The 115,343-nt window shown below is 54.2% G+C and carries 102 protein-coding genes (2 of these 102 cut by a window edge); 65 read left to right on the top strand and 37 right to left on the bottom strand.

From position 1 onward, the window contains the following. The 4 genes from K0H80_RS03375 to K0H80_RS03360 form a co-directional block, all read left to right on the top strand. A protein-coding gene (locus K0H80_RS03375) for a Re/Si-specific NAD(P)(+) transhydrogenase subunit alpha (RefSeq protein WP_220073089.1) crosses the window boundary here: on the top strand, window positions 1–122 show its 3' portion. 1,048 nt of this gene lie to the left of the window's left edge; only the last 122 of its 1,170 coding nucleotides appear in the window; its start codon lies off the left edge, out of view; the stop codon is at window positions 120–122. Then, entirely contained in the window at window positions 122–397 is a 276-nt protein-coding gene (locus tag K0H80_RS03370) for an NAD(P) transhydrogenase subunit alpha part 2 (RefSeq protein ID WP_220073088.1), read from the top strand. Before K0H80_RS03375 ends, K0H80_RS03370 begins: the two co-directional genes overlap by 1 nt. A 6-nt stretch (window positions 398–403) precedes the next feature. Then, window positions 404–1,786, top strand: a complete 1,383-nt coding sequence (locus tag K0H80_RS03365; protein ID WP_011864468.1) for an NAD(P)(+) transhydrogenase (Re/Si-specific) subunit beta — start codon at window positions 404–406, stop codon at window positions 1,784–1,786. 264 nt (window positions 1,787–2,050) lie between these two features. After that, window positions 2,051–2,335, top strand: coding sequence for a hypothetical protein (locus tag K0H80_RS03360; RefSeq protein ID WP_049766562.1), 285 nt, complete (start codon window positions 2,051–2,053; stop codon window positions 2,333–2,335). A 70-nt stretch (window positions 2,336–2,405) separates the two neighbouring features. Here the strand turns inward: K0H80_RS03360 and K0H80_RS03355 are convergent, their stop codons facing one another. After that, entirely contained in the window at window positions 2,406–3,242 is an 837-nt protein-coding gene (locus tag K0H80_RS03355; protein WP_220073087.1) for a hypothetical protein, read from the bottom strand. After that, window positions 3,239–4,669, bottom strand: coding sequence for a bifunctional D-glycero-beta-D-manno-heptose-7-phosphate kinase/D-glycero-beta-D-manno-heptose 1-phosphate adenylyltransferase HldE (gene hldE, locus K0H80_RS03350; RefSeq protein WP_220073086.1), 1,431 nt, complete (start codon window positions 4,667–4,669; stop codon window positions 3,239–3,241). Before hldE ends, K0H80_RS03355 begins: the two co-directional genes overlap by 4 nt. A 105-nt stretch (window positions 4,670–4,774) precedes the next feature. Here hldE and K0H80_RS03345 point away from each other — a divergent pair, with 105 nt between their 5' ends. From K0H80_RS03345 to K0H80_RS03190, 32 genes are all read left to right on the top strand, one after another. Further along, window positions 4,775–5,701 carry an LpxL/LpxP family Kdo(2)-lipid IV(A) lauroyl/palmitoleoyl acyltransferase gene (locus K0H80_RS03345; protein ID WP_220073085.1) on the top strand — a complete coding sequence of 309 codons (927 nt, stop codon included), beginning with the start codon at window positions 4,775–4,777 and terminating at the stop codon, window positions 5,699–5,701. A gap of 292 nt (window positions 5,702–5,993) precedes the next feature. Then, on the top strand, window positions 5,994–8,285 hold the full coding sequence (locus tag K0H80_RS03340; protein ID WP_220073084.1) for a nitric-oxide reductase large subunit: 2,292 nt from the start codon (window positions 5,994–5,996) through the stop codon (window positions 8,283–8,285). A gap of 174 nt (window positions 8,286–8,459) precedes the next feature. Then, entirely contained in the window at window positions 8,460–9,995 is a 1,536-nt protein-coding gene (norR, locus tag K0H80_RS03335) for a nitric oxide reductase transcriptional regulator NorR (protein ID WP_220073083.1), read from the top strand. A 24-nt stretch (window positions 9,996–10,019) separates the two neighbouring features. Then, window positions 10,020–11,450: a M16 family metallopeptidase gene (locus K0H80_RS03330; RefSeq protein ID WP_220073082.1), complete on the top strand. Its 1,431-nt coding sequence runs from the start codon at window positions 10,020–10,022 to the stop codon at window positions 11,448–11,450. Beyond that, window positions 11,447–12,889: a M16 family metallopeptidase gene (locus K0H80_RS03325; protein ID WP_220073081.1), complete on the top strand. Its 1,443-nt coding sequence runs from the start codon at window positions 11,447–11,449 to the stop codon at window positions 12,887–12,889. The genes K0H80_RS03330 and K0H80_RS03325 overlap by 4 nt, the downstream gene beginning before the upstream one ends. Before the next feature lie 415 nt (window positions 12,890–13,304). Continuing rightward, a complete protein-coding gene (locus K0H80_RS03320; protein ID WP_011864459.1) occupies window positions 13,305–13,925 on the top strand; it encodes a helix-turn-helix transcriptional regulator in 621 nt (206 codons plus the stop codon). Window positions 13,926–14,048: 123 nt separating this feature from the next. After that, window positions 14,049–14,324 (top strand): Flp family type IVb pilin, encoded by a 276-nt coding sequence (locus tag K0H80_RS03315; protein WP_011864458.1) that lies wholly within the window; start codon window positions 14,049–14,051, stop codon window positions 14,322–14,324. Window positions 14,325–14,460: 136 nt separating this feature from the next. Then, complete coding sequence (locus K0H80_RS03310; protein WP_220073080.1) at window positions 14,461–14,781, top strand: Flp family type IVb pilin; 321 nt, start codon at window positions 14,461–14,463, stop codon at window positions 14,779–14,781. Window positions 14,782–14,812: 31 nt separating this feature from the next. Then, window positions 14,813–16,213, top strand: coding sequence for a hypothetical protein (locus tag K0H80_RS03305; protein ID WP_258406163.1), 1,401 nt, complete (start codon window positions 14,813–14,815; stop codon window positions 16,211–16,213). Further along, window positions 16,213–17,073, top strand: coding sequence for a hypothetical protein (locus K0H80_RS03300; protein ID WP_220073079.1), 861 nt, complete (start codon window positions 16,213–16,215; stop codon window positions 17,071–17,073). Before K0H80_RS03305 ends, K0H80_RS03300 begins: the two co-directional genes overlap by 1 nt. A 4-nt stretch (window positions 17,074–17,077) precedes the next feature. Then, window positions 17,078–17,749 (top strand): hypothetical protein, encoded by a 672-nt coding sequence (locus K0H80_RS03295; protein WP_220073078.1) that lies wholly within the window; start codon window positions 17,078–17,080, stop codon window positions 17,747–17,749. 7 nt (window positions 17,750–17,756) lie between these two features. Beyond that, the gene (locus K0H80_RS03290; RefSeq protein WP_011864453.1) at window positions 17,757–17,948 is read left to right on the top strand and encodes a hypothetical protein; all 192 of its coding nucleotides are present in this window, start codon (window positions 17,757–17,759) and stop codon (window positions 17,946–17,948) included. 14 nt (window positions 17,949–17,962) lie between these two features. After that, a complete protein-coding gene (cpaB, locus tag K0H80_RS03285; protein WP_220073077.1) occupies window positions 17,963–18,859 on the top strand; it encodes a Flp pilus assembly protein CpaB in 897 nt (298 codons plus the stop codon). Continuing rightward, window positions 18,856–20,166 carry a type II and III secretion system protein family protein gene (locus tag K0H80_RS03280; RefSeq protein WP_220073076.1) on the top strand — a complete coding sequence of 437 codons (1,311 nt, stop codon included), beginning with the start codon at window positions 18,856–18,858 and terminating at the stop codon, window positions 20,164–20,166. Before cpaB ends, K0H80_RS03280 begins: the two co-directional genes overlap by 4 nt. Window positions 20,167–20,175: 9 nt before the next feature. Beyond that, a complete protein-coding gene (locus K0H80_RS03275; protein ID WP_220073075.1) occupies window positions 20,176–21,888 on the top strand; it encodes a TadA family conjugal transfer-associated ATPase in 1,713 nt (570 codons plus the stop codon). After that, window positions 21,881–22,732, top strand: a complete 852-nt coding sequence (locus tag K0H80_RS03270) for a type II secretion system F family protein (protein WP_220073074.1) — start codon at window positions 21,881–21,883, stop codon at window positions 22,730–22,732. Before K0H80_RS03275 ends, K0H80_RS03270 begins: the two co-directional genes overlap by 8 nt. An 8-nt stretch (window positions 22,733–22,740) precedes the next feature. Continuing rightward, window positions 22,741–23,604 carry a type II secretion system F family protein gene (locus tag K0H80_RS03265; protein WP_011864448.1) on the top strand — a complete coding sequence of 288 codons (864 nt, stop codon included), beginning with the start codon at window positions 22,741–22,743 and terminating at the stop codon, window positions 23,602–23,604. A gap of 1 nt (window position 23,605) precedes the next feature. Beyond that, the gene (locus K0H80_RS03260; RefSeq protein WP_011864447.1) at window positions 23,606–23,950 is read left to right on the top strand and encodes a DUF192 domain-containing protein; all 345 of its coding nucleotides are present in this window, start codon (window positions 23,606–23,608) and stop codon (window positions 23,948–23,950) included. After that, window positions 23,938–24,420, top strand: coding sequence for a tetratricopeptide repeat protein (locus tag K0H80_RS03255; RefSeq protein WP_011864446.1), 483 nt, complete (start codon window positions 23,938–23,940; stop codon window positions 24,418–24,420). The genes K0H80_RS03260 and K0H80_RS03255 overlap by 13 nt, the downstream gene beginning before the upstream one ends. A gap of 32 nt (window positions 24,421–24,452) precedes the next feature. Continuing rightward, complete coding sequence (locus K0H80_RS03250) at window positions 24,453–25,100, top strand: pilus assembly protein (RefSeq protein ID WP_220073073.1); 648 nt, start codon at window positions 24,453–24,455, stop codon at window positions 25,098–25,100. A 78-nt stretch (window positions 25,101–25,178) separates the two neighbouring features. Then, window positions 25,179–29,177, top strand: a complete 3,999-nt coding sequence (locus K0H80_RS03245; protein WP_220073072.1) for an IPT/TIG domain-containing protein — start codon at window positions 25,179–25,181, stop codon at window positions 29,175–29,177. A 551-nt stretch (window positions 29,178–29,728) separates the two neighbouring features. Further along, the gene (locus K0H80_RS03240) at window positions 29,729–30,187 is read left to right on the top strand and encodes a hypothetical protein (RefSeq protein WP_220073071.1); all 459 of its coding nucleotides are present in this window, start codon (window positions 29,729–29,731) and stop codon (window positions 30,185–30,187) included. Window positions 30,188–30,307: 120 nt separating this feature from the next. Beyond that, window positions 30,308–30,985 carry a hypothetical protein gene (locus K0H80_RS03235; protein WP_220073070.1) on the top strand — a complete coding sequence of 226 codons (678 nt, stop codon included), beginning with the start codon at window positions 30,308–30,310 and terminating at the stop codon, window positions 30,983–30,985. Window positions 30,986–31,113: 128 nt separating this feature from the next. Then, the gene (locus tag K0H80_RS03230; RefSeq protein ID WP_220073069.1) at window positions 31,114–31,557 is read left to right on the top strand and encodes a hypothetical protein; all 444 of its coding nucleotides are present in this window, start codon (window positions 31,114–31,116) and stop codon (window positions 31,555–31,557) included. A gap of 61 nt (window positions 31,558–31,618) precedes the next feature. Further along, entirely contained in the window at window positions 31,619–32,650 is a 1,032-nt protein-coding gene (locus tag K0H80_RS03225; protein ID WP_220044218.1) for a hypothetical protein, read from the top strand. 136 nt (window positions 32,651–32,786) lie between these two features. Further along, window positions 32,787–33,245, top strand: coding sequence for a hypothetical protein (locus K0H80_RS03220; protein WP_220044217.1), 459 nt, complete (start codon window positions 32,787–32,789; stop codon window positions 33,243–33,245). A gap of 137 nt (window positions 33,246–33,382) precedes the next feature. Continuing rightward, on the top strand, window positions 33,383–34,078 hold the full coding sequence (locus tag K0H80_RS03215; protein WP_220073068.1) for a hypothetical protein: 696 nt from the start codon (window positions 33,383–33,385) through the stop codon (window positions 34,076–34,078). Window positions 34,079–34,311: 233 nt separating this feature from the next. Beyond that, window positions 34,312–34,713, top strand: a complete 402-nt coding sequence (locus K0H80_RS03210; RefSeq protein WP_011864440.1) for a hypothetical protein — start codon at window positions 34,312–34,314, stop codon at window positions 34,711–34,713. A gap of 97 nt (window positions 34,714–34,810) precedes the next feature. After that, window positions 34,811–36,226 carry a hypothetical protein gene (locus K0H80_RS03205; RefSeq protein WP_220073067.1) on the top strand — a complete coding sequence of 472 codons (1,416 nt, stop codon included), beginning with the start codon at window positions 34,811–34,813 and terminating at the stop codon, window positions 36,224–36,226. Window positions 36,227–36,292: 66 nt separating this feature from the next. Beyond that, window positions 36,293–37,738, top strand: a complete 1,446-nt coding sequence (locus K0H80_RS03200) for an OmpA family protein (RefSeq protein ID WP_220073066.1) — start codon at window positions 36,293–36,295, stop codon at window positions 37,736–37,738. Window positions 37,739–37,824: 86 nt separating this feature from the next. Beyond that, window positions 37,825–38,991: a cell division protein ZapE gene (zapE, locus tag K0H80_RS03195; RefSeq protein ID WP_220073065.1), complete on the top strand. Its 1,167-nt coding sequence runs from the start codon at window positions 37,825–37,827 to the stop codon at window positions 38,989–38,991. A 3-nt stretch (window positions 38,992–38,994) separates the two neighbouring features. Next, a complete protein-coding gene (locus tag K0H80_RS03190; protein WP_258406162.1) occupies window positions 38,995–39,807 on the top strand; it encodes an ABC transporter permease in 813 nt (270 codons plus the stop codon). A 2-nt stretch (window positions 39,808–39,809) separates the two neighbouring features. Here K0H80_RS03190 and K0H80_RS03185 read toward each other — a convergent pair whose 3' ends face one another. Next, the gene (locus tag K0H80_RS03185; RefSeq protein ID WP_223294757.1) at window positions 39,810–40,520 is read right to left on the bottom strand and encodes a substrate-binding periplasmic protein; all 711 of its coding nucleotides are present in this window, start codon (window positions 40,518–40,520) and stop codon (window positions 39,810–39,812) included. 110 nt (window positions 40,521–40,630) lie between these two features. Continuing rightward, complete coding sequence (glnE, locus tag K0H80_RS03180; protein WP_434086635.1) at window positions 40,631–43,501, bottom strand: bifunctional [glutamate--ammonia ligase]-adenylyl-L-tyrosine phosphorylase/[glutamate--ammonia-ligase] adenylyltransferase; 2,871 nt, start codon at window positions 43,499–43,501, stop codon at window positions 40,631–40,633. Window positions 43,502–43,766: 265 nt separating this feature from the next. Here glnE and K0H80_RS03175 point away from each other — a divergent pair, with 265 nt between their 5' ends. The 8 genes from K0H80_RS03175 (at window position 43,767) to K0H80_RS03140 (ending at window position 50,764) form a co-directional block, all read left to right on the top strand. Then, window positions 43,767–44,723, top strand: a complete 957-nt coding sequence (locus K0H80_RS03175) for a hypothetical protein (RefSeq protein WP_220073064.1) — start codon at window positions 43,767–43,769, stop codon at window positions 44,721–44,723. Window positions 44,724–44,734: 11 nt separating this feature from the next. Further along, window positions 44,735–45,634 (top strand): DUF350 domain-containing protein, encoded by a 900-nt coding sequence (locus K0H80_RS03170; protein WP_220073063.1) that lies wholly within the window; start codon window positions 44,735–44,737, stop codon window positions 45,632–45,634. A 13-nt stretch (window positions 45,635–45,647) separates the two neighbouring features. Beyond that, on the top strand, window positions 45,648–47,375 hold the full coding sequence (locus tag K0H80_RS03165; protein WP_220073062.1) for a polyamine aminopropyltransferase: 1,728 nt from the start codon (window positions 45,648–45,650) through the stop codon (window positions 47,373–47,375). Between the two features lie 89 nt (window positions 47,376–47,464). Then, entirely contained in the window at window positions 47,465–47,878 is a 414-nt protein-coding gene (locus tag K0H80_RS03160; protein WP_041508415.1) for a YjfI family protein, read from the top strand. Between the two features lie 70 nt (window positions 47,879–47,948). After that, entirely contained in the window at window positions 47,949–48,635 is a 687-nt protein-coding gene (locus K0H80_RS03155; protein WP_011864429.1) for a PspA/IM30 family protein, read from the top strand. Between the two features lie 207 nt (window positions 48,636–48,842). Then, window positions 48,843–49,487 (top strand): DUF4178 domain-containing protein, encoded by a 645-nt coding sequence (locus K0H80_RS03150; RefSeq protein WP_220073061.1) that lies wholly within the window; start codon window positions 48,843–48,845, stop codon window positions 49,485–49,487. A gap of 60 nt (window positions 49,488–49,547) precedes the next feature. Further along, window positions 49,548–49,880, top strand: coding sequence for a hypothetical protein (locus tag K0H80_RS03145; RefSeq protein ID WP_220044206.1), 333 nt, complete (start codon window positions 49,548–49,550; stop codon window positions 49,878–49,880). Window positions 49,881–49,960: 80 nt separating this feature from the next. Further along, complete coding sequence (locus K0H80_RS03140) at window positions 49,961–50,764, top strand: ion transporter (RefSeq protein ID WP_220073060.1); 804 nt, start codon at window positions 49,961–49,963, stop codon at window positions 50,762–50,764. A 121-nt stretch (window positions 50,765–50,885) separates the two neighbouring features. On the opposite strand, the gene K0H80_RS03135 is transcribed toward K0H80_RS03140, so the two are convergent. Beyond that, on the bottom strand, window positions 50,886–52,373 hold the full coding sequence (locus K0H80_RS03135; RefSeq protein ID WP_220073059.1) for a CYTH domain-containing protein: 1,488 nt from the start codon (window positions 52,371–52,373) through the stop codon (window positions 50,886–50,888). Window positions 52,374–52,626: 253 nt separating this feature from the next. On the opposite strand from K0H80_RS03135, the gene K0H80_RS03130 reads away from it, so the two are divergent. The 4 genes from K0H80_RS03130 (at window position 52,627) to putA (ending at window position 58,917) form a co-directional block, all read left to right on the top strand. Continuing rightward, window positions 52,627–53,307, top strand: coding sequence for a TIGR00153 family protein (locus K0H80_RS03130; protein WP_011864424.1), 681 nt, complete (start codon window positions 52,627–52,629; stop codon window positions 53,305–53,307). 24 nt (window positions 53,308–53,331) lie between these two features. Continuing rightward, window positions 53,332–54,600: an inorganic phosphate transporter gene (locus K0H80_RS03125; RefSeq protein ID WP_011864423.1), complete on the top strand. Its 1,269-nt coding sequence runs from the start codon at window positions 53,332–53,334 to the stop codon at window positions 54,598–54,600. A gap of 256 nt (window positions 54,601–54,856) precedes the next feature. Next, window positions 54,857–55,405, top strand: a complete 549-nt coding sequence (locus K0H80_RS03120) for a TIGR04211 family SH3 domain-containing protein (RefSeq protein WP_011864422.1) — start codon at window positions 54,857–54,859, stop codon at window positions 55,403–55,405. A gap of 332 nt (window positions 55,406–55,737) precedes the next feature. Further along, window positions 55,738–58,917, top strand: a complete 3,180-nt coding sequence (gene putA, locus K0H80_RS03115; RefSeq protein WP_220073058.1) for a bifunctional proline dehydrogenase/L-glutamate gamma-semialdehyde dehydrogenase PutA — start codon at window positions 55,738–55,740, stop codon at window positions 58,915–58,917. 130 nt (window positions 58,918–59,047) lie between these two features. On the opposite strand, the gene cydC is transcribed toward putA, so the two are convergent. The 5 genes from cydC to K0H80_RS03090 all read right to left on the bottom strand — a co-directional run bounded on the left by cydC (window position 59,048) and on the right by K0H80_RS03090 (window position 66,830). Further along, a complete protein-coding gene (gene cydC, locus K0H80_RS03110; protein ID WP_220073057.1) occupies window positions 59,048–60,823 on the bottom strand; it encodes a heme ABC transporter ATP-binding protein/permease CydC in 1,776 nt (591 codons plus the stop codon). Beyond that, window positions 60,823–62,586 (bottom strand): heme ABC transporter permease/ATP-binding protein CydD, encoded by a 1,764-nt coding sequence (cydD, locus tag K0H80_RS03105; protein WP_220073056.1) that lies wholly within the window; start codon window positions 62,584–62,586, stop codon window positions 60,823–60,825. Before cydD ends, cydC begins: the two co-directional genes overlap by 1 nt. Before the next feature lie 573 nt (window positions 62,587–63,159). Further along, window positions 63,160–63,768 (bottom strand): hypothetical protein, encoded by a 609-nt coding sequence (locus tag K0H80_RS03100; RefSeq protein ID WP_220073055.1) that lies wholly within the window; start codon window positions 63,766–63,768, stop codon window positions 63,160–63,162. Between the two features lie 18 nt (window positions 63,769–63,786). Further along, window positions 63,787–64,110: a hypothetical protein gene (locus K0H80_RS03095; protein ID WP_220073054.1), complete on the bottom strand. Its 324-nt coding sequence runs from the start codon at window positions 64,108–64,110 to the stop codon at window positions 63,787–63,789. Window positions 64,111–65,045: 935 nt separating this feature from the next. After that, window positions 65,046–66,830: a sensor histidine kinase gene (locus tag K0H80_RS03090; protein WP_220073903.1), complete on the bottom strand. Its 1,785-nt coding sequence runs from the start codon at window positions 66,828–66,830 to the stop codon at window positions 65,046–65,048. Between the two features lie 356 nt (window positions 66,831–67,186). Here K0H80_RS03090 and K0H80_RS03085 point away from each other — a divergent pair, with 356 nt between their 5' ends. The 4 genes from K0H80_RS03085 to nrfD all read left to right on the top strand — a co-directional run bounded on the left by K0H80_RS03085 (window position 67,187) and on the right by nrfD (window position 71,895). Further along, window positions 67,187–67,786 (top strand): response regulator transcription factor, encoded by a 600-nt coding sequence (locus tag K0H80_RS03085; protein WP_220044197.1) that lies wholly within the window; start codon window positions 67,187–67,189, stop codon window positions 67,784–67,786. A 303-nt stretch (window positions 67,787–68,089) separates the two neighbouring features. Continuing rightward, on the top strand, window positions 68,090–70,372 hold the full coding sequence (gene phsA, locus K0H80_RS03080) for a thiosulfate reductase PhsA (protein ID WP_220073053.1): 2,283 nt from the start codon (window positions 68,090–68,092) through the stop codon (window positions 70,370–70,372). Window positions 70,373–70,384: 12 nt separating this feature from the next. Then, a complete protein-coding gene (locus tag K0H80_RS03075) occupies window positions 70,385–70,957 on the top strand; it encodes a 4Fe-4S dicluster domain-containing protein (protein ID WP_011864413.1) in 573 nt (190 codons plus the stop codon). Next, window positions 70,954–71,895 carry an NrfD/PsrC family molybdoenzyme membrane anchor subunit gene (nrfD, locus tag K0H80_RS03070; RefSeq protein ID WP_220073052.1) on the top strand — a complete coding sequence of 314 codons (942 nt, stop codon included), beginning with the start codon at window positions 70,954–70,956 and terminating at the stop codon, window positions 71,893–71,895. The genes K0H80_RS03075 and nrfD overlap by 4 nt, the downstream gene beginning before the upstream one ends. A gap of 62 nt (window positions 71,896–71,957) precedes the next feature. Here nrfD and K0H80_RS03065 read toward each other — a convergent pair whose 3' ends face one another. Further along, window positions 71,958–72,293: a DUF3622 domain-containing protein gene (locus K0H80_RS03065; protein WP_011864411.1), complete on the bottom strand. Its 336-nt coding sequence runs from the start codon at window positions 72,291–72,293 to the stop codon at window positions 71,958–71,960. A 272-nt stretch (window positions 72,294–72,565) separates the two neighbouring features. Here K0H80_RS03065 and K0H80_RS03060 point away from each other — a divergent pair, with 272 nt between their 5' ends. Beyond that, window positions 72,566–74,053, top strand: a complete 1,488-nt coding sequence (locus tag K0H80_RS03060) for a DEAD/DEAH box helicase (RefSeq protein ID WP_220073051.1) — start codon at window positions 72,566–72,568, stop codon at window positions 74,051–74,053. A gap of 191 nt (window positions 74,054–74,244) precedes the next feature. Then, window positions 74,245–74,664 (top strand): GFA family protein, encoded by a 420-nt coding sequence (locus K0H80_RS03055; protein ID WP_220073050.1) that lies wholly within the window; start codon window positions 74,245–74,247, stop codon window positions 74,662–74,664. Between the two features lie 24 nt (window positions 74,665–74,688). Here the strand turns inward: K0H80_RS03055 and K0H80_RS03050 are convergent, their stop codons facing one another. The 4 genes from K0H80_RS03050 to K0H80_RS03035 form a co-directional block, all read right to left on the bottom strand. Continuing rightward, window positions 74,689–75,342, bottom strand: a complete 654-nt coding sequence (locus tag K0H80_RS03050) for a methyltransferase domain-containing protein (protein WP_220073049.1) — start codon at window positions 75,340–75,342, stop codon at window positions 74,689–74,691. Between the two features lie 855 nt (window positions 75,343–76,197). Further along, window positions 76,198–76,962: a hypothetical protein gene (locus tag K0H80_RS03045; protein ID WP_220073048.1), complete on the bottom strand. Its 765-nt coding sequence runs from the start codon at window positions 76,960–76,962 to the stop codon at window positions 76,198–76,200. 806 nt (window positions 76,963–77,768) lie between these two features. Beyond that, complete coding sequence (gene dbpA, locus K0H80_RS03040; protein ID WP_220073047.1) at window positions 77,769–79,175, bottom strand: ATP-dependent RNA helicase DbpA; 1,407 nt, start codon at window positions 79,173–79,175, stop codon at window positions 77,769–77,771. Between the two features lie 225 nt (window positions 79,176–79,400). Beyond that, the gene (locus K0H80_RS03035; protein ID WP_220073046.1) at window positions 79,401–80,810 is read right to left on the bottom strand and encodes an MFS transporter; all 1,410 of its coding nucleotides are present in this window, start codon (window positions 80,808–80,810) and stop codon (window positions 79,401–79,403) included. A 274-nt stretch (window positions 80,811–81,084) separates the two neighbouring features. On the opposite strand from K0H80_RS03035, the gene K0H80_RS03030 reads away from it, so the two are divergent. Next, the gene (locus tag K0H80_RS03030) at window positions 81,085–83,007 is read left to right on the top strand and encodes a methyl-accepting chemotaxis protein (protein ID WP_220073045.1); all 1,923 of its coding nucleotides are present in this window, start codon (window positions 81,085–81,087) and stop codon (window positions 83,005–83,007) included. A gap of 100 nt (window positions 83,008–83,107) precedes the next feature. Then, window positions 83,108–83,419: a hypothetical protein gene (locus K0H80_RS03025; RefSeq protein ID WP_220073044.1), complete on the top strand. Its 312-nt coding sequence runs from the start codon at window positions 83,108–83,110 to the stop codon at window positions 83,417–83,419. A gap of 51 nt (window positions 83,420–83,470) precedes the next feature. Here K0H80_RS03025 and K0H80_RS03020 read toward each other — a convergent pair whose 3' ends face one another. Further along, window positions 83,471–83,671 carry a YheV family putative zinc ribbon protein gene (locus tag K0H80_RS03020; RefSeq protein WP_011864400.1) on the bottom strand — a complete coding sequence of 67 codons (201 nt, stop codon included), beginning with the start codon at window positions 83,669–83,671 and terminating at the stop codon, window positions 83,471–83,473. Window positions 83,672–83,845: 174 nt separating this feature from the next. On the opposite strand from K0H80_RS03020, the gene K0H80_RS03015 reads away from it, so the two are divergent. Next, entirely contained in the window at window positions 83,846–85,756 is a 1,911-nt protein-coding gene (locus K0H80_RS03015; protein ID WP_220073043.1) for an ABC transporter ATP-binding protein, read from the top strand. Between the two features lie 67 nt (window positions 85,757–85,823). Further along, entirely contained in the window at window positions 85,824–86,273 is a 450-nt protein-coding gene (locus K0H80_RS03010; RefSeq protein ID WP_220073042.1) for a TIGR02444 family protein, read from the top strand. Window positions 86,274–86,310: 37 nt separating this feature from the next. Here the strand turns inward: K0H80_RS03010 and K0H80_RS03005 are convergent, their stop codons facing one another. After that, the gene (locus tag K0H80_RS03005; protein WP_220073041.1) at window positions 86,311–87,900 is read right to left on the bottom strand and encodes a GMC family oxidoreductase; all 1,590 of its coding nucleotides are present in this window, start codon (window positions 87,898–87,900) and stop codon (window positions 86,311–86,313) included. Window positions 87,901–88,012: 112 nt separating this feature from the next. After that, window positions 88,013–88,519, bottom strand: a complete 507-nt coding sequence (locus K0H80_RS03000) for a twin-arginine translocation signal domain-containing protein (protein ID WP_220044183.1) — start codon at window positions 88,517–88,519, stop codon at window positions 88,013–88,015. A gap of 134 nt (window positions 88,520–88,653) precedes the next feature. Between K0H80_RS03000 and K0H80_RS02995 the strand changes: the two genes are divergently transcribed. The 3 genes from K0H80_RS02995 (at window position 88,654) to K0H80_RS02985 (ending at window position 90,889) form a co-directional block, all read left to right on the top strand. Continuing rightward, window positions 88,654–89,652, top strand: coding sequence for a hydrolase (locus K0H80_RS02995; protein WP_220073040.1), 999 nt, complete (start codon window positions 88,654–88,656; stop codon window positions 89,650–89,652). 2 nt (window positions 89,653–89,654) lie between these two features. Beyond that, window positions 89,655–89,918: a YheU family protein gene (locus K0H80_RS02990; RefSeq protein ID WP_220073039.1), complete on the top strand. Its 264-nt coding sequence runs from the start codon at window positions 89,655–89,657 to the stop codon at window positions 89,916–89,918. 83 nt (window positions 89,919–90,001) lie between these two features. Then, entirely contained in the window at window positions 90,002–90,889 is an 888-nt protein-coding gene (locus K0H80_RS02985) for a phosphoribulokinase (protein ID WP_011864393.1), read from the top strand. Window positions 90,890–91,226: 337 nt separating this feature from the next. Here K0H80_RS02985 and K0H80_RS02980 read toward each other — a convergent pair whose 3' ends face one another. After that, on the bottom strand, window positions 91,227–92,006 hold the full coding sequence (locus tag K0H80_RS02980) for a tetratricopeptide repeat protein (protein WP_220073038.1): 780 nt from the start codon (window positions 92,004–92,006) through the stop codon (window positions 91,227–91,229). A gap of 444 nt (window positions 92,007–92,450) precedes the next feature. On the opposite strand from K0H80_RS02980, the gene crp reads away from it, so the two are divergent. The 4 genes from crp (at window position 92,451) to K0H80_RS02960 (ending at window position 95,620) form a co-directional block, all read left to right on the top strand. Beyond that, window positions 92,451–93,086 carry a cAMP-activated global transcriptional regulator CRP gene (gene crp / locus K0H80_RS02975; protein WP_011864391.1) on the top strand — a complete coding sequence of 212 codons (636 nt, stop codon included), beginning with the start codon at window positions 92,451–92,453 and terminating at the stop codon, window positions 93,084–93,086. Window positions 93,087–93,168: 82 nt separating this feature from the next. Further along, window positions 93,169–93,507: a PepSY domain-containing protein gene (locus tag K0H80_RS02970; protein WP_220044178.1), complete on the top strand. Its 339-nt coding sequence runs from the start codon at window positions 93,169–93,171 to the stop codon at window positions 93,505–93,507. Window positions 93,508–93,617: 110 nt separating this feature from the next. Further along, the gene (locus tag K0H80_RS02965; RefSeq protein ID WP_011864389.1) at window positions 93,618–94,292 is read left to right on the top strand and encodes a response regulator; all 675 of its coding nucleotides are present in this window, start codon (window positions 93,618–93,620) and stop codon (window positions 94,290–94,292) included. Next, entirely contained in the window at window positions 94,289–95,620 is a 1,332-nt protein-coding gene (locus K0H80_RS02960; RefSeq protein ID WP_220073037.1) for an ATP-binding protein, read from the top strand. Before K0H80_RS02965 ends, K0H80_RS02960 begins: the two co-directional genes overlap by 4 nt. A 117-nt stretch (window positions 95,621–95,737) precedes the next feature. Here the strand turns inward: K0H80_RS02960 and K0H80_RS02955 are convergent, their stop codons facing one another. The 18 genes from K0H80_RS02955 to mutL all read right to left on the bottom strand — a co-directional run. Further along, complete coding sequence (locus K0H80_RS02955) at window positions 95,738–96,538, bottom strand: DUF1338 domain-containing protein (protein ID WP_220044176.1); 801 nt, start codon at window positions 96,536–96,538, stop codon at window positions 95,738–95,740. A gap of 140 nt (window positions 96,539–96,678) precedes the next feature. Beyond that, the gene (astD, locus tag K0H80_RS02950; RefSeq protein ID WP_220073036.1) at window positions 96,679–98,139 is read right to left on the bottom strand and encodes a succinylglutamate-semialdehyde dehydrogenase; all 1,461 of its coding nucleotides are present in this window, start codon (window positions 98,137–98,139) and stop codon (window positions 96,679–96,681) included. A gap of 9 nt (window positions 98,140–98,148) precedes the next feature. Then, a complete protein-coding gene (astA, locus tag K0H80_RS02945) occupies window positions 98,149–99,168 on the bottom strand; it encodes an arginine N-succinyltransferase (protein ID WP_011864385.1) in 1,020 nt (339 codons plus the stop codon). A 136-nt stretch (window positions 99,169–99,304) separates the two neighbouring features. After that, window positions 99,305–100,522 carry an aspartate aminotransferase family protein gene (locus K0H80_RS02940; RefSeq protein WP_011864384.1) on the bottom strand — a complete coding sequence of 406 codons (1,218 nt, stop codon included), beginning with the start codon at window positions 100,520–100,522 and terminating at the stop codon, window positions 99,305–99,307. Window positions 100,523–101,110: 588 nt separating this feature from the next. Next, complete coding sequence (locus K0H80_RS02935) at window positions 101,111–102,256, bottom strand: HDOD domain-containing protein (protein WP_220073035.1); 1,146 nt, start codon at window positions 102,254–102,256, stop codon at window positions 101,111–101,113. A 110-nt stretch (window positions 102,257–102,366) separates the two neighbouring features. Beyond that, window positions 102,367–104,853, bottom strand: a complete 2,487-nt coding sequence (locus K0H80_RS02930) for a S9 family peptidase (RefSeq protein WP_220073034.1) — start codon at window positions 104,851–104,853, stop codon at window positions 102,367–102,369. Between the two features lie 182 nt (window positions 104,854–105,035). Further along, window positions 105,036–105,623 (bottom strand): anthranilate synthase component II, encoded by a 588-nt coding sequence (locus K0H80_RS02925; RefSeq protein ID WP_220073033.1) that lies wholly within the window; start codon window positions 105,621–105,623, stop codon window positions 105,036–105,038. Window positions 105,624–105,829: 206 nt separating this feature from the next. Beyond that, the gene (locus tag K0H80_RS02920; RefSeq protein ID WP_220044171.1) at window positions 105,830–106,288 is read right to left on the bottom strand and encodes a ClpXP protease specificity-enhancing factor; all 459 of its coding nucleotides are present in this window, start codon (window positions 106,286–106,288) and stop codon (window positions 105,830–105,832) included. Window position 106,289: 1 nt separating this feature from the next. Continuing rightward, a complete protein-coding gene (gene sspA / locus K0H80_RS02915) occupies window positions 106,290–106,919 on the bottom strand; it encodes a stringent starvation protein SspA (protein ID WP_011864379.1) in 630 nt (209 codons plus the stop codon). A gap of 108 nt (window positions 106,920–107,027) precedes the next feature. After that, on the bottom strand, window positions 107,028–107,729 hold the full coding sequence (locus K0H80_RS02910; protein ID WP_144199728.1) for a cytochrome c1: 702 nt from the start codon (window positions 107,727–107,729) through the stop codon (window positions 107,028–107,030). Next, window positions 107,729–108,943, bottom strand: coding sequence for a cytochrome b (locus K0H80_RS02905; protein ID WP_011864377.1), 1,215 nt, complete (start codon window positions 108,941–108,943; stop codon window positions 107,729–107,731). Before K0H80_RS02905 ends, K0H80_RS02910 begins: the two co-directional genes overlap by 1 nt. Beyond that, on the bottom strand, window positions 108,943–109,533 hold the full coding sequence (petA, locus tag K0H80_RS02900; protein ID WP_011864376.1) for a ubiquinol-cytochrome c reductase iron-sulfur subunit: 591 nt from the start codon (window positions 109,531–109,533) through the stop codon (window positions 108,943–108,945). Before petA ends, K0H80_RS02905 begins: the two co-directional genes overlap by 1 nt. Window positions 109,534–109,867: 334 nt before the next feature. After that, on the bottom strand, window positions 109,868–110,746 hold the full coding sequence (gene hflC / locus K0H80_RS02895) for a protease modulator HflC (RefSeq protein WP_011864375.1): 879 nt from the start codon (window positions 110,744–110,746) through the stop codon (window positions 109,868–109,870). A gap of 2 nt (window positions 110,747–110,748) precedes the next feature. After that, window positions 110,749–111,891 (bottom strand): FtsH protease activity modulator HflK, encoded by a 1,143-nt coding sequence (gene hflK, locus K0H80_RS02890; protein ID WP_220044170.1) that lies wholly within the window; start codon window positions 111,889–111,891, stop codon window positions 110,749–110,751. Window positions 111,892–111,934: 43 nt separating this feature from the next. Next, entirely contained in the window at window positions 111,935–113,233 is a 1,299-nt protein-coding gene (gene hflX, locus K0H80_RS02885; RefSeq protein ID WP_011864373.1) for a ribosome rescue GTPase HflX, read from the bottom strand. A gap of 20 nt (window positions 113,234–113,253) precedes the next feature. Then, the gene (gene hfq / locus K0H80_RS02880) at window positions 113,254–113,532 is read right to left on the bottom strand and encodes an RNA chaperone Hfq (RefSeq protein WP_011864372.1); all 279 of its coding nucleotides are present in this window, start codon (window positions 113,530–113,532) and stop codon (window positions 113,254–113,256) included. A gap of 92 nt (window positions 113,533–113,624) precedes the next feature. Next, complete coding sequence (miaA, locus tag K0H80_RS02875) at window positions 113,625–114,551, bottom strand: tRNA (adenosine(37)-N6)-dimethylallyltransferase MiaA (protein ID WP_220073902.1); 927 nt, start codon at window positions 114,549–114,551, stop codon at window positions 113,625–113,627. Beyond that, a protein-coding gene (gene mutL, locus K0H80_RS02870) for a DNA mismatch repair endonuclease MutL (protein ID WP_220073032.1) crosses the window boundary here: on the bottom strand, window positions 114,544–115,343 show its final stretch. 1,096 nt of this gene lie beyond the right edge of the window; 800 of the gene's 1,896 nt are visible here — the last part of the coding sequence; its start codon lies beyond the right edge, outside the window — the gene reads right to left on this strand; its stop codon occupies window positions 114,544–114,546. The genes miaA and mutL overlap by 8 nt, the downstream gene beginning before the upstream one ends.

Below are 115,343 nucleotides of genomic sequence, written 5' to 3'. Positions count from 1 at the left end.
TGGATTTCGACGACGAGATTGTCCGCGACACAGTCGTGGCCCATCAGGGTGAGGTGGCTAACGCCAGATTACGTGATCTGTTATCACTGCCGCCACTGGCGGCAACAGAGGAGGCTCAATAATGGAAATTTTATTACTACTGACCCTGTTCGTGGTGGCAGTATTCCTTGGGGTTGAGCTGATCACTAAGGTGCCGCCGACCCTGCACACCCCGCTGATGTCGGGCTCAAACGCCATCTCGGGGATCTCCCTGGTCGGCGCCCTGCTCGCCGCAGGTTCAGGTGCGGGTGTCTGGGTCAATGTGCTGGGCTTTATCGCCGTGGTACTAGCCACCATCAACGTTGTGGGTGGCTACATGGTCACCAACCGTATGCTTGCCATGTTTAAGAGGAAATAAGCCAACATGAGTATGACGATTATCTATCTCGCCTACCTTGTGGCTGCGAGTCTGTTTATTTTAGGGATCAAGGGGCTGACCAAGCCGCGTACCGCTGTGCGTGGTAACCAGTTGTCGGCCCTAGGTATGTTTATCGCCGTGGTGGTGACTCTGCTGGATAAGAGCATCTTAAGCTATGAGTGGATCATCGCAGGTATCTTGCTGGGTGGTGCCATAGGCGCCGTGATGGCCACCAAGATCCAGGTGACCGCCATGCCGCAGATGGTGGCTCTGCTTAACGGTTTCGGTGGCGGCGCCTCGCTGTTTATCGCCCTGGCGAGCTTCCTGGATCCCGATTCGGCGACCCATGTGGTGGCATTGATCTCTATCGGTCTGACCGTGCTCATCGGCTCGGTGACCCTGTCTGGCTCCTTCGTGGCATTTGCTAAGCTGCAGGAGCTGATCTCGGGCAATCCAATCCGGGTGCCGGGCAACAAGTTTATCAACGCCAGCCTGCTGATCGCCGCCCTGGTGCTGACGGTTGCCGTGGTCACCACACCAAGCAATCCGACCTTCATCTATGCCCTGGTAGCCGTATCGCTATTACTGGGTCTCTTCCTGGTAGTGCCTATCGGCGGCGCCGACATGCCAGTGGTTATCGCTCTACTGAACTCCTACTCGGGGATCGCGGCGGCGACCACAGGTTTTATCACCGGCAACACTGTACTAATCGTCTCGGGTTCTCTGGTTGGCGCCTCGGGCATCATCCTGACCCAGATCATGTGTAAGGCGATGAACCGCTCGCTGTTTAACGTGCTCTTTGGCGTCATGGCCGAGGGCGGTGAGACGGTAGATGCCGATGAAGTCTATGCCGGTAAGGTGACCTCCTCCTCGCCGGAAGAGGTGGCCATGCTGCTGGAAACCGCAGAGCGCGTGGTGATCGTCCCAGGTTATGGTCTGGCGATGGCCCAGGCGCAACATGCGGTGCGCGAGTTGGCCTCGGTACTGGAGGCACGCGGCGCCCAGGTGCTGTACGCCATCCACCCGGTTGCCGGTCGTATGCCTGGCCACATGAACGTGCTACTGGCCGAAGCCGAAGTGCCCTATGAGCAGCTGATCGAGATGGATGAGATCAACCCTCAGTTCGAGCAGACAGACGTAGCCATCGTCATCGGTGCCAACGACGTGACTAACCCTATGGCGCGTGAAGACAAGGGCAGCCCTATCTACGGCATGCCAATTCTCAACGTCGACAAGGCCCGTACTGTGGTGGTGGTCAAGCGCTCACTGAGCCCGGGCTTCGCCGGCCTGCCCAATCCGCTGTTTGCCAAGGACAACGCCCTGATGTTGTTTGGCGATGGTAAGAAGGCGATTGTCGATCTGACCCAGTCCCTCAAAGAAGCGGACTAAGCGCACAAAACCGAAAAAAGGCCGTTTAACGGCCTTTTTTATTGCCTGTTGAAAATAAAATTAGATAAATCTTATTGATTAGTTTGCAGTTTATTTTTTACCCGCCACCGCCTTGCTTTTTGGTGGAAAGTTATCTAAACATTTCGGCTATACTTAGCCTGAGAGGCCGCGCTTTGGCCGGGTGAATCGCTTGCATATTGGATTAACATCTGATTATATAATCATCATGTAACAATGTTAGCGTTTCCTAAAGAGGCTTTGAAAATGCAAACTCAAGTGCTAAATAATGGACTGCTATCTTTCGAGGATAGGCGCGTTTCTCAGGCTCACGCTAACGAACATTGGGACAGGTTGACGACGGCGCAGCGATTCGCCTTCTACACCTTAGCGAAACTTGGTTATCAGCTGCTCTTTGTGAGGCAAACCCCAACAACGAGTACCGCGATCGCCAAACAGGAAGATCAACTCGCTACCATTGACGACGAAGGTGATATCGACTTTCATCCAGATGTCGTCCTGCGCGAACGCCGTCCACCTCGAAAGCAATAAGCAAAAAAAGGAGCCTCTGGCTCCTTTTTATTTTCTATCTGACTCGCAAACGATTTCTAAAACCAAGCGACTACTCCCCCAGCATCGCCTGCTCCGTCATCCAGTTCTCGGCGGCCTGCTCACCCATCAACTGCCTCAGGGTCGGGCGGATAAACGCCCCCATCTCAGATCTCCGCCAAAACATATACTGGGGTAATTTAGCCTGATTTGCGGCGCCGAACAGCCAGTGGAGCAGGCTGGCAAACTCATCGAGCGTCTCCTGATCATACTGGACCAGCTCTGGGTAGATGGCGTCGATAAGCGAATCGAAATTTTCAAATGCCCCAAGCGCCTGCCAGCTGTACCTGTCCAGAAGCTGTGCGAGCATGGGGGTCGACCAGTGAGAGATGGCCGTCACGCTCTCAAACACCTCAAGGTTACGCCTGTGATACTGCTGCCAGGCCAGTGTCTCGGCCTGCCCTTCTCTGGCCAGGGACCAGAGCAGATAGAAATCCGCCAGCCACTCGTGTTGATAGGGGGATAGCTTGTCGGCTCTTAGGTAGATGGAGTTCGAGCGGCTCACCGCAAGGTGCCCCAGCTCATGGGCCAGGGTCATCTGATAGGCCTTATCTATCGGCAGGGCATAGACCTGGCCATTCCACAGCGCGGAATATGCCTTGGGGATCCGCTCATCATGCAGCAGCACAAGACCGGTAATATCAGCATCGGTCAACGGCCTGACCATGGCGCCGCGCCGCCCCATCTGACTCAAAAGCGTCTGAGGATTGAGGGGTAATTGTGCCCTGGCATTACGCGGTAACTGCCCAAGGCACTCTTGAATGTGAGACGTTTGACACACCAGGGCCTGGCCTTGGGGCATAGGCGCCCAGAACCAGGCACTGGCGATCAATAACGTCTCTGGGATCACTGCTTGGCCATGATGTTTTCTATGATGGCCGTGGTAGAGACGCCATCTTCAAAGCCCAGCACCTCGACGCTGCCACCAGCCGCGATCACCTCTTTGCCACCGGCGATATCCTCGACATTATAGTCGCCGCCCTTCACCAGCTTATTAGGTAGCAGTCTGGAGATGATGCGCTGCGGCGTGTCTTCGCTAAATGGCACCACCCAGTCGACCGAGGCCAGCCCCGCCAGCACGGCCATACGGCGCTCCAGCTTGTTGACCGGACGGCCATCGCCCTTGAGGCGCTTCACCGAGTCGTCATCGTTAACCGCCACGATAAGCCTGTCACCCAGCGCCCTCGCCTGCTGTAGGTAACTCACATGGCCGGCATGGAGAATGTCGAAACAGCCGTTAGTCATCACCACGCGCTCGCCCTTCAGCTTGGCCTGCTCCAGGGCGTAGGCCAGTTGATCTTCGCTCACCACCCCGTAGCCGCTCTCGCCATGACTTAGATTAAGCGCTGCAATCAGCTCGATACGGCTCACGGTAGAGGTGCCCAGCTTGCCGACGACTATGCCCGCGGCCGTGTTGGCCAGGGCGCAGGCCACTGGCAGCTCACAACCTACCGCCAGCGAGGTGGCCAGGGCCGAGATCACCGTGTCACCGGCGCCGGTCACGTCATAGACTTCGTGGGCAACGGTTGGAATATGCAGCTCGGGGGCATCGGCGGTGATCAGCGTCATCCCCTTCTCGGAGCGCGTCACCAACAGAGCCTCGAAGTCGAACTCTTTGAGGAGCTCCTTGGCTTTAGCCACCAGATCCGCCTCGTCGGCAACCTTACCGACCACCTGTTCGAACTCGCTCATATTAGGCGTCAGCAAGGTCGCGCCGCGATAACGGGAAAAGTCACTGCCCTTAGGATCCACCAGCACCTTGACCCCTTTGGCCTTGGCCTTGGCGATGAAAGCCTCGGGCTTGTCGATGGCGCCCTTGGCGTAATCGGACAGCACTACCACGGCCACCTTATCCAGCTCTTTCTCTGCGCTCGCCAGCAGTGCCAGGCTCTGCTCGGCCGGATAGGCCTCCTCGAAATCGAGGCGAATCAGTTGCTGATTACGCGACATCACCCTGAGCTTAGTGATGGTGGGAAGCTCAGCAACCGTGTGCCACTTAGGCACGACGCCAAGCGCCTCTATGCCCTGGGTCAGGGCCGCAGCGGTTTCATCTTCACCCACTATGCCCGCCAAGCTCACTTGACCGCCCAGGGTGGCGATATTCAAGGCAACGTTGGCTGCCCCGCCGGGTCTGTCTTCAATTTGATTCACTCGTACCACGGGCACAGGCGCCTCGGGCGAAATGCGCCCCGTAGGACCGCTCCAGTATCTGTCTAACATCACATCACCGACGACCAGAACGTTTGCTTTTTCGAAAGCTGGCAGAGAAATCTTCATATGGCACTTATCTTTTTGCGAAAATTAATCCCTGATTATACCTAATTTTCCCAACAAATTGAGTTAGAATAAGCAGTAATTTTTGTAAACCCCATAGGGTCAACCGTGGTCGAAAACGCTCAATTCTCCGCTCAATTTTTCCATCCCAAGTATTGGCTCATCTGGTTAGGTGTCGGCTTTATGCGTCTGACCCAGCTGCTGCCCCTGCGGGCCCAGATGAAATTGGGACTAGGCATAGGCCGCCTGGCCATGGCAATCGCCGGCAGTCGCGTCAATACCGCCAAGCGCAACATAGCACTCTGTTTCCCCGAAATGAGCCAGGCAGACCAGCAGCAACTCTTGACCCGCAACTTCGAAGAGACGGGCAAGGCGATCTTCGACATCGCCAACGCCTGGTGGTGGAGTGACGAGCGCATTCAGCGCCACATGACCATTAAAGGCCGCGAGCATGTTGAGCAGACCCTGGCCGCCGGACAGGGCGTGATCCTCTTCGCCGTACACTGTCTGCCGCTGGAGATGGGAGCACGCATCTTCGGCCAGTTTCAGCCGGGCATAGGCGTCTACCGCCCCCACAATAATCCGCTGATGGAATACCTTCAGGTTAAGGGACGTCTGCGCTCCAACAAGGGACTGGTGCCTAAGCGGGATCTCAGACAGATGGTGCGCAGCCTGCGCAATCCCGATGTGATCTGGTATACGGCGGATCAAGATTTCGGCCGTTCAAGCGCCGTATTTATCCCCTTCTTCGCCGTGCCTGAGGCAGCGACTATCACGGGTGCCACCACCCTCGCCAAACTCGGCAAGGCCAAGGTGCTGCCTTTCATTGTGGTGCGAAACGAAGATGACAAGGGTTACACCATAGAGATACAAACGCCGCTGGAAGACTTCCCCGGCGAGAACGAGCTGGAAGATGCCAATCGGGGTAACCGCATCATAGAAGAGATCATCGAACGCAGCCCAGCCCAATACATGTGGCTGCATAGACGCTTCAAGACCCGTCCCAATAAGGATGACCCGTCGCTCTATCGCTAGCCCGACTGCCAAGGGGTTAGTCGCTCGGTAACAGCCAGCCATTTAGGCTGGCTTTTTTATTTGCCGCACATCTTTGCACAACCCAACAAGTATCAAATCGACACAGATAAAACACACACTGTCCTTTTGACACATGGTGTCATTTTTACACTTTAACTTGATTGTCATTATGACAATTTAATAAGACACTAATATATTCTTATTCTATAACAATCAACAACTTAAAAGTATGGCACATTAGCTGCTACAGCAGGGTACTCCACACCTACAATATATTGCGCTGAGAGGCTCTATGAATAAACAACGGCTAACGGCGATAGCACTCTTGATAGTACTTATCGCTTCCTTCTCTGTACTGCTGAGCATAGGCAGTCAGATTTATCGCGAAAAACCCCCTATCCCCACCGCCTTTACCGATGTGCAGGGTCAACCCCTGTTCACTCAAAACGATATAGAGCGCGGCCAACTGGTTTGGCGCTCTATGGGCGGACACCAGCTAGGCTCTATCTGGGGTCACGGCTCCTACGTCGCCCCAGACTGGACCGCCGACTGGCTACACCGTGAGGCGCAGGCCTGGTTAGATATCACCGCCAAGGCGCAGTATGGCAGAAGCTTCAACGAGCTGGACTCGATCAAACAGGCCGGTCTTGAGCAGTCTCTGCGTGACGACCTACGTCGTAACACCCTGACTACCTCGGCCAATGGCGAGATACGCATCAGCCTCTCTGAAACCCGTATTCAGGCCATCGGCCAGGTCTCAGACCACTATCTGTCTCTGTTTGGCGACGATCCTAAGCTCTCTACTCTACGCGAACAGTATGCGATGAAGGAAGGCACAGTGCCTGACCTTGAACGTCGCCAACAGCTCAACGCCTTCCTCTTCTGGGGCGCCTGGGCCGCCATTACAGAGCGTGAAGGACAAGAGTATACCTACACCAACAACTGGCCTTTCGATCCTCAGCTGGGTAACACCCCAACCTCAGACAACATCGTCTGGTCTATCCTGAGTATCGTCACCCTTATCGCCGGTATTGGCGCCCTGGTATGGCACCACGCCTCAGGCAAGCATGAAGAGCTGCCTAAGCCAGCCGAGCAAGATCCTCTGTTCCTCAAGAAGCCTACCGCCTCACAAAAGGCCGTGGGTAAATACTTCGTCACCGCGGTCGGCCTCTTCCTGCTGCAGATCCTCTTAGGGGGCGTGACGGCGCACTACGCGGTAGAAGGGCAAAACTTCTACGGCATCCCACTGGCAGAGATACTGCCCTACTCGGTCACCCGTACCTGGCATACCCAGCTAGCGGTATTCTGGATCGCCACCGCCTGGCTCGGCACAGGCCTCTACATAGCGCCTGCGCTATCTGGATATGAGCCTAAGTTCCAACGCCTGGGCGTCAATGTCCTCTGGGTAGCCTTGGTTGTTGTGGTACTGGGCTCTATGGCCGGTGAATGGATCGGCGTGCAGCAGTACTTCGACCTGGATACCAACTTCCTCTTCGGCCACCAAGGCTATGAATATATCGACCTCGGCCGTGTCTGGCAGGTACTGCTACTGGCTGGCCTGTTGATCTGGCTAACCCTGGTCACCGCCGCCATGCGCCCAGCCCTTAAGATTCAAGGCGAGATGCGCCCTGTGATCTGGGTACTGTACGCCTCGTGTGTCGCCATCGGCCTCTTCTACGGTGCCGGCCTATTCATGGGCAAACACACCAACCTGGCCATCGCCGAATACTGGCGCTGGTGGGTCGTTCACCTATGGGTTGAAGGCTTCTTCGAGACCTTTGCGACCTCGGTGATCGCCCTGATGCTGGTTCGTCTGGGACTCATCCGTGCCCGCAGCGCCAACGGCGCCGTACTGTTCGCCACGGTTATCTTCCTCACAGGTGGTCTTATCGGTACCCTGCACCACCTCTACTTCACAGGTACACCAACGGGTGTGATCGCCTGGGGCGCCATCTTCTCGGCACTGGAAGTGGTTCCGCTAGCCCTCATCGGCTTCGAAGCCATCGAGAGTTACCGTATGCGTAACGCCAGCCCTTGGATGATCCGCTACAAGTGGGCCATCATGTTCTTCGTGGCTACCGCTTTCTGGAACTTAGTGGGTGCGGGCGTACTGGGCTTCCTGATCAACCCACCTATCTCGCTCTACTTCATCCAGGGTCTGAACACCACTGCGACCCACGGCCACGCCGCCTTCATGGGTGTGTACGGCATGCTGGGTGTAGGCCTGATGCTCTTCTGTCTGCGCGGTCTCACAGGCCAGATCCAGTGGAGCGACAAGCTGCTTAAGGGTGCCTTCTGGAGCCTGAATATCGGTCTGGCGGCCATGGTCTTCATGTCACTGCTGCCTGTGGGCCTGACTCAGTTCTTCGCCGTCATCGAAAACGGCTACTGGTTCGCCCGCTCACCAGAGGTGATCCACAGCCCACTGGTTGAAACCTTGGTATGGATGCGTGTCCCTGGTGACGTCATCTTCGGTGCAGGCGGCCTGTTCCTCGGCGCCTTCCTGTTCGACATCATCAGAAAAGCCATCGGCGCCAAAGGCACTCAAGCCATTGCCGATGCGCCGCTGTCGGCCAACGCATAACGCCTAACATCACTCGACAAAGGGGTCATATCGACCCCTTTTTACCCTCAATGCAAGTGTAAAAATGACAATAAACATTACTGTTAAATTGACATATACTAATTCCTAGTACAGCCGCAGCCTGCCGATGAAGAAGGATGTCCCTTGGCACTGGCGCGATATTTCGGAGACCCCATGGCATTAAGTCAAACCCAATTAACGCGGATGGCGTTAGATATCACCTCGGGATTGTCCAATCATGACAGGTTCTCACGCCTGCTCGACACCATCAGGGAAAGCATGCAGTGCGACGCCGCCGCGCTGCTGGAGTTTAAGGGTCAGCAGTTTACCCCATTGGCCATCAACGGCCTGAGTCCAGATGTACTGGGCCGCCGCTTCGTGCTCCATGAACACCCAAGGCTTGAGGCGATTGCCCGCGCCGGTGACGTGGTACGTTTTCCCGCCGACAGCGATCTGCCCGATCCCTACGACGGCCTGATCCCCAACCAGGGCGATAACCTCACGGTACACGCCTGTATCGGCCTGCCGCTGCTGGCCGATGGCAGCCTGATAGGCGCCGTCACCATTGATGGCTTCGATCCGGATCAGTTTAAGTCTTTCACCAACGAGCAGCTGCGGGGGATCAGCGCCATCGCCTCGGCGTCGCTCAACAACGCCCTGCTGATCGATAAGCTGGAGAAGCAGGCGCTGCAGGCCCAATGGGACAAGGGCGACAGCACTAGCCAGAGTAAGGAAGGCACCAAGGAGATCATCGGCCAGTCACAAGTGATGAACAATCTCAAGCAGGAGATCGCCGTGGTGGCGCCGACGGATCTCAACGTGCTCATCATGGGCGAGACAGGCACAGGTAAGGAGTTGATCGCCCATGAGATCCACCAGGGATCCATGCGCGCCGGCCAGCCGCTAGTCTACCTCAACTGCGCCGCCCTGCCCGAATCTGTGGCCGAGAGTGAGCTATTCGGTCATGTCAAAGGGGCCTTTACTGGCGCCGTCAGCAATCGCAGCGGTAAGTTCGAGATGGCCGATAAGGGCTCGCTGTTTCTCGATGAGATAGGCGAGCTACCGCTAACCCTACAGGCCAAGCTGCTAAGGGTGCTGCAATATGGCGATCTGCAAAGAGTCGGCGACGATCGCAGCCTCAAGGTGGATGTGAGGATCATCGCCGCCACCAACAAGAATCTGAAGAACGAGGTGCTGGCGGGACGCTTTCGCGCCGACCTCTATCACAGACTCAGCGTCTTCCCGCTGATCGCGCCGCCACTGAGAGAGCGTGAGCAGGACATTACCCTGCTGAGCGGCTTCTTCGTCGAGCGCTGCCGTCAGCAACTTGGGCTACAGACCCTGAGGCTCAGCCCGACCAGTCTTGCCATGCTGGAGTGCTACCAATGGCCCGGCAACGTCAGGGAACTGGAGCACAGCATCTACCGAGCGGCCATTCTGGCGAGGGCCCAGTCGTCCAGTAATAACGGCGTCATCAATCCCGAGCATTTCGAGTTCGCCAACCAGGCACCGCGCGCCGTCCAAAGCAGCGGTAAAACCTTGGCGCCGCAATTTAGCGGCAGCCTCAAGCAGGCGACCGAAGCCTTTCAGGCCGACTACATACGCCAAACCCTGAGTCAGCACGATAATAACTGGGCCGCCACCGCCAGGGATCTCGAGGTCGATTCGGGTAATTTACACCGCCTAGCAAAACGGATAGGGTTAAAGTAAGTCAATTTCAGAAAATACAATAAGATGCCAAGCCCGACACGCTATTCCCTGCTCGCCTCCCTGCTCAGCCTCATAGGCGTGAGCGTGAGTGCCATGGCCAGCGAGCCCAGCCTGGAGACGCTGGCCGCGCCCCTCTATCAGCTGGAGCAGCAACTGAGCCGGCACGAACTGGATAACGGCCTTAGCCTCTATCTGCTGGTGCTACCCAACAAGCAAAGCGTCGCCCTCTCCAGCCAGTTTGCGGTAGGCTCACGCAACGAACTCGAGGGGGAGTCGGGCTACGCCCACCTGTTCGAGCATATGCTGTTCAAGGGCAGCGAAAATGCCCCGGGCGACAGCTATGGCCAGACCATGAGCGCCAACAGCGGCTATTTCAACGCCAGCACCTTCTTCGATGCCACCAACTACTATGTCAACCTCCCCAGTCAGGCGTTAGAGCTGGCACTCTGGCTCGAGTCGGACCGCTTCATCCGCCCCCAGCTCAGCGACGAAACGGTGCGTAATCAACAGCAGACGGTACTCGAGGAGATGGCCACCACCATAGACAACCAGCCCTATATCCGCCCAGCCATGACCTTTCTACTCAATCAGGTTAAAGGCAGCCCCTATGGCCATGCGGTGATCGGCTCAGTTGACGATGTGTCGGCGGCCACGCCCGCCAGCCTGAATCGGTTCCACCATGACTTCTACCGCCCCGATGCCATGCAACTGGCCATCGTCGGCGACTTGCCGCCGCAAGCCTTATCTTGGGTAGATAAGTACTTCGGCAGTTGGCAGAAACCCAAGCGTCCCCTGGCGCACTTCTCACCGCTGGCCGTCGAGCGCCAGCCGGTGCGAGGCGAGATAGTCGATAGCCGCGGCCCCTGGCCTGGGCTGATGTTGGCCTGGCACACGGTAGGCGCCTTACATCCCGATGCCGCCGCCATCACCCTGGTCGAAGATTATCTGCTGCAGAACCGCACCAGCATGCTGGAGCAGATGAACCTCAAGGCGCCCGACACCCTGCTGCATTACTCTGTCCCCCTCTCCATGGAGCACCTTGGCGTGATGAACCTGATCCTGGTGCCCAGAGCCAAGATCTCCCTCGACGATCTCAGCCAGCGCATCACTGGCATGGTGGATACTCTGGCAAGCCAGGGGGTAACGCCGCTCGAGCTCGATCAACTCAAACGCCGTTGGCTACTCACCCAGCTGAGCAAGCTAGACAATGATGTCAGCCTGGCCAATCTGCTCAGCGCCAGCCAACAAAGGGATAGAGAACATCCCCTCACCGCCCCATGGGAGCGCATTGCGGCGGTAACTCAAGAGGATATCAAACGGGTCACCCAGTACTATCTAAGCCCCGGGTATGTTCGCCTCGAGCTGCTGCCCCCCTGGTATATTCGTTGGGGCAAGGCGATATTAGAGTGGCTGCCCGAAGGCCTGTCCGATTCACTGGAGGAGAAGGTGCTATGAGACCCATAAGCGTACTCCTCATCCTCATTGGCTGCCTCTGGAGTGGTGGCTGCCAGCAGACCCGCTTAAGCTTCACCCAGGTTGAAGCGCCTAAGGTACCGAGTTTTACCGCGCCGACCAATGCGCCGACGCTGGCGAAAAAAGAGTTTACGCCTTTGGCGCCGCCTGAGGTTATCTCGCTGTCAGACGAGCTAAGCCTGCATCTACTCCCCGGCACGCCCTCCCAGTTGGTAGGCATACACCTGCTAGCCGTGAGCCCGGATGCCCCCTATGAAAATCTCGATATTATGCATACGGCGCTGCAGCAGCTTAGCGTCAAACTGGCCAACCAGCACGACCTGCCCTGTATCGAAGGACTGACCATACACCCCAGCATCCATGGTCTCAGGCTCAGCCTCAAATGCCCGGCATCAGAATTGGCGCAGGCGGTCGATGTCTTGGCCCAGAGCTGGTCGTCAGACTCCTACGGCCAGCTTGATCTGCCGAGACTCAAACGCCAGCTGGCCCTGGATAAACATATCAGAGCCTTTAATGGCAGCGAGATAGAAGAGGTCTGGGCCGACAAGATCCTCGGCAGCGCTCATCCCTACAATAAGGCCCTGAATAACAGGGAGCTACAGCAAAGCCTGGATAAGCCTCAGCTGCTGGCCTTACTCGAACAAACCAAGGCCCAGAGCCAATGGCATCTACTACTGGAGGGCGTTCCTCAGGTGGAAAACAGCTTAAGGGAGCAGCTTACCGCAAGCCTGAGCCAGCTAGGTGCCGCGCAGAGGCAGGAAGAGCGCTTCGTCGATACCTTTAGTCCCTATGGCAAGCAGCTGTTTGTTATCGATGCGCCGGGCACGGTACAGACTCAGGTGCGGATCGGCTATCACCTGCCTATGGGACTAGCTGACCAAGAGGATTCGGTGTTTGCCTGCGAAGCCCTGAGTCGCTGGCTCGGCCGTAGCTTCTCCGGCCGCCTCTACTTCGATCTCAGGGAGCAGAGGGGGCTTACCTATGGCATCTATGGCCGCTGCTTTAACAATCCTATGGCGCGCATCCTAAAATATTACGGCGCCACCCAACAGCAGCATACGGGCGCCTTTATTCGTGGCATCATAGATCACTTGGCACTGGCGGCCGAAGCCCCGCCTTCAGCGGCCGAGCTCGCCGCGCTGAAGACCTCGCAGTTTAGCCAGATAGCTCTGCGCCAGGACGATCCTGGCCATCGCATAGAAGATTACAGCCAGGCCATTGCACGCCAAGCAGGCAGCGACGCTATGGCAGCGCGACTCAAACGCTGGCAAACGTTAACCCCAGAGGCGCTGCAAGCCTTGGCACAAGCGCACTTTGGCCAAGAGCCCGTAATTGTTATCCGCGGCGATCTAGCACGTATCAGGCCGGATCTCGAAGAGAAGCTACCCGAGTGGCAGCTCAAGGTCACCTCGGTAGACTAACCTCATTCCAATAATTAGGCGCTAAAGAGAGGGCGCTAAAGATTAGGCGTTACAGAGAGGGCGCTAAAGATTAGGCGTTACAGAGAGGGCGCTAAAATGAGGCGACAAGCTGTCGCCTCTGTGCTGCTCATCTTCTACCAACATCTTCTCCCCACATCTTCATCCCACATCAGCTGCCGTCTGACGCAAAGGCACAGGACACGCTATGCCTGATCACGAGTAAGGGGTCTGATCCCTGCCCGAAAGGATATAAGTCATAAGTTATCGCCTCTTGATATTAATTCCTTCTTATATAGAATATGAACAAATAAACGAGCGTTTAATAATTTAGTCATAATAAAGTCTTACGCTCGAAAAAATAAACAAACCCTATTAGTAACAAAGTAGTACATTATAAATCTCATAAGGACATGAAATGTATAATGGTGAATTATTTACCCTAAGCCGGTCGCCGAAAAATATTCAGCTGTTAAAGAATATTTCTGGGCTACTCAATTTAAAGGTTAATGCCAGCATTACGCCGCTAGCGGCCTGGCACAACCCACAGAAAGCCCCCAAGATTCTGTTTCATTTCCTCAAAGACGTTCACGGCGAACTCGGTCAGATAGATCCTGAGCTTCTGTCGGCAGGCAAACATATCGCCATCTGCGAAAACCTCTCGATGGATGATGAGTTAACCCTAATAAAACATGGATTTAGTGGTGCAACCAAGGCGTGCAGCCCGGCACACGCCATCATGCAGATGCTCGACAATGTGCTCGAGGGCAACCTGTTTTTTAGCCTGAGCGCCCTGTCGCACTATATTCAGACACAGCAAAAACCCGCTAAAGCCTCAGAGCAACATGCACTGTTTCAAGGGATCACCAAGAAAGAGAAAGAGGTGCTGTCTTTTATCTGTAAAGGCCTGAGTAACTCAGAAGCCGCAAATAAAATGAACGTTTCAATAAATACCATCAAGATGCATTTACAAAACATTTACAAAAAAACCGATTGTAAGAGCCGAGGACAACTCCTGGTTAAATATAATCAGTTATAGGCAGGAAAATAATAACAACGGGTAGGTTCAGCGAGGCAATATTATTCCTAGGGATAATTGAGACACTAAGGTATGACGATAAAATAACCGAGTCTTAATTATATATTCTCAAGGAGAAAAGAGATGTTAAAGAAAAAGCAACGTGGTCAAGGTATGACCGAATATATCATCATTGTCGCACTGATTGCCGTGTCTGCCATCGGGGTATACAGCTTCTTCGGTAAGACGATCCGTAACCAGGTCGCCGGTCTGTCTGCCGAAATGTCAGGTCAAAGCGCCGACGGTCAAATTGGTCAAGCACAAGGCGCTGCCACCGCAGCAAATGGTGTTGCCAACCAGGATTACAACCTAGGCACATACGACCAAGCTGCAAACAGCAGCGCTGGTGGTACCAACTAACCCAATAAGCGTTAAACCTGTTTTGGGGTCAAGACTGTTTTGGGGTCAAGACTGTTTTGGGGTCAAGACTGTTTTGGGGTCAAGACGAAGGCAAGTGCTAAGGCACTTGCCTTTCCATAAATCATAAAAGGAACTTATGGTGAAAAAGATACACATACAAGGTCAGGGCATGACCGAATATATCATCATAGTCGCCTTAATCGCCGTCTCGGCAATTGGCGTCTACAGCTTCTTCGGCAAGACGGTGCGTAATCAAGTCGCCGGCCTTTCCGCCGAGGTCTCAGGGCAGAGCGCTAACGGTCAAATAGGTCAAGCACAAGGCGCAGCCACCGCAGCAAATGGTGTGGCCAACCAGGATTACAACCTAGGTAACTATGACCAAGGGGCGAATAGTTCCAGTGGTGGTACCGGCTCAGGTACCGGCTCAGGTAGTGGCTCAGGTAGCGGCGTAGATTAACCCCAGCCTTTCGACTAGCCAAGAGACTCCTATGAAACCAAATACCATGCGCTCCAAACAGCGAGGGCAGGCCATGGCATTGTCTTTAATGCTGATGTCGCTCGCACTCATGTCTGTGCTCTACAGTTTTAATACAACCAAGGTCAATCTCAACGCGACCAAGCTGCAGAATACTGCCGACAACACGGCCTACAGCGTCGCGACCTTTGCCGCCCGAGATTTCAACTTCAAGGCCTATACCAACCGTGCATCTGTCGCGAATCAAGTCGCCATCGCCCAGATGGTCGGGCTCTCCTCCTGGTTCAACATGACAGACCAATTCGCACAAAATGCCTGCACAACCCTCTGCTGGGTACCTTATCTTGGCCAGGTGCTCGCAGGCATCGAGAAGGCGGTCGGCACCATCAACCAGGTGGCGCAACCCGTATTTGAAGGCTTGATCTACGCCGAAGATGCCATCCTGTGGACCTTGAGCAGCTCACAACAGGTTATCCACTACGCTGGCATGGCCTCTAGCATCGAATCAGCCGGCAAGGTGGTCAAAGCCAATGATAGCGATGCCAGGCTGGATCTGGCGCAAAATCCACTACTGTTTGTCGATGTGAAAGATACCTGGATATCGTTCCAGAAGCGCCATAGCCGCAACCCCAATAGCAAAGAGACCCAGTTTAAAGATTTCATCGGTGTGACTCTGGCGTCACGCGATCCCTTCAGTAAAAACAGAACCTATAAACTTGGGGGGATCTGGTCGATGACCGTCTTCCCTATACGTTGGAAGACCCAGAAAACCGGTGGTAGCGATCTGATAGCCTACGACGATAGGCAGGCTGAATCCTGGACCTCTATGGATACCATCAGCTTCCACCTCTCCAAGTTTCGCTGTAGTTGGTCCGGTTGCCGTTGGCGCGGATACAGAGAGATCCCGCTCGGCTGGGGCTCAACCAGCTCGGATGATCGCGCCGATATTCCCCGCGAAGGTGATCGCCAAACCTGGGGCAGCAGTCGCCGCATCAACCGTACTGCATCCCAATACGCGGGTTACGCCCAGCAAACCCGCGGCGATTACAATGGTGTCCGCCCCTTCTTCGGTCTCTCAAGCAGCGCCAACAAGAAGAGTCAGACGGATAACATCGCCATTGTAGTCTCTAAAAAACGCAACAATGTCGGCACCTCAAGCAGTGTGCAACTGGTGGGCGATGGCCTTAACCCGGCAAAAGACGAAGAGATGCTCGGCAATCGCATGTCGGCCCTGGCGACAGCGCAGGCCTACTACTCACGCCCAAGAGATCTGATGCAAATCACCTCCTCCTGGGCTAGACGAGATGGCCGCCACGAATATGGCAACCTCTATAACCCTTTCTGGCAGACCCGTCTGACCGACTCCACCAACGGCGAGCGCAGCACAGTGCTGGCCTTAACGAGGATGCTCTAATGGCCAACAGACAAAAGGGCCAAGCGTTGGTCGAGAGTGTCGTAGGGCTCAGCTTTGTGATTGTCCCCCTGCTGATCATCTTCCCCTTACTGGCTAAGGTCTCTAGCGCCCAGCACAGGGCAGATCAGGCCGCGCACTATAACGCCTGGGAACGCACCGTTTGGAAAGAGGGACGCCCCGACAGAATGCCAAGCCGCAGCGGCCTCTATGTGGCCATTCGCTCAGATGAAGAGCAGATGCAATACCTGCCCTGGCGCTTCTACCAGCAAGATGGCCGCAAGATAGCGACCCGCCAAAAGGATCAATGGAGCTGGGACAATAATGTCCACCCGCTCCTCAAGTATCCCCTCAAGCGCGACGGCACAAATAGTCTGCTGTTAAAGAACCTGCAGGAGTCGGCCAAGGATGAACAGGAGCTGGCCAGAATTAGCGGTAGCCAGCAAGGTTCTGGAACACCTGGGACCTACGGCGCAAGTGTCGAGCGAGCCGTCGGCATGCTCTCTTTTACCGGCTTTAAACTGCCCAGAGATCAGTTCTATCGCACCCAGGTCAAGACAGATCTGGAAAACCTCGAAATGAGTCCATTCGACCAACTAAACCTAAGCGTCGAGGGTCAAAGCGCCCTGCTCGCCTCAGGCTGGAACGCCGCCGGCCCCTACCATGTGAAGAACCGGGTAAGACGATTGGTGCTGACCAACTATATGGACGTTGGCGTGATCCGCACCGCCCAGAACCTCATTGGCATTATCCCCTTCGGCAAGGAGATCAAGTCCAACTCGCTGAAGCTAGGTTTCGTCGAACCCGATGTGCTGCCCGCCGACCGCCTATGTACCTATGGCACCAAGAACTGTGGAGGCTGACCCCATGAAATCGCTTTTCCCCCTTATTCTCATCCTATTCACCGGCCATACACAGGCAAGCGACTGGCCTGAAGTAAATTTTCCCGACACCGCCAAGGTAGAGATAGTCGCCGATGAGATGCGCTACAACGGCTACCCCATGAAGACCTGGGTGGTCAAAGACACTCAGACCCAGGCCCAGCTGGCGGCCTTCTTTACTAAGGCCTGGCAGAAAGATAGCGAACGCTTCGACTCCCGCCCCTTTAACGGCGACTTAGTGATCAACAGTCTGCAACCCCCTTATCTGCTGACCGCCCGCATCAGCCAGCAGTTAGATGGCGTCACCGCCTTTGTCGGCATCACTAAGAACATGGAAGAAAATGAACTGGCTAAGGTTAGACGCAACACCTTCCCCCAGCCCAGCGGCGCGACCGTGCTGTCAGATATAGCCTCGACCGACCTCTACAAGCAGGGGCGCACTATCGTGCTGAGCAGCACTCGTAGCCTGGCCAGTAACTATCACTACTACCGCCGCCACTATCAGCAGCGAGGCTGGGTGGAAGAGACCGCCATACTCGATACCCAATCGGGCAAGGCCGCCCTTCAGATGAGCCAGGGAACCAATAGCGTCGATATCAGTTTCGACACCCGAAATTCGCAAGTTTACATAGTTGCCAATCAAGTGAAACAAGGATGATGAACCCATGCAGTTAAGCAACACCCGCTGTCGGGGCCAGGCCAGCGTCGAATACCTGGTGGTATGCGGCGCCTTAGTCGCCGCCCTGCTCACCCCCGTCAGCAATGATGACAATGTGCTAGACCTCTGCGCCGATGCCCTCACCGAGTGGTATACGGCGTTTGCCTATACGAAATCGCTCTCGATACTCCCCAACTAACTTCAGGTTTAACGATGAAATTAAAATCAATTGACTTCAATTGGGTGCTGCTAGTTATTGCCTTGATCTTAGGTGGTATTTCGGCCTGGGCGACCAAGAACTACTTCATAGCCAAAGAGCAGGAACTCAGAGATGAGTTAACCAAGGACAACATTGCGATGGCCGACGTGATCGTCGCCACCCAGCCACTGAAAAAGGGCGACATCATCTCCCAGGCCAACATGTCTGTGCGTCAAATCCGCGCCGATACCCTGCCCCTGGACGCCATACACCCCAGCCGCTTCGGCGAGGTCTCAGGTCAGATGTTGCTACAACCCATGGCACCGGGTCGCCCGCTGATCGAAACCTATCTGCCCGGCATGCGCGTGGCGCAGTTCTCCGACATTCTTAAAGAGGGCCAACGTGCCGTCACCATAGATATCGATGAGATTAACTCGAGTGCCGGCATGCTGGTGCCCTCGGATCATATCGATCTGCTGCTCTCCTTCAAAGAAGAGGGGCGCGATGGCGAGCGAAAACGACTCCAGCTGCTACTGGAGGATGTCACTGTGCTGGCCACAGGCAGACGCAGCATAGATGTCAATCCCGAGTTGGTCGACACCCTATACGACAACCCGAACGCCTATAACACAGTCACTCTAGCGCTATCGGTCAACGACGCGGCACGCGTCTCACTGGCAAAACAGAAAGGCGATTTTGTCACCCTGCTGAGAAATCAGAAGGAGTCTAGCGCGCTGGAGTTTATCTCTATGCATGAAGGCCAACTGTTTAATCGCGATGAGGAAAACCACGAGCTTGCCGTTGAGGTGATCACCGGTGGCAGTGGCATCAAAACCAGTACCCAAACCTACCCGCTTCCCAAAGAGATGCTAGAGCAACTCAGCCAACAAAAAGATAAAGCCGTACTATGAAAACATTGAAAATTGTCGCATTTTTTTGGATATGTCTACTGCTGCCCGCGTCCAGCATGGCGCACAACAACCGCCCCATGAAGCTCTATGTCGGCGCAGTCGAACTCTATAAGGCCGCCAACGTCGAGCGTATCGTCGTGGGTAACGGCAAGGTGCTCAGCGCCAAGGTCGTCGATAACAAGGGCGTCTTGCTGATCGGCGAGGCTCCGGGCAATACCGACCTGCAGCTATGGCAGAAAGATGGCAAGCTGATCAAGCTCAGCCTCACCGTCACCCCAGACAACAGCCTGCGCACCACCACCATGGTCAAGAAGATGCTCGCCGCCTTCCCGTCGCTCACCGTTTCGGAGAGCGATGGCCTGATCATAGTTCAGGGCGAAGCCGACCTTGCCCAGAAGGAGCAGCTGGAGAAGATCCTCGAAGGCGATCCCAACGTCGTCTCCCTGGTGAAATACCTCAAGTTTGCCAAGACAATGTCACCCATGGTGAAGATGCAGGTCAAGATAGTCGAGTTCAACAAGTCGACCCTCAACAACGTCGGCATCAAGTGGGAAACCTCCATGGCTGGTCCGGCATATGGCGTGGCCAAGGGCTTTACCGCCAACCCTATCTTCAACGTCGCCTCACCCGGCCAATACACAGAGGCGATCACCAAATCCATTACCGAGAACATAGGCGTCTTAGATACCCGTGGCTGGAGCTCGCTGGGTATCGTCTCGGGTATCGGCAGCCAGATCCAATTGCTATCTGAAAAGGGCGATGCCCGCCTGCTGGCGCAGCCTAATCTGACCACCCGCAGCGGCGAGTCGGCCAGCTTCCTGGCCGGTGGCGAGTTCCCTATCCGCAGCGTCAGCGGCCTCGGCGCCGTGGATGTCGAATATAAAGAGTACGGTATCAAGCTGGATATCGAGCCCGTGGTAGACGAGCAACAAAACATCGTCAGCCGGGTCATGGCCGAGGTCAGCTCAATCGATCCTTCTGTGGCTGTCGATGGTGTGCCAGGCATGCTGACCCGCCGCACCGAGTCTGTGATCAACGTGAAGAACAACGAGACCATAGTGATCTCAGGCCTGGTCAACAGTGAAATGTCCAAGATAGTCAACAAGTTCCCTCTGCTTGGCGATATCCCCATCCTGGGTGAACTCTTCAAGTCCCGCGACTTTAAAGACGACAAGACAGAGTTGGTCATCTTCGTCACCCCAGTGGTGGTCTATCCCGGGCAGGAGGAGCATGACACTCAACTCAATCGCGGCCTGGAGATGGCGGAAGAAGCCACCAAGCTCGAAGCTTTCTACATCTTGGACTAGGAGCAGCTCATGTTTAACATCTTAGTCAGCACCACCAAGGGCACCAAGGTCGGCGAGTTTCAATGTATCCACCGCGAATGCCATGTGGGTAAAGATCCCGATCAGCTGATCGTCCTTCGGGGCTTTAAGATCTCCAAGCATCACGCCACCCTGCGGCAAAATGAGGAGGGGATCTTCATCGTCGACAACAAGAGCCGTACCGGCGTACGCGTGAACGACGAGAAACATCAGGAGTTCGGTCCCCTCACCCTCAACGACAAGATTCAGGTGGGCGATTATCAACTCAGGGTACAGAGCAGCGATCCGCAATTTCAGGCAAGTGCCCCCGCCGAGACGCCACCGCCACCTGCAGCGCCCGTCGTGGCATCAGCCGCTCCCGTGGCCGCTGCAGCCGTAACCTCTGCCGAGGCGCAGCCTCCAATAGTGACGGAGCAGAGCGCCCAGATTCAGAGACGCAACGAGTGGCGCCGCAAGGTGCATACCGAGCTACTCAAGCAGATGGATCTACGCCGGGTTAACGTTAACGAGATGAGTGATACCGAGCTGCGCGCACAGAGTGAGGTGCTGCTCAAGCAGATCATCGACAACTTTAAGTTACCCGACGATATCGAGATCTCGGCGCTGACCAAAGAGGTATTGGACGAGACCATAGGCCTAGGGCCGCTCGAGGGGCTGATTGCCGACCCGGATGTCACTGAGATCATGGTCAACAGCCATGATCAGATCTTCTATGAGAAGGCGGGTAACCTCTACCTGTCGGATATCGCCTTCTCCGACGATCAGGCAGTACTCGGCGCCATCGAACGAATCGTGACCCCCATAGGCCGACGTATCGATGAGAGCTCCCCCATGGTGGATGCCCGCCTCAAGGATGGTTCCCGCGTGAATGCGGTGATCCCCCCGCTGGCACTCAAGGGGCCCTGCATCACCATACGTAAATTCATGCAGCGACGCCTGAGCTGCAACGATCTGGTGGCCTTTGGCTCCATGAGCCAGGCCATGGCGGAGTTTCTTGAGATCGCCGTGAAGCAGAAGCGCAACGTCGTCATCTCCGGGGGGACTGGCTCGGGTAAGACTACCCTGCTGAACGTACTGTCTAACTTCATTCCAGACAATGAACGTATCGTTACGGTGGAAGATGCCGCCGAACTTCAGCTCTATCAGCCTAACCTGGTCTCCCTTGAGGCCCGTCCCCCTAACCAGGAGGGCAAAGGTGCCATCGAGATCCGCGATCTGGTGAAGAACTGCCTACGGATGCGTCCCGATCGCGTGGTGATCGGTGAGTGTCGTGGCGGTGAGGCGCTCGACATGCTGCAGGCAATGAACACGGGTCACGACGGCTCGCTCACCACGGCCCACTCCAACTCGCCAAGAGACTGTATCTCACGTCTCGAGGTGATGGTGATGATGGCGGGAATGGATCTACCTGTCACGGCGATCCGCGAGCAGATCACCTCGGCGGTCAACATCATAGTGCAGCAGTCACGCTTCTGTGACGGCTCGCGCCGAGTCACCAGCATCTGTGAAGTTACTGGCATCGAAGGCACTGTGGTGCAACTGTCGGAGATCTTCAAATTCCAGCAGACCGGCTTCGACGAGCAGGGCAAGGTACAGGGCTATTACACCGCAACCGGCACTCTGCCCGAGTTTTACGAACAGCTAAGAAAACAAGGGATCGCCGTACGTTTGGATATCTTCGACAAGGATAGCCGCTATGAGTAGTCCGTTAATCGCCGCCATACTGGCGTTCGCCTCGGTCACCATGCTGGTGTGGGCGCTTAAGCACCTGTCGACACGCTTCGCCAAACGCTATCAGGAAACCTTTACCAGCTCGGCCCGCACCAACCTGTTCGATATGTTCCTGTTTATCGAACCTAGGCAGCTGTTTGTCATCAACATGCTGACCCTGTTGGCGGTGCCTTTTTTGGTGCGGCTCTTCTTCGGCTCCTGGGTGCTGGGGATATTACTGAGTATCGCGCTGGCGCTGCTGCCACGCTTCGCCTATCAGTTCCTGCATAAGCGCCGTCGCCGCAAGTTTGTCCACCAGCTGCCCGATGCACTCAATATGATCGCATCTTCGATGCAGTCGGGGGCCAACGTCAGCAACGCCATCGAATTTATGGCCGAAGAGATGGAGGCGCCGATCAAACAGGAGTTTCAGCTCTTCCTGCGCGAGCAGCGCCTGGGGGTGGAGTTCAACACGGCGCTGGACAACATGTTTAAGCGTATCCCCGAAGAGGAGTTTCAGCTGGTAACCGCCGGCATGCAGATCTCCCGTGAGGTCGGGGGCAACCTAGCCGAGGTGCTACAACGCCTCTCCGCCACCTTGCGACGCAAGATAGAGATGGAAGGCAAGATAGATGCCCTAACCTCCCAAGGCAAGATGCAGGGCATAGTGATGACCCTGCTGCCCGTCTTTATCGGCGTAGTGCTCTATCACATGGAACCCTCCGCCATGGGCCGTATTCTCACCGAGCCTATGGGGTGGGCCCTGATTGCCCTGGTCATCATCATGCTCACCAGTGGCTACCTGTCGATCCGTAAGATCGTCGCGATAGACGTATAGGGAAAATCATGGTCAATCTTATTGTCGCCTGCTTCGTGATCTCCTTCGTTTTCCTGACCGTAAGCTGCGCTCGCATCTACCACAGAGTACCGAAGGAAAACCGTGAATTTATGGACCCGCTATCGCCGGGTCTTAAGCTTATCTGGCCCCTGGTGCGCCTGTTGGCCTTCTATGTCAGTGAGAACCTCAGCGTCGATTATCTGGAGCGGGTTTCCAAGAAGCTCCAGGTCTCAGGGTTATCTTACATAATGACCGCCGAGCAATACTTTGCCATCCGCATCCTGAGCACCCTGTTTAGCCTGGGACTGACGCTCATATGTAGCGCCATGCTTGACGCCTATGTGCCTCAATATCTGCTGCTGGCCGCCGTATTCGGTTACTTTCTGCCTGTGATGACCCTCAACGATCTGCGTAAGAAACGCCAGGGGCTGATCGTCAAGAGCCTACCCGTGTATCTGGACTACCTCACCATGTCGATCGAGGCGGGCCTCAACATGACGGGCGCCCTCAGCCAGGCGGTCGAGCGCGGTCCAGCCGGACCACTGCGCATCGAGTTTGAGAAGGTAATTCGCGACATGCGCGCCGGTATGTCACGTGCCCAGGCGTTTCGTAACATGGCCGATCGTGTACAGGTGACCGAGGTCAACAGCCTCGTCAGCGCCCTGGCACAGGCAGAAAGAACCGGTGCCAGCCTGGGCCAGACACTGAGGATCCAGTCGGATCAACGCCGAATAGAGCGTTTTCAGCGCGCCGAGAAGAAGGCTCTGGAGGCACCGGTCAAGCTGGTCTTCCCGCTGATCGTCTTCATCTTTCCCGTGACCTTTATGATCTTGGCCTTCCCGATTGCCATGAAGTTTATGTACGAGCTCTAACATGAAGAAAACCACACTGAAAACCCCAAACGGACAGGCGATCACCGAAGTCTTCGTGGCCGATACTCCCTGGCTCAGACTCAGAGGACTGTTAGGTCGTCGCCCCCTCTCTCACGAGCAAGGGATGCTTATCGCTCCCTGCAGCTCGGTGCATACCCTGGGGATGCGCTATGCGCTGGATATCGTCTACCTCAATAAAAACAACAAGGTGCTTAAGATCACCCGAAATCTTAAGCCCTGGCGCAGCAGTGCTTGTCGAGGTGCCACCCAGGTTTTGGAGCTGGCGGCAGGCAACTCCACCCACAAACAGATAAAACCCGGAGATATTTTGACATGGGCAAACTAATACGCCTCTCGCTATTCGTCGCCGTTACTGCTTTACTCGGCGCCTGTTCGACTACGCCTCAGAAGCCTGAGCACAAGGGCAATGAGCAGATCATGGCGATTCAGTCTCAGGCGGAGCATGCCTACAAACTGGCCATGTTGGATCAGGCGGAGAGCCTCTATCTCGAGGTGCTAAAGAGCGTGCCTAACTATGCGCCCGCCTGGTTTCGCCTAGGTAACATCTATACCCGTACCAACCGTCATGAAGCAGCCATCGCCGCCTATCGACGTTGCATCGAGCTAGAGCCAAACAACCAGAAGGCCTGGTACAACATGGGATTGGTGCGTATCAAGCAGTCCACCAATGCGCTCAATACCGCCAGCAACCAGGGCGATGCCGACTCTGCCGTGGGCCGTCAAATCAAGGCGCTGCTCGACGCCCTCAATCAGCTGCAGAGCCAGCCACAAACGACGGCGCAGGCGGGGCTATGATAGCGGCACGCTCGAAACAGCGAGGGCAGAGTATGTTTGAGTTCAGCCTTGCCCTGCCGTTTCTTATTCCCATCATTCTGGTTGCCATGATGTTGATCGTGCAGTGGGCCTTTATCTACACCAGCAAGAGCACCCTGGATGCGGCCACGGTTGCCGCCGTCCGGGCCGGCACCCTACACCATGGCAATATTGACGAGATGCGCAAGGGGCTGGCCCAGGGGATGATGCCGCTATTTGCCCACGGCACGGGCACGAGTGACACGGTTCAGGCCTTCGCCAAGGCAAGACTCGCCACCTTGGTACAAAGTCAAATAACCATACTCAGCCCTGACAGGGAAACCTTCGACCGCTTCAAGGTACGAAGTCGATATGACACAGGCTCTCGCTATGAGATCCCCAACAACAACCTGATGTTTCGTGACCCAGCCCCCAAGAACGTGGGCAATAACCGACAACTGAATGTGCAGGACGCCAACCTGCTGCAGATAGAGGTGCGCTGGTGCCAAAAGCTGATCGTCCCCTTTGCCAACTACATCATTAAGGAGATAGTCACCTCCCCCCTCTATAACCCAAGCCGGGAACAGCTGGCCTGCAACGTGCTGGGATTGGCAACGGGTGATACGTATTTGGCAATCACGGCTCAGGGACTGATGCGTATGCAGACACCATTTCGAATGTAAGCTCAGCGAAACAGCTAAACCGAATATTCAATACCAAACAAGAATTCTGGACCTTGTAAAATCATAGGGATATATAAAATGAAACACACGTCTCGCCTGACCAAGCAACATTGGCTGGCACTCATGCTGACCTCGACCCTGGCAATAACGGGCTGTAACGGCGAACTCAAAGAGGGAGAAGGCCCTAACTCTCAGGTGCCGACAGATCCTGTGGACCCTGTAGATCCCACCAATCCAACTGAGCCGACCGAACCTACGGATCCTACCGATCCCACAGAGCCACCTCAGGTGGGCACCTGGGAAAACAGGGATGAAGATGGCGACGGCGTGGTAGATGAATTGGATGACTATCCGTTTGATGCCAGCAAACAAAGCTATCCGACAACGACTGAGTCCAGCTTCAATGACAATCCAGCGGTAGCGACCTTAGTACCAGGTAGTTTCCCTTTTACCTTAAAGGGCGCCTTTGAAGAGCGCGGTGACGGTGATGTCTACCGCATCAAGGTCGACCAGGCAGTCATCGACGCGGACAATCCCATTACCTTCCTGTTACTCATGGATGACTTCTCCTACAAGCCGACGATAAGTATTCTGGACGAAACCGGTAGGGCAATTTTTGAAATTAAAAACAATGCCGAACCAATCGGCATGATAGGCACACTCGCCAGCGTGAAGTTCCAAACCGCTGGAACCTATTACGTAGCGATCGCCGAACAGGATCTGGCTGGTGATACTAACGCCAACTATACCCTGAAGGCATTTGTCGATACTGATTACGATGGCCTCCCCCAAGATGTAGAGAGAGCCCTGGAAATCAATGATGCCAATCCTGATACCGATGGTGATGGGGTATACGACGCCAATGAAGTCTATGTCAAAGCCTTTGGCAGTCTACAACTGGACGTAGATAATGATGGTATCCCCAACTGGCTGGATACGGATGCCGACAACGATGGCCTACCTGACAGCCTAGAGCTACTCGCCGATGTCGATGGTGATGGCATGGGTGCATTTGTCGATACAGATTCAGACGGCAATACCATTGCCGACAATGTCGAAGCCGTGGAGCTCGATAAGCCGCTCGATACCGATCATGACGGTGTCTATGACTTCTTAGACAGAGATGATGATTCTGACGGTCTGTTTGATATCAATGACAATGACAGACTAACTAAGATCGCCCTCACCGAGGCATTTCAGGTGTTTGCTGTCAGATACCAAGACAGCCTAGGCATTAGCTTGACCGATAGAAGCTTTCCAGGAGAAAGAGTCTTCGTCCAAGGACAAGATATCCCTGTCGCCGATGCCACTCTGGTACTAATTAACGGCAGTGAAATCTATAACATCAAACTGACCGACTTCGAGAATGACGGCTTTTACTTCTATCTGCCCGAATCCATCTCAGATGAGCAAGATTTCGAATATTACCTGACAGATGGCAATCAAAGAAGCCTCTCTAAATACTTCAGAGTTTCCTCACCACTAACACCTATCATTGAAGAGTTAAGCGCGGGACAATATCAGGCAGGAGATAAAATCACTATCAGAGGGCGCAACCTGCAACCAAGCATGTCGGTTCATATCGGCACCCTGACCGTGAGTCCTGATTCTGTGGTCGATAACCAGGCAATCATCACCCTGCCGGCTGAAACAACTTCGGGATTCATCTATGTGGAATCCTTGCAGCTGCTGAGCAATAAGGTCTACCTAAACCTCGAGGCCAGCGTAACCGTCACGCTAAATAGCCAGGCAACGGCCACAGATCTGCCCGCCCTCTATGCCAAAGACGCTTATACTAACGAGTTTACGGCACTTAGCGATAAGGGAGTGCAGGTAGTACTTATCCGCGAGGCTATCGGCTTTATTGAGCTCTATCAGCATATCAATGGAGGTTTCACTCCCTATACCTCTTTGGCCGTTATGAGTGACGAACAAACCGTTGAGGTCAATACTGGCAGGTTGGCGCTTTCCAACATACTGCTAATGCCCTCTGTTAATCGTATTGCCGCCCACGACAAAGGGTTCCTAGAACAGCTAAAACAAGACCCGAATCTCAATAAAATTCCAAATATGAGTGGCTTGGCAAAAGCCTCAACCGCCATAGCCATAGACCTAATGAACGGCTATGAGACTCAAGACCAGTACATCAATCAGAAGAGCAAGGCACAAAAAGCAGCCAGCAACGGCTCTATTAAACCAACAGTCACGCCCGGCGCCTCCTATTGGGATGAGATATCCATCAGCCCAACCAGAAAAGCCTTTCAAGAGGAATGGTACAAGGCGCTGGAATACGATGGTTTCATGGAGGTACAGAACCGTTCTCAGCTCCTGCTCAGCCTTGGGGTTCATCCCATGAACAAAGATCTTGAGAAGGGGGAAGGCTATGTCACGGATAAAACCGGTAAGACTCATGAGCATATCCAAGACATGTTTGACCGCGACATCATAGGTGCCCAGTATCTGCAGCTATTTGGTGTCGATCTCTGGTCCCAGGATGTGACCTCTAAGGCGTGCCCTTATACCGACTGTGTCTACACGGTATTGAGTCCCGGTTATTCACAACCTTTTGCCACGGAAAACGATCAAGTCAGGATTCGATCTCAGCTCTACCTGAGATCTCTGGTCGAACGCGGCATATGGCCATCGATCAAGTTGATGCTAGACGTAGCCGGGCTTTCAGGTAAGGTTCCCCAAGGGCCAATGACCAAGCTTAAAAGAGGTAAGAATATCATCGAAATCATTCTTTCCCATGGATTCAATGATATTGATTTTATTAGAGATACCATAGAAAAAGCTCAAGAGGATGGTCAATGGAGCCAGGCCGTCGAGGCGCTTATCTGGGGACGTATCAAGCTCATGTTGGATACGGAAAAGGATGCCTTGGCCAATGGTAAATCTGGCCCAATCCTCACCGCATTGCTTGAAGAGATGTCGATAAGCCCGATCAACATTGGCGAAGCGGTACTTAAGAAAATCGCCGTGAGGGTTATTCCCGTCATAGGTGAAGTCGCCATCGTATGGGATATCTTAAAAGGGGTCGATTCCGGCGCCGATATTGCGAAGTTTTGGTGGGATTTAAATAAAGTCGGCGCGCAATATGATTTCTACGTCAACTGGGGAATGAAGATAATCACCTTAAACCCTGGTATCGTGAGCGCCGAAGACAAGGGCGTCGAACTGACCATACGTGGTGCCGGTTTCAAGCCGATTGACAACTGGTGGCCTTGGCCAGACGAGCATCCGCTGGTGGTTATCTATGATCAAGGCAACAATGATCACAAAACCGAAATATCAAAATACCAGGTCAATGACTCAGGCACTGAACTTATCGTCACCATTCCAGGAGAGTACCTCAAAGACGCCAAGGGCGATCTACGAGTCGAAGTCGAACATAGAGAGCAGATCACTAAATCGACCGATTACAGCGACCCTAAGACCATAAAAATTGGCACTGGCTTCGCCCTCGATAAACTCTATCCCGATGAAGGCTATCCTCAAGATGTGCTGACACTCAAGGGAATCGGCTTTGACGACAAAGTCGAAGTTTGGTTTACCGCCAGCAGCGGACAGGAAAAAGCCGTCATCACTCAAGTTAAAGACAATGAGCTTAAAATCATAGTGCCCGAACACGCCCTCACTGGCAGCGTCTCGGTCAAGAGGGAGTCAGAAACTCTGTATACCCCCTTCACTCTGCTCGAAAACAGGATGCTGGTGCGCTTTGGCGACAACGGTAACCTGGCCGACGACAAATACGCACTCTGGCTAGACAATAAGCAGGCAGGCCTAATGACCACAGGGGCAAGAATGGTCGACATTAGCTCACAACTTCAACCTGGCAACTATACGGCCGAACTCAAAGGTATCGAGGCTCCTGACGATGTTGGTACCTACTACATCTGTTTCTCTGACAATGTCACCATCGAAGCAGGTAGCCATGCCTTGTCTGGTCGAGACTTAGTTCGAGATGCAACCAAGTCCTTTAAGATCAAGGTAGCTAAGAGCACCAATCCGAAGATCTCTAACTGTGCCTATATCAACTCGGCAACCAACAAGGTAAGGATTTTACAAGAAGAATAGATCATGGGTGACACAGCTTTTGGTAACATTGACCTTAATATGAAAAATAAAGGCTCCTATTACCACTCCCAATCTATGGAAAACGTAAAGTCACAATAAAAATGAGCATAAAGGCAGCGAAAGCTGCCTTTATGCTCGACATGAAAGCTTACTCGTTAAGGTGTCCCCGATATCGACGCTAGTGTTGATAAGCAGGAAGCATTTGGTGCGACCGAACTCACTAAAATCACAATGTCAATTGTTGGTACGACATTCAATTTTCCTCGCGTGAGTGGTCATTAATTAAAATATAGCAACGGTTGGTTTTAATCTTCACAACCATAACGGGCCAATTTCAAGTGCCGCTAAGTTCGATCAAACCGAGTAAGTGCTGACGGGTTATTGGCAGTCGCTATTTCAGTTAGCATCGTCTATAACCTTGAATTCCAGCCTCTTATCTGGGATATTCTTCGCAACAATTTGGAGCAAAAGCATCGTCCTTAATATTGTCTAAAGGCTAGAATCAAGCCCTTTCTAGGCAATGCCCACCAACTCAACAAGGATTTAACCAGATGAACAAACCATGGATGGCATTAATATTAATGGGAACATTAGCGGGAACGCTAATATCAACCAACCTCCAAGCATCGACCGAACAAAATTTCAGTGATGACCCCTTGGCTCAGCGCTGCATCAAGATGCTGGATATCTACGCCACAGAGGACTTCGACGCCTATGTGGCAGAATTTCCCGAGCCCTGGCTAGGCATCTTCGGTGAAAAAACCTTGAGGAAACAGCTCGCCGATCGCCATGGTAAATATGTTAAAGAATACCAAGCTAAGCCTGATACCATAAAAATCAAGGCAATAACGCCTGCCAAGGTTGCCAAAATCGAGCAAGAGAAGTTAGGTGCGCTAGAGGCCAAGGAGATCGACCTTTATATCGCCAGTGACAAAGGCAACAGTAGCGCGACGGCTTGCAAATACCTACGCATAGGTGACAGCTGGTATTTCCGCTCGTTACGGCTATAGCCTTGAGTTAACAGCGATTAGCTGAGACATTCTTAGCACGAATCAGGGCAACTTGTTTGCCCTTTTTGACATCTTAGCTGGTAATCACAAACCCAACCGGCTTGAAAGGACTCTACTGGCATGGAAAAGCTAACCCTTGACGACACTCCCTGGTTTGGTACCACAGACTTCAAGGGAAAGAACCAACTAACTAGCGACAGCGACGTTCGCCTCAAGTCATCCAGGTTGCTCTACCCGCTGCCCTTGCCGTTAGAAATACTCTTTTTCATTGGCCCACTGACATTGGCCATTCTGCCCTTTATCAATCCTAGCCTTATGCTTCCAGAGGCCTGGCTGATGCTAAATATCGGCGCCATCATAAGTTATCTGCTTCTCAAGAAACTGTTTATCAATAGTATTTATGGTCGGGCGAAAGCCCATGTTTGCCAGATTAACGCTGAAAGGGTCTGTATTCCCGGCAGTCCCCTTATCGATATCAAAGCGGGCCCTTTGGAAATGCAGCGACGAGACATAAAGGAGATAGGCGTGCGTTATTGGCCCAGCACGCGCGACCTGCGCACCACCTACGATGTCAGCGAACTCATCATCACGGTGCAATCGGGTAAATCAATCTGTTTGAAGAGCCTCTACTTCCCGATTAAGCCGCTACTCTACCTGCTGGTCTATTTCGACTACCCCATCGCAACGCAAAAACGTCGACACTCTTTGACCATCGTCGCTCGTAGCCTGTTTGTCGCCTTTCCTATCGTTGCGCTTGTGGCGGTAACTGGCTTGCTGTTTAAAGAGTATTTTCTGTAAGCCCATCTGCTTAAAAAGGAACTTAACCAATGAACAAACCATGGATGGTAATTAGATTAATGGGAACATTTGCAGGAACCATAGTCGCCCCGAAAATCCAGGCATCAAGGTATTAAAAGGAGATTAATATGAGATTAGCAGCGAGCCTTATAACAATATCTAGCATCATGCTAGTGTGTGCTTCAGTACATGCTTTAGAGCGCTTCGCCGGCATTGAAGATGGTTCCGATGCCAACCTAAAGGCGGTTTGTAAGGATTATATGGTCAACAGTTATTTAAAAAATGATCCTGAGCTTTTTTTCCATTTATTGCCTAAATCAATGGTAAGCCGCGCTGAAAGACTGGAAAAAAAGTGGTATGAAGGTCATTTAAAACGATTTGGCAGTGAACCTTTGAGTAAATACGATATTTTCGAAATGGAAGATGAATTTCGAGATTCATTCTATAAAGGTCATGCAATCAAAAGCATAAGCATTAAATACAAAGCGGGGATAATGAAACGTTATAAAGGTAGCTCCTGCTCTTTCGAACAGTTCGAAGATAAGCGCTGGTACTTTGCTCAAAAACCTTAACCAGCACCCCTGTTATTAACAGGGTTCTGTTTTTTATATCTAAAGCTTACTAAAGGGATTTATGAGCTATAAAATTTACAAGCAGACCGATGAACAGATCGTACTGCAGGACACAGGTGGCGTTATAGACTTTGTTTTTGGTGCTGTTTTAGCCGCCATAGGTGCTGGTATCATCTATTTAGGTTGGTTTGGCTACCAAGATACGGGCGAAATATTCATGCCACTCATCGTTGCCCTAGTCGGTAGTTGTTTATTCTTCCCTGTGTTTAAGCGTAACCGGTTAACGATTGATGCGATCCGTAAAGAGGTTGTAAAAACAAAATCTTGGTTCGGTATTACTGCTGAAAAAGAGATTGTGACTAATAACAACTTATCTCTACTGGAAATGTCTGGATTTACTACTGGTGAATTCTCAGCATTTTTTGACACCTTAAAAAGAGCTAATCATCACTACAGCATAAAATTTTATAGTCACCCTGAGTGGAACCTAGTGATTCGGGACATTTCAACCTTGATTAATATTGCACTATTTTTTGAAAAACACTTCGATACTGATTTGGCCATAGCTGTAAAAAACCAACGACAGAAATTTAGTTCTAAAGGACTATTGAGAAACCATCAATCCACTCCCTTGCCCGAAGATGGAGTACTAAAAGAAACTGCGTTTCAACAACTAACCATAGGAACAGGCAGAATGGGGAAATTCAAACTATGGACAGCTTCTATTAGCTGTATCCTGTGGAGTACAGCCACAGTGTCATTTTTGCTATATTCATCTGCGCTAGAAAATTTCGACCTTATCCCAGCACCTTTACAGTATTTTCTAGCAATCGCCTTTGTGAGTATTGTCAGTTTTTCGATGATAAACCGTAGTATCCCGACTCAACTGAAGATTGACCATGGTAGTTTGATTGTCAAAAAACGCTTTTTTAAGACAAAATCTTACCCATTATCTGACGTTATTGGTGTTACCAATATCGCTAAAATTACTTATTTGATCACTCGTCAAGGCACAGAATCATTAGCCTATAAAATATCCTCCAAGTACAGCTATGCCATTCACAGCTGGTTAGCACCCTACCTGAAACCTTAACTATGGATAATAATAGCGAAAATAGTAAATCGGGTAATATTGAAGGATTACCAAACTTCAACAGGCAAAAGGGCTCGGCAACTGTCACAGTTCCCCACAACTCCATTGCAGTATGATTTAAAGAGGATTTAACCAGATGAACAAACCATGGATGGCATTAGCATTAATGGGAACATTAGCGGGAACGCTAATATCAACCAACCTCCAGGCATCGACCGAGCAAAATTTCAGTGATGACCCCTTGGCTCAGCGCTGCATCAAGATGCTGGATATCTACGCCGCAGAGGACTTCGACGCCTATGTGGCAGAATTTCCCGAGCCCTGGCTAGGCATCTTCGGTGAAAAAACCTTGAAGAAACAGCTCGCCGATCGCCATGGTAAATATGTTAAAGACTACCAGGCTAAGCCTGATACCATAAAAATCAAGGCAATAACGCCTGCCAAGGTTGCCAAAATCGAGCAAGAGAAGTTAGGTGCGCTAGAGGCCAAGGAGATCGACCTTTATATCGCCAGTAACAAAGGCAACAGTAGCTCGACGGCTTGCAAATACCTACGCATAGGTGACAGCTGGTATTTCCGCTCGTTACGGCTATAGCCTTGAGTCAACAGCGATTATCTGAGACATTCTTAGCACGAATCAGGGCAACTTGATTGCCCTTTTTGATCTATTACGCGGCAATCAGAGCATTGATGCTCGACACAAATGCTAAGAAAAAGGGACTTTTCATCGAGATGAACTCACTCAATCACCTACTGGAAAATCTGCAATGGTTCGATACCGTCTTCTTGAGCCAATACCTAGGTCTCGACAAGCAGAGTACGAAAAAGCTCCCCATCTCATTTAACTTCTTTGCCCTGCCGCTTAAGAAAGAGTTCCTGCTCGCCACAAGTCTGCTCCCCTTCATCCTATTGGCACTGTTCATTCCTTCTGTTGACCCCAGGTTCGATTTTTTGCGCTTCCCAATATTGACCGTAATAGGCCTGCTGGTTTACGCCATTATCCGTAAACGCCAGGTTAAAACACACCTGGGGATAGAGGCCGATAGCCAGACAAATCAGCAGATCATCATTAGCCAATCAGGCATCACCTTGCCCCGCTTTCTCACCAACAACTCTGGGTCGTCGCAAAGCATAGGCCGAGAAGAGATAGCCCAGTTGCAGTTCGACTGGCACAGCTACCAAAACAGCAACCAGATAGAGTGTAAGCGCGCCCACAGGCTCGTCATCAAGCTGAAACGGGGGCAAAGCTATAGCTTATCCAGCATGGCCTATCCCCTCAGAAGCCTGCTCTATCTGGCCATCTTCTTCGATTACCCTATCGTCATGGAGGAAAGCACGCCACCCAAGGAGCGACTGGGTAGCTTTCTCCTCGTCCTGGGGGCAAGCGTCTTGCTGCTAAATCTATGGATGATTTTCATCAGCCCTTAACTTGACGCTGAAAGCGCTTAGGCGGTGCATAACGATGATTTTTTTGCCGATTAAACCGCCAAAATACACCCGAAAGAATAATGTTTCCGGCCGATATTTTGCGATAGGATCGCTACGAATAAACCTAAAGGCTTATTTTAAGTGGTTGTGAATAAAGCATATTGAGAGGCATTTCATCCTCAAAACCATTCAACCACTCAGGACTATTTCTTCCCATATAAAGGACTATATCAATGAAAATTGCTTCACTCTCTGCCCTGACCCTAGCCCTGTTATTGACCGCCTGCGCCTCAGATCCCGGCCCACGCATGGCACTGGAAAAGACGGTCGAAGTCGATGGCACAGTGCTTAAATTTAACGGCAGCTACCACGACAAGAAGAACATCTTGATCCTTAGCGTCAACGGCGATCCTATCATGCAGGGCCGATTCCCCCCTTACACCCCAACCCAAAATCTTAAGGCTAACTACAAAGACTTTGCCGTTAAAAGCCACTGCTACTTCGGGTCTGTGCTGGGTAAGCAAGGCGGTGCCTTCGGCGCCATCGCGGGTATAGTGCAATCCTCTAAGAGCAGCACCGCAGATAAGTGCGAGCTCTATGTCAACGAAAAGCTAGTAGACAACCTCTACTTCTAAATTAATCGCCATGGCATAGGCACGAGCCTCTATGCCATGGCGGCTCAATCGCAAGATTAACGCCCCCTCAACGCTCGCCATCAGATAAGGCTAAGTCGTGTTATTTGATCAAGACCTTAGGATCCCCCAAAGCATCTCCAATTTCAGCAGCAAGGTGCTGCGCGCACTGGCGCTGGCCTCGGCGCTGAGCTTAGTTTCAATTAGCGGCCTGGCCTCTGCCGATACCGGCACAGGAACCGACAAAGATACCGACAAAGAAGCCATCAAACAGTTTCAACTCGAAACGACGCCACTGACCGAGCGTGCCCGTCAGCTGAGTCGCAGACACAAAGAGCAGATGGAGACTTTCTCTAACAAGCTTGACCAATACCAAGATGCCAGGCCACTACTGCAAGATGCCTTAATCGGTAAGATGGCGCTCACCGCGAACAAGATGTTAACCCTGACCAATGAGTATCTGCCTCGCTATCGCGCCTTCCTCACCCGAATCGACAAAAACTCCAGCTGTTATCAGCCCAAGCGACTCGAACAATTTCAGCAGACCAGAGACGAGGTACAAGACTATCTCAACCAGCTGCAAAGCCTGACTCAAACCCAGGAGCAGGGGGAGGCTTACGCGGCGCTGATGGCGATAAATATCGGCCAGAGCCGCGCGGCCGTGCTGGTCAACCTGCTGGAGACCAGCAAGCTTTGCTATGTTACCCAGGCCATGCCAGCGGTTGCCCAGGATATCTTATTGCTCGAAGGGCTGATGGCCGAACGGCTCCCCGAAATAGTAGAGGCGGCCAATCTGTCGGCATTCGAGCCTGAAGGGCCAAGCCTTAACGAACCTAGTCTTAACCAACCAGAGCTAAAAGGGTCCGAACCTAAAAGCACTGATGCAAGCCGTTTAGACGCCAATGCAACAGGTACACTCCTTGCTGATTCAAATACTAATGGCTCAAGTCCTGTAGACAGTGAAGCATTTAACCAACGAGAAGAGAATACGTCACCAAAACAGCCCGGCCTGCAAGGTAACACGCTCGATGCCTGTATCGAGCAGCAGGTCTCGCAACTGGGGCTGACCTCGGCACAGGCGCTTACAGTATTAAGCTGCCGCCTATCCAGCGACTCGGTCAGCCTAAAAGCCCTTAGCCAACTGTCTAACCTGGAGATGCTGAGCCTACAGGGCGGCGTGCTGGCTGACCTGTCGGCGCTGGCTGGCCTTAGCCATCTCAACCTGCTGAACATAGAGCAGAGTCAAATAATCACCTTTGGTGACCTCAAGGCGCTTAAGGGCAACCTTAGCTTCAACCAGATCGATAGCCAAGACTGGCAGGCACTGGCAAACGCTCAGGCCGAGTCGATCGCCATCATGTCGCCGACGCGCTGCGACGCCTTAAAACCATTAGCAAATCAGCCTAATGTTGCCTTGCTCTACAAAGGCCTATCGCCACAGGCCATGGCCGACCTGATGCAACGCCAGGCATCTATGCAGGGGCCTACCATAATGACCGATTGCCCCGCGCCTTAGCTGAGCACGCAATATGACCAAGCAGATATTGATAAAACGACTTTCAGAAACTTAAAGGGAATTAAGATGAAACCCCAAACTCTCGCCTGCACACTCGCCTTATGTGGCGGCGTAGGCCTTAGCGGCCTGGCACTGGCCAATGACCTCCCCTTTCAGCCCCTGCCAGAAGGTAAACTTTATAAGCAAGAAGATCGCCACTACACTCCCTTCGACCTGGTGATTGGCGTCGACAAGAACACTTACCAGACACAGACGGTTGCCGGTCAGCTGAAACGGGTCTATTACAAGTTGCCAAGCAGCTATCTGGCCTCCCACGCCGTCAACAACTATAAGGCACAGATCGAAAAACTCGGCGGCACAATACTGTTCGAGTGTCAGGAGAAGGCCTGCGGCGATGATCTCAAACTCTCAAGACAGATAGCGCCGCTCAGCGACATCCCCAAGAAGACACCCGCACTACTAACCACCAAGCTCACGCTTGCCAAGAAACAGCTCTACCTTTCCGTCTATGGCGCTAATTGGCACAACGGTGCAGGCCTGCAGCTGGATATCGTTGAGGTGATTGACGAGCCCCTTGATCTGCTTGCCACCAACCAGGCCTACTTAACAAGCGAGGTCAGCCAGAGCGAATTTAAGGACAGAGGCAACAAGGATACCCAAGGCTCGAAGGACCACCCTATGATCGCCAGGCTGCCCGGCGCCTTCATCCAAAAATATCAGCAGCAGGGCTATGCCCAGACCTTGGTATTTGACGGTGTCGAACAGGGCCAGCACAAGATTAAGACATTAGAGGGTAAGGTCACCGACATCGGCTATAAACTCCCAAGGGGCTACTCGGAGTATGAGGTCGACGCTAACTATAAGGCGGCGCTGGAAAAGCTGGGGTTTGTCCGGGGCTTTCACTGCCAGGGCTTAGCCTGTGGTAAGACAGATCTCATCGAACGTCGCATCAAGACCCTGATCAGCATAGGTTTCGATGAAAACCAATATTACAGCCTATATCGACTCGATCGCCCCGAGGGCGCTGTGCACGCCATGGTCTTTATCACAGGTTATCATGGCGGCCTGTGGAGCGAGATAAAGGTGGTGGAGGAGACCAAACTCGTCGATGACAGAGTGGTCATAGATCTCGAGGGGCTTAAGGATAAGATAGCCCAACAAGGCCACGTGGCGCTGGATGGTCTACTGTTCAAGTTCGACAGCGATCAGATGCTGCCCGAGGCAGACGAAGTGATCACCACCCTAGCCACCTACCTCAAGAGCCATCCTAAGCAGCACTTCTATGTGGTGGGTCACACGGACGACCAGGGCAAACAGGGCTACAACAAGGGGCTGTCGGAGCAGCGGGCCAAGGCGGTGGTCGCCACCCTCACCCAATCTCATGGCATCAACAAGGCTCAGCTCAGCCCCATGGGCGTGGGCGAATATGTGCCTGTAGCCAACAACCTGGATGAGGCGGGCAGACAGCGTAATCGCCGTGTCGAGCTGGTACTGCGCTCAGACATGCAATAGTCCATCAAAACGGCGCCCCCTGTGGGCGCTGTTTAATTCATAACATCTTGATATAATGACCGTCCGCTCACTACCTGGGTCATCTCATGTCGCGCTCTCCCCTCCAAGGTTTTCAACATCAACTCACCCAGGAAAACTTTGTCGACGACCCGGCTCAGCAGCAGGCCATATTGCGCCTGGAAGCCCTCTATCAGGCCTTGCAAGCAACGCCTTCTGGCGCTCATAAGCCCGGTACACTACATCCAAGTAATCAGGCGCCGACTAAGGGGCTCTATTTATGGGGCGACGTCGGTCGCGGCAAGACAATGCTGATGGATCTCTTCTGTCAGAGCCTGCCCGAAGGGATGGCTCTCAGGCTGCATTTTCATCGCTTCATGGAGCGGGTTCATAAGGAGCTCAAGGCCGAGAGCGGCAAGCGCGATCCCCTAAGGCGCATCGCCGGCAGACTCGCTCAGAGTTATCGGGTGATCTGCTTCGATGAGTTTTTCGTCAGCGACATAGGCGATGCCATGATACTGTCGGGCCTGTTCGAGGCCCTGTTTGCAGAGGGAATCACTCTGGTCGCCACCTCCAATACCCCCATAGAGCGCCTCTATGAGAATGGGCTGGCAAGAGACAGGTTTCTGCCCTGCATCGCCCTGTTAGAAGCCCACACGGATGCCCTGCACCTGGATGGCGGCATGGACCATCGCCTGCGCCACCTCGACAAGGTTCAGACCTATTTCCAGCAAGATGAGGGGGAGTTTGCCAGGCGTTTCGATGCCCTGGAACCTGGTGGTGGCAGCGACACACCGCTGACCATCTTAGGCAGGGAAATTAGCGTTATTCGCCGCGGCACCTCGACCCTCTGGCTCGACTTCGACGCCCTGTGCGGTGGCCCACGCTCACAGCTCGACTATATCGCCATCGCCAGCCAGTTCGATACCCTGCTCCTGAGCCAGGTACCGCCCCTTGGGGGCACGCCGCGCAGCTGGATCCGCGCTAGGGGCACAGAAGATGGCGCAGCCGCTGTGGCCGCCGGGGACCGCCAGCTCAACTACGCGCCCAACGATGATCCGGCCCGGCGCTTCATCGCCCTGGTGGACGAGCTCTACGATCAAGGGGTCAAACTTTACCTAGAGGCCAGTCTGCCGCTGGAGCAGCTCTACACCCCGGGCGCCCTGGCCTTCGAGTTCAGACGCACCATGAGTCGCCTCATTGAGATGCAGTCGCGCCAATACCTGAACGCAACCCGCGCCGCGGGCGAGGCCTAAACCATGGCAAACCAGATGCAGGCGAGTCTGGATATCGGCTGGCTAGCGCTTGCGCTCTTCATGCTGGTGCTGCTTGTGCCCCTGGGAATAGGCAGGCTGTTTAATCTAAAACTGGGTGGCGAGATGCTGCTGGCCGCCGCGCGGATGACGGCGCAGCTATTGTTAGTCGGCTTTTACCTCAAGTTTCTCTTTAGCCTGGAGAGTCTCTGGGTCAATCTGCTCTGGCTGAGTGTCATGCTGCTAGTAGGCGCCAGCGCCATCCTGGGCGGTGCCCGACTACCTAAGGCCAGGTTAATGTTGCCATTGCTCTTTAGCCTAAGCCTCAGCCTGCTGCCCCTGCTGGCACTGCTGTTACTAGCGATGCTGCAACCCTCACCAGTCTATCAGGCTCAGTACATGATCCCTCTGGCGGGCATGCTACTGGGTAACAGCCTCTCGGGGAATATTCTGGCGCTACAGCGTCTGTTTAACGCCTTCGAGGAGAAACAGGAGGACTATCAGGGGCGACTCGCCCTGGGCGCAACACCCTGGCAGGCGGCCTTTCCCTTCATACAAGGCGCGCTGCAACAGGCCCTCGCCCCCAGTATCGCCGCCATGAGCACCATGGGACTGGTGACCCTGCCCGGCATGATGACGGGACAGATCCTCGGCGGCAGCGACCCCTTAGTCGCGGTGAAATATCAGGTGGTGATCATGCTAGCCATCTTGGTGATGCTGAGTATGAGCGTCGCCAGCGCCCTCTGTCTGGCGGCACGCCGATGCCTGAATCACAGCGGTAAGCTGCTGATAAAACGCGTCGAATCAATCAAAAACTAGCACTAACGATACTTGGCCAGAATGTTCTCGTATTGGGTCTTGCCGTTGGCCTCTATGGTGGCCTTCACCTTATCTATCCCCTGCTGCAAGCGACGACGCAGCTCGGGATCGCTATCCCGGCTGAAGGCGTAATAAAGCTCGCTCACCTTGAGGGTAAAGACCACCTCAAACTCGTCGGTGTCGACCCCCTCCTGTTTCATCAGGTAGCGACCCACCACCTCCTCATAGGCCCAGAGATCGACCCGTTCACGCCTGAGCATATGCACCAAAGAGGTGGCCTCATGGGCGCGGCGCAACTGCTCACGGGCGATGCCAGCCGCCAGCAATGCCTGCTCGCCGATATCCTGGGCGATCACCCCTATGCTGTATTGATTGAGCTGCTCCACATCCGTGATATGAATGACGCGATCGGCGCGGGCAAAGATCACGATACGGGTCGCCGAGATGGGGCCGACCCAGTCGAACAACGGCTCGCGATAGGGAGTGCGGGTGGTGGAGAAGAGCACGGTATTCTTGCCGGTGCGGGTCAGCTTATAGCCCCTGGCCCAGGGCACCAGCTGTATGCTGTGGATGTCGAAGCGCCCGTCGACCCTGCGGGCCGCCGCGGCCAACAGATCTACGGCGATCCCCTTTAACTGATGGGATTCACGGTAATTATAGGGCGGGTAGGATTCGGTGTAATAGCTGAGCTGCGACAGCTTGTTCAGGGCCAATAGCTCGCCATTGCAGCTAAAAAATGCCACAACAGCGAGGATCAACGCCCGACATATAGCCACATGCCCACCCCATCAGTCACCGACCTAATTTGAGTGTAGCAGAAAGGCTATTGGCCGCTATTGAGCACCTGTTCGTAGATGGCCAGCACCCGCTGTACATACAGATCCACACTTTCCTGAGGCAGCTGTCCCGGCGCCTGTTGTAGCGTCAGGCGGTGGCTCTCGTCACGCAGGTAGCAATAGGCCTGGGTCAGGTGTTGGGCGCTCAGGTGGGGCAGCAGCTCCAGCTCAGACAGCACCTCGAATATGCGCACATTATCTGACCAGATCGCCAGCTCGGGATGGTCATGGGTGTTGGCCAGCACCAGATACTGGGCAATAAATTCGATGTCGGCGATCCCGCCCGGGCTCTGTTTGAGATCGAAGCAGCCCTCATCGACCTTGAGCAGATGAGTGCGCATCTTCTGGCGCATCTCACGCACCTCCTTGGCCAGCTCAGCCTTGTCCCGCTCCATGGCGAGCACGTCGGCCCTCAGTTCGCTGAAGCGAGCGGCCAGGCGATTATCGCCAAACAGGAAGCGGGCCCGCACCAAGGCCTGATGCTCCCAGGTCCAGGCTTCTTCGCGCTGATAGCTACCGAAGTATTCGATCTCACTCACCAAGAGGCCAGAGGCGCCGGATGGGCGCAGGCGCATATCCACCTCGTAGAGTTCCCCCGAGGTGGTGCGGGTGGAGAAGAGGTGCAAGATCCGCTGGGCCAGCTTGAGATAGAAGTGGCCAATGTCGATGGGGCGATCGCCGTTGGTCTGCTGCGCCTCAGGATACTTGTCGCGGGTATAGTTGTGCAGAAAAACCAGGTCCAGATCTGAGCCGTAACCCAGCTCCAGCCCACCCGCCTTGCCGTAGCCTATCACCGCAAAGCCCATCTCTTCAGGTGCCAAATAAGGCGGCGTTCCGTGGCGTTTGCTCACCTGTTGCCAGGCCTGCAACACCACCTGCTCTATGATCGCCTCTGCGAGGAAGGTCAAATGGTCACTCACCTGCATCACAGGCAGCACGCCGGTCACGTCGGCGGCGGCGATCTTCAGCTGCTGCGACAACTTAAACTGACGCAGGGCCTCCATCTGCTGCTCCATATCCTCCTCGGGCACCCGCAGCAGGTATTGGCGCAGCTCGCTGGGATAGTCATCCAAGGATGTGGTGTCATAGAGCTGGGCCGGGTCGATCAACTCGTCCAGCAGCATGGGGAACTTAGCCAGCTGCTCGCCGATCCAGGGACTGGCCATGCACAGGCTCACCAGCTGCTGGCGGGCACCTGGATTCTCAAATAGCAGCTCGAGGTAAGTGGTACGGGTGAGGATCTGATCCAGCACCTTACTCACCGGCAGAAAGGCCTTGGTGGGCGTCGGCAGCTGAATAAACTCCTGCAGCAGCCAAGGCATTAATTTATCGAGTGTTTCTCTACCACGTGGGCCTATGGTGCGTTTGGCTACTGTGCCACGCCAGCTCTTCAGGGCAGGCCAGAGTTCACTCTCCTCGACGCCATGCTCCCTGAGCAGGGCCTCGGCGTCTTCATCCTCAACCAGGCTCCACAGCTGGGCGGTCCACTGCTCGGCCACCTCGTCGCTCTCCTGACCGCCCACCGTCTCCTTAAAGTAGCGATGGATCTTGGACATCGCCGATTCGATATGGGTCCGCAGCTCGGCCTCCCCCGCCATGCCCAAGGCGAAACAGAGACGCTGCCAGTCCAGCAGGTGTTGCGGCAGAGTCTGGGTCTGCTGATCACCTATGGCCTGCAGCAAATTTTCCACCCGGCGCAGCATGAGATAGCTCTGCTTGAGCTCATCCACCGCCAGGTATTCCAATTGCCCCAGCTTATAGAGGGTGTCGATGGCGCCAAACAGGCTCTGCTGACGCAGCGCCGGCTCACGTCCGCCACGGATCAGCTGAAAGCTCTGCACCACGAACTCGACCTCGCGGATGCCACCGGCCCCCAGCTTGATGTTGTCGGTCAGGCGGCGGCGCCTCACCTCCTGGGTGATCAACTGCTTCATCTTGCGCAGGGATTCGATGGCCGAGAAATCGATATAGCGGCGATAGACGAAGGGGCGCAGCATGTCATGCAGCTCATCGCTGTAGGCGCTCCAGGGGCCCAGGGCGCGAGCCTTGACCATGGCGTAGCGCTCCCAGTCCCTGCCCTGTTCCTGATAATAGTCTTCAAGGCCGCTGAAGCTGACCACCAGCGGGCCACTCTCGCCATAGGGGCGCAGGCGCATGTCGACCCGGTAGACGAAGCCATCGACCGTCACCTGATTGAGCAGGTTAACCAGGCGCTGTCCCATGCGAATAAAGAACTGCTGGTTGTCCTGGCTGCGACGACCGCCTTGGGTCTCGCCGTGTTCGGGGAAGGTGAAGATAAGGTCGATATCGGAAGAGAAGTTGAGCTCGCGGCCACCCAGCTTGCCCATACCTAAGATCATCAAGGGTTGGGGATTGCCCTCGCTGTCGCAGGGGGTGCCATACTGCTGGCACATCTGGCCATAGAGCCAGTCGCGGGCGGCGATGATCAGCGCCTCGGCCAGAGCGGAGAGATCCAGCAAGGAGTCGTTCAGCTCGGCATAACCTAAGAAGTCCCGCCAGGCGAGACGCACCATCTGACGGTTACGGTAGCGGCGCAGTATCGCCTTGACCTGCTCCTCGTCGTTGGCGCCTGCCAGAATGGAGTGCAGCTCACTACTGAAACTGTCGCGGGCCAGCATACTCAGTTGCCCCTCGAACAGAGAGACTATCCAGTTGGGGTGGCGACACAGCTGCTCGGCGACAAAGTCGCTGAGGCCGAAGATGGTTTTCAGCTCTTTGGTCTGCTCCGGGGTGAGCTGTTCGGAGATATCCGGCCAGGCCTCGGCGAGGCGTTGCCAATGCTGCTCGGCAACCTGATTGACTTCATGGGGTAACGCTTGCTCGCTCATGTTTTCCATCGCCAGAAAAATCCTTCAGCCTTAAACGGTCGACATATTATGTCATCAATGCTATAGATAAGCTGTTAATGCAACCAAGCGGTAATCATCTTGGCATAAAATTGTCACCCAAATTACTCATCCAGTTTATCAGGGGGAGTAAAGATGGCTTTTTATCCTGCACTACAGGTTACTATAACCCAGCTTATCGCTATATTATGCAAAGAAGTCGCAGACTGATCACTCATTTATCGGTCTCAATCTCAACTAAATTTATGGAGAAAACATGGCAGTGATGCTAATGCGTGTTCTCGCGCTGACCCTGGTCTTCGCCCTGGCGGGATGCGGCGACGACAGGCCAGAGAAGATCGCCAAGTTTCAACAGCTGGCCCAGGCCAGGGTCGACACCCTAGGCCAGATGCTGGATAACGGTGAGGTGCGCAACGCCAACCTACTCAAGCAATATGCCGACATCCTCGCATCAACCAAGCCAGACGTCGCCCCCCTGTTGCAGGAGCTGTCTAAAGACGCCAGTAGCCAGGGCCCCATGTATGCTTCGCTCAAGCGGCGTCTACAGGAGCTGGGCAACGAGAGCAATTTCGTCGATCTAGACCAGCAGCTCGACGAGGCGGAAAACCTCTACCAGGCGGCCGATCCCAGCCTGTATAACGACATGCTGTCGGACCCGGTGAACGTGGTCGCCGACATGTCAGGTGGCGCGTTCGCCAGGGTAAATGCCATCAGCCGCGAGGCTGATATTCTCGCCAATGGCGGCGAAGACTTTGGCGCAGGCAGCCAACTTGTGGGCAACCCGGCCTACGGCAGTTGGCAGGCCGGCAGCAACGGCATGTCTTTCTGGGCCTGGTATGGCATGTATTCCATGTTCTCCAACCTGGTACGCGGCCCCATCTACTACGACAGATGGTCGAGCCGCCGCAACTACAGCTACTACAACGACGTGGGCCGCTATCGCTACACCTCGCCCAAACAGGCCCGCGCCCAGAACCAGACCTTCGAGCGCACCAAGAAGCAGTTCAACCGTCAGGGTAAGCAATTCGACAGCCCCTACGCCAAGTCTCGCTCTGGCTCCACCAGCCTGTCTCGTCAAAGCGCCTCGACGCCTAAGGCCAGCACCACAGGACGGGCAAGTGGCGGCAGCAAGTTCCGCTCAAACTACTCTAAGAACAGTAACTTCAGAAACTCTAGCAGTCGTACGACGCGCAGTGTTCGTCGGGGCAAATAAAGGATATTAAGATGACATTTTTTCAACACTACGGTCTGACCCAGGAACTGGCGATCATCTTGGCCATAGATCTGACTATCGCCATCGTCTTGCTCACGGCTATGCGTTACCTGCAGGGCTGGACCGTTAAGGTCAACAGCACCCATGAGTTGTCCGAGCGGGATAACTTCGCCTTCGGCATCAGCACCGCCGGTGCCGTGGCAGGTCTGGGTATCGTACTTACTGGCGCCATCACGGGCGAGGCGGCCCAGTCTTATCTTATCGAGGCCATCGGCATGAGCGCCTACGGCATCTTCGGCCTGATTCTGATCAAACTCGGTCGCTTCCTGCACGACAAGGTGGCGCTGAACGAGATAGATAAGAACGCCATGATCCTAAAGGGCAATATCTCTGTTGCCATAGTAGATGCCACAGCTGCCATCGCCACCGCCATCATCATACGTTCCGTACTGCTGTGGGCCGAAGATCTGACCCTAGACACCTTTATCGCCATCTTCAGCGCCTTTGCCATCTCACAGCTGATGTTGGTGTTACTGACACGCCTGCGCGAGCGCAGCTATGCCAAGCGCCACAACGACAGCTCGATGCAAGAGGCGCTGGCCAAGGGGCATATCGCGGTGGCGATTCGTCACAGCGGCTATATGCTCGCCATGGCACTGAGCTTCAACGCCGCCAGCCACTTCATCGTCTTCATGCCGACCGCCTATGTCACCAACATACTCGGCTGGCTGATCTTCTCGGTGATCATGCTACTCGCCCTCTCACTGCTACTGGCCCTGGTGAAGAAACTGGTACTGGCCAATATCAACCTGAAAGCAGAGGTCGAAGAGCAGCACAACATAGGTATCGCCACCGTCGAGCTGGCCATCAGCGTGGCCATCGCCCTGATCCTCACCAGCCTGATGGCCTAAGACGCTACCCTGAATGCAATCGACACACACCACAACGCCTGCTCCTGCAGGCGTTAAATCATTAAGCTGGCTCGACGATCTCCTGCTGCTGGGGATCATGGCGGTACTGGCCGCCTGTGGCCTCATCTACGAATACTTGCTGTCCCACTATGCGGGGCGGATCCTGGGGGCCCTGGAAGCCGCCATCTACACTATGATTGGCCTGATGATCGTCTCCATGGGCGTCGGCGCCTTCGCCGCGCGCAAGATCCGCTGCGCCTTCACCGGCTTCGCCATGCTGGAGCTGTGCGTCGCCCTCTGTGGCGCCCTGGCGATTCTGATCACCGCCGCCGTGATCGGCTTCGGCCAGCAGCTGCCCATCATCATCGCCAGTACCATAGGCCTGCCGCCGGATCAGCTGCCCCAGGGCGGTTTTATCGGCACGCTGCAGAAGCTGAGTGAATACCTGCCCTACGCCTGGGGCGTATTGCTTGGCCTGATGATAGGCATGGAAATTCCCCTGATCGCCAGGGTGCGTCAGTCCCTGTGTGACGAGCACCTAATGCATAACGCTGGCACCATCTATGGCGCCGACTATATAGGTGCCGGCGTCGGCGCCGCCATCTGGGTGATCTTCATGCTGGCGCTGGATATCCAGCTGGCCGCTGCGCTGACCGCCAGCTTCAACCTGCTGGCCGGCTTCCTGTTTATCTGGCGTTTCTGGTCCAAGATCCGCTTTAACCGACTGTTATTGGCAGGCCATCTGCTCGCCACAGGGATATTACTGGTACTGGCTATTCATGGCCCCAAGTGGGATCAGGCCTTCAACAACTTGCTCTACAAAGACAAGGTGGTCTACGCCAAGGCGACCCGTTTTCAACAGCTCACTTTTACCGAGCGTCTGCGGGGCAATCACCTGGCGCCTGTCTACTCTCTGTATATCAATGGCCGCCTGCAGTTCTCCAGCCAGGATGAGCATATCTACCACGCCTTTTTGGTACACCCGACGCTGGCCGCCAGTGCCCGTCACGATAAGGTGTTGATCATAGGGGGCGGCGACGGTCTGGGCCTGAGGCAGGTGCTCAAGTGGCAACCCAAGCAGGTCACCCTGATGGATCTCGACGCGGATCTGGTGAGGCTGTTCAAGGAGGGCGACCCAGAGATGCCGCCACGACTATCAAACGCGCTGCTAAAGCTTAATGGCGACGCCTTTAACGATAAGCGGGTCGAGCTGCTGATAGACGATGCCTTTAACGGCGCCGATAAGCTTATAAGGCGCGGCGAGAAGTTTGACGCCATTATCGTGGATCTGCCAGACCCCAGCCATCCGGATCTCAACAAGCTCTATTCGGATCTCTTCTATCGCAAGCTTAAGGAGCTGCTGAGCAGCGACGGGGCGATCTCTGTGCAGTCGACCTCCCCCTATCACGCCGCTAAGGCCTTCATCTCGGTCGGTAAGACGCTGCAAGCCGCAGGCTTTCAAGTAGAGCAGTATCACCACAATGTGCCCAGTTTCGGCGAATGGGGCTGGAGCATAGGCACCCTAAGGGGACAGGATGCCAAACAGCGACTGTCAACAATGACAGAGTTGCCTATCGATGACCCCTGGCTCACGCCTGGGCTTATCAGGGCGGCTTTTGAATTTCCTAAAAATTATTATGAACATGCAGACCAGGTGAAGGTCAACGATATAGGCTCAATGCATCTGTATCGCTACCATCAGCGCGCCTGGTCAGAGGATGAAAACCTGACGCTCGACTGACGGTAAAATGGAACACAAAAATAGCGCTTGACATATTATGTCACAGTGCTATCTTTAATCGCAGACATAATATGTCAAAGAGGATAAATATGAACATTCACAACATTGCCAACCACCTCAATGCACTTGGCGACAACAGCCACACCGGCTTTCAATTCGACTGTTATCCCATAGATGGCGACGTCGAAGTACTGCAAGTCAACGTTGTGGGACGCGAAGAGATCCCTGTGTTTGTATCGGTAACGGACAACCAAATCCTGTGCATCAGCTACCTATGGGGCGAAGACGAAGTTAAGCAAGAACGTCGCAGCGAGATGTTTGAAACCATGCTCGAACTCAACATCCCTATGCCACTGTCCTCCTTCGCTAAGGTCGACGACAAGTATGTGGTCTATGGAGCCCTGTCTGTGCAATCGAGCATGTTAGAGATAGAGCAAGAGCTGTCAGTCCTGTCCGACAACTGTCTGGAAGTGATCGACGAGCTGGCCGATTTCTTAAAGTAACCGCTAACCAATTTAGTCATGTGATGGTTTACGCATAAGGCGACGCCATTACCCCAAGAGGAGTCATATTATGGGCATACTGAACAAGATCCTCACCGCATTTCGCGGTGGCGCCACCGAAGTTGGCCAGAGTATCGTCGACGCCAACTCGACACGCATCTTCGAACAAGAGATCCGTGATGCAGAGAAACACCTGACCAAGGCCAAGCGCGAGCTGACCGACGTCATGGCCAAAGAGATGCAAGCCAGCCGCGAAGTGGATCGCCTAAAGCGCGCCATCGCCGAGCACGAAGGCTATGCGACTCAGGCGCTGGAGAAGGAAAACGAAGCCTTGGCCCTGGAAGTGGCCGAGAAGATCGCTCAGCTTGAGCAAGAGCTTTCTGAACACCAGAGCGCCAACGACAGCTTCAGCGCCCACGCCGCCCGTCTGAAAGATCTAGTGCGCAAGACAGAGCGCCAGCTGGCCGACTACCAACGTCAGCTCAGCATGGTCAAGACCACGGAAAGCGTGCAGAAGGCCACGGCGACCATTACCGATTCCTTCGCCAGCAGCAACTCTAAACTGCTGAACGCCAAGGACTCTTTGGAACGCATCAAGGCACGTCAGCAACAGTTCGACGACCGCCTCAAGGCCGCCGAAACCCTGGCCGACGAGAACAGCGACAAGTCGCTACAGGCCAAGCTGGCCGAGGCAGGTATCGGCGAGCAGAAGTCCAATGCCAACGCGGTACTGGATCGCCTCAAAGCACGTAAATAACACCTGCTAAATCAACCAATAGCACCTTGCGGCTCTGCCCAAGGTGCTTTTGTGCCAATCACGGTAAGCGTTCTGCAATGGCGCAGGAAAACGCTTGCTAACAAGGCAGGATTTTTCGATAAGCAGTTATCGAAGGTTTTAACAAGCCAGCATGAGCAGCGATTTACTAGGATTGGTATCAACCATTATTCTTCTCGAGGGTAGTTCATGAGATTCTTAAAAGGATTGTTTGGTAAGAAAGAGGCGCCCAAACGCCAACTCAACCATCCTAATCATTTGCAAAAAGGCGACATCATCAGCCTGGATGACAGCTTCGCACTGCCCGAGCAACTGCGCGGCCAACAGCTGAGAGTCGAAGGGATCAACACCTACGAATACCAGCGCAAACAGCTCTGCGAATGGGTGCTCAAGGGCCACGGCAACGACAGCCTCTGCCTCTCTCTGGATGAAGACGACGAAACCTACCTGGCCTTCTCCATCAAGATCCCCCGCAGTCAGGTGGAGCAGCTGTTCGATCTCGACGCCTTCAGCGAGATCTTCGAAGAAGACTCGCACGCCGAGCTTGAGGTCAAAGAGACCCCTGCCGCCCTCATGGGATGGCTGGGTGAGCGCTATCATCAGGTAAACTTCGCCCAGTTTGGCTATTTCCACCGCGTCGATTACCGCGGCATGCGTCCGCCCCAAGACGAGGGGATGAGCTCGGGCGAGCCGTTCGAGAGCTATCTGCTGCTGGACGAAGAGGAAAACCGCGCCGTCGAGGTCGAGGTATATGAAGGGGGCGACACAGATGTCAGCCTCACTATTTACCGTCCATTGAGCGATATTCGCCAATATTGGCCGGGACAGCTATAAACAACACAGGGCGGTCATGCCGCCCACTTTGCAAGATTCACAGCACCTTAAGGCAAGCTAATGACCAAGAATAAGAAGCTGCTTCCCGAACAGTGGCAGCAGAATCAGAAAGCCGCCAAGGCCACCCAGGTCGCATTCGATCTGGACGAGAAGTTTCAATACTCTATCCGCAAGGCCGCGTTGGATGCAGGTGTCAGTCCCTCGGATCAGATCCGCAGCATACTAGGGCTGGCCACCACCAAGCGGCCCAAGCGTCCGCGTCTCACCGTTTCCCTCAGCCCGGAAGATTATCAACTGCTGGCGGAGAAATATGGCCTGGCCGCCGATGAGCAGCTAGAAATAAAACGCCGCGTATTGGATGACCTGGTTCATTTTGTCGACAAAAACGAATAAGATCATGGGCTGATCACAAATCAAGGGCGACTCACAGGGAAATTCGGCTTGAGCGCCGCCGCCAAAAAGGAATCGATATCATGATCGATAGAAAGCGCTGGCTTCTGCCCATCAACCAGAACCCCACTCCCTTCGAGCTGGCGATGATGCTGCTCTCCCTGATCTCTGTCATCGTGGTGCTCATGTTGACCTTCGCCAAACTGGATGGCGAGACCCGCCGCTTGCTCTTCTTCATCGACACCAGCATCTGCGTCATCTTCATCAGCTACTTCTTTATCAACCTGTTTCGCGCCGAAGATAAGCGTGACTACTTCAGGCACCACTGGATCGATCTGGTGGCCAGTATCCCCGCCATCGAAGCCTTGAGGCTGGCCCGTTTCTTCCAGATTTTGCGGGTGATCCGTCTGATCCGCATGACCCGCTCTATCCTGATCCCCCTGATGCGCCAGCGTCAGGAGACCACCCTCGCCAGCCTGTTGGTAGCCATGGTGACCATACTCACCCTCGCCTCGGTAATGATTCTATTGGTGGAGAGTGGCGACCCCAATGCCAATATCAACACAGCAGAAAACGCCATCTGGTGGGCGCTGGTGACCATCTCTACCGTGGGCTATGGCGACTATTATCCTGTCACCACAGTGGGTCACTTCATCGGCGGCCTAGTGATCGTCTGTGGGGTGAGCTTCTTCGGGGTGATCTCGGGTTACATGGCCTCTATCTTCATCGCGCCAGACAGCAAGCAGCGACAGGAGGCCCAGAGCCAACAGATGCGTGATGAGTTAGAGATGGTCCTGCAGCGAATGGAGAAGAATCAGGAGACCCTGCTGGCGGAGATAGCAACCCTCAAGCACCAGCTGAATGAGAAGAAAGAGGCTAAAGACTAACTCGGCGCCTAGGCGTCGAGTCAGGGTGCGAATGTGAGGTTGAGTGGGAGTGTGTAAGTATTAGCGCATAAGCCGAGCGCACTAACACCTTAGCTACCCTGCCCACTAACCCCTAAAAGCCTTAACGCCAATAAGGCTGCACCTTGAGGGCCGAGCGGCGCGAATGCTCCATGGCAAACAGCAGGCTCTGCTCCTTGCTATCCAGCCAGTCACCGATATCCCGCCCCTGCGTGGCGGCGGTTTGCCTCAGACTGTGATAGGCACCCAGGGTGCGTATGCCTAATACCAGATCCTGCCAGGGGGCGCGGAACTGATCCCGCGACTTATGCTTATACAGCTCACCGTAGGCAACCCCGACCAGGATGCTCTCATCCAGCGCCTTGGCAAAAGATTGATAATCTTCGCTACTCAGCTCGGCATTGGAGGGCATTAAATCGACAATCTGTTGCCAGGAAGCTTCCTGTAGCCGATCGGCAAAGGCTTGCAGGCTCTGCTGCTCGCTGATATATACCTGCCCGGCATTCACCGCCATCAAGAGGCTCACGAGACGTACCTGCAACTGACCATAGGTCACATGGTTAAGCATGGCATCTATCTTTTGCGGCATCTCCAGGGTTGCCAGCTCATGGCGCACCGCATCCAGCAAGCCTTCGGGCTCACTCAGATTACTCAACAGGGCACCGTCACCATCCAGCAGCTCACACAGACTCAGCCCCTTGTCGACAAAGCTCAGCTGCGACTCTATGGCGTCGAAGGCCTGCAGCAATTTGTCGTCCAGCAGAGAAAACTGCGCCAGGGTGCAACGCAGCAGGCGAATGCAGGCGCGCAGACGATAGCCAAGCAACGGCAGTTGGCGTGCCGCCTGACGGGATTCCAGCAGCATCTCTTCCAGCAACTGCCAGCGATCAAGACCGGTTTCCAGCAGGGTCACCAAGGCCTGTTTCGGAGTGCCCTTCTTTGGCAAGGCAATAAAGGCCAGGGTGTCGAGCTGTAAGGGGCTGGCCATGGCCGCGAGGCGATAACCCCGCTGGGCCTTGCTGGCGCGCCCAAGTCTCGCCGGGATCTGCTCTGTCACCCGCTCGGCCAGCGCCAATAGCGCCTGGGCATCGCCAGCCAGTAGCTCAAATTCCAGTTCACAGATAGGCTCGCACTGGCCATTGGCGCTGATGCTGCCGATATCCAGCGCCACCTCCACCAGGCTCTCATCGAGATAGATATGCCAGCTCATGCGGGTAAAGTCTGTGTCGAACAGCGAGACCAGCGCATCCTGCACCGGGCCGATTTCGGCGCCCTCTGGCCAGATCTCAGTGGGGAAAAGCGACAAATTGACCTTTGCTTGATCGATATCAATATTGTACTCGGGTCGGGAGTGCACCCCACCTACCACGGTGCCGGCGGTCTTGATCGTCTGCTCAAATTGACCGTCTCGGCCACGAATACGCAGTCCCATGTCCCAGCGTCTGAGCTGAAGATCTGGGGTATCGTAGTAACTGTTGGTCAGATGAATCGCGCCTTTTGCATCGCTATGGGGTAGACTGTTAAGCAGTGATACCAAGGCTTCGCGTTTGTTTTCGGGGAAAAATAGTTTTAGCTCTATCTCGGCTTCCATTCGCCAGCTGCTCACTTTTTTAATCTAGGACTCGGAACTGTAATGAATGTGTCATTATACTTTAATGAAAATTTCACAATGTCATATTAATGTCATAATCGGCCATTAGTATCTCGCATTGCAGTTTATATATAACTCGTTAGAATAAAAACTGTGGGTTTTTATATAAAAACACAGTTTCAATACGCGGACGCTTGGGTTAACATGCGCCCGCATTTTCCAACAGTGGAATAACCTAAATAGGTACACGGCAATGCCAGTAAACTCTATTTTGGGCGTGTTTGCAAAATCGCCAATTAAACCATTACAAGATCATATCGACAAGGTGCACGACTGTGCCTCGATCCTTGTACCATTTTTTGACGCTACTGTCGCAGGTGACTGGGACAAAGCGGTTCAACTCCGTAAACAAATCAGCCAATCAGAACGTGAAGCAGACGAACTCAAGCGTGAGATCCGCTTAACGCTTCCCGGCGGCCTGTTTATGCCAGTTGAAAGAACTGACTTACTGGAGCTACTTACCCAGCAAGATAAAATCGCCAACAAGGCGAAAGACATTTCAGGTCGCGTTATCGGCCGTCAGCTACTTGTCCCAGAAGCAATTCAAGATACCTTTAATGCCTACCTGGCACGCTGTCTCGATGCAGTGGCTCAGGCTAAGCAAGCCATTAACGAGCTCGATGACCTGCTAGAAACAGGTTTCAGAGGCCGTGAGGTCGATCTTGTCGCTAAAATGATCGTGGAACTCGACAAAATTGAAGAGGACACCGACGATCTACAAATCAAAATCCGTCGTCAGTTGTTTAGCATCGAGAATCAGCTAAACCCTGTGGATGTGATGTTCCTCTATAAGATAATTGAGTGGGTTGGAGACTTGGCAGACCTTGCCGAGCGTGTCGGTTCCCGCCTAGAGCTAATGTTAGCTCGCGTCTAAAAACAAAGTTATCAAGGTATCAACATGGTTGATGTATTAATCACCAATGGCCCGTGGCTAATTGCCATTGCGGCTGCATTTGGATTTTTAATGGCGTGGGGTATTGGCGCAAACGATGTCGCTAATGCTATGGGAACCTCAGTAGGTTCAAACGCGATCACCATTAAACAAGCGATCATCATCGCGATGATCTTCGAATTTGCCGGCGCGTACCTCGCAGGCGGTGAAGTAACCAGCACGATCCGTAAAGGGATCATAGATTCGGCCTATTTTGTCGACTCACCTGAGCTGCTGGTGTACGGCATGATCTCGGCGCTACTGGCTGCCGGTATCTGGTTGGTTGTCGCGTCAGCCCTGGGCTGGCCGGTATCGACCACTCACTCTATCGTCGGCGCTATCGTAGGTTTTGCCGCCGTGGGTGTGAGCGCCGATTCTGTTGCCTGGAGCAAGGTATTGGGTATCGTGGGGTCATGGATCATCACACCGGCGATCTCTGGCTTTATCGCCTTTACCATCTTCCAAAGCGTACAGAAGCTGATCTTCAACACTGACAACCCGCTGGAAAACGCCAAGCGTTACGTGCCTTTCTATATGGCACTGGCCGGTTTCGTCATGTCGCTGGTGACCATCAAGAAGGGTCTGAAGCACGTAGGTCTGCACTTCACCAACGTCGAAGCCTACTCACTGGCGGTCTTTATTGCGATCCTGGTGGGCATTGGCGGTATGATTGCCATCAGACGTCTAAAGATGAGCCAGAGCGCCGATCGTCAGACGCAGTTTGGTAACGTGGAGAAGGTATTCGCTATTCTGATGGTTGTGACCGCTTGTTGTATGGCGTTCGCCCACGGTTCTAACGATGTCGCCAACGCTATTGGCCCTCTGGCCGCCGTGGTATCCGTGGTAAATAGCGGTGGCGAGATCGCCAGCAAGGCTGAATTAGTCTGGTGGATCCTACCACTAGGTGCCTTCGGTATTGTCATGGGTCTGGCTATCTTCGGTAAGCGTGTGATGCAGACTATCGGTAAGAACATCACTCACCTGACACCTAGCCGTGGTTTTGCCGCCGAGCTGGCTGCCGCCTCTACCGTGGTTATCGCCTCGGGTACGGGTCTGCCTATCTCGACCACTCAGACACTGGTTGGTGCCGTGTTGGGTGTGGGTATGGCGCGTGGTATCGCCGCCATCAACATCGGCGTGGTACGTAACATCGTGGTCTCTTGGGTAGTCACACTACCTGCGGGCGCGGGCCTGTCGATCATCTTCTTCTTCATGATCAAGGGGATCTTTAGCTAAGCTAAGTCCTATTCATAAGAGAATAAAAAGGAAGCCTCAAGGCTTCCTTTTTTATTTCCATTTATCCTGACTTTTAGCCATTCCGTTTGGGCTTATCTTTTCTGTGCAACTTGTCTGCCAAACTGGGCAGCTACAAAGATTAATTCCTGGTAACACTTCCCATGTTGCACTTGCAAATAGGTGGCTAAATCCCTAGCATGTGCCAATATTTCGCTGAAGAGAACTCAAAGTGTTAAGACTCCTATCTATTCTCGCCATGATGCTAATATCATCGACCCTGATGGCGGCTGAGCAGACCCGTTATATCTCAGATAACGTCTACACCTTCATTCACGGTGGTCCTGGCACCCAATACCGTATTCTGGGCAGCGTCGAAGCCGGTCAACCGGTCACCTACCTGGGTGAGATGCAAAACGACTACGCCAAGGTCGTCGACCACAAGGGCCGCGAAGGCTGGGTCGACAGCAAGATGTTGGACTCTGGCAAGAGCTTCCGTGTGCAGCTGCCAGAGGTTCAGGCCGAACTCGACAGAGTCAAGGCTGAACTTGAGAACATCACCAACGAGAGCGACAGCAGCACTCAGGTGATCCGCCAGCTACGTTCGCAACTGGCTAACGCCGAAGAAGCCCTGGCCAAGGCCTCGAGCGAGCGCGACAGCGCCACCCGCGAGCTGACCAAGCTGAAAAACGACGAGCGCTTCGAGCTGATGAAGCAAGGCGGCATGATTGCCGGTATCGGCGTGTTGATCGGTGTAATTCTGGTCTATCTTCCGCGTCCACGTCGTCGCCAGAAGAACCGCTGGTAATCATCTAGGCATTACCGCGAGCGAGCATAATGAGCCAGGGCTGAGTCCCTGGCTTTTTTTATGGCTAAATATAGCGATAAAACACCCTGAATTTTATTCATAGCGCGCCGCCACAACCCCCATAAACAGTGGCCTTAGCCGCCTTCTGGCCGGACGAGATCAAACAAAGGTCACATTCACCTACACAAGAGTGTCCCTCGTCACATTTTGGAGGTATAATCGGCGCGCAAATGGCGCCAGATTGTATACAAAAATAATACTAAACGCCTGAAAACTTACCTTTTGTTCAAGCCAAAACTGTCCCTATTTAGGTCCAGGTGGAAGTGATTACTATGTTCAAAGCAAGTGAAGTTCTGACTGGTCGTTACGACTCAGCTACCCTAGATGAGCTATTTACAGCGATCACCAACAACTATATTGTCGACGAAGAGCAGTACCTCTCTGAACTGATTAAGCTTGTTCCCTCGAGCGACGACGAGATTCAACGTATTACCAAGCGTGCCCACGACCTGGTGCACAAGGTGCGTCAATACGACAAGAAAGGACTCATGGTCGGTATCGATGCCTTCCTACAACAGTACAGCCTGGAGACCCAAGAGGGGATCATCCTCATGTGTCTGGCCGAGGCCCTGCTGCGTATTCCTGATGCGGCCACCGCCGACGCCCTGATCGACGACAAACTCTCGGGCGCCAAGTGGGACGAGCACCTCAGCAAGAGTGACTCTACCTTGGTTAACGCCTCAACCTGGGGCCTGATGCTCACGGGTAAGATCATCTCCCTGGACAAGAGCATAGACGGCAAGCCAAGCAGCCTGCTAAACCGTCTGGTCAACCGCCTGGGTGAGCCAGTGATCCGCCAGGCCATGCTAGCCGCGATGAAGATCATGGGTAAGCAGTTCGTCCTTGGCCGCACTGTGCAAGAGGCACTGAAGAACAGCACCGACAAGCGCAAGCTGGGCTACACCCACAGCTACGACATGCTGGGCGAAGCCGCCCTGACCATGAAAGACGCGCAGAAGTACTACCAAGATTACTCCAACGCCATCGCGGCACTGGGCGCTCAGCAGTACGATGAGAGCGAGGCGCCACGCCCGACCATCTCTATCAAGCTGTCTGCGCTACACCCTCGCTATGAGGTGGCCAACGAAGACAGAACCATGACCGAGCTGTATGACACCCTAGTCAAGCTGGTCTCTCAGGCCCGTAGCCTCAACGTGGGCGTCTCTATCGATGCCGAAGAGGTTGACCGTCTCGAGCTGTCTCTCAAGCTGTTCCAGAAGCTGTATAACTCTGACGCCGCCAAGGGCTGGGGCCTGCTGGGTCTCGTGGTTCAGGCCTACTCTAAGCGCGCCCTCCCCGTGCTTTGCTGGATCACCCGTCTGGCCAAAGATCAAGGCGATGAGATCCCTGTACGCCTGGTGAAAGGCGCCTACTGGGACAGCGAGCTGAAGTGGGCTCAGGTTGCCGGCGAAGGCGGATACCCGCTATTTACCCGCAAGGCGGGTACCGACGTGTCTTACCTGGCCTGTGCACGCTACCTGCTGTCTGACGCCACCCGCGGAGCCATCTATCCGCAGTTTGCCAGCCACAACGCCCAGACAGTGGCCGCCATCACCGACATGGCCGGCGACCGTCTGTATGAGTTCCAGCGTCTACACGGCATGGGCGAAGAGCTGTACGACACCCTACTGGCCGAGAGCGGCGTCAGCACGGTTCGTATCTACGCCCCTGTGGGTGCCCACAAAGATCTGCTACCTTACCTGGTGCGTCGCCTGCTGGAAAACGGCGCCAACACCTCGTTCGTACATAAGCTGGTCGACCCTAAGACACCGATCGAATCTTTGGTTGTCCACCCATTGACGACCCTGCAAAGCTATAAAACCCTAGCCAACAATAAAATCGTTCAGCCGATCGACATCTTCGGCGCCGAGCGTAAAAACTCCAAGGGAATCAACATGAACATCATCTCAGAATCTGAGCCTTTCTTCGCCGCGCTGGACAAGTTCAAAGACCAGCAGTGGTCTGCCGGCCCTATCGTCAATGGCGAAACCCTCAGCGGTGACACCATTGAGGTGAAGAGCCCGTACGACACCACACAGATCGTCGGCAAGGTTGCCTTCGCCAACAATCAGGCGATCGAGCAGGCTCTGGCCAGCGCTCACAACGCCTTCGGCAGCTGGTGCTCAACCCCAGTTGAAGTACGTGCCAACGCGCTACAGAAGCTGGCGGATCTGCTTGAAGAGAATCGCGAAGAGCTGATCGCCCTCTGTACCCGTGAAGCGGGTAAGAGCATTCAAGATGGCATCGACGAGGTGCGCGAGGCGGTCGACTTCTGTCGCTACTACGCGGTACAAGCCAAGAAGATGATGGGCAAGCCTGAGCTGCTGCCTGGCCCAACGGGTGAGCTGAACGAGCTGTTCCTGCAAGGCCGTGGCGTATTCGTCTGTATCAGCCCATGGAACTTCCCACTCGCGATCTTCCTAGGTCAGGTCACCGCAGCCCTTGCGGCGGGTAACACTGTAGTTGCCAAGCCTGCCGAACAGACCTCAATCGTGGGTTACCGCGCGGTGCAGCTGGCCCATGAAGCCGGAATCCCTAAGGAAGCCCTGCAGTTCCTGCCTGGCACGGGTGCTACCGTCGGCGCGGCCATCACGGCCGATGAGCGTATCGGCGGCGTCTGCTTTACCGGCTCTACCGTGACCGCTAAGCGCATCAACTTAACACTGGCCCAGCGTGACGGCGCCATCATCCCGCTAATCGCCGAAACGGGTGGTCAAAACGCCATGGTGGTGGACTCGACTTCACAGCCAGAGCAGGTGGTTAACGACGTGGTTTCCTCTTCGTTCACCAGCGCCGGTCAGCGTTGTTCGGCCCTGCGCGTGCTCTATCTACAGGAAGATATCGCCGATCGCGTGATCGACGTGATGAAGGGCGCCATGGACGAGCTGACCATAGGCAACCCAGGTTCGGTGAAGACAGATGTTGGCCCTGTAATCGACGCGACCGCCAAGGCGAACCTCAACGCCCACATAGACCATATCAAGCAGGTAGGTCGTCTGATCAACCAGCTGGAGCTGCCAGCAGGCACCGAGAATGGTCACTTCGTGGCGCCGACTGCGGTAGAGATCGACTCTATCAAGGTGCTGGAGAAGGAACACTTCGGTCCTATCCTGCACGTCATCCGCTACAAGGCAGCCGACCTGCCTAAGGTGATCGACGACATCAACTCAACCGGTTTCGGTCTGACCCTGGGCATCCACAGCCGCAACGAGGGCCATGCCCTGGAAGTGGCCGACAAGGTCAACGTGGGTAACGTCTACATCAACCGTAACCAGATCGGCGCCGTAGTTGGCGTGCAGCCGTTCGGCGGCCAAGGCCTGTCGGGCACGGGTCCTAAGGCGGGTGGTCCACACTACCTGACCCGTTTCGTCACCGAGAAGACGCGCACCAACAACATCACCGCCATCGGTGGTAACGCCACCCTGCTTTCTCTGGGTGACAGCGAAGAATAATCTCGCTAAGCGCTCTCGTTAAGCGACAAACAAAAAAGCCAGTGGATTGCCACTGGCTTTTTTATTACCCGTCACTAGGGCTAAAAGGACTAAGAGCTAAGGACTAAGCACTCTAGGCGAAGAAAACGCCTTAACTTAGCACGCGGTTCAGGCTCGCGTAGTGGGCATCCTGTGCCAGCAGACTTTGGTGAGCACCGCTGATGCGGATCTTGCCCGCCTCCATCAGGTGGATGCTATCCATCTTGTCCATGGCCGTCAGTCTGTGGCTTATCATCACCATGGTCTTATCCTTAGCAAAATCGAGCAACAGCGCCATGATCTCTCGCTCGGTGCGTTGATCCAGCCCCTCGGTTGGCTCGTCCAGCAGCAATAATGGCGCGTCACGCAGCAGCGCCCTGGCCACGCCGATACGACGGCGCTCACCGCCTGAGAGCTGTCTACCGCCCTCGCCTATCCAGTTATCCAGCGGCTTGTCGCCTTGGGTTAATGTCCCCAGGCCGACACGCACTAACACCTCAATTAACTTGGCATCGTTGGCCTCACGCCAGGCCTTGCGCTCGGCGCGGCTGCCCTCGGGCGCCTGCTCAAACTGCGCCAGGGTCAGGTTGTCGCGCAGGGTGCCGGCAAACAGATAGATACGCTGACTCACTACCGTCATGGCGCGGCGCAGCGCCTGCTCGCTATAGGCCTCGATCGGGCGGCCATCGAGCAAGATAGTGCCCGACTCGGGCGTCCACTCCCGGGTAATGAGCGACAGCAGGCTCGACTTGCCGCAGCCAGTTTGCCCCAGCAGGGTTAGCTTCTCGCCCGGCTTCACCTCCAGGCTCAAATCGTCCAATACCCGCTGGCCCTGCTGATAGCCGAAGCTGACACCCGAGATAGATAGGGCGCCGCGACTCACCGTCAGGCTAGCCTCTTCGCCATAGCCGATGCTGGGGCGACGCTCGATGATCTCACTCACACGCTCGGCCGCCTGCACGCAGGCCGACAGATGCTGAAAGGCGCCAGCCAGCGGCATCAACATCTCGATACTGGCCAGAGTCATAAACACCACCAGCGCCAGCAGCGGCCCCGGCGGCACCTTATCCCCCACCCCATCGGCGGCGAGATAACAGAGCAACACCAGCGCCAGGCCATGGCTTAGGATCAGCAGCGCCTGACTCAGGGCGGTCACCGCCGTCATGGTGGACTGGCTGGCAAACAATTTCGCCTGGGCACTATCCAGCTCGGCCCTGAAGCGCTTTTCGGCACCAAACAGGGTCAGCTCTGCCTGACCTTGCAGGTATTCCAGCAGCAGCACCCGGTATTGGCGGCGGCTCTCCACCTGGGCGATGCCCGGCCTGTGGCCCAAACGATAGAAAACCAGAGGCAGCAGGAACCACAGAATCAGCAGCACGCCGCACAGGGTCAGCGCCAGCTCACTATCGAACCAGGAAAGAAAACCATACAGGGCGGCGATCATCAAGAGCGAGGCCAGCAGCGGCGTTATCAGCCGAAGATAGAGATGATCCAGTGTATCTATGTCCGCCACCAAACGGTTGAGCAGATCGCCACCGCGCAGATGGCTGAGATCTTTGGCGCTCAGTGGCATCAGCTTGCCCCAGGCCCAGGTGCGCAGCTCAGTCAGCAGGCGGAAGGTGGCCTCGTGGGTCGCCAGACGCTCGCCATAGCGGCTAGCGGTGCGGGCGATGGAGAGGAAACGCACCCCGCCGGCCGGCGTGAAATAGTTAAAGGCCTGGGCGGTCACGACACTCAGTCCGGCTAGCGCAGTAGCCGACAGGAACCAGCCCGACAGCGACAGTAGGCCAATACCCGCCATTAGTGTAGTCAGGCTCAGCAGCAGGCCCACCAGCATCATCAGCCACTGGCGCTTAAACAGCTTGATAAAAGGCAGCAGGTGTTTCATTACGCCTCCTCCTGTCGATGGCACAGGTCATTAAACAGCCCGGGCTCGGCCATCAGGGTGTGATAATCCCCCTGCTGCACCAGCTTGCCGCCATCCAGCACCCAGATCTTATCCATATCGATGAGGGCATCCAGGCGGTGGGTGACCAACAGACTGGTGGCGCCCTGGCGCGCATCAATAAGCGCCTGCATCACCGCTGCCTCGCTGTGGCTATCCAGGCTAGCAGTCGGCTCATCGAGCACAAACAGCTTGGCCGACTGACCTAGGGCCCTCGCCAGACAGAGGCGCTGGGCCTGCCCCACGGACACCCCGGCGCTCTGCTCCCCTATGGGATGAGCGAGCCCAAGAGACTGTGCCCGCACAAAATCGCCGATACGAGCGTCGTCCAGCAATGTATAGATAGCCTCTTCCGTCATCGTCTTACCCATGGCGACGTTGTCGCCAATGGTGCCGTGAAACAGTTGCGGCTCCTGCCCCAGCCAGGCGAGGTGATGACGATAGCTCTCCCTGTCTAAGCTGCTCAGCTCCATGCCATTGACCAGGACACTGCCGCGATAGCATAAGAAGCCCAGTAGCATGTTGAGCAGGCTGGTCTTACCCGCCCCGCTCGGCCCGACGATGGCAAGCTGCTCGCCGCTGGTGATCTCAGCCGTTATCGGCCCCAGCAGCACCTGACCGTCCGGGCTTAATACCTCTGCCCCTTGCAGCTTAATGCTTAAAGGCGTCTCGCTTGTAAAAGGCACGCGCGGCGCATCAACAGCCTCATCCCCTTGATGATTCAGCAGCTCCATCAGAGCCTCGGCAGCGCCTATGGCCTGGGCCTTGGCATGATAGTGAGTGCCCATATCCCGCAGGGGCTGATAAAACTCAGGCGCCAGAATCAGCACAAACAGGCCGATAAACAATGTCATACCGGCGCCGTAGTGACCAAAGTCGAGATGATCTAAAAAGCTAAAACCGAAATAGACGGCCAGCACGGCGATGGAGACGGCGGCGAAGAACTCCAGCACCGCCGAGCTAAGAAACGCCATGCGCAGCACCGCCATGGTGCGGCTGCGAAACTCCTCCGAGGCGCTCTCGATCGCCTGCTGCTCCCGCTCACCCGCGTGGAACAGACGCAGGGTGCCAAGCCCTCTCAGCCTATCCATGAAGTGGCCGCTCAGACGCGACAGGGCGCCGAAGTTTTTGCGGTTAGCATCGGCGGCGCCCATGCCCACCAAGATCATAAACAGGGGGATCAGCGGCGCAGTTGCCAAGAGGATGATCCCCGCCGCCCAGTTGATGGGAAACACCACCGCCAATATGGTCAGGGGAATGAAGCCCGCCAGCATCATCTGCGGCAGGTATTTAGCATAGAAATCGTGAAGGTCTTCCACCTGCTCCAGCACTATGCTGGCCCAGCTGCCCGCCGGACGCCCCTTGATAAACACAGGCCCCAGCTCCACCAGCTTGTCCAGCACACTCTGACGAATTTGACTTCGCAGCAACATGCCCGCCTTGAAGCTGATGCGCTCGCGGCCATAGGCTAGCGCCGCGCGCAGCACTATCACGGCTATCAGGGCGATAAACTCACTGGTAAAGGCCTCACGGGGCAAGTTTTCGATGATCAAACCGTGGAGCATGGTCGCCAGCAGATAGGCCTGGGCCACAAGGGCGAAGCCGGTAAGCACACCAAACAACACGGTCAGATTGAGGTAGGCGCCACAGGCCGATTTTTGCTGCTTAAGCCAGCGGCCGAGGACTTTTTCGAGGGTCTTATCCATTGAGCTCCGCGCGTTATCAGGCAGGGACACTAAGTTCGATGGCAAGAGTATCGCAGGCTCGCGCACAGGAATAAACCAGCGGATGGGGAATTGTTAGTAGGCTCACAAAAATTGAGCTAGATCAAAAAAACTGGAAACTCAGTTTTTATCGAGTTTGGTTTTTAAGGTCTCAGGTTTGTTGGGTTTTGATGGATTTAATGCTGTCTTCATGTGACTAGGTTAATGAGTGTAGCCACTACCGGGGTTTGTGTTTGCTAACGATTTGAAGGTCGCACCTTCATGGCGATCTAACGCCTGCCCGGCGGGTGCTGTACATGGATGTACCAATGTCACGATCACATGGATGTGATGGAGTTACCTCATGTGCAAACACATTTTTGGCACGCTATGAATATATCCCTATACGCTCCACGGCGACGTCCTGTCGCCGAGGGCCAAAAACGTGTTTACACCTGTATCAATCGTCTCTTCGGTTTGACGTTACTGGATTGATTAGGTGCTCAACATTGCTGAACAAAGCTGAGTTGTATTTTGGCTTTAGCTAATCAGATTAATACTTGTAGAGTTAACGCTTCACTCAGCAACTAGATTAACAGTCCGATGAAGTGACTGGTTGAGGCCTTGCTGACTCAAGTACTCCGACAAAGCCGCGTAATTATCTAGGTGATCGGCAGAATAAACTGGCAAAACAAAGAGTCCTAATTTAGAAGCCAATTTAAACATATCTAGACAGTCCTCTTGTTTGATATATTTTAAGTGAATTGTCCAATTGTCTTCAAACCATAGGTTTAAACCTAATCTATTAAACACCAGATTTGGCCAATAAACATCATTAAATAAACTCGAGACATACTCCCCCATGTTGCCATCTTTAACGAAACGCGAAAACCTAAGCTTCTGATTCGAATTACGCCCAACGTACCTGTATTTAAGCGGTTGCTCTAAATCAACTAGTTGTCGCAAGAATCGCTCTATAGTTTGATCCCAAACTTGCTTTTGAGCATTAGAAGCTTCCTCAATAACATTGACGGAACCAGTTTCGTATAACCAATGATCAAACACGGTTATAGCAACCCAACCAAAATCATCCGCTGTACAATCATCGTTGCACTTCAACAAAAACGAGAATTTCTCAGATAGTTGCTTATTCTCGGCGTTAGGAATGTTTAAAAAAGTTCTCATGTTGCCTTACCTATGCCTTTATATAAGCTCATATTCTAATAAAGCCTCTTCCCACAAAACTGACTTATTCTCACAAAAATAATTACTAAGTACGTCTCTGATTTCAGGCGACTGAAAACTATTGTTTTCAATTTGGGCTTTTAAAATCTCTGAACTTACAGTGTCCATTTCTTTAACTTCTGCCTTTGGTTCGCAACAACCATAGCCATCAAAAGATATTCTTACTAAGTAAAGGCAGCCATTTGGGTTTACATCAAAGTCGACAAAGATAGAAGCATCTTGCAAGACCAAGGAATACCTGCACGGATGCGTTGATATTGTTTCAGAGTTTCGAATATCCATGTTTCTCACCTGAACAACTAATGCTCACTATTACAAGTCCCGCTTTAGTGACTTGTTAGTTTTCGAATAATATTCACTGAAAACTCTTTTGCCATTCTTGCTGTTAAAAAAGTAATAAAATGAAATCGATGTCAATAGAAAATGAAACAATGCCGACCACCACACTAAATCACTATTATCTGGTATGAGAAAGATCCTAATCAGTATGGATGCCAAGAATAAACTCGATATCGTGATTAGACTAGTTCTAGCCCAATCATCATTCCAGATATGAGTAAGTAACTTAATGTTTTTATAACTAAAAGCTACCGTTATACCCAAAAGAAGAAGTAAGGTTTCATACCTTCCATTTACAGCATGGATAGCGGCAAAAAAAGGGATAAAAAAGTAAATAAACAATGAATTCGAGTATTGCTCTTTTGCTTTCCTTTTCTTAAAGCCGTCAGGACTTGTGTGTTTTTCAATGTCTTCACTCCCTGCATTTGCAGGACAGCCGCAAAATTCACACTTATCCAAGTTTGGCTCATTGCCTGCCTCACAGGCCTGACATGTCCATCTGTATCCTACCATCGTTCTCCATACTCGAAAGAAAGCTAACGCCTATTAGCGATAATGCACCTATATGATTCACCACCGAATATACATTGCGGCATGCTTTTGTAACCAGCTGAAACTTATAGCAATGACCAACTTTCATTTCAAGACCAACAGATAAAGTCAAATCGAAGAGACGTTAGATACCCAGTGTAGATACGCCGGTGAGCTTCCGTGACAGGGATGTCACGGCAGAGCCTACAGGGAACGTACTTGCGGCGTCTCACAGGTGTATCTGCACATCCCCCGCCGGGCAGGCGTTAGGTAACAGCGAAGGTACGACCTTCAAATCTACTCAACAGGTAAACATTCTCGCGACAACAACAAGGCTAAGTTGCCGATTAGCCCAAACCGGCTAACTTCCCCCTCTCACAAGTCCCCGAGTTTCTTGGCAAACTCAAACTCACCACACATCCCTCCCGCCAGGGAAGATCGGCGTGATCGGCGCAGTTATCTATGGTGAACTGTCCCTTGTGCTGGCGCATCACGTCGCAGCAGATGGCGAGACCGAGTCCCAGCCCGTCGTCCTTGGTGGAGTAGAAGGAGGCCATGAGATCCTGCGCCTTGCCCTTGAGGCCGGGGCCATTGTCCACCAGCTTGAGGGTCGCCTGCTGGGCGCCATATTCAAGGGTCAGCAGCAGTCGCTTCTCCCTGTCGGGTTTCATCTCGGCCATGGCATCCAGGCTGTTCTTGATAAGATTCACCAGCACCTGACTCAGGCCGACTGCGTCGCCAAACAGGCTGTAGGGCTCGCCCCGCACCTCCTGGGTGAGGACGATGCCCTGCTGCTGAAACTCGCGGCGAAACAGCGCCAGTGTGTTGGTGACCACCTCGTCTAAGGAGAGGGCTTCATATTGGGACTTGCGCCGCTTGAGCAAGCCTCGGATGCGGTGCACCACGGCGCCGGCCCTGGCAGACTGGGCATTAATCTTGGCCAGCAGCTCATACAGATCTGAGTCGGCATCACCGCGGCTGTTGAGCTGCATCATGCCCCCCTCGCTGTATTGGGTGATGGCGGCGATGGGCTGATTCAGCTCATGGGCCAGGCCCGAGCCTATCTCGCCGAGGATCGCCGCACTCTTCATCCGCTCCACCTGTAGCGCCTTATCCTTGAGCTGACGCTCAGTCTCGATCAGAAAGTCGCTCTTCTGCCGAAACTTATACTCAAGCCAGAGGTGATAGACGGTGGAGACCAGAAACAGCAACAGCAGTGCCAGGCCCCACTCCTTGTTCTTCTCCATCCACTTCAACACCGTGTAGTGCAGCGGCGGCGGTGGCGCCTTGAGTTGCAGCTCCTTAAACAACTTAATCACCTTGAGCTGACTGATGGGCGCCGTCCAGCCCAGGGTCTTGGCCTGAATGGCGGCGGGATGATCTGGCCCCAAAGCATAGAGGGCCTGGGTGATCTTCTGGGTGATGGCCGGCGGCACGGTATCGGCGGCGGCAAAGGACCAGTTGGGATAGAGCTGAGTACTCACCAGACACTCGTAGCCCGCCGGCATGGTGGGATGGATCACCCTGAAATCCTCCTTCTTCACCAGACCGTCCTGAATCATCTCCTCCAGGGTACAAAAGGGGGTGATGGCCGCATCGACCGTGCCGTCACGCACCTGATAGACGATAGGCTCCAGGGGAAAGCCCAGGAAGCGCAGCGAGCCGAAATAGTTCTCCGGGTTGTAACCCATCTTATGTAGCAGGCCGATGGCGGCCTGATAGCCCCCCAAGGCCTGGGGATCGCTGGCCACCAGGTGTTTGCCTTCGAGATCCTTAAGGGTGTAGATCTGGCTGTCGGCGCGCACTATGATGGTGGAGCCGATGGCAAAGGTGGCGCCGCCATGCATATGGCTCTTCATGGTCGCCAGCCAAGAGAGGGGAAAGTTGCTGCTGAGGTTAAAGTATTGCCCCGGGTTGGTGACGATAAACTGCAGCTCATGCTCCAGCAGCTGCCGGCTCATCTCGTCGAAATCCACCGGCACCACCTCGAAATGTGTGCCAGGCACCTCCTGCGACAGATAGTCCATCATGGGCTGCCAGCGCTCTATTCCCTTCTGCACTCCGTGATTGGCCAGCACCCCGACCCTGAGGTGCACTAGGTTCGCCTTGTCGCTAATCGAGGCATCGACCATCGCATCGCCTATCTCATTGGCGCTCTCACTAGCCAAGACGTTGCCGACCTGCAGCAGACAGAAAGGCAATAAGAGGCAGATCAGCGCGCCCTTGAGCCGCTCTAAGCCCCCCTTCCAACACCTTATGAGTGCAAATCCCAATCGCCCTTTCATCGCTCGCCCAATCACTGAGTTAAGCCTACTACTCTAGGCAAGAAAGCGGCGATTTGATGTGAGGCGGTGCAAACATCCCCTTGTGTCTCCATCAGAAAATTATCATTTAGTGATCTGTCTCAAAGGCCCAAATGCCCCTTTTGCCAGCCTCAAATAGAGGCGCTAGGCTAGGTGTAACCCAAGGCTAACGACCCACTAAAGCTATGCCGCAAGCCACACCGCAACCTATGCCCCTCTATCTGGTGGACGATGACGAAGCCGTCCTCGACTCCCTCAGCTTCATGCTGCGCCAGTTCGGCTATGAGATGACCACCTTCGTCTCTGGCCTGCGCTTCCTGGAAGAGGTAGATCTGAGTCAGCCAGGCTGCGTCATCCTCGACAGCCGCATGCCGGCCATCAGCGGTCAGGCGCTGCAGCAAGAATTGTTAGCTAAGCAGAGCCCTCTGGGGATCATCTTCCTCACCGGCCATGGCGACCTGCCCATGGCGGTCAATGCCTTTCGTCAGGGCGCCTGCGACTTCTTTCAGAAGCCGGTATCGGGTCAGGCCCTGGCGGCCGCCATCGACAAGAGCATGCTCCACAGCCAAAAGGCCTTCGAGGCACTGCAGCTGAGTCACAACCTGGCCACCCTGAGCGATCGCGAGCATCAGGTGCTTGAGCTGCTGATCCAGGGCAAGACCAACAAGCAGCTCTCCGAGGCGCTGTTCTTGTCGCTGCGCACCATAGAGGTACACAGATCCAACGTGATGAAGAAGCTCAAGGTGCACAACCTGGCCGAACTAGCCAAGTACAGCCAGATCTGAAACGCATAAGTAGCAACCTGGTTTTCTATTCCCCCTCTTTCCTTATCCCCAGTCGTAAGCCCCAGTCGTAAGCCTTTCTTATTACGCTCGATTCCTACCACCCTGTGTGAATAAAGGTCACACTTTTTTCACATTCTGGCTAAAAATCGCTGCGCCAGATCACGCGCGCCCCGCCTATGTGGTTTACCACAATACCCCTTATTTTTGTGCGGGATAACAATGGTCTCAGACCTCCTGCGGGAGGGAACAAAAACCAATAACAGTGTGTGATTTCATCTGCCCAGGCAGATGAAGGAGGAAACCATGATAGAGCTTGATAGACGAACGTTTATTAAGGGTGCCGGTGCAGGGGGGGCAAGCTGTGCGCTGGCAACATTATTACCCGGTTCGCTGGCAGCGCTGGAACAGAAACCCCTACAGGGTATGGGCAAGGAAGTCGCCAGCATCTGTGAGATGTGCTCGACACGTTGCCCCATCTCGGCGCGGGTCGTCGATGGCAAGAATGTGTTTATCCAGGGCAATAGCGCCGCTAAATCCTTCGGCGGCAAGGTGTGCGCCCGTGGCGGTGCCGGTCACAGCCTGCTGTACGATCCACAGCGTATCGTTAAACCGCTACGCCGGGTGGGCGAGCGCGGCGAAGGCAAATGGGAAGAGATCAGCTGGCAAGAGGCCTATAAGACGATCGCCCACAAGCTCAACGACATAAAGCAGCAACATGGCCCAGAGGCCGTGGCCTTCTCCTCCAAGTCCGGCTCATTGTCGGGACACCTGTTCCACCTGGGCAAGGCCTTCGGCTCACCCAACACCTTCACCCACGCCTCCACCTGTCCCGGTGGCTATGTGATCGCCGCCAAGGCGATGTTTGGCACTAAGGTGAAGCGCGATTTAAGTAACTCCAAGTACATCATCAACTTCGGTCACAATCTCTATGAAGGGATCAACATGTCCGAGACCCGCGGCCTGATGAAGGCGCAGATGAGCAAGGGCGCCAAGTTGGTGGTATTCGAGCCGCGCTTCTCAATTGTGGCCGACAAGGCCGACGAGTGGTTTGCCATACGTCCGGGTACAGATGTCACCGTCGCCCTGGCCCTTTGCCATGTGCTGATCTACGACAACCTCTACGACCAGGCCTTCATCGAGCGCCATGTCGAAGGTTTCGATGCCTTCGCCAAGGAAGTTAAAGCCTATACCCCTGAGTGGGCCGAGGGGATCAGCGACGTACCCGCCAAGGACATCCGCCGCATCGCCCACGAGTTTGCCGCCAAGGCGCCTCACGCCGTGGTGGACTTCGGTCACCGCGCCACCTTCACCCCAGAAGAGTTCGAGATGCGCCGCGCCCTGTTTGCCGCCAACGTGTTGATCGGCAACATTGAGCGTAAGGGCGGCCTCTACCTGGGTAAGAAGGCCAAGACCTATAACAAGTTTGCCGGCGACAAGGTCGCCCCCGGCCTGGGTAAGCCAGGCGTCGAGGGCATGCCTAAGCCTGCGGCCAAGCGTATCGACCAAGTGGATGAGCAGTACGCCATGATGTGGTCTTCCGGCGGTATCTATCAAACCATTCTCGATGCCACCCTAAAGGCCCAGCCCTATCAGCTCAGGGCCTGGGTGATGAGCCGCACCAACCCTATGCAGACCATGACAGACAGGGCCCTGGTGGTCGAGACCCTGAAGAAGCTGGAGTTTGTGGTCAGCTGCGACGTCTACATCAGCGAAACCGCCGCCTACGCCGATATCATCTTGCCCGAGTCCACCTATCTGGAGCGGGACGAAGAGATCGCCGACAAGTCGGGCAAGAGCCCGGCCTACTATGTGCGCCAACGTGTGGTCGAGACCATAGGCGACACTAAGCCAAGTTGGCAGATCTTTAAAGAATTAGGCCACGAGATGGGTCTGGGGCAATACTTCCCCTGGGAGAACATGGAGAGCCTGCAACTACTGCAAGTCGATCGCGACATGGCCCGCTTCAACGAGATCAAGCAAAAGGGTTATGTCAGCTACGGCAAGCCGCTGATGCTGCGCGAACCCGCCATGGTAGCTGCATTCGTTAAGCAATACCCCAATGCCAAGCCTACAGATGATGACGGCACCTATGCCAGCGCCATGAGCTTCAAGACCCCGAGCGGCAAGATTGAACTCAGCTCAGACGAGGTGGAGAAGATGGCCGCCGGTCGCGGGGTGATCAAGTACCGCGAGGTCAAACTCAAACAGGACAACGAGCTCTATTTCATCCAAGGCAAGGTGGCGGTGCACACCAATGGTGCCACCCACAACGTGCCCATGCTGGCCAACCTGATGTCTGACAACGGCGTGTGGATCCACCCTATCACGGCAGGACGCTTAGGCATTTCCAGCGGCGATCGAATCCGCCTCACCAGCAGCGTCGGCAGCGAAGAGGGTACGGCCCTGGTCACCCCGGGTATTCGTCAGGATACCGTGTTCGCTTACATGGGCTTTGGATCTAAAAACAAAGAGCTCGCCAGGGCGACCTGCAAGGGGGTTCACTGCGGTAACCTGCTACCCAACAAAACCGCGGCCGTGTGCGGCATGAATATCCACACTACTGGCATCACGCTAGCCAAGATCTAATAGGAGTCCAGTATGAGTAAAAGATATGTAATGGTGCACGACGAGAATCGCTGCATCGGCTGTCAGGCCTGTAGCGTCGCCTGTCGCAGCGAAAATGGCGTCCCCGAGGGAGTCACCCGCTTGCAAGTGCGCGTAGAAGGCCCCTTCGGCGACGCGCCGCACCTGCACTTTAAATATAACCGCGTCTCCTGCCAGCAGTGTGAGAACGCCCCCTGCGTCACCGTCTGCCCGACTGGTGCGGCCTATGTGGGCGACGATGGCCTGGTCTCCATCAAGGAAGATAAGTGCGTCGGCTGCATGTACTGTGTGGCGGCCTGCCCCTACAAGGTGCGTTTCATCAACCCTGAAACCAAGGCGGCCGACAAGTGTAACTTCTGTAAGGACACCCGCCTGGCCCGCGGCGAGCTGCCCGCCTGTGTGACTGTGTGTCCCACAGATGCACTGACCTTTGGCGATGCCAACGATCCGAGCAGCGAGGTAGCCAAACTCATCAACACCAAAGCGACCTATCAGGAGAAGACCCATCTGGGGACCAAGCCTAGGGTCTATCGCATTCCAACGAAACGTGGGGGGATACAGTCATGAACAATACCTGGGGCGATATGGCGCAATATGATCCAGTCACCTGGAACTGGGTTATCGCAGTCTACCTGTTTATGGCGGGTCTCTCGGCGGGCTCTATCCTGATAGGTATCGGCCTGCGCTGGTACAGCAAAGAGAAGGCGGTGGAGAGCGCGATTTTAAAAGCGGCGGCCATCATCAGTCCGCTGGCCATCACCTTGGGCCTGGCCTGTCTGGTGTTTGACTTGACCAAGCCGTTTGAGTTCTGGCTGATCTTGGTCAACTACAACTTCAGCTCTGTCATGTCTATCGGTGTGCTGGCGCTGCTGCTCTACTCGCCGATCGGCATCGCCTACTCACTGATCGTGCTAAGAGACGAGCTGGCCAAGTGGAAGCTGGGCTTCCTGGTTCCTGTGGCAAACGCCATCATGCCGATGCGCAAGGCGATTGAAGTTGTGCTGTTTGTGCTAGCCATAGGTGTGGGCGCCTATACCGGCTTCCTCATCTCGGCGATGAACGCCTACCCTATGCTGAACACGGCTGTGCTACCGGCGCTCTTCCTGGTGTCAGGCCTATCAGCCGGCGCGGCGGCTAATGCTATCGGCGCACTGCTGATGTTTAACACCCACAGCCATGATGCCAACCTGAACAAAATGCATGGCCTGGAACTGCCCGTGATGCTGAGCGAGATCATGTTCCTCTTCATGCTGTTCTGCGCCCTCTACTTCAAGGGCGGTGCGGCCGCGGCGGCGCTGGCGTCACTCACCACAGGTGTCTGGGCCAGCGTGTTCTGGGTCGGCGTGGTCGGTATCGGCTTTGCCATCCCGCTGCTCACCATGCTGATGCCGTCGCAGACACGTCACAGCAAGGGCGTGATGATAGCCGTGGCCTGCTGCAGCCTCACCGGCGTACTGGCCCTGAGACACTTTGTGATCTACGCAGGTCAGAGCTACATCAGCTAATCTCATCTCCACAAACGCAAAAAGCCCAGCTGATGCTGGGCTTTTTTTATCTTAACTGGCGACTACTCGTCGTCTTCGTCGAAGAAGTCGTCATCCAGATCGCTGTCGCCGGCGGCGTCACGCTCGGCGCGCCATTTCTCGGCGGCCGCTTCTTTGGCGGCAGCGGCCTCGTTACGCTCGACGCGCTGCTTGGCACGGCGCTCGTTACGCAGCATCAGGTTATCGACTATGCCCTTGAGGGTCTCTTCGCCCCAGGCGGTGGCCTCGGCTTCGCTGGCAAAGCCAGTTTGCGCCTTAGTCACCACTGTCTTGCGCGCCGTCATACGACGGGTGACTTCGGCGGTCCAGCTACCTTCGGCTTCGCTCACGCGAAGACCGTATTTCTTGTTTTGTGTCATGTTAATTTCCTAATTCGATCTTCGAGTGCAAACGTGCCGCTCATTGAGGGAAACAGCGGTCTAATATACCACTGTCGTCAGAAAGGCGGCTATTGTAGTCTCCTCTGGATAAAACTCAATCATTAGCGCGCACAAATTACGAAAAAGTTAGCCCTTTCAGCTAAGCAGAACTGGCGAATTCGATAGCACTTTGCTATCGCTTAATGTAAGCTGCACGCCCGCCAGCACGCTGGCTCCCAATTATCCGGCCCCGTCGCCCAAGAGATCCATCTATGAGTTTTACCTCCCTGGGGTTATCCGCCCCCATACTCAAAGCTGTAGCCGACAAAGGTTATCAAACCCCCTCGCCCATTCAGGCCCAGGCTATCCCAGCAGTATTGTCGGGTAAAGATGTGATGGCGGCGGCGCAGACAGGGACGGGCAAGACAGCCGGCTTTACCCTGCCGCTACTGGAACTACTCAGTCAGGGCCCCCGCGCCCGCAGCAAACAGGTGCGCGCTCTGGTCTTGACGCCAACCCGCGAACTGGCGGCCCAGATCGCCGAAAGCGTCACCACCTATGGTCAGCATCTGCCGCTTCGCAGCGCCGTAGTGTTCGGCGGTGTCGGCATCAGCCCACAGATCAGTCAACTTAAGCGCGGCGTCGATATCCTGGTGGCCACACCGGGCCGTCTGTTGGATCTCTATCAGCAAGATGCCGTGAGCTTCTCTCAGCTGGAGACACTGGTGCTGGATGAGGCCGACCGCATGCTGGACATGGGCTTTATTCACGACATCAAGAAGATACTCGCCATCTTACCGCCCAAGCGGCAGAACCTGATGTTTTCCGCCACCTTCTCCGATGAGATCCGCACCCTGGCCAAGGGGCTGGTGAACAATCCGGTGGAGATCTCGGTCACCCCGCGCAACAGCACAGCCAACACGGTACAGCAGCTGATCTGCCCGGTAGACAAAAACAAGAAATCCGCAGCCTTGGTCAAGCTTATCCAGCAAGGTGACTGGCAACAGGTCTTGGTATTTAGCCGTACCAAGCATGGCGCCAACCGTCTGGCTAAGCATCTCGAGGCCAAAGGGATCACCGCCGCAGCCATCCATGGTAACAAGAGCCAGGGTGCCCGCACCAAGGCGCTGGCTAACTTTAAGTCGGGCGACATCCGCGTTCTCGTAGCCACCGACATCGCCGCCCGTGGTCTGGATATCGACCAGCTGCCTCAAGTCGTCAACTTCGACCTGCCTAACGTGCCCGAAGATTATGTGCATCGCATCGGCCGTACCGGCCGCGCGGGCGCCGACGGCAAAGCGGTCTCCCTGGTGAGCGATGAAGAAGCCAAGCTGCTGGCGGATATCGAGCGCCTGATCGGCAAGCTGCTGCCGCGTGCTGAAGTAGAGGGGTTCGAGCCGACACACACCCTGCCCGAGACCAATCTGACGCCTAAGCGCCATGGTCAACACAAGGGACCGCGTAACCCTAAGCCTAAAAGCAACAGCCAACGCAATGGCCAACGCAGCAGCAATCGTTCAAGCAACGGCCAGGGTTCAGACAAGGCAGGCCAGCCTCGCCGCGACGATAAAGCTCAGGGCAACAAAGGGGATCAGGGCCGTCGCCGAACAGGCGCAAGTACTGGTACAAGCAAGCCTGCGAGCGAAGGTCAACAAGCGCAAAACCAAGGCAAACAGGAGCACAGGGACGGTAACGCTCCAGCACGCCGTCGCAGACGTCGTCGCCCTAGCCAGGGCACGCCTAAACCGGCCACTAATTAGTCGAGCTAGCACTTAACAAGGAACGCCTAAAAGCCTGTCATCCGACAGGCTTTTTCATATCCCCACTTAAGCATTTCGTTGCGATCGGATGACCACGGCATTGACTTATCGGGACGATTTACCGACAGTAGCCCTTAAACAGCAAGGGGCCTTTAGCGAACAGGGAGCCTTTAGCGAACAAGGAGCCGGGCATGACGACACAGAACGATCAGTATTTACAAGGCGGCTGCCTGTGCGGCGCGCTGCGTTACAAGGTGTCGGCGCAGCCGTTTGATAGCGATTACTGCCACTGCAACCAGTGCCAGAAGAGCACAGGCGCCATGGCCGCCTGCTGGATGGATTTTAAGGCAGATCAGGTCACTTGGTTACAGGGGGCGCCCAAGGAATATGCCTCCTCAGACACCATACGCCGTGGCTTTTGCCAGCAGTGCGGCACCAGCATCAGCTATCGCAGTACCGACTACCCAGATTACTACACCCTGAGCATCGCCAGCCTGGACGATGCCAACGCCATCGCCCCCAGATATCATATCTACACGGACAATCAACCCGACTGGCTGAAGATTGACGACGACATCCCCAAATACCGCCAGAGCCGCAGTGAAGGCTGAGGCGGGTTTAGAAAGAAACGACCTCTAGCGCTTCACGGCGCTAAACAGGGCGACGCAGCCCACCTGCTTGATGCTGACCCGATCAAACCTGGCGCTTAGCGCCTGGGTCAGGGTGTCGATATCGTCAGCCTGATTACAGAAGATCCCCTTCTTGTTATAGATAGCCATCAGCCTGGCCGCGAAGGCATTGGGCGTGATACCAGTGCCCAGAATTGTGCTGCCAAACAGCACAGCACCCGGCTTCATCACAGATTCGAGATGGGTGAAGAGCACGCATTTCTCTGCCATGATGCCCGGCAGGCAGTGCAGCAGATAGTTCACGCTGACCGAATCGAAGCCATCGCATGTCAGCTCAAGCGGCGCCAGGACGTTGCGGCAATAGATCTCGGGGGAGAGATGACGCACCACGGCCGAGGCCGATGCCAAGCTGTTCTCATTGAGATCCATCAAGGCGATGCGCCGGGTATGCGCGGGCAGATGATGCTTGAGGTAGTAACCAGTGCCGACGCCGACATCCAGGTGATTGGCTGAGGTCAGGGCGGCAAACTGTTCGGCGATCAGCTTTGTAGGACACTTCCACAGATAGTGATTGGAAAATCCCAGCACCCAGAGATCATAGATGGCGAGCACACTCTTAGAGTAGATCGCCTGACCCGCGACAACGGCATCTTTATTCATTTTTTCTTACATACCAATAAATTAACGAGGGCGGAATCTATACTAAAACGCCCAGCAAGGCAAAATTACCTTACGCAAAATGACCTTACTAAGGTTAACCCTGACGGCTGCCTAGCTCATCTAGTTTCACACGCTTTCTTAACCCGGTAGGGCGAATACAGCTGGGGATGTCGAGTCATGGCGTCATGGTGTCATGGTGTCATGGTGTCATGGTGTACTTATCACCTGCGGGGGGCTCATGTGCAGATACGCTTGTGAGACGCCGCAAGTACGTTCCCTATAGACTATGCCGTGACATCTGATGTGAATGGATTCACGAATGCTGCAATGACATGGATGTCATAACGCGACCCTGTCACGGACAGTTCACTAGCGTATCTACACTGGGGCTCTATCGTCTCTTCGATTTAGGGTTGATTGTGTAACTCGTACAAGCTGACTTATTTTTGGACAAAAGAATTTAGACCTTCGAATGAAGGTTTTGGTTTTTTAGCTTGTAACCTTTAGCTGCATAGGTTTTTACTTCGCTGATGGCAGCGTTGACCTTCATGGTTTTGAATTGCCTGCGGCAGGCTTATGTGCAAACACGTTTTTGGCACGCCACTAGCACTTCCCTGTGGGCTCTACGAAATCATCCCTGATTTCGAAGACCAAAAACGTGTTTACACCAGTATCTATCGTCTCTTCGATTGAACGTTAATTGTGTGGCTAGCACAATCTAACTTATTTTTGGACAGAAACGCGTTAGAGTATTTGATCAGTAACGCCGCATTAAGGTGTGAGCGACGCTTGGCTATACTTGAGCGAAGCGAAACCGCCAAGCGTTGCGAATCACTCTTAAATGCTTTGTTAGAGCTATTTTATAAACTCACAAAAGATTATTTCGTCTTTAAATTTTAATTGCTCATAAGATTGAACATTATTGAGTTTCAAGGTGTTTTTTTGGTCTGTTACACTTAGCTTATTGAAAGCTCTTTCCAGCTCTTTTTCCTTACCTACTGGGTTATAAAAAATCGACGGTTTACAAGAACCATAGCCTAGTTGATCATAGAATTTATTCATATGTGCTTCTATTTTATTTCTTTCATCTAGCACATTATTTGTTGAAACAAATGAATATGCAGCTACCCCAAATGATATTGCCATTAATAAATATACCCAAAGCATTGATGGTCGTCTTTTTGCACTTGCTAATCTTTGCATTGTAGTGGTGATCATTTTGTCACCAATTAAAATATTATTTAACTCAAAGTTTTCACTAGGGTTGTGAATTGAAACAACTATACTGTCTTCGGGAAGAATTTCTTCTATTGTAATTTCTTTTGCATCTTTATTAACATTACAATTTACAGTTATATCTCGATTTTGGGATTCTACCTCTGGTTTTAACTCAAGTTCCCCTGAATATAAAATACGAATATTTTTTTGTGCGTTCGTTGAGAAATTATCCACAGTGATATACGATGTTCTTATATCAGTCAGAAGTTCTCTATCTTCGTTATTTAACTTTTCCAAAAGCTCTTTTGGTGGGTTGTAAACTATCGGTCCAAAAAGATGGTAGCCAACGGCATTGGGTATTTCTTTATTAATATTAATTATATTTAATATAGTTCCTAACAAAGGTGTTTCCTTATAATTTTATAAACAATAGGTGATATATGACTTCGAAAATTATAACAGATTGTTTGCGTTTATATAGCCTTAATAGCTCTAACATTTTATTAGTGCGCATGCGTGTTTTCCAAACCTATTATCTACTTAACAAATATTGTAAGCATATAATTTTAAAGCCATTTATTTATACCGAAATGAGAAAACGCGCACAAATACAGGATAAAAATCGTTCAAAACTCTTGTGATTTGAATATGACTGTATAGTTATCCAGTTTTTTGGTTGGGGAGTAGTGAATTACATCACGCGGGTGTAGCGATAAAAATTTCTAGGCCAGAAAGTCTGCTCGTTACTGACCCTCCGACAACTTGTTAACTCTTTTTGGGGCAAAAATCAGTTAGTTTTCACGCTTTAGACACACCAATACCGCCAATTCGAAGAGACGTTTAGATACGGGTGTAAGCACGCTTTTGGCTCTCGGCGGCATGGACGCCGCCGTGAAGCGTATAGGGATATATTCACAGCGTGCCAAAAGAGTGCTTGCACATTCCTCCGCCGGGCAGGCGCTAGATTACAATGAAGGGTCGACCTTCAAACTCTCTCAACAACTAAACATGCTGCCAAACGCTAATCAAACAAAGAGATAGAATATCGCGATAAACAGGACCCGCCGGGCAGGCAATCAGTTTCCACGAAGGTAGAACCTTCAAACAAACTAACCCAATACCAATCCCCAGCCAAACCCCAGACAACAAAAAAGGAGCCAACCTCAGTCAGCTCCTTTTCCAATCACCGCGCTAGATTACGCGATTAATTACTTTAACTCCCACGCCCGATAACTCTTACCCTTGAGCTTGCCTTTCACAATCTTGTTGAGCGCCTTGCGCAGCACCTTGCGATCCACCGCCACGTAGGAGCGGAACTCGGTGATCTTGATCTTGCCGACTTCACTGCCCTCGATGCCGTTGTCACCGGTAAGACAGCCGAGGATGTCGCCAGGGCGCACCTTCTGCTTCTTACCGCCATCTATCTGAATGGTGACCATTCTGGGTTGCGCCGGCATGGTGTCCAGCAGGGCTTCACCTGGCAGCGCCTCACCGTCTATCTCGCGGCCAAGTGCATCTGCCAGCAGGGATAATTTGTAGCCATCTTCATGGTTGAAGAGGGTATGGGCGGCGCCCTTGCTGCCGGCGCGGCCGGTACGACCGATACGGTGGATATGCACCTCAGTGTCATAGGCCATATGGTAGTTGACCACCATGTCTAAGGCGTCGATATCCAGGCCGCGGGCCGCCACATCGGTTGCCACCATGACGCTGGCGCTCTTGTTGGCAAACTTTAGCAGCATCTGGTCGCGATCCCGCTGCTCCAGATCCCCATGCAGGGCTACCACGCTGAAGCCAGCATTGGTCAGCTTGGCCGCCACGTCCTTGGTTTCACGCTTGGTGTTACAGAAAACCACGGCGCTCTCGGGCTGATGCTTGAGCAGCAGGAGCTGCAGCGCCTTCATGCGATCGTTATTGTTACCGCACTCGTAGAAGTGCTGCTCGATACTCTCTCCGCCGTGCTGTACCTCGACCTTCACCATGAGGGGATCGATCATAAACTGCTCGCTGAGGCTCTGGATCTGCTCGGGGAAAGTCGCGCTAAACAGCAGGGTCTGACGCTCGCGGGGCACCTCTTGCATGATGGCGTCCAGCTCACGCTGAAAGCCCATCTCGAGCATGCGATCCGCCTCATCCAGCACCAACGTATCGACGTTGTCGAGATCCAAGCGGCCTCTGTCCAGGTGATCTATGATACGACCCGGCGTGCCGACGATAATGTGGGCGCCGTGTTCCAACGAGCCTATCTGCGGCCCCATGGGCACGCCGCCACATAGGGTGAGGATCTTAATGTTATGGATACCGCGCGCCAGGGTGCGCAGCTCCGCCGCCACCTGATCCGCCAGCTCACGGGTAGGACAAAGCACTAACGTCTGGATACGAAAACGCTTCACATCCAGCTTGTTGAGCAGGCCTAAACCGAAGGCGGCCGTCTTGCCCGAGCCCGTCTTGCCCTGACCTATGACGTCCTGCCCATTGAGGATCGCCGGCAGACTCTGGGCCTGAATAGGCGTCATCTGGTGAAAGCCGATAGATTTCAGGGTATCGAGCAAAGCGGGGTTAAGCGGCAGACTGTCAAAAGCCCCGCTTGGCGTAGTAGCGTCAGATTGACTCACGGTAATTTCCTAATGCTGTGCCGAGAAAAACTGAGTTAGATCAGGCACAAATAAAGCTATGTGATGGCAGCAGCCGATGAATCTTCAAGGGCGTGCGTGGATATGGCGGCGATTATAGCAGCAATCGGGCGGCAATGCGCCAATTAGACGGGGAATAAAATAAAAGCCGCCGCGAAGGATCGCGACGGCATTCAGGGTTAAACCAACCAAACTTTAGCTAATCAGCTAGGCGGTAGCCATCTCGGCATCGGTATCATTCTTGGCATCGATACGCTTGATCACGGCGCCGTAGATGATGAGTGACACCGCCGACACGCTGGCGATAGCGGCAAATACATACCAGATGTAGTGAGCATGTGCCGAAGCCTCTACCCAGGCGGCGTGGTCGCTAAAGTTACGTGGATCTGGGCAGTAGGCCTCCAACAGGTAACCCGACAGACCAAAGCCCAGCAATGAACTGATGAAAGAGTGCAGGTGCGAGAAGCCCAGGTAGAGACCCTCTTCGCCCTTAGGCGCCTGTAGCGAGAAATACTCCAGGAAACGCGGCGAGATGAAACACTCGGCCAGGCCCTGGAATACTATGCCTATGATCATCATGGCGGCGATGGGGTGCATGCCCAAGATGGTCTCACTGCCGGCAAACATGTTGCCCGAGGCCATCAGCAGCGCCGATACCGGCATGATAAACATCCCCACCGTCATAGAGGTCAGCGCGCTGCGCTTGGCCATCATACCCGTGACGAAGCTGACGCAGAGGAAGACCACCAGAGGGTTGACGTTGGCGTACCAAGACGGTGATGAGCCCTCACCGGCCATACGCAGCACATATTTTGGCATGGTGGCGTAGAGCTGATGCTGCACCATCCAGAAGCCTGTGATGATTAGAATCAGGGCTATCAATCGACCATTAGACAGCACCTTGAGCAGCGCCTGCCAGATCTCACCCAGGCTCTTGCCGGAGCGGTTCTCCTCCGTGCTCTTGAAGAAGAGCATGATGCTAAAGAAAGCGATCAGCGTCATGGTGGCGGCGAAGTAGTTTAGGTTAATCAGACCCAGGTCGCCCATGGATTCACGCAGCGGCTTCACCACTGTCTTACCCGAGAAGGCGCCAATGTTGACCATCATGTAGAAGATAGAGAAGCCCTTGGCGCGGGTCTCGGCCGTGGTCGATAGCGCCACAGTGCCTGTGATCACCGCCTTGATGAAGGAGCCACCTATCATGATGACGACCAGAATAGGCACGATCGCCCAGCGAATATCCGCCTCCTTAAGGCCGTGATATATGGTCTCCTTGCCATATTCCACCAGCCCCTGAGATTCAATAAGCGCAGGGAATATCGCCAAGGAAGCATAGCCTATGGTTAACAGGCCAAACGCCAGCAACAGGGCGCCGCGAAAGCCTATCTTGTCGGCCAAAGCGCCGCTGAAGGTGGGCAGAAAATAGAGGCCGGCCGAGAAAGAGCCCGCCAGCCAGGCGGCTTCGACGTCGCTAAAACCGAGAATACGTGACAGGTAGAGGGTGATAACGATGAACACACCGTAATAGGCCGCTCGTTCGAGCAGCTCGACGCCGTTGGCGATCCAGAAGATTCTGGGGAAGCGCGGCGCCTCTGTGGACTTAGAGTTATTATTCATTTTTAGTCTTCCAGGCAAAAAAACACCTCAAACTACCCCGAGCCGCGCCCAGACGCAACCTTAGCGTCATGATGGGGATCAATTTTTGGCAAAAGTGGGCGACAAACTCACTGAAAGACCGTAACAACTAAATGCACTCCTCTACAGGACGAGCCTAGTTCTCCATACTGAAATCTATCGATTAGCCATTAAATATCAGCAACTTCTAAATGTATTTCTCACCTGCAGATTCATCATAGTCTCCTATACTTAGGTCAGATTAGGAGAGATGCTAATGTTAAAACTCAACATCCGTCGTAAAGTCGTACTCGCCACCCTGGCCTCTGTCGTGTTATCCATCTTTTTGATCAGCCTCTATGCAATGTCCAATAGTCGGGAGATCATTCTCGACAGCACCCTAAACCGAGAATTACCAGCGGTTTTAGGTGAGGTCGCCAACGATATTGACGCCCAGTTATTGATGCCGATTACAGTTTCCAAAGTGATGGCCAATAACCTCGAATATCAGGCCATGATACGTCAAGGTGAACCCGAAGCGAGCCAGGCAACACTTATCGCTTCCCTCGCCAATATTCGGCAGCGATTTGGCGCCATTACCGCCTTTCTGGTCTCTAATACCACGGGACGCTACTTCACCCATGAAGGACTCTTTAAAACTGTCTCTCCAAGTGACGATAGAGATGCCTGGTTTTATCGCTTCTTAGGTAGCGGTAAAGATTACGATTTGAGTATCGATGTCGACGATCTCAACCAAACACCCACCCTGTTTATCAACTATCTAGTACAGATAGAGGGAAAGCCGAGCGGTGTAGCGGGCGTAGGGCTGTCACTCAACAGTCTGGCCGACAACATCAAACAATATAAGATAGGTGAACAGGGACGCGTCTATCTTACCGACGGCAATGGCCAGATAAAGATCCACGGCCAAAGCCAGTTTGCCGGCAAGCAACTGAGTGCCTTGGGCATCAAAGATCCGCAAGCATTGCTGTCTCAGCAGACCTTTGCCACCTCGGAATATGATAACAATGGTGTCGACACCCTAGTCGCCAGTCGCTACATTCCCTCAATCGGCTGGTATCTTATTGCCGAGGTCCCACAAGACGAGCTATTTGGCACCATCAATCAAGCCAGTTGGCAACTGGCACTGATGGGGCTGGTACTGGCCGCCATTATCATGTTCACCAGCGCCAGGCTGATCAACCGCCTTATCTCTCCCTTTGGCGAGCTTGCAGACATGCTGAAAAGCATTGGTGAGGGAGAGGGCGACCTCTCGCTGCGACTGGACGACAGTCGTCAGGATGAGACCGGCAGCATGGCTGCCAGCTATAACCAGTTTGTCACCTATCTCAGTAAGACACTGCAAAGCGTATCGGCAACAGCCAACGATCTGTTTCAGGCGGTCGAGCGGATCGACAATCAAGCTAAACATATGGAGCATGAGATCAACGATCAGGTCAGCAAGATAGAGCAAGTGGCAACCGCCATTCACGAGATGGGCATGACAGCCCAAGAGATCGCCAGCAGCGCCAACAATGCCGCCGAGAATGCCCAGGTCGCCGACCAATCGGTTAATCAGGGCAATCAGTCGGTACAAAATACCATAGCCTCAGTAGCAAGCATGAGTGAGCAGCTACTGACCACCAGCGAGACGGTATCTCAACTTGCAGAAGATGCCAGCTCCATCGACACTGTGCTTGAGGTGATCCGCGGCGTGTCGGAACAGACTAACTTGCTGGCACTGAACGCAGCAATCGAGGCTGCACGAGCAGGCGAACAGGGCCGCGGCTTTGCGGTAGTGGCTGATGAAGTCCGCACACTGGCTTCTCGCAGCCATGCCTCTACCGAAGATATTCGTCACATCATAGAGAAGCTACAGGCGAAAACGACCGAGGTGGTCAACGCCATCGGCCAGAGTACAAACCAGAGTCAACAGAGCCAACAGGAAGCCAGCCTCTCAGGCGAACACCTGCACAGTATCGCCGAAAACATTCAGGCCATGAGCGAGATGAGTATGCAGATCGCCACGGCGACGGAAGAGCAGTCCAACGTTGTTGGTGAAATCAATCCCCATGTCACAGCTATTGCCGATATCTCACGCAGCAGCAGTGACGTGGTTCGCCAGACTTCACTCGATTGTAGCGATCTGAGAGAGATGGCGGTACAACTCAACGAACTGGTGTCTCGCTTTAAGTTTTAATCTCGAAGGCGCCGGGCAATAATCTCGGCGCCGTCGTATAAAAGCGATTTTATCGCTATCATGTGTGCCACTTATCCCCCAAACAATAGACACACAGAAAATGAGCCAAGCCAACATCAGCAAACAGCAACTCATCGACCAGCTCACCGCCTGGCAGCAGGGCAAGATAGATAACGAAGAGTTACAGGACTGGATGGTGACCCATTATGATCCCGACGAGGTCTGCATAGGCCAGGGGGAATGCGAATGGACTGTGGAGGCGATGAACATAGTGATGAACGAATATGAGATCGCCAAGACGGAGAAGTTCAGACAGGAAAATGCCCAGCTGGCGATCGACTTCATCCTCGCCGATGAGGCGCGCTTCAATCAGACCCGCCACCTGTTTCTACAACAGGGTTTTCACGACTAACTTTTTCACGACTAAGTTTTTCACGACTAGGCTTTTCACGCCTAAATAGCGTTAGGGCTTAAACACCCCGATAACTGCGCCTGTGGCCTGCTTGGCCACCTCGGCCTCGGCCTGCTGCTCTCGGTAATCGCACTCGACGCACTCGACCGTCTCAACTCCCTGCTCCTTAAACAACACTATGCTGTCCTGGGCATGACACTTGGGGCACTTGGCTCCGGCAACGAAACGCTTCTTGACTCTGACTCTACTCACGCTTGACTCAACCTGTTGGGATAAAAACTCTGTCGATGGGGCCATTTTGCCACAAGGTGCGGCAAAACACCCTATCGGATTCAAAATGTCCCGGCTAAAGAGTGGCAAGCCATACCCCAACTGGGCTATCATCCCAAGCCTATTAATCCTTAGCTATGCATCAAGTCGACCTCAATGATCACCATTACCCAAGCGCAACTTATTCGCGGCTCCAAGACCCTATTGGATGAAGCCTCTCTGACTGTCTACCCCGGCCACAAGGTCGGCCTGGTGGGTGCCAACGGCACGGGCAAGTCATCTCTGTTTGCGTTGATCATGGGACACCTCAGCCTGGATAAGGGCGAGATCAGTGTGCCCACGGGCTGGCAGATCGCCACAGTTGCCCAGGAGACGCCGGCGCTTGAGGTGAGCGCGCTGGAATATGTGATCGACGGCGACCGCGAATATCGCGAGCTGGAAGAAGCGCTACACAAGGCACAGCTGGAGGATAACGGCCATCAGATCGCCCTGCTGCACGGCAAGATAGACGCCATCGGCGGCTACAGCATCCGCGCCCGCGCCGCCAGCCTGTTGGCAGGTCTGGGCTTTAGTGAGGCCGAGCAGCAAAATCCGGTGAAAAGCTTCTCGGGGGGATGGCGCATGCGTCTCAACCTGGCCCAGGCGCTGCTGTGCCGCTCCGAACTCCTGCTGCTGGACGAACCCACCAACCACCTCGACTTGGACACCATGTACTGGCTAGAGAGCTGGATCAAGGCCTATCAGGGCACGCTGATCCTCATCAGCCACGACAGGGACTTTATCGACGCCATCGTCGACGAGATAGTGCATGTTGAGCATCATAAGCTCAACTACTACAAGGGCAACTACACCGCCTTCGAACGCATCCGCGCCGAACGCATGGCCCAGCAACAGGTGGCCTATGAGCGCCAACAGAAAGAGCGCGCCCATATGCAATCTTTCGTCGACCGCTTCCGCTACAAGGCCAGCAAGGCCAAGCAGGCCCAGAGCCGTCTCAAGGCGCTGGAGCGGATGACTGAGCTGCTGCCCTCCAAGGCCGACAGCCCCTTCTACATGGCGTTTCGCGCCCCCGAGGCCCTGCCCAACCCGTTGGTGAAGATGGAGCAAGTCTCCGTCGGCTATGGCGACAAGTCGATCCTCAACCATGTGCACCTGAACCTGGTGCCAGGTGCCCGCATCGGCCTGCTCGGTCGTAACGGCGCGGGTAAGTCGACGCTTATCAAGCTGCTGGCCGAACAACTCAAGCCCATGAGCGGCCTGTATGAGCCAAATCCCGGCCTCAACATAGGTTACTTCGCCCAGCATCAGCTGGAGTTTCTGCGCCTGGATGAGTCGCCGCTACAGCACCTGACGCGACTCGCGCCAAACAACAGGGAGCAGGAGCTGAGGGACTTCCTCGGCGGCTACGGCTTTAACGGCGACATGGCCCTGTCTCCGGTTCGCCCCTTCTCCGGCGGCGAGAAGGCCCGTCTGGTGCTGGCGCTGCTGGTGTGGCAACGCCCTAACCTGTTGCTGCTCGATGAGCCCACCAACCACCTGGATCTCGAGATGCGTCACGCCCTGACCATGGCGCTGCAGGACTTCGAAGGTGCCATGATCATCGTATCCCACGATAGACACTTGCTGCGCCTGAGCTGTAGCGACTACTACCTGGTGGATGGCGGCGAGGTGAAGAGCTTCGACGGCGACCTGGACGACTATCATCAGTGGTTGCTGGACGCCGCCAAGGAGGCCAACAAACCGGCCGCCCAGGATGATGCGACACCGGCCCAGGACAAGAAGCTGCAGAAACGACTGGAGGCGGAGCTGAGACAGAAGCTGTCACCGCTGAAGAAGGCTCAGGCAAAGCTTGAGAAGATCCAACAAGATTGCAGCGACAAGCTGGCCGAGCTGGAAAACCTGCTCGCCGACACCAGCCTGTATGAGGCCGACAACAAGGCCAAGCTCACTCAGATCCTAGCCGAGCGGACCCAGCATACTCAACAGCTTGAAGAGAGCGAGATGGAGTGGCTCGAGCTGCAAGAGAACATAGAGACCATAGAGCAAGAGGCCAAGCTGCAAAGCTAACTATCTTGGCTAAGCCTCTAGCTCGACCATTACCTAAGGAAAAACCTAAGCGATACAAGGATGAAGTATGAGCCATGTAAATCATTTTGACGCCAACCTGTGGCAGACCTGCGACAGCCTCTACGAGAAGGGGCAGTTGCTCTACCTCAAGCTGCAAGATGACTACGGGCTCAACGTCAATCTCCTGCTGCTGGCCCAGTGGCTCGACGAGCAGCACTACTACCTGAGCGACCAGGATTGGCGCCAGCTCAGCGAGCAGGTCGAGGCCTGGGAGCAGAAGGTGCTCAAGCCCTACCGCAGGCTGAGAAAGCTGAGCAAACACAACCTGGCCGAGGCCGAATATCGCCAGATGCTAGAGGTAGAACTCATGCTGGAGCGCAAGTCCCAAGGGATGATACTGCGCCAACTCAGACAGCTTCCCAATGAACAGGGCCAGGCGAATCTACCGCGCTATCTCGGTCTGTTTCAGATAGAGATAGACCAATACCACCAGCTGGCACAGACGCTGATCCGCTAAGGCTTAAGAACCAAAGCCCAAACCCAAGCCCAGCTATTTAAGCGCCGCCTAGCTCTTCGGCCAACAGGCTGGCATTGCGTGCTGTGATGCCATAGATGGAGAGTTGAGGATTAGCCCCGAGACTGGTGGGAAACAGCGAGCCATCCATCACAGACAGATTCTCCAGATAGTGACTGCGCCCCCGGCTATCTACCATGGCCATCTGCTTATCTTCGCCCAGCGGGCAGCCGCCCATCACATGGGCCGAGGCCACCACTGTCTTAAAGGGTGCCAGGGTCATATCGGCGATAGCCTCCTTGGCCGCCTGCCAGCTCGGCAGATAAGGCATCCCCTCGCTCATGGGCAACACCTTCTGCGCCCCGGCGGCAAACTGTAGCTCGGCCATGCTGGCAAAGGCGCGCCGTGCGGCACGCCAGAAGGCGTCGGTCAGCGGGTAATCCAGGGTATAGCCCTTGTCTGTCAGCTGCACCTGACCACCCGGGCTGTCGGCATGATAGCCATCCCGCATCAGGGCTATGGTCACCTGCAGCTGATTAAACTGGGCCATCAGCTCGGCGTGACTCTGACCATATCCCAGAGATTTCGAGGCAATTAACACCGGATGAATGGGCGGCACCTCCAGCTTATAGCCCAGCTCGCCGTCGGCGCCATCTTGCCAGACAAACTGATCCGAATAGATGGATTGCGGCGCACCACTATGGCCATTGATGGCGTCGTTAAACAGGGCGCCACTGAGTACGGTTGGGTGCAGGAAAGTGCGCTTACCCAGCAACTTTTGCGGATCCGGCAGGCGGGAGCGCATCATCAGGGCCGGCGTATGGATGGCGCCGGCGCTGAGGATATAGTGCTTGGCCTTAAACATCAGCTGTACACCGCTGGGGCGCAGCGACTCGGTTAACGCCTGAGCCTCGAGGGCGTACACCTTGTCGTTATGGTGTTCTATCTTGCTCACCTTGGCGCGGCTCACCAGGGTCGCGCCGCGATCCAGCGCCGCCGGAATGGTGGTGACCAGCATAGACTGCTTGGCGTTGACCGGGCAGCCCATGCCGCAGTAGCCAGTGTTCCAGCAGCCGGCCACGTTGCGCTTGATGACGGTGTAGTCCCAGCCCAATGCCTCGCAGCCCTGCTTGAGCGCCATGTTGTTGCGGTTAGGCTCGAAGGGCCACTTTGTGATGCTCAGCCGCAGCTCCATCTTCTCGAACCAGGGCGTTAGCGCCTCCCTGGAGAGGCCTTCGACCGACTTGTGTTCGGCCCAGAACGCCAGGGCATTTTCCGGGGTGCGGATAGAGGTAGTCCAGTTGATGGTGGTGGAGCCGCCAACCGCGCGTCCCTGAAAGATGCCGATCGCCTTGTCCTTGGTCTTCATCGAGGCGGCCTGCTGATAGAGGTTGGGGTAGGCGCGCCTTTCCTCCATGTTGAAGCTCTCGGACGATTTCAGTGGCCCACCTTCGACGATAATCACAGACAGCCCCGCCTCGGTCATGATCTCGGCCGCCACGCCACCACCGGCGCCGCTGCCGACGATCACCACATCGGCCTCAAGGGTTTGGTCTTGGGTCAGTTGACTGGCATCTATGTGTTTCCAGCCGTTTGCAAGGCCGGTCACTATGGGATCTTCGATGGCCAATGGCGCTCCTTTGCCCCGTTATCGGGGTCTGTGATTATCTATCCGAGGCTAGTCGCTCGGCTTATCTGCGGCTAAAGTTCTTAATGACTTCAGATCTCAATGGCTTAAGCTCTCAATTAAACAGCCGTGGCTTCTCGTAATTTAGTCGCGTCCAATGCTCGGGGCAGCTGTAATAGCTTGCCAGCACCAGCTCTCGCAGCCCCTGATAGGCGGTGACCATAAGGTCGAGAAAACTTGTCCGCCAGGCCTCCAGCATGGCCACCAGCTCCTGGGGTTGACGCATCAACAGGGGGGTCATGTTGCCGGTAAGCAGTAACAGCCCCAGGCGCGACTCAAGCAGCTCCAGCAGTTGCTCGAGCTCGTCGCGGGACTCCTCGGGTAGCAGATCCATGGTCGCCACTATGGCATCTAAGGTGCGGTTTTGCGCCGCCACGCGCAGCGACTGGGTGTGGGGCAAGGCGCCGTCGAGAAACACGGGCACCAGCAGGCTAAACAGCAGGCGATGGGACTGATCCAGAGATGCACTCACCCTCACCTGCGGCGGGTGATACAGGTTTACCCCCAGTGCCAGGGCGCCGGTCCCCACCAGGGCCGTGGTCAAAAAGGTGCGTCGATTCATCTTATTCCCTGTGCTCTGTGATTAGCGATATTCCATGAGCTCCCTTCGAAAACAAGGAGCGACTCGAATCTATGTTACACTAGCTAGATAACTAACAATTAAACACATGTTTTAATTTTCGGCAACAGCGATTTATGACCCAGCGTACCTTCACGCCCCCCTGGTGGGCAAGAAATCCCCATGTGCAAACTATCCTGCCTGTGCTGACCAAGGTGAACAAGCCCGCCCTCACCCGCCAACGCCTGGAGCTGGATGACGGCGACTTTATCGATCTCGACTGGCTGGCTAAACCCACACAGACGGAACCCACACAGGCTGAGTCCACACAAATTGAGCCCATAGTCGTGCTGGTGCATGGGCTGGAAGGCAGTGCTGACTCTCACTATGCCAGGCGTCTGCTGACTCTGCTGGACGAGCACAGAATCGCCGCCCTGGTGCATCATCATCGCAGCTGCTCTGGCGTGACCAATCGCCTCGCCCGCAGCTATCACAGCGGCGATACCCAAGATCTGCACACCACTCTCAGCCTGCTGCGAAGGGACTATCCCGACTCGCCGCTGCTGGCGGTGGGTTATAGCCTGGGCGGTAATGTGCTGACCAAATATATGGGCGAGCATGGCAGTGACAGCCTGGTGGATCGCGCCGTGGTGATCTCGGCGCCGCTGCAGCTGGGCGCCTGCGCCAAGCGCCTCAGACACGGCTTCTCCAAGGTCTACCAAAGTTATCTCATCAAGCAGCTACAACAGAAGGTGCGCGACAAGCTGGCCATGCCAGAGCTGAGCGCCCAGATGCCGGTGACCCAGGCCGAGGTGGAGAGCCTGACCACCTTTCATCTGTTCGACGACAGGGTCACCGCGCCGCTGCACGGCTTCGATGGCGTCGAAGACTATTACCGGCGCGCCAGTGGTCTGCCCTACCTGAGCCAGGTGGCTAAGCCGACCCTGGTGATCCACGCCAAGGACGATCCCTTCATGACAGATGAGGTGATCCCGACTCAGGAGGCGCTCTCGCCCCAGGTCACCTATGAGCTGCACCCACAGGGCGGTCACGTCGGCTTTATCGACGGCGGCCATCCCTTAAAGCCCAGATATTATCTGGAACAGCGCATCGTCCATTTTCTGTTGGAGGCTTAACCATGCTGGTCCCCTATCAATCCCTGCTGCAACTGCCGGCCGAGACCCTGGATAATCTGATCAAGGAGTTTCTCTTCACCCTGACCGAGGATGGCAGCTTCGCCAGCCTGGATGGCGAGGCCTTGGCCCGCGCCATCAAGCAGTGCCGCCAGGCGTTGGCCCGCAGCGAACTTGTGGTCGAATACAGCGAAGAAGAGGAATCTATCGCCATACGCCACCGGCAAGATACCCTGACACAACAGAGCCAAGATGACGGGCCCTGTTGACCTTTAGGTTATCCGTGCCGTATAACTATTGGTTCACAATTGCCCGTTATCGGGCATCAGCTTAGCGCTATTTAGGTAAAAGAATGTCTGCTAAACACCCCATTATTGCCGTAACCGGCTCCTCTGGAGCGGGCACCACGACGACCACGACAGCATTTAGCCATATCTTCCGTCAGTTGGGGATCAATGCCGCGATGATCGAGGGCGACAGCTTTCACCACTACACGCGTCCCGAGATGGAACTGAAGATCCGTCAGGCCCAGAACGAGAACCGCAACATCAGCTATTTCGGCCCAGAGGCCAACGATTTTGGCAAGCTGGAGCAGTGCTTTAGCGACTATAGCGCCACAGGTCAGGGCGAGACCCGCTCCTACCTGCACACCTTCGACGAGGCCGTGCCCTTCAATCAGATGCCCGGCACCTTCACCCAGTGGCGACCGCTGCCGGAAAACACCGACATGCTCTATTACGAAGGCTTGCATGGCGGCGTAGTGACTGACGACTGCGACGTGGCCCAGCACGTGGACTTGCTGATCGGCATGGTGCCCATAGTTAACCTGGAGTGGATCCAGAAGATCATCCGCGATACCTCAGACAGAGGCCACAGCCGCGAGAAGGTGATGGGCTCTATCGTGCGCAGCATGGAAGACTATATCAACCATATGACGCCGCAGTTCTCCCGCACCCATATCAACTTCCAGCGGGTTCCTACGGTAGACACCTCAAACCCCTTCAGCGCCAAGACCATCCCCAGCCTGGATGAGAGCTTCGTGGTGATCCGTTTTCGCGGCATCAAGAATGTCGATTTCCCCTATTATCTGAAGATGATCGACGGCTCCTTCATGTCGCGCATCAACACCCTGGTGGTGCCCGGCGGCAAGATGTCGCTGGCGATGGAGCTGATCCTCACGCCGCTGATTAGGGATCTGCTGGAGAAGCGTCAGCACCTGTTGGATCTGGATAGCGAATAAATTATCACCGCTCGCACCCGCTTCAGTCAGAGATAGATTCGCTTAAGCTTTATTTAAGTCTGCTCACATACAATGCTGGCCATCGGGATTTCAGGCGAAAGACTGATAGTTAGTATACTCTTGGGAGTGAATTCCCCCATCTTGATCTGTTTGCTTCCTCGAGTATGCTAGCGTCCCGACACCTCCTCTTGCACGCCACTCTGCATTAATTTCCCTGCGTTACCGTCCTAACTATTTCAGGCCGAATACTTCAAACATAAAGCGTTCAGGCATAAAAAAACGCCGACCCGAGTCGACGTCTTAATCTTTAGGATACCGGTATTTACTGACGTAAGAGCTACTGTGACAGCGGTACCACTTCACGGTATGGCTTCTGCTGGCGATAGTTTTCCAGCCTTAATTCAAATTCATCTGACTTGTCGAACTCGGCCGTCTGTTTGAGCGCTTTGATCGCCTGCTTCTGCAGATCCACCGCCGAGCTATAATCGCCAATCTCGGCATAAGCCGCCGCCAGGTTATCCAGGTTAGTCGGGTCTTGCTTGTTGGCCTCGACCAGCCCCTTGCCTATGGCCAGGGCCTTACCGCCGTCACGATACTTGGCCTCGGGACAAGTAGAGAGGATCCACACCACGTTGCCCAGGGAGATCTCATCGCCCACCGCCATGAAGTTATCGACCGCCTTACCACAGTTGCGCGCCACGCCATTACCGCCGGCGGCATAGATGAAGCCTAAACGAAACTGGGCCCATTTGTCCTGCTCACTTGCCAGGCTCAGATACCAACGTTCGGCCAGGGCCAAGTCACGAGGAATGATCTTACCGTCGAAGGCCAGATCCGCTATGGTCTGGGCCGCCTTCTTGTGGCCGGTCTCGGCGGCGCGTTCGACCCAGTTGGCACCCAGTTGAGGATCCGGGCTAACGAAACGGCCGGAGAGATACATCAAACCGAGAAGAAATTGCGCCTCAGACTCGCCTTGGCTGGCTTTTAGCTGAATATGGGCCAACTTGCTGGCAGGCGCCGCCGCTTCGGTGGCGGGCACAGAAAACGCCAGGGCTTGCTGCTGCACGGCAAACAGGACCAGTAGGCCTGCGGCCAATTTCCAAACATGCTTTGTCACGATTCAGAACTCTCCTTCACCAGTTCGTGTTATCTAGGAAGACGACACGAAATAGCCACAACTTTGAGCTGCCCAGGCCCGAACAAAATTCGGCGGCGCAGAGACTAACACTATCAATAATCCCCCTGTCAAGTCGAGTAAAAACCGTGTTTTACTGCATGAAAATCACAGGTGTTATCTCCTGGGCGGACAACAAGCACCTAGGCAGATGTGATATGGGCAACATTGTCGGCCAAATAAACTGGCCCGATTACGGTATTAGTTGACATATATTACTAATGTATCAAAATGAACTCCCACTATTGACAGCAAAGTAAATTACGTTACCGGCTGCATACTTATTGCAATAATTTGATCTCTGACGAGGTTTTTTGGCCTTAATTGACGTAATCTGCTTATTTAGCATATTCTTGTATTTACATTAATCAGTCGAGGAACATAGGCATGGCTCTGATTGGTAAGCCTAAACCTGATCCAACGTTGGAATGGTTTTTATCACACTGTCACATTCATAAGTACCCAGCCAAAAGCACTCTGATCCATGCGGGTGAAGACTCTGACACGCTGTACTACATAGTGAAGGGTTCTGTTGCCGTCTTGATTAAAGATGAAGAAGGCAAAGAGATGATCCTCTCTTACCTGAACCAAGGTGACTTCATCGGTGAATTGGGTCTGTTTGAAGAGCAAGCCGAGCGTACCGCTTGGGTTCGTGCCAAGCAAGCCTGTGAAATCGCAGAGATCTCTTACAAGAAATTTAAGCAGCTAATCCAGGTTAACCCTGAGATCCTGATGAAGCTCTCTTCTCAGATGGCTTACCGTCTGCAAAGCACCAGCCAGAAAGTGGGCGACCTTGCCTTCCTGGACGTTGCCGGTCGTATCGCACAGACGCTGCTGCACCTGGCTAAGCAACCAGATGCCATGACCCACCCAGACGGCATGCAGATCAAGATCACTCGCCAAGAGATTGGTCAGATCGTGGGCTGTTCTCGCGAAACCGTGGGCCGTATCCTCAAGATGCTTGAAGAGCAGAATCTGATCCAAGCACACGGCAAAACTATCGTGGTTTACGGTACCCGCTAAGCTAACATTAAGTTAGATTTAATAGATCTTAGTTAAAGTGGCCTGACTCCTTAGTCAGGCCATTTTTTTTAGGACAGCCTCAGTGAAACCGACCGCCGTTATCAGCACCTTACTGCTTAGTGTCTGCTCACTGCTCAGTCCTGCCGCGACCGCCGTTATCGAACTGGAGCACAACCAGGCCCAAGAGCTGGTCAGCGAAGGCAAAATCCTCTCTCTCGATCTCACCCTCAGCCAGGTACAGGCCTACTGCGATGGCAAACTGGTGGACGCCCACCTGTTCCATGCCCAGGGCCACTGGCGCTACGATCTGCAGATCAAATCGGCCAATGGCGAGCTGATCTCCCTGGATATCGATGCCACCACCGGCCGTCACAGCGCCAACAAACCCCTGCCCCAGGCCTGCGTACCGCACAAAAACTAGCGCCGAAATATCCGCTTAGGGTGAAAAAGTGTATTATCAATTCAGGTCGATGCGACTCGGCCGCCTCCATGTAGACAGAAGCGCCTGCCGCGCTAAGGTAGAGAAAAACGATGAAATTGCTGCTGGTTGAAGACAACACCCTACTGGTCGATGAGCTTGCCAAACAGCTGAAACAGGCCGGCTATGTCACAGATGTCACCGACAGAGCCGCCGAGGCCGACTACCTGATCAAAGAAACCCATTATGATTGTGTCATCCTGGATATCGGCCTGCCCGACGGCAACGGTCTGCAGCTGCTGGAGACCTGGCGCAACCAGGGCATAGACACCCCGGTGATCATGCTCACCGCCCGCAGCCAGTGGCACGAGAAGGTAGAAGGCTTCAACGCCGGTGCCGACGATTACCTGGGTAAACCCTTCCACAGCCAGGAGCTGCTGGCACGTATTCACGCCCTGATCAATCGCGCCCACGGCAAGACCAACAGCCCCACCAAGGAGCTGAGCTTCGAGGGGGTCACCCTGGATGAGAGCCAGCAGAGCGTCACCGTTGGCGAGCAGCAGTTCGAACTCACCGCCATGGAGTTTCGCCTGCTGAAGATCTTCCTCATGTCGCCCAAGAAACTGCTCTCCAAGGCGCAGCTGACAGACAAGCTGTATCAGTTTGACGACGAGAAGGAGAGTAACGTGGTGGAGGTCTATGTAACCCACCTGCGTAAGAAGCTGGGTAAGACGGCCATCGAGACCCGCAGGGGACAGGGCTACATCTTCCACGGCCTCAAGCCATGATATCGATCCGCACTAAGCTCAGCCTCTGGCTGTCGGCCTTAGTCATCATCTCCACCTTCGTGGCGATCGTCATCTTCGAGTCCATGCTGCGTCAGGCGTTTCACGACTCGATTATCGACCGCCTCGAAGAGGATTTAGAGCAGGTGTTACTGGCGATTCAGTTCGACAACGGCGACATCAGCATAGACCCCAACCAGGTCTCTAACTTCTACAAGCCCGTCTATTCCGGGCGCTACTACCAACTCAACCTCAAAGATATTGAGCTGAGATCCCGCTCCCTTTGGGATCAACGCCTGGAGATAGAGCCCCTCTCCAAGGGCCAGACCCGGGTGTGGCAAACCAAGGGGCCGCAGAATCACGATATTCAGCTGCTGTCTCTGGGGCTGAGCAGCGCCGATGCCAAGGTGCAGGCGACGCTCACGGTCGCCCAGGATCTCAGTATCGGCCGCCAAGTATTCTCCCAGGTCTATGGCACTAAGCTGTCGGTCAACCTGGCCATGCTGCTTACCATGGTTGCGGGGATCTTCATTCTGCTACGGCAATCCTTCAAGCCGATCAACGACATGCAGCGGGCACTGATGAAGCTCAGAGAGGGGGAGATCACCGCGCTGGACACCAGCAAGATCCCACCAGAGCTGGCGCCCTTGGCACAGACCTACAACGAGCTTCTGCAATACTCGAGCAAGCAGATGGAGCGCAGCCGCAACAACCTGGGCAACCTCAGCCATGGCCTCAAGACACCGCTGGCGGTGATGCAGCAGCAGGTAGAGGTGCTGGGACTGAAAGATCCCGAGGCCGCCAACGCCATGCAGAGCCAGCTGGATCAGATCCACAAGATGATAGAGCGCAAGCTGGCGGCGGCGCGGATTACCGGCGACATGCTGCCCGCGGCGCAGATGCAGCTACCCAAAGATCTACAAGATCTGGCCCAGACCCTCACCAAGGTGCACGGCCACAAGGCGATCGCCTGCGAATTTAGCCTGGACGAGCGCTTAAGCCGCCTGCCTATTCACCGCGAAGATGGCATGGAGCTTATCGGCAACCTATTGGACAACGCCTTCAAGTGGGCTGACAGCCGGGTGGCGGTGTCTACGACGCAAACGGACGAGCGGATATTGCTGACCATAGAAGATGATGGCCCGGGCGTCGCCGACGAGGCCCTCAGTCAGCTGACCCAACGAGGTAAGCGCCTGGATGAGGCGATCATGGGCCATGGCCTTGGGCTCTCCATCGTCAAGGATATTGCCGAGCAGTATGAGATAAGCCTAGCCTTCGAGCATAGCCAGCAGCTGGGCGGACTGAAGATCACCCTTGGCTTTAAGGGATAGGCTTTAAGGGATAGGCTTTAAGGGATAACGTTCGAGACCCAGTTAAAACAACCCATTCGCCCACAAAAAAGCCGATGCAATGCATCGGCTTTTTGCTGTCAGAGACTCACCCCAGGATTAACCTGCGTTGTTGGTGCTCTCGAAGATCTTATCCGCAGAGGCCGCCACGAAGCCTGTGTAAAGCTCGCCGTCTGCCTTAGGGTAGCGCAAGGCAAACTCGTAGAAACAGCTTGGAATTGTCTTCTGGACGTCTTTAAAGGCAACATTAACCTTGTCGGCCATGGTCGATGACTGCTCGAGCAGCACATCGGCCGACCCTTTCACCTCACCGCCGACGCTGTTGAGCACGAAATCGCCCTGCTTCAGGGTGTCGTTCACCTCAAGGATAGTGTTATATCCTGGCAGGTGGTTGATGGATACGGTAAAGTGGTTCGCGCGGTATCCAAACGCCGCCACCCATGCCGCGTACTCGCTCTCGGCCAGTAGCTGCTCGTAGGTTGCGTAATCCAGTTCCCAGTGACGGCCTGAGTAGAGGAAGTTATCCGCAGTGGTTGCGGCTTCATCCACCTGCTCTACCAGACCATGAACTATGGCTTGCAGCTCAGGGCTGAAGGCTTCGACCATCAGCTCAGAGATAAACACCTTAGGCTGAGTTGGATCCGGATGCTCGAAGTGCTTGGCCTTTAGCTTCTTGGCTTCGAAGTCGTAGTCGCCACAGGCCACATAGCCCAGAGACTCGAAATGCTTCGCCAGAACGCTCAGGTTCACCTTGGCAATGTTAAAGGTACGTAGGGCGATATGATCGTTGATGATGGTCTCACCCTTGGCCAATAGCTGGTGTACCTTGGCGGCTGAGGGGGTCATTTCAACATAGTCGTCCCATAGGGCGGCAAATAGCTGGTTTACATCGGTATGCATCAATTTCTTCCTTAACATCATCGTGTTACCGGTCGTTATCGCGCCGGTTTGTTTGTTTTCACGATATAAGTACAACGAGAATTTTCGTGTACGCCTATAAAAATGGGAGCAGGCAAGACGCCCACTCCCATGCTTGTTTACTAAAGGGTCAGACCCGGACTCAGGCTGGCTGGCATGGCCAGGGCATCGGCCTCGACCGAAGCGACCGGATAGGCACAGTAGTCGGCGGCATAGAAGGCGCTCGCCCTGTGGTTACCCGAGGCGCCAACACCACCAAAAGGTGCCGAACCTGATGCGCCGGTGATCTGCTTGTTCCAGTTGACGATACCCGCACGGATACGCGCCAGGAAGTAGTCGTAGTCTTCGCGGCTATCCGCCAGGATACCGGCAGAGAGACCATAGCGTGTGTCGTTCGCCAGCTTGATCGCCTCATCGAAGTCTGTGTAACGAACCACCTGTAGCAGTGGACCGAAGTACTCTTCGTCGGGCAGCTCGATCACCTGAGTCACATCGATAAGACCCGGAGATACCAGGCCGGTACCGGCTTCCAGATGCTTAAGCTCAACCAGCGGCGTGCCGCCCAGGTTGATCAGGTTACGCTGAGCCTCCACCATGCCTTTGGCCGCTGTCTCAGAGATCATAGAACCCATAAATGGCTGTGGCTGCGCGTTCCAAGGACCCACCTTGATCTGCTTAACCGCCTCGGCCAGCTTAGCCAGCAGGGCATCGCCCTCGGCGCCCTTCTCCACATAGAGACGACGGGCACAGGTGCAGCGCTGACCCGATGAGATATAGGCCGACTGAATGATGTCGTGAACCGCCGCCAGGGTGTCTTTGACGCCCTTGATGATCAGCGGGTTGTTGCCGCCCATCTCCAGCGCCAGGATCTTACCCGGATGACCCGCGTATTGCTGGTGCAGGATGTGGCCGGTGCGAGAGCTACCGGTAAAGAAGAGGCCGTCAATCTGAGGATGTGACGCCAGCGCCTTGCCGGCTTCCACTTCGCCTTGAACCAGGTTGATCACGCCAGCCGGCAGACCCGCCTTCTCCCACAGTTTGAGCATCAGCTCGGCCGTCTTAGGGGTGAGTTCGGATGGCTTGAACACAACTGTGTTACCCGCAAGCAGTGCAGGCACTATATGGCCGTTAGGCAGGTGGCCCGGGAAGTTATAGGGACCAAATACCGCCACCACGCCGTGTGGCTTGTGACGCAGCACGGCGCGGCCGGCTGGGGTGTCATTTTCAGAGGTGCCGGTACGCTTGTGGTAGGCAGCTACCGACAGGCCGATCTTGCCGATCATGGCCCCTGCTTCGGTCGCAGTTTCCCACTGTGGCTTACCGGTTTCCTGAGCGATCACCTCAGCGATATCACCCTTGTGAGCCTCGAGCTGATCACGATAGGCTTCGACAATCGCCAGGCGGGCATCGAAGCCCAGCATGAACCAATCGAACTGAGCGGCACGCGCCGCCTCAACCGCTGCGTTAACCTGCTCTGGGGTCGCCGTCTTGCTTTCCCAGATCACTTCTTGATTTGCTGGGTTCTTCGAGACCACGTCGTGTCCCAGACCGGCAACCCACTGGCCGTTAATAAATTGACTCATCATATATTCCTACATTGCCAAGACACGGATCTGTTCACCTTCTGCCACCAGCAGCGCACCGGCGAGCTCGGGCGACAGGATCACCTCATCGGTTTCATCGCTGACCATCAAGTTGGCCGAGGTGGCGCGGTAACCCGCTAACAAAGTATTTGAGATAATAAAACTGCTGCTCGAGACAGGCATTTCGCCCACCTTGACCGTCAACAGACGGCTCTCTCTCACCGAACGAATGTCGTTAAGATTACACTCGACCGTTGGACCGCCGTCGAAGATATCCACATAGCCACGGCATCTAAAGCCCTCTGCCTGCAGCAGGTTGAGTGCGGGACGAGTGTTGGTGTGCACCTCGCCGATCACCTTCTGCGCCTCTTCGGGCAGCAGACAGACATAGACGCTGTTTTTCGGCATCATCTCGGCCATGAAGGCCTTCTGGCCCAAGCCCGACAGGTAGTCGGCCTGCACGAAGTCGATGCCGAGGAAGTTCTTCTGCAGCCAGCCGTAGAAAGGCGAGTTGCCCTCGGCGTCGCTCTCACCGCGCATCTCGGCGATCACTGTGTCGCCAAAGCGTTCGGCGTGCTGTGCCAGGAACAGGAAACGGCTGCGAGACAGCATGCGCCCGTTGTTGTTCTTACGGTAGGTGTCACGCAGGAACAGGGTACATAGCTCGGCGGCGCCCGTGTAGTCGTGACACAGGGTCAGGGTTTCCACCTCGTTGCGCACGTCGATCTGCTCTGAGTAGTAGACCTCAGTGCCCAGACGGTAGTGGTAAAACGCATCGACCATGCCGACCGCGGCCTCGAGTCCGCAGGTACCGACCACTTCGCCAGTCTCTGTGTCTTCCAGCACCATAAGATAGCCTTCGTCGAACGGCTTCTCGATCTCTTTAACGAACGAGGCCTCGACGCGGGCAATCTTATTTCTTAATAGTTCTTCATTGACGGGTAAAGACGTGAATCCATGACCTGACTCGATGGCGATCTGATACAAGGCATCGAAATCGCTCGATCGTATGGGGCGGATAATTAACATCTTCGGGTCTCCTCACTTGTCCTTGTCGTTCAAACGCAGACAGCCTTAACAATTAAGACCTATATGCCACGCTTGAGGTTCAAGGTTTTCTCTCAGACAAAAAAGCGCGGTTGTTATGCCGCGCTTATGCTGTCGCTTAGCCAGCTACAACCTTGGCTACTGCACGTTCGAAACGAGCAAGACCCTCGGCGATATCGGCCTCAGGGATAACAAGAGAAGGAGTAAAGCGGATCACATTTGGACCGGCTATCAGGCACATCAGGCCTTCGCTGGTACCGGCAACCAAGAAATCTTTCGAACGACCCTGGTACTGCTCGTTGAGCACGGCGCCCAGCAGCAGGCCTTGACCGCGAACCTCGGTGAACACATGGTACTTTTCGTTGATCTGGTTCAGACCATCACGTAACAGCTGCTCGCGACGTTTAACACCATCGAGTACCTCAGGCGTGTTCACTACGTCCAGTACCGCGTTACCGATTGCACAGGCCAATGGGTTACCGCCGTAGGTTGAACCATGGGTACCAATCTTAAGGTGAGAGGCGATCTCTGTAGTCGTCAGCATGGCCGCGATAGGGAAACCACCACCCAGCGCCTTGGCTGTGGTGAGGATGTCCGGCGTCACTTCGGTGCGCATGTAGGCATAAAGCTCACCAAGACGGCCCACACCTGTCTGAACTTCATCGAAGATCACCAGGGCGTTGTGCTTGTCGGCCAGGGCACGCACGGCGCGCAGGAACTCAGGATCGGCGTCTATGATACCGCCTTCACCCTGTAGTGGCTCGAGCATGATGGCACAGGTCTTGTCAGACACTTCGGCTTCCAGCGCCGCGATGTCGTTAAATGGTAGGTGAGTAATAGACTGTGGCTTAGGACCGAAACCGTCTGAGTAGGCCGCCTGGCCACCCACGCTCACGGTGAAGAAGGTACGACCGTGGAAGGCCTTATCGAAGGCGATGATCTGATCTTTCTCGGCGCCAAACTTGTCCAGGGCATAACGGCGGGCCAGCTTAAGGGCCGCTTCGTTGGCTTCTGCACCTGAGTTCGCGAAATAAACCTTCTCGGCGAAGGTGGCTTCAACCAGCTTGGTAGCCAGTGCCAGTGCAGGCTCGTTGGTCATCACGTTGGCCAGGTGCCAGATCTTCTCGCCCTGCTCTTTCAGTGCGCCCACTAGCGCAGGATGACAATGACCAAGACAGTTCACCGCGATACCGCCGGCGAAGTCGACAAACTCGTTGCCTTCCTGGTCCCAAACACGGCTACCCTCACCACGGACAGGGATCACAGCCGAAGGTGCATAATTAGGCACCATTACTTCATCAAACTGGGCTCGGGTTAGCTTATGGTTCACGCTCATTCTACTCATCCTTTCAATGTTGCCGAAGGCTTCAATCGCCTGTCGTACCCGTCTTTTTCCGAAAAGCGACGCCTATCGGTGACGGTTATTTTGTTATCTAGGGGGACATTAATAGCGAAAACGTGATCAAAATACCAGTTCCTCCAGTCGAGCCTTCTTAGCATGTGCATAACAAATGCATAAAGATTTGAGCTTAAAGGTTATACAAGCGTTTATAACCTAGGCTTGAGCATAAATAGTCAGAAAAAAGTTTATCGACCCAAAATTCAACTAATAATGTAATTTTTATGAATATATAGTCACATTTCGACGTGGCGTGGATAGTAAAACATTTCCACAGCAAATAACACTAAAAAGCATCAGTAAAACAGTTCATTCTCACTGCCCTGTTGTACACCGCCGTTTCCACTCTTCATTAGTTGGATGCGAGTGAGCTGAGAGACTCAGCCAGCAAGGTGAATGATGTCATCACTATCAATGGGATGCGTAGCGAAGGGTAAGAAGAAGGCGCCACTGTTAAGCTGAGTTTTGGACGCCTGGGAGAAGCCGCGCTTTACGGGCTGAGGGCTAACGCGAAGCGCTAGAACTCTAATAAAGGTCTAGCTTGCGGTAGTTCTGCCCCTTGAGGCGGATCTGCTCCTGCTCCGAGAGCTGATAATAGTCGAACATCATCAGCTTCTCTTTAGGCGAGATCAGCCGCATCTCATCTAGCATCAACACCTTGGCATAACAGCTGGCCCGGGCGACCAGAGCCGCCTCAGTTGACAACTCGCTATAGCTAAGACAGGTGTCCAGCTCCCTCTGGGTCTGAGTCAGTCCGCTGGCGGAGAAGTCCAGCAGCTCAGGCAGGCGCCAGTTAAGAGTATGGGCATGTTGCAGCACCTGCTGGTAGATATCCTCGGCGGGAAACTCGGTGGCCAGCACGGCGTCATGCAGCTCCTTGTCACGGCTGGCACTGGCCTCTCTGAGCCAGTTACCCCAGATGCTCTCGTAGACCTTGGCGCCATTTTTCAGCACCACTGAGACCCCTAGCTGATAGAGCAGGCTACTCGTGTAGGCGGTGGCTATGTCCTGCTCATTGAGCTGCGCCAGTGCCTTGGCGGCGATGCCGGTAACCATGGCGTAACGCCACAGCTTACGTGTGGTCCACAAGAGATTGGCATGCCCGGTTGGCAGCCAGTTGCGCAAGCAGTAATAGGGGATCAGCAGCCTGAGGTTTTCGACACCGATGAAGTTGAGCACCAGCTTTATCTCGGTAACCTTCACATCCGAGCGCTGCTGTCGCTTATGACGAAACGAAGGACTGTTGACCATGTTGGTGAGATCCCGTGCCAGCCAGGGCAGATCGGCTATAAGCAGGCGCAACCGGCTCAGATCCAGGTTCTTCTGCTGCAGCAGCTCCAGCATCAACATCTGACTGGCGTTGATGCCCGAGTGCAGTATCAGCAGCTCTGGCGAGGCCAGTTGATTGTCCAAGGTGCTATTGACCGTAGTGATCAGCTGCTTAGAGACCGCCTCGTACACTTGCCGTGCCTGGATCTGCTTGGAGAGGCGCTCGAACACGGCGTCGCGCTCGATGGCGAGCTTATTGGCATCGTTTTCCAGTTCACGGTCTAAGTCATCAAACATGGAGGCCGCGGCCTTCTGCTTACCCACGATGATCTGTTTCAGAAGCCTGTGTTCGATATCTATGATGATGCCCGGACGGACACCACCGGCAATGGACTTTGCCACCTAAGCCGTTCTCCTCAGCTAATTGAGCGCATTAGGCTTATATTACACCAAATCACGCACTTGGCAGATCCCCAAGCAATAAAAAGGGCCTCGAATGAGGCCCTGGTCGGTTATTTAAGCTCTTGCTCGAACAACTTGAAGATGCGGCGGTACTCATCTAACCAGCTCGAAGGCTGACGGAAGCCGTGGGGCTCGACCGGATAGATGGCGGTCTCGAACATAGGCTTCTCCAGCTCGATCAGTCGCTGCACCAAACGCACGCTGTCTTGGAAGAAGACGTTATCGTCCAGCACACCACTCATCACCAACAGCGGCTTCTGCAGTCCCTGTGCGTGCTCGATAGGCGAGCTGCGCTCATAGGCGATAGCATCCACATCTGGCGTGTTGAGAATGTTAGAGGTGTATGGCGCGTTGTAGTGCGCCCAGTCGCTCACGGGACGTAGCGCCGCACCGGCCTGGAACAGCTCGGGCTCGGTAAACAACGCCATGAAGGTGAGGAAGCCACCGTAAGAGCCGCCGTAGGTGCCGACGCGCTTAAGATCCACATGGGTATTGGCCACCATCCAGTTAACGCCGTCCTTCAGATCTTCCACCTCGGGATGGCCCATGTTGCGATAGATCGCCGTGCGCCAGTCGCGGCCATAGCCTTTAGAGCCACGATAGTCCATGTCCATGACCACATAACCCTGCTGAGTCAGCAAATTGTGGAACATGAACTCGCGGAAGTAGCCGGAGAAACCATAGTGGGCATTTTGCAGATAACCGGCGCCATGGTTGAAGATCACCGCAGGGTACTTATCGCTGCGTGACTTATCGAAGCCCTGTGGCAGGTAGACTCTGGCATAGACATCACCGGCGCCATGGGTAGACGGCACCTTAACCACCTCTGGGGCCTGCCAAGCATATTGCTTGAAGGCATCCGAGGTGTAGTGGGTCAGCTGCTTAAGTTCACCGCCAATCGCCTGCACGTAGAGTTCGCTCGGCTGAGTACGTCGAGAGGCCTTGAGCAGCAGCTTGCTGCCATCTGGGCTCAGGCTGTAATCCAGCTGGCCATCCCACTGGGTGAGCTGCTCGCTCTGGCCATCGGCAAGGTTGACGCGATAGACGTTGTCGATACCTGGATGGTCTTTGTTGGCCTTGTAGTAGATATACTCGGCCTTGGGGCCTAGGGTGATATCGCTGACCACATACTTACCCTGGGTCAAGGCCTTTGGCTTAGCGCCGCTCGCCTTGAGGTAGAGGTGGGAATAGCCGGTCTCTTCCGAGAGGTAATAGAGGGTATCGCTTTGTGGCAACCAGCCGAACTGGTTGAAGTTGTAGTTAACCCAGGCATCGTCATGCAGTCTGTGCTCTGTCTTCAATGAGCCCGACTTGAGGTTTAGGGTGGCAATCCATCTGTCTTTGTTGTCCACCGCTTCGAGCATGATGGCGACCTTATTATCTTTGGCCTGCCACTGCATGGCGCTCTGAGTCCAGCCCCAGTCCTGCATCAGCTGCACCTTACGCGGTGCCTTCTCGCTCTTATAGGTCTCGCCATTGGCTTTGGCATTTTCAGCCTTCACCGCGGCCAGCACGTCTTCATCGAAGCCTGTCAGGCCTTCGATGGTGATGTCACGCTTCTCATGCTGCTCGAGATCCAAGAGCACCAGACGCTCGCCGGGATACTTATCTTCGGCCACACGCGCCCTTGCAGGTACGGCATCCACATAACCCTGGCTGCCCAGATAGTTAGGCATGATGTCATGCTCGGCGCGCCAGCTGTAGTTCTTGTCCACCAATGACAGTAGCAGGTAGCGACCGTCCGGTGACAGGCTCATCTGTGAAACTGTCTCCTCCTCGCCCAGATACCAGGTCTTGGCCGTCATGGTAGGATCTTGCTTGGCAAGCTCCGCCTGATACTGCTCTTTCTCTTTCGCCTGGTTCTGCTTAAGGGCGACATATTCAATCAGTCTATGCTGCTGCTTGGCGATATAGCTGCTAGGCGCCTCGACCCCTTTGGGCTGCTTGGCCATCTTGATGTTGGCGATCTGTTCATACAGGCCAGTGTCGCCGTGAATGCGGAACACCTGCTCGCCCTGCCAGTAGGCAATATCGCCATTGGTGAGGAAACGCACCCCGTCCACCTTAGTGTTTTGACGGGTCAGCTGCGACACCTTGCCGCTAAGCAGATCTTTAACGAACAGGTTGCCCTGATAAATATAGGCCTTGCGGCTGCGGGCCTCATCCATCACGCCATACTGCTGATCCGCCTTATGCAGGGCATCGAGCGCTAGCTTGGCGGCCTCGCCCGAGACGAGTGGCTGTTGATAGTAGTCCAGTAGCGGCGATTGATGGGCCTGACGGGCAAAGTAAACCGACTGGCTGTCGTCACTCCAATATTCGCCCTTAGCCAGGATACCCATCCAATCTGGATTGGCCATGATCTGTTTGAGGGTCAGCGGCTGATCCACGCTTGGCGGCGTGGCCAACGCCACCTGAGTGCTTGCCTGAGTCGTTACCTGAGTCTGTTGAGTATCGCTTGAAGGGGTGGCTGCACAGCCCCCCAAGATGGTGAGGGTCAAAATGCTGAGACCAAATCCACGAAACGCGCCCGTCATCGTCCTTCCTTATTATTTATGTCGCCGAGGCTAAGGCCCCAGCCTTGTTATTTTGCTGCCTTTTATATCACAAAATGGGAGTGGGACGAGGATGTGGGCGGGATAAAACTTGTAACAGTTTGAAAAAGAATTGAGCTAACAATTAACCATAGTCACTCACGGCGCTGGTCTCAAGCACCCTTTTAGTTACAGGAAGGAATGCTCTGCTTGACGAAATTTGCCAGCAGTTCGAGTCCCTGCTCGGTGAGGATAGATTCGGGATGAAACTGCACGCCGAACAGGCCAAGCTCGGGCCGGCTCATGGCCATGATCTCCCTGCCGTGAACCGGGTCATCGAACCAGGCATCCAGGGTAAAGTCCTCGGGCAGCTGCTCGACCAGGAGGGAGTGATAACGGGTGACGGTGAGCGGTTGATTCAGCCCGGTAAACAAGCCTTTGCCTGTATGAGCGATGGCGCTGGTCTTGCCATGCATTACCCGCTTGGCGCGTACCACCTGAGCCCCGAAGGCCTGGGCGATCGCCTGGTGGCCGAGACAGACCCCCAATATGGGCAGCTTACCGGCGAAGGCCTTAATGGCCTCAAGGGAGATACCGGCCTCATTAGGCGAGCAGGGACCGGGTGAGATCACCAGCCTACTTGGCGCTAAAGCCTGGATGTCGGCGAGGCTAAGCTCATCGTTGCGCCTGACGACAATCTCCTCCCCCAGCTGCTGAAAATACTGCACCAGGTTGAAGGTAAAGGAGTCGTAATTGTCGATCATCAGGATCATGAATAGAGTGCTCGTGTATATTGGGTGTGAGTTGCGGGTGTGAGTTGCGCCGCATTTTTCTGGCGCAGATGCTAACACAGAGTCCAGGCGGGATCATCCATTCTACTGACGCCTAGCGCTTACCTCCTGCTATGCCCTCACCCATGCCAGCCTTTTCTCGGGCACAAAAAAACCAGCCTAAGCTGGTTTTTTCTCGTTCGCGCCGGTTATTTCACCAGGGTGAGATGACCGCGACGTTTCGGCTTATCATTCTCGGCAGAAGCCTCGGCCACAGCCGGCTCTTCTGTCTTGGGCTCATCGACCACTGAGAGGCCCAAGTCGCGGGCATCGGCCTCGAGCTGATAGGCTTCTTCCTGATCGAACACGGTTCCTGCGCCATTTTCTCTGGCGTAGATGGCGACAATCGAGGCCATAGGCAGTACCACCTGTTGCGGTACGCCGCCGAAGCGGGCATTAAACTCGATGAAGTCATGACCTATCTGCAAATTACCCACGGCACTGGCGGTAATATTAAGCACTATCTGTCCATCTTTCACATACTGCTGCGGTACTTGGGTACCGGGCACATAAGCGTCGACCACCACATGAGGGGTCAGCTCGTTATCCATGAGCCAGTCGTAATAGGCCTGTAACAGGTAAGGACGGTTAGGGGTCATAGGTTTCATCTTAGATACCCATGCGCATTTCGCGCTCAGCCTCGGTCAAAGACGCCTTGAATGAGTCACGGTCAAATAGACGTGTCATGTAGGCTTTAACTTCCTTGGCGGTACGGCTGTCCAGCTCGATGCCCAGTACTGGCAGACGCCACAATAGTGGGCCCAGATAACAGTCGGCCAGACCAAACTCTTCGGCCATGAAGTAAGGCATCTCGTTGAAGATAGGGGCGATAGAGGTCAGGCTCTCCTGAAGCTCTTTACGGGCCTCATCGGCACGATCACCCTTACGGATGCGATCGACCAAGCTATACCAGTCGTTTTCGATACGGTGCATCATCAGACGCGTCTGGCCACGGGAAACCGGGTAGACAGGCATCAGAGGTGGATGCGGGAAACGCTCATCCAGGTATTCCATGATGATGCGTGAGTTATAAAGCACCAACTCACGGTCAACCAAAGTTGGCACTGTGTTGTATGGGTTTAGCTCAATAAGATCTTCAGGCATATCGCTAGGATCCACCTGCAGAACATCGACAGTCACTCCCTTTTCCGCCAAGACGATACGGACTTGATGGCTATAGAGATCGTCGGCGCCTGAAAACAGGGTCATGATTGAGCGTTTATTGGCAGCAACAGCCATTGATACCCTCCAAGATTTAAATATGAAAGCTAAAAAAGCAAAAACAAACGAGGGGCAAAGCCCCCCGTTTATAATATGCGGATAATATATTCTAACCTCTATTGGGGGTTAGTGTACATCTTTCCAGTACTCTTTCTTCAAGAGGTAGGCCACAATAAAGAAAATAAACAGGAAGCCCATTACCCACCAACCTAAGCTTTCACGCTCAAGTTTTACCGGCTCGCCTGAGTAAACCAGGAAACCTGTGATGTCACGAACGACTTGATCATATTCTTCGGCAGTCAGCTTTCCACCAGTAGCAACGAAGCTACCGTCTTCTTGCTTAACCTGCAGACCTTGCAGCTCTTGCAGTACGTGCGGCATAGCCACTGACGGGAAGACAGTGTTGTTTACACCAAATGGACGAGTCTCATCTTTGTAGAAACTCTTCAGGTAGGTGTAGATCCAGTCTTCGCCACGTACACGTGCAACCAGAGTCAGATCCGGTGGCGCTGCACCGAACCATTTCGCCGCGTCGACTTCAGGAATAGCATTTTCCATCAGGTCGCCCACTTTGGCATCGGCGTTGAGCATATACTTGTTACGCATATCGTCAACTGAGATACCCAGGTCTTCGGCTACACGGTTGTAACGCTGGTACTGAGTGCTGTGACAGCCTGAACAGTAGTGCTGGAAAGTATCCAGACCACGTTGCAGTGACTCTTTGTCTTTCAGGTCGACGTTAGCACTTTCTAGATGAACATGGGCACCACCTGCAGCAAACGCAAGAGATGGTACTAATGTAACTAATGCAATCAGTAATTTTTTCATTAGTGGGTCAACCTCTCTGGTACAGGCTTAGTTTTCTCATTCTTACTGTATAACCACAGCGCTAAGAAGAAACCGAAGTATGTCAGAGTGAAGACGCGCGCAGCGATTGTCAGCGTTGGCGTCGCAGGTACGGCACCCAGGTAGCCTAAGATAACGAAAGATACGGCAAACTGACCAATGTTCAGCTTATGAATCATGCTACGGTAGCGGATTGACTTAACCTTACAACGATCTAACCAAGGTAGAACGAAGAGTACGGCAATCGCTAGACCCATACCCACAACCCCTAACAGCTTGTCAGGAATCGCACGTAGAATGGCGTAGAATGGTGTGAAGTACCAAACTGGCGCAATGTGCTCAGGTGTCTTCATCGGGTTAGCCGCTTCAAAGTTTGGCTTCTCGAGGAAGTATCCACCGCCTTCAGGCATGAAGAACAATACGTAGCAGAAGACGATCAGGAAGCCAGCGACGCCCATGATATCTTTTACTGTGTAGTAAGGGTGGAATGGGATACCGTCTTTCGGCCAGCCATTCTCATCTTTGTTCTTCTTGATCTCGATACCGTCTGGGTTGTTAGAACCCACTTCGTGCAGAGCGATCAGGTGTAGGAACACCAGAACCACAAGCACCAAAGGCAGCGCGATAACGTGTAGCGCGAAGAAGCGGTTCAGTGTCGCACCAGAAACAACGAAGTCACCACGAATCCATAGTGTCAGGTCGTCACCGATAACAGGGATAGCACCAAACAGAGAGATAATTACCTGTGCGCCCCAGTAAGACATCTGTCCCCAAGGAAGTAGGTAACCCATGAAAGCTTCAGCCATCAGTACGAGGAAGATCAACATACCGAACAGCCACAGCAGCTCACGAGGCTTCTGATAAGAACCGTAGATCAGACCACGGAACATGTGCAGATAAACCACCACGAAGAAGGCCGATGCACCGGTAGAGTGCATGTAACGCAGCAACCAGCCGTACTCGACATCACGCATGATGTATTCGATAGAGGCGAAGGCACCTTCTGCGGTTGGTACATAGTTCATGGTCAACCAGATACCAGTCAGCAGCTGGTTAACCAGTACTAGCATGGCTAGCGAGCCAAAGAAGTACCAGAAGTTGAAGTTGGTCGGCGTCGCATATTGACCTACGTGACGGTTGTAGGTCGCCGTCATAGGGATGCGCGCATCAATCCAATCGATAATATTCTTAACCATTATGCAGCCCCCTGGTCGACACCGATGATCACGTTGCCGTCATCAATGTATTGATGAGGTGGAACAACTAGGTTCAACGGCGCTGGAACACCCTGGAATACACGACCAGCCATATCAAACTTAGAGCCATGACATGGGCAGAAGAAACCAGAAGCGACGCCTTCAACCTGTTCACCGAATGTATCAGGCAGATACGTTGGAGAACAACCTAAGTGCGTACACAGACCAACGGCAATAAAGTACTCAGGCTTGATTGAGCGAACGGCGTTCTGCGCGTAGGCAGGTTGTTGCTCTTCGTTAGACGCTGGATCGCGCAACTTATCATCGTGAGTAGCAAGACCCTTTAAGATCTCTTCAGTGCGGCGGACAACCCATACAGGCTTTCCACGCCATTCAACACGGATCAGCTGACCCGGCTCTAACTTACTAATATTTACTTCTACCGGCGCACCTGCAGCTTTCGCTTTGGCACTCGGATTCCACGACTTTATAAAAGGAACCGCTACAGCGACGGCACCAGCACCACCCACTACGGCGGTTGCTGCGGTCAGGAATCTGCGACGTCCGGTATCGACTGGCGCATTGCTCATCCACTTATCTCCAGAGAGTGTTGGAATTTTTGTTTTAAAAATTTTTGAAATTGGGGTTTTACCCCAAAGCGCAAAAATCAAATTTGAGGCGGGGCTCATTATAGCCAAAAATTAGAAGCAGATCATAGTAAAACAAAGCACAAAGTTAACTATGTTAGGAAATTGCTCATTCTAGAAGAAAATGTGCAGCAAGAGCGGGATAAAACTGTCAGGATTTTACCTGATAAAATGGTAAACGAGAATAACAATCAAAACTAAATTAGTAACTTGCAGAAATAAGCGATAAAAAAGCCCGAACTCGTCGGGCTTTAATCTCAATAATCCTCAATGAGAACTATTTCGCGTCGGCGCTCTTCATATACTTGAAGAAATCACCTTCTGGCTCGAGCACCATAACGTTAGAACCGTTACCGAAACTCGCCTGATAAGCCTCAAGACTACGCAGGAAAGAGAAGAACTCAGGGTCCTTCTTATAGGCATCGGCGTAGATCTTAGCGGCGATGGCATCACCCTCACCACGCACTTGCAGCGCCTTACGTTCGGCTTCGGCGATCTGAATGGTCACGCTGGCGTCTGTCTTGGCGCGAATGATCTCAGACTGCTCCTTACCCTGAGCGCGGTGCTCTTTCGCCACAGCGGTACGCTCGGCGCGCATACGCTGGTAGATGCTAGAGCTCACGTTGGCAGGCAGGTTGATCTGCTTAACACGCACGTCGACCACCTCGATACCCAGGTCCTGAGCACTGTCAGAGGCGTTTCGCAGCGCATCTTGCTGTAGCTCATCACGGCTACCAGAGACGATATCCTTGATAGTGCGACGACCAAACTCGGTACGCAGGTCGTTGTTGATCTTACGCTGGAGCAGAGATTCCGCCTGAACCTTGTTACCACCATTGGTCGCGAGATAGTACTTCTCGTGATCTTTGATGCGCCACTTCACGTAAGAGTCAACCATCAAGTCTTTCTTCTCTGAGGTGACGAAACGATCCGCCGCGCCATCCATGGTCTGGATGCGAGAGTCGAGATACTTGATCTTATCTATCACCGGCAGCTTAATATGCAGACCCGGCTTATAGATGCGGGTTACGCCCTCATCTTTGATGATCTTACCAAAGCGCGACACGATAGCGCGTTCACCCTCGTTGACCACCATCAGGGACGATAGACCCATAGCGACTAAGATGGCCGCAATAATAACAGATAATCTACCCATGATTAGTTTCTCCCCTGGCGAGTGCGGTCGCTACGAGAAGGCCTTCCATCTAACGGCATGCCAACACTATTTACTATGCTGTTAACTGAGTCATTGACCGAGTCCACCTCGACAGGCTTGCTGGTCTTAGTCTGTGGACGCTGCTCCATTAACTTATCCAGTGGCAGATACATCATGTTGTTGCCCGCCTTCGAATCCACCAGCACCTTGTTGGTACCCGAGAGGACATTAGACATAGCATCTATGTAAAGACGATCACGCGTCACTTCTGGCGCCGCCTTATATTCAGGCAACAGCTTCTCGAAGCGAGCCACCTTACCGCGAGCCTCTAGGATCTCACGTTCTTTATAGGCGTTCGCCTGCTGCTCCATGCGCTGTACCGTACCGCGAGCCTTAGGCTCGACTTCACGTGAATAGGCTTCGGCTTCACGAATGAAACGCTGCTCATCTTCCTGTGCGGCGATAGCGTCATCGAAGGCGTCTTTCACCTCTTCCGGCGGACGAGCCGGCAAGAAGTTTACGTCGCGGATCTCTATGCCCAGGTTATAAGGCTTGATGATGCGCTCGACCTCTTCCCAGGTGTCACGACGGATCTGATCACGACCAGTGGTCAGGATATCGTCCATCTTGTTGTGGCCCACCACATAACGCAGCGCGCTATCGGTAGCCTCACGCAGGCTCGAATTGGCATCGACCGCGCTAAACAGGTAACGATAGGCATCGACCACAATATACTGTACATCCAGCTCCACCAGGACGACGTTCTCGTCGGCGGTGAGCATGCTGCCCGAGGCTGGAATTGAGCGAACGTTGCTCACGTTCACCGGGAAGACTTCATCGATGAAGGTCGCCTTCCACTGTAGGCCCGGCTCCACTTGGCCAATATACTTGCCAAAGCGTAGCGCCACACCCTTTTCGGCTTCTTTCACCGTATAGAAACCTGACAGGCCCCATACGACAACGGCGATGCCTAATACAATGATAAAACCTAGCGCGCTGAATCCACCGCCAGCGCCATTTCCTTTACCCCCAAAACGCTTCGAAATATTCTTAAATACTTCGTCAAGATCTGGCGGCCCCTTGTCATTGCCGTTCTTGTTTCCCCAAGGGTCTTGACCCTTGTTACCGGGCTCGTTCCAAGCCATTTAGCACTCCATAGGTGTATGAAATAAACGAGATTACTAAAAACTACTCTATTGCTGCGGTTTCAACAATAAAGGTTTCCAACTCCCCTTGGCTCTGCTTCGCTAATCGGTGCCAGTCGGCCTCCAACAAACGAACAGACAAGATACAGTTCCCCAGATCGTCATACTCTTTCTGCTGTATCACATCCAGTCGATAAAACTGACCAAGATAATGCCCGGCCGTCGCCGGAATTCGCAAGGTAAGCTCCAATATGGCCCGTCCAACCAACTGGTTGATGGCCTTTTCGAGCAAATCCAAGCCTAGACTCTGCTGGGCCGAAACCCAAACACGTATAGGGACCCCATCGCCGTCATAGTCGATCTTAGGTCCCACATCTTCCAAGAGATCTATCTTGTTACAGACGATCAACTGTGGAATCTCTTCGGCGCCAATCTCTTTGAGTACGAGTTGTACCTGTTCAAAATTGTCGCCCATGTTTTCATCAGCACTGTCAACCACATGCAGCAGAAGATCCGCTTCGCGGGTTTCCTGCAGGGTGGCCTTAAACGCCGCCACGAGATCATGGGGAAGGTGTCTGATGAAACCGACCGTATCGGCCAAAATGACCGAACCGTCTTGTAAGTCTAACTTACGCAGGGTCGGATCGAGTGTCGCAAACAGCTGGTCGGCGGCATAGACCTCGGAGACGGTCAAGGCGTTAAATAGGGTCGACTTACCGGCGTTGGTGTAACCCACCAAAGACACGGTGGCGAGCTCGCTTCGCTGCCTCGCCCGGCGACTCTGTTCACGCTGTTTATCGACCTTTTCCAGCCGCTTGTTGATGGTCTTGATACGACCACGCAGCAGACGTCTGTCGGTTTCCAGCTGGGTTTCACCCGGTCCCCGTAGGCCGATACCACCTTTTTGCCGTTCAAGGTGAGTCCAACCACGAATCAGGCGCGTCGACATGTGGCGCAATTGCGCTAGCTCCACCTGCAACTTACCCTCATAGGTCCTGGCGCGCTGAGCAAAAATATCCAAAATCAGCGTCGTACGGTCTAAGACCCGACACTGACAGATCAGCTCAAGATTACGCTCTTGTGCAGGACTCAAGGCGTGGTTAAAAATCACCACATTGGCGTCAGTGGCGGCAACCATGGCTGCCAACTCTTCCGCTTTACCTGTACCAACAAAATACTTTCTATCTGGAGAACGACGACTTCCCGTGATCACGCCAACGGTTTCAGCGCCTGCCGATTCGACCAATAAACGAAGTTCGGTAATATCTTCCCTACTGTCTTCATCTGAAAAGTCGATATGGACAAGTACTGCAGCTTCTCCCGCCTCATAGCGTTCAAACAAAAATCGAACTCCTCAGGAAATTACTCAGCGCTATCGTCATGTGATGCATTGTAACCCGCCGCCTGGTTAGGCGTGTTGTGATGGCTGCTCACGTTAAATGGACGCGCAGGCACCACTGTAGAGATAGCGTGCTTATAAACCATCTGGCTGACAGTGTTCTTCAATAAAATAACAAACTGATCGAATGACTCAACTTGTCCCTGAAGCTTGATACCGTTAACTAGGTAGATAGATACCGGAACGCGTTCACGTCGTAATGCGTTCAAAAATGGGTCTTGTAAAGATTGCCCCTTTGCCATTATGTAATTTCCTTTTTATTAAAATTAATTAAAACCTAATACAGCATCAATTTCTGGTTTGGTTTTAGTATTATATAGAGTGAATGAATTAGCTAGCGACAATGCTCTAATAGTCGCGCCAGATTAGATTCATCCCCACTCTCCAGCCAATTTAGATCAGCCCATCCTCGCAACCATGTTAATTGACGCTTGGCCAATTGCCTAGTCGCAACTATGGATTTTTCGACCATAGTATCATAGTCATATTCCCCATCGAGATACTGCCACACTTGGCGATATCCGACACATCTCATCGAAGGTAGGTCTAGATGCAGATCCGCTCGCGCCTTGAGCCGCTGCACCTCTTCGACGAAACCTTGATTTAACATCAATTTGAATCTTTCTGCTATAGCAAGGTGTAGCACTTTGCGATCTTTCGGCGCTATGCCAAATTGCACCACCTTGTAGGGCAAGGCATCGGCCTTAACCTGTGTCAACTCGGTCAGACTCTTGCCGCTAATTCGGTATACCTCGATCGCCCGCGACAGACGCTGTGGATCGTTAGGGTGGATCCGCTCTGCCGATACCGGGTCAATCTGACGCAGCTCGTCATGTAGCGCCTGCCAGCCCTTGGCTTCGACCTCTTTGGCTATCTCGGCCCGAATCGCCTCATCTGCCGATGGCAAAGGCGACAAGCCTTCCAATAGCGCCTTGAAATAGAGCATGGTGCCACCCACCAGCAGGGGCGTCTTGCCCGCGGCTAGGATCGCTTCGATGTTGGCGATGGCGTCGCTACGAAAATCCGCCGCTGAATAACTCTCGCTCGGGTCGCGAATATCGATCAAGCGATGGGGCGCCCGGCTAAGCTCTTCCTGGGTCGGCTTGGCGCTACCAATATCCATGTCCCGATAGATGAGCGCCGAGTCGACCGAGATGATCTCGCAGTTATGCTGCTCGGCCAATGCCATCGCGAGCGCTGTCTTACCCGACGCCGTCGGCCCCATCAGGGTGATAATTGTCGGCTGACTCTCGCTATTCACTCGTTTGCTCACCTAACCATGTTTGCCAAGGCATTACCTTGGCCAAAGATAAAATTTCTTGCTGCTGCGACTCGGGTAACCCCATGAGGTCGGCCCAGAGTCGACTCGCCGAATTAAACTGTTCACCCGACTGATTCACCAACCAGTTAACCAGGGCTTCAGTTGTCGGCTCTTCGAAGCGAATCCACTGCAGAAACTCAGGGATCACGCTCGCCAGCTGACTCTGCCTTAGATATGGGGGCACTTTTTTAATTATCAACTGGCCGAGGCGAATAGTTAGCTCTAAACCCAATTTTCTAACCAAAAGCTCTCTTTCGACCAAGGTTTGCTGCCAATCTTCATCCACCTTGACCGACACAGGCATCAACAGCGGCTGACCAATCAGCCCCGCATCCAGCTTGGCTTCAATCTCGCGGCGGGTCACTTCGCGCGCCGCACAGCTAAGGCTCAATAGCGCCAGCTCACTTCCCCTGACTAAGAGCCAATATTGACCGTCGAGCACCTGAGGCATGGGCGGAAGATGGCTGTCACGCAGCTGGCTCATCTGACTCGACACGCCTGGCGTGGTCATCAGCTGGGCATAACTATCGACTGCTGCCTGGCTAGGAAGCTCGGTACTTGCATAACTGCGCCCTCGCCCGCCAGACTGGCCGCCACCATAGCTGCTCACCTGGGCCTCTTGCACTCGCTGACCACCAGCTTGGCGACTGGCTTCGCGCTCGCCATAGGCTGGGCGTTCATTCGCAAGCCCTACCGCGTTTTCTTCAGTCTCGCCATGGGCAAGCTGATTGG

The sequence above is a fragment of the Shewanella aegiceratis genome (assembly GCF_019457495.1).
Classification (GTDB): Bacteria; Pseudomonadota; Gammaproteobacteria; order Enterobacterales; family Shewanellaceae; genus Shewanella; species Shewanella loihica.
This window is presented reverse-complemented; position numbering and strand designations above follow the sequence as displayed.

Coding starts and splice junctions, on each gene's coding strand:
- K0H80_RS03090 (WP_220073903.1), bottom strand. CDS start 66,830: ATGGTCGATGCCTCGATTAGCGACAAGGCGAACCTAGTGCACCTCAGG.
- K0H80_RS03215 (WP_220073068.1), top strand. CDS start 33,383: ATGAACTCACTCAATCACCTACTGGAAAATCTGCAATGGTTCGATACC.
- nrfD (WP_220073052.1), top strand. CDS start 70,954: ATGAACAATACCTGGGGCGATATGGCGCAATATGATCCAGTCACCTGG.
- glnE (WP_434086635.1), bottom strand. CDS start 43,501: ATGGAAAACATGAGCGAGCAAGCGTTACCCCATGAAGTCAATCAGGTT.
- K0H80_RS03190 (WP_258406162.1), top strand. CDS start 38,995: ATGGCAAACCAGATGCAGGCGAGTCTGGATATCGGCTGGCTAGCGCTT.
- K0H80_RS03050 (WP_220073049.1), bottom strand. CDS start 75,342: ATGAATAAAGATGCCGTTGTCGCGGGTCAGGCGATCTACTCTAAGAGT.
- K0H80_RS03170 (WP_220073063.1), top strand. CDS start 44,735: ATGACATTTTTTCAACACTACGGTCTGACCCAGGAACTGGCGATCATC.
- K0H80_RS03000 (WP_220044183.1), bottom strand. CDS start 88,519: ATGAATCGACGCACCTTTTTGACCACGGCCCTGGTGGGGACCGGCGCC.
- norR (WP_220073083.1), top strand. CDS start 8,460: ATGGCATTAAGTCAAACCCAATTAACGCGGATGGCGTTAGATATCACC.
- K0H80_RS03100 (WP_220073055.1), bottom strand. CDS start 63,768: ATGAGAACTTTTTTAAACATTCCTAACGCCGAGAATAAGCAACTATCT.
- K0H80_RS02925 (WP_220073033.1), bottom strand. CDS start 105,623: ATGATCCTGATGATCGACAATTACGACTCCTTTACCTTCAACCTGGTG.
- K0H80_RS03235 (WP_220073070.1), top strand. CDS start 30,308: ATGGAAAAGCTAACCCTTGACGACACTCCCTGGTTTGGTACCACAGAC.
- K0H80_RS03305 (WP_258406163.1), top strand. CDS start 14,813: ATGAAACCAAATACCATGCGCTCCAAACAGCGAGGGCAGGCCATGGCA.
- hflK (WP_220044170.1), bottom strand. CDS start 111,891: ATGGCTTGGAACGAGCCCGGTAACAAGGGTCAAGACCCTTGGGGAAAC.
- K0H80_RS03085 (WP_220044197.1), top strand. CDS start 67,187: ATGCCGCAAGCCACACCGCAACCTATGCCCCTCTATCTGGTGGACGAT.
- K0H80_RS03155 (WP_011864429.1), top strand. CDS start 47,949: ATGGGCATACTGAACAAGATCCTCACCGCATTTCGCGGTGGCGCCACC.
- putA (WP_220073058.1), top strand. CDS start 55,738: ATGTTCAAAGCAAGTGAAGTTCTGACTGGTCGTTACGACTCAGCTACC.
- K0H80_RS03325 (WP_220073081.1), top strand. CDS start 11,447: ATGAGACCCATAAGCGTACTCCTCATCCTCATTGGCTGCCTCTGGAGT.
- K0H80_RS02940 (WP_011864384.1), bottom strand. CDS start 100,522: ATGAGCGTGAACCATAAGCTAACCCGAGCCCAGTTTGATGAAGTAATG.
- K0H80_RS03125 (WP_011864423.1), top strand. CDS start 53,332: ATGGTTGATGTATTAATCACCAATGGCCCGTGGCTAATTGCCATTGCG.
- K0H80_RS03065 (WP_011864411.1), bottom strand. CDS start 72,293: ATGACACAAAACAAGAAATACGGTCTTCGCGTGAGCGAAGCCGAAGGT.
- K0H80_RS02985 (WP_011864393.1), top strand. CDS start 90,002: ATGTCTGCTAAACACCCCATTATTGCCGTAACCGGCTCCTCTGGAGCG.
- K0H80_RS03160 (WP_041508415.1), top strand. CDS start 47,465: ATGAACATTCACAACATTGCCAACCACCTCAATGCACTTGGCGACAAC.
- K0H80_RS02960 (WP_220073037.1), top strand. CDS start 94,289: ATGATATCGATCCGCACTAAGCTCAGCCTCTGGCTGTCGGCCTTAGTC.
- K0H80_RS02995 (WP_220073040.1), top strand. CDS start 88,654: ATGACCCAGCGTACCTTCACGCCCCCCTGGTGGGCAAGAAATCCCCAT.
- K0H80_RS03315 (WP_011864458.1), top strand. CDS start 14,049: ATGTTAAAGAAAAAGCAACGTGGTCAAGGTATGACCGAATATATCATC.
- K0H80_RS03145 (WP_220044206.1), top strand. CDS start 49,548: ATGACCAAGAATAAGAAGCTGCTTCCCGAACAGTGGCAGCAGAATCAG.
- K0H80_RS03130 (WP_011864424.1), top strand. CDS start 52,627: ATGCCAGTAAACTCTATTTTGGGCGTGTTTGCAAAATCGCCAATTAAA.
- cpaB (WP_220073077.1), top strand. CDS start 17,963: ATGAAATTAAAATCAATTGACTTCAATTGGGTGCTGCTAGTTATTGCC.
- K0H80_RS03010 (WP_220073042.1), top strand. CDS start 85,824: ATGAGCCATGTAAATCATTTTGACGCCAACCTGTGGCAGACCTGCGAC.
- K0H80_RS02930 (WP_220073034.1), bottom strand. CDS start 104,853: ATGACGGGCGCGTTTCGTGGATTTGGTCTCAGCATTTTGACCCTCACC.
- hfq (WP_011864372.1), bottom strand. CDS start 113,532: ATGGCAAAGGGGCAATCTTTACAAGACCCATTTTTGAACGCATTACGA.
- phsA (WP_220073053.1), top strand. CDS start 68,090: ATGATAGAGCTTGATAGACGAACGTTTATTAAGGGTGCCGGTGCAGGG.
- K0H80_RS03150 (WP_220073061.1), top strand. CDS start 48,843: ATGAGATTCTTAAAAGGATTGTTTGGTAAGAAAGAGGCGCCCAAACGC.
- cydC (WP_220073057.1), bottom strand. CDS start 60,823: ATGAAACACCTGCTGCCTTTTATCAAGCTGTTTAAGCGCCAGTGGCTG.
- K0H80_RS03240 (WP_220073071.1), top strand. CDS start 29,729: ATGAACAAACCATGGATGGCATTAATATTAATGGGAACATTAGCGGGA.
- K0H80_RS03265 (WP_011864448.1), top strand. CDS start 22,741: ATGGTCAATCTTATTGTCGCCTGCTTCGTGATCTCCTTCGTTTTCCTG.
- K0H80_RS03300 (WP_220073079.1), top strand. CDS start 16,213: ATGGCCAACAGACAAAAGGGCCAAGCGTTGGTCGAGAGTGTCGTAGGG.
- K0H80_RS03310 (WP_220073080.1), top strand. CDS start 14,461: ATGGTGAAAAAGATACACATACAAGGTCAGGGCATGACCGAATATATC.
- K0H80_RS03245 (WP_220073072.1), top strand. CDS start 25,179: ATGAAACACACGTCTCGCCTGACCAAGCAACATTGGCTGGCACTCATG.
- astD (WP_220073036.1), bottom strand. CDS start 98,139: ATGAGTCAATTTATTAACGGCCAGTGGGTTGCCGGTCTGGGACACGAC.
- K0H80_RS03095 (WP_220073054.1), bottom strand. CDS start 64,110: ATGGATATTCGAAACTCTGAAACAATATCAACGCATCCGTGCAGGTAT.
- K0H80_RS03055 (WP_220073050.1), top strand. CDS start 74,245: ATGACGACACAGAACGATCAGTATTTACAAGGCGGCTGCCTGTGCGGC.
- K0H80_RS02905 (WP_011864377.1), bottom strand. CDS start 108,943: ATGGTTAAGAATATTATCGATTGGATTGATGCGCGCATCCCTATGACG.
- astA (WP_011864385.1), bottom strand. CDS start 99,168: ATGTTAATTATCCGCCCCATACGATCGAGCGATTTCGATGCCTTGTAT.
- K0H80_RS02910 (WP_144199728.1), bottom strand. CDS start 107,729: ATGAAAAAATTACTGATTGCATTAGTTACATTAGTACCATCTCTTGCG.
- K0H80_RS03255 (WP_011864446.1), top strand. CDS start 23,938: ATGGGCAAACTAATACGCCTCTCGCTATTCGTCGCCGTTACTGCTTTA.
- K0H80_RS02965 (WP_011864389.1), top strand. CDS start 93,618: ATGAAATTGCTGCTGGTTGAAGACAACACCCTACTGGTCGATGAGCTT.
- K0H80_RS03295 (WP_220073078.1), top strand. CDS start 17,078: ATGAAATCGCTTTTCCCCCTTATTCTCATCCTATTCACCGGCCATACA.
- K0H80_RS03035 (WP_220073046.1), bottom strand. CDS start 80,810: ATGAATAATAACTCTAAGTCCACAGAGGCGCCGCGCTTCCCCAGAATC.
- K0H80_RS03120 (WP_011864422.1), top strand. CDS start 54,857: ATGATGCTAATATCATCGACCCTGATGGCGGCTGAGCAGACCCGTTAT.
- crp (WP_011864391.1), top strand. CDS start 92,451: ATGGCTCTGATTGGTAAGCCTAAACCTGATCCAACGTTGGAATGGTTT.
- K0H80_RS03140 (WP_220073060.1), top strand. CDS start 49,961: ATGATCGATAGAAAGCGCTGGCTTCTGCCCATCAACCAGAACCCCACT.
- K0H80_RS03075 (WP_011864413.1), top strand. CDS start 70,385: ATGAGTAAAAGATATGTAATGGTGCACGACGAGAATCGCTGCATCGGC.
- K0H80_RS03250 (WP_220073073.1), top strand. CDS start 24,453: ATGTTTGAGTTCAGCCTTGCCCTGCCGTTTCTTATTCCCATCATTCTG.
- K0H80_RS02990 (WP_220073039.1), top strand. CDS start 89,655: ATGCTGGTCCCCTATCAATCCCTGCTGCAACTGCCGGCCGAGACCCTG.
- K0H80_RS03290 (WP_011864453.1), top strand. CDS start 17,757: ATGCAGTTAAGCAACACCCGCTGTCGGGGCCAGGCCAGCGTCGAATAC.
- K0H80_RS03030 (WP_220073045.1), top strand. CDS start 81,085: ATGTTAAAACTCAACATCCGTCGTAAAGTCGTACTCGCCACCCTGGCC.
- K0H80_RS03365 (WP_011864468.1), top strand. CDS start 404: ATGAGTATGACGATTATCTATCTCGCCTACCTTGTGGCTGCGAGTCTG.
- K0H80_RS03370 (WP_220073088.1), top strand. CDS start 122: ATGGAAATTTTATTACTACTGACCCTGTTCGTGGTGGCAGTATTCCTT.
- K0H80_RS03025 (WP_220073044.1), top strand. CDS start 83,108: ATGAGCCAAGCCAACATCAGCAAACAGCAACTCATCGACCAGCTCACC.
- K0H80_RS03320 (WP_011864459.1), top strand. CDS start 13,305: ATGTATAATGGTGAATTATTTACCCTAAGCCGGTCGCCGAAAAATATT.
- K0H80_RS03135 (WP_220073059.1), bottom strand. CDS start 52,373: ATGGAAGCCGAGATAGAGCTAAAACTATTTTTCCCCGAAAACAAACGC.
- K0H80_RS03175 (WP_220073064.1), top strand. CDS start 43,767: ATGGCAGTGATGCTAATGCGTGTTCTCGCGCTGACCCTGGTCTTCGCC.
- K0H80_RS03165 (WP_220073062.1), top strand. CDS start 45,648: ATGCAATCGACACACACCACAACGCCTGCTCCTGCAGGCGTTAAATCA.
- hflC (WP_011864375.1), bottom strand. CDS start 110,746: ATGGGTAGATTATCTGTTATTATTGCGGCCATCTTAGTCGCTATGGGT.
- cydD (WP_220073056.1), bottom strand. CDS start 62,586: ATGGATAAGACCCTCGAAAAAGTCCTCGGCCGCTGGCTTAAGCAGCAA.
- K0H80_RS03230 (WP_220073069.1), top strand. CDS start 31,114: ATGAGATTAGCAGCGAGCCTTATAACAATATCTAGCATCATGCTAGTG.
- K0H80_RS03225 (WP_220044218.1), top strand. CDS start 31,619: ATGAGCTATAAAATTTACAAGCAGACCGATGAACAGATCGTACTGCAG.
- hldE (WP_220073086.1), bottom strand. CDS start 4,669: ATGAAGATTTCTCTGCCAGCTTTCGAAAAAGCAAACGTTCTGGTCGTC.
- K0H80_RS03220 (WP_220044217.1), top strand. CDS start 32,787: ATGAACAAACCATGGATGGCATTAGCATTAATGGGAACATTAGCGGGA.
- K0H80_RS03260 (WP_011864447.1), top strand. CDS start 23,606: ATGAAGAAAACCACACTGAAAACCCCAAACGGACAGGCGATCACCGAA.
- K0H80_RS03200 (WP_220073066.1), top strand. CDS start 36,293: ATGAAACCCCAAACTCTCGCCTGCACACTCGCCTTATGTGGCGGCGTA.
- petA (WP_011864376.1), bottom strand. CDS start 109,533: ATGAGCAATGCGCCAGTCGATACCGGACGTCGCAGATTCCTGACCGCA.
- K0H80_RS03210 (WP_011864440.1), top strand. CDS start 34,312: ATGAAAATTGCTTCACTCTCTGCCCTGACCCTAGCCCTGTTATTGACC.
- zapE (WP_220073065.1), top strand. CDS start 37,825: ATGTCGCGCTCTCCCCTCCAAGGTTTTCAACATCAACTCACCCAGGAA.
- sspA (WP_011864379.1), bottom strand. CDS start 106,919: ATGGCTGTTGCTGCCAATAAACGCTCAATCATGACCCTGTTTTCAGGC.
- K0H80_RS02955 (WP_220044176.1), bottom strand. CDS start 96,538: ATGCATACCGATGTAAACCAGCTATTTGCCGCCCTATGGGACGACTAT.
- K0H80_RS03360 (WP_049766562.1), top strand. CDS start 2,051: ATGCAAACTCAAGTGCTAAATAATGGACTGCTATCTTTCGAGGATAGG.
- K0H80_RS03275 (WP_220073075.1), top strand. CDS start 20,176: ATGTTTAACATCTTAGTCAGCACCACCAAGGGCACCAAGGTCGGCGAG.
- K0H80_RS03280 (WP_220073076.1), top strand. CDS start 18,856: ATGAAAACATTGAAAATTGTCGCATTTTTTTGGATATGTCTACTGCTG.
- K0H80_RS03015 (WP_220073043.1), top strand. CDS start 83,846: ATGATCACCATTACCCAAGCGCAACTTATTCGCGGCTCCAAGACCCTA.
- K0H80_RS03060 (WP_220073051.1), top strand. CDS start 72,566: ATGAGTTTTACCTCCCTGGGGTTATCCGCCCCCATACTCAAAGCTGTA.
- K0H80_RS02920 (WP_220044171.1), bottom strand. CDS start 106,288: ATGAAACCTATGACCCCTAACCGTCCTTACCTGTTACAGGCCTATTAC.
- K0H80_RS03270 (WP_220073074.1), top strand. CDS start 21,881: ATGAGTAGTCCGTTAATCGCCGCCATACTGGCGTTCGCCTCGGTCACC.
- K0H80_RS03340 (WP_220073084.1), top strand. CDS start 5,994: ATGAATAAACAACGGCTAACGGCGATAGCACTCTTGATAGTACTTATC.
- K0H80_RS03330 (WP_220073082.1), top strand. CDS start 10,020: ATGCCAAGCCCGACACGCTATTCCCTGCTCGCCTCCCTGCTCAGCCTC.